Raw genomic sequence first — 113,391 nt, forward strand, 5'->3', positions numbered from 1 at the left:
AAGTGCCGGTGGACATTCCCGCCGACGGTGATTTCGGCGCCGCCTTCGGCGCTGCCAGGCTCGGTCTGATCGCGGCGACGGGTGCCGATCCGCTGGCCGTCTGCTCCGCGCCAAGGACGGATGCCACGATCGAACCGGATGCCAAGCTCGGCGGCGCCTATGCGGACGCCTATCATCGCTACCGGGCGCTCTATCCGGCAATCAGGGGTGCCACGGCGTGAACGATTTCTCGCCCACGCCGCGACTTCCGGCCTCACTGCGCCGGAACCTTGTCGAGGAAGCCGGTGATGCTCTTCAGGCGGCCGTTTTCGATGATACCGATGTCGGTGCCTTCTATGACCGAAGCAACGCCCTCAGGCCCGAGGTTCCAGGAGAAGCGGATCTTGTCGGCGAACCCGTCCGGCGTGCCCTTCAGCGAGAAGCGGAAGCCGGCAAAGCGCTGCTGCACGCCGTCGATCAGTGCCGCGACGCCGTCATGGCCGTCGCCCTGCATCAGCGGATCGCGATAGCTGACGTCTTCGGTGAAAGTGGCCTTCAGCAATTCGGCGCGGCGGCCGGCATCGCTTTCGTTCCAGGCGGTGATGTAGCCCTCGGCGATTTTGTTGAGGTCGGTCATGGTCTGTCTCCTTTGCTTGATGGCTTTGACACGACCCTTTTCACCCCACGGCAGACCGAAACCAATTACGCCTGAGGTAATCAAGGCGAACTATTCGAGAGAGGACAGAAATCATGAGCAGCGGATTTTTCGGCGACATCCAGAAGATCAAATATGAGGGGCCGGATTCGACCAATCCGCTGGCCTACCGCTTCTACAATCCGGACGAGGTGGTGGCCGGCAAGCGGCTGGAAGACCATCTGCGCTTCGCTGTCGCCTACTGGCATTCCTTCGCCTGGCCGGGTGGCGACCCCTTCGGCGGCCAGACCTTCGACCGCCCCTGGTTCCCCAAGGCTGGCGGCATCGACACGATGGAACTGGCGAAGCTCAAGGCCGATGTTGCCTTCGAGATGTTCTCGCTGCTCGGCGCGCCCTATTTCTGCTTCCACGACGCCGACGTCCGCCCCGAGGGCAAGGACTTTTCCGAAAGTGCCGCCCGCCTCGACGAGATCGCGGACTACTTTGCCGGCAAGATGAAGCAGACCGGGGTCAAGCTGCTCTGGGGTACCGCGAACCTCTTCTCGCACCGCCGCTTCATGTCAGGCGCCGCCACCAATCCCGATCCGGATGTCTTTGCCTATGCGGCGGCGACGGTGAAAAGCTGCATCGACGTCACCAAGCGGCTGAAAGGCGAGAACTATGTGCTGTGGGGCGGGCGCGAAGGCTATGAGACGCTGCTCAACACCGACCTTGCCCGCGAGCAGGAACAGGCGGGCCGCTTCCTCAGCCTCGTCGTCGACTACAAGCACAAGATCGGTTTCAAGGGCACCATCCTGATCGAGCCGAAGCCGCAGGAGCCGACAAAGCATCAGTACGACTATGACGTCGCAACCGTCTATGGCTTCCTCAAGCGCTTCGGCCTGGAGAAGGAGGTCAAGCTCAACATCGAGCAGGGCCACGCCATCCTTGCCGGCCACTCCTTCGAGCACGAGCTGGCGCTCGCCAATGCCCTCGGCGTCTTCGGTTCGATCGATATGAACCGCAACGACTACCAGTCGGGCTGGGACACCGACCAGTTCCCCAACAACGTGCCGGAAATGGCGCTGGCCTACTACCAGATCCTGCAGGCCGGTGGCTTCAAGACCGGCGGCACCAATTTCGACGCCAAGCTGCGCCGCCAGTCGCTCGACCCGCAGGACCTGCTGATCGGCCATATCGGCGGCATGGATGCCTGCGCACGCGGTCTCAAGGCCGCGGCCCGCATGGTCGAGGACAAGGCGCTGTCGGCGCCGCTGGCCGAGCGCTATGCCGGTTGGAACTCGGCAGAGGGCAAGGCGATGCTGTCAGGCAAGCGCACGCTGGAGGACATCGCCGAGCGCGTGGTCAAGAAGAAGATCGAACCGCAGCCGCGCTCCGGCCGCCAGGAATTGCTGGAAAACATCGTCAACCGCTACGTCTGAGGTGTCTTGCAGTGCCCGATTCGGGCGCCACAGAGCTGAAAATTGCATTCCGCACGGGGTGGAACCACACGAGCATGATGGGGCTCGGCGAGGCGTTGGACCGCCTCGCCGGCGGTCGGTGCTGGGCGTGGACGCGTCGGGACGAGCCTGTCGCCGGAACACCGCGCTGAGGGTTGCGCCGGCCTTATAGCACTGCGCCGCGTCAGGGAATTCCGCCAGTGCCGGAATGCGTCTCGTTGCGTCTTCTCGAAGGATTGTCAGCCCGCCGGCCCACGCCGGAATGTCCGAAGTTAATGTAGCGCAATGCCAAAAGGTTTTGCCCGCGCCGCCCCTCAATGACCTCGCTCTTGCCTTCAAACTGCCGTCACGTATCTCGTATAAAAGGGACCTGTGGCGGGTGAAAAGGAAGGAGGCGAACCGATATGCAGCACGAACGCGAAATCGACGCCCTACTCTCATCCGGTGAGACCGGATCGATCATCGACCGGCTGATGGCGCTGCCGCGGCCGACCGACGACGTGAAAAACCAATGGGATCGCGCCGTCAGCAACCGCTTTGAAATCCGGCTGGTGAGACAGATGCGCTCGCAGATCGATGCCGGCAGCGATAGGCAAAACGCCGCCTAATCCCAGACCTAACCCCGGCGAAGCCTCACCGGGGCTTCGCCAAACGCTCTTGAAAACGCTCTGGAAAATGCCGCGGCGGACGAGAATCCCGTCCGCCCGGCAATATCCGCCATGGCCACGCGCGTGTCGACCACCAGCCGGCGCGCCGCCCCCAGCCGCAGCCTCAGATAATAGGCGCCCGGCGTCTCGCCGATCGACTTGCGAAAGATGCTCTCCAATGTCCGCGCCGTTACCCCGGCACGCTTGCCTATGGCCTCGATGGTCAGCGGCTGGTCGACATGCGCTTCCATCAGCCGGATGGCCTGCGCCAGGCGTGGATCGTAGCCATCGAGCCGGCCAAGCGAGACCAGCGGCTGCGCATCGGTCGCCACGCGCGCCTGATCGTAGATGAACGCGCTTGCCACATCGAGCGCCACGGCCATGCCGAGCCGGGTGCGAATCAGGTGCAGCATCAGGTCCAGGGTCGGCGACGCACCACCCGTGGTGAACACCGGCCCATCGATGATGTATCGATCGGGGCGCACGTCGACGCCCGGAAAGGCCGACGAAAAATCCTCCATGTCCTCCCAATGGGTGGTGGCGCTGCGTCCTTCCAGCAAGCCTGCGCGCGCCACCAGCCATGTGCCCGCCTCGACGCCGCCGCAGGCGCGGGCCGCCCGCGCCGCGCGGCGCAGCCCGGCGAGCAGGGCCGACGTCGCATAATTCTGTGTGCCGAAGCCCGCGACCACGACCAGGACATCGGTCGGTTCCGTCGCATCGAACCGGCCGCTGACCGCCACGGGCAGGCCGCATGTCGTGACCGGCGCCTCCCCGGTCACCGAAACCAGTTTGAAGTCGAACAGCGTTTCGCCGGCGATGCGGTTGGCGGCCCGCAGCGGATCGACGGCGCACGCCACGCACATGATGGATGCACCGGAAAACACCAGCAACGTCACCTTGAGCGGCGACTGCTCGGCGCGAAAGATTGTCGCCTTTTCGTTTTTTGTCATGCAGCCTTCGTAAAGCGCAAAACAGTTGCCTGCAAGTCGCGCAATGTTATGGGGGTCCCTGTGCATGTCGTTGTCCCAAAACCGGTTCCCACTTTTGGGCGATATGCATGGCTGTTCGAATTGGGAGGAGAATTCCATGCCGCTTGCGATGAACCGTGAGGTTTTCATTACCTGTGCCGTGACCGGGTCCGGCGGTTCGCAGGATCGCTCTCCGCATGTGCCGCGTTCGCCCAAGCAGATCGCCGATTCGGCCATCGACGCGGCCAAGGCCGGCGCGGCCATCGTCCACTGCCATGTCCGCGACCCCGAGACCGGCAAGCCCAGGCGCGATGTGCATCTCTATCGCGAAGTGACCGAGCGCATCCGTGATGCGAACGTCGATGTCGTGCTGAACCTCACCGCCGGCATGGGCGGCGACATGGTGTTTGGCTCGCCGGAAGCACCGCTGCCGCTCAACGAAAAGGGCACCGACATGGGCGGCGCCACCAACCGCATGGAACATGTGCGCCAATGCCTGCCGGAAATCTGCACGCTCGACTGCGGCACTATGAACTTCGCCGAAGCCGACTATGTCATGACCAATACGCCCGGCATGCTGCGCGCCATGGGCGGCATGATGACGGCGCTCGGCGTCAAGCCGGAGATCGAGGCTTTCGATACCGGCCATCTCTGGTTCGCCAAGCAGCTGGTCGAGGAAAAGGTGCTCAATCCCGACGCGCTGGTGCAGCTCTGCATGGGCGTGCCGTGGGGCGCGCCCGACGATCTCAACACCTTCATGGCCATGGTCAACAACGTGCCGTCGACGTGGAACTGGTCGGCGTTCGCCATCGGCCGTAATCAGATGGCCTATGCCGCTGCGGCCGTGCTCGCCGGCGGCAATGTCCGCGTCGGTCTCGAAGACAATCTCTGGCTCGACAAGGGCGTGCTGGCCACCAACGCGCAACTCGTCGAGCGCGCTGCCAGCATCGTCACCAATCTCGGCGCCAGGATCCTCGGCCCGGAGGAAGTGCGCAAGAAACTCAACCTGACCAAGCGGGCGCCGATCGCAGCTGCGGCGTAAAAACGGGGTCTGATATGGCTACCGTCAAATTCACCGCGATGAAGGATGGCGACAGGCAAGACTACGAGTTCCTGACCGCCCATGAAATCGACTACGCAGCCAAGACCGGCGAGCGGCTGCTCGAAGCGCTGGTCCAGCTCGACGAGGGCCTGTCCGGCTACAAGATCACCCGGCTTGGCCATTCGTTGCAGGCGGCGACGCGCGCCTGGCGCGACGGGGCCGACACCGACTGGATCGCCTGCGCGCTGCTGCACGACATTGGCGACATCTACGCACCCTACAATCACGATGAGTACGCCGCTTCGATCCTGAAGCCTTTCGTGCGCGAGCAGTGCACCTGGGTGGTGGAAAAGCATGGCGACTTCCAGCGCCTCTATTACGCCCACCATCTCGGCGGCAACCGCCATGCCCGCGACCGCTTCGCCGGCCACGCCTATTTCGACGATTGCGACCAGTTTTGCGAGCGCTGGGACCAGTCGAGCTTCGATCCCGATTACGAGACGCTGCCGATCGATTTCTTCCGGCCCTTCGTGCTCGAGGTCTTCGCCCGCAAGGCCTACGACGCATCCGTGATCCGCGCCGGCGAGCGCGTGCCTCTCATCGATCCCGAAACAGCCAGGACAAGAACCGGAGCTTCCGCATGAGCATCATCAACAAGGCGGCCGCCATTGGCGGCGGTGTCATCGGCGCCGGCTGGGTGGCGCGGCTGCTGCTCAACGGCATCGACGTGTCGATCTTCGATCCCGATCCGGAAGCCTCGCGCAAGGTCTCGGAAGTGATGAAAGGCGCGCGCCGCGCCTACAAGCAGATGGTCCCCGGCGGCCTGCCGAAAGAGGGCAAGCTGACCTTCGCCAAGACCATCGCCGAGGCGGTCGCGGACGCCGACTTCATCCAGGAAAGCGTGCCGGAACGCCTCGATCTCAAGCACAGGGTGCTGGCCGAGATCGATGCCCACGCGCCGGCCAACGCCATTGTCGGCTCCTCGACCTCCGGCATCAAGCCGACCGACATGCAGGTGGCGATGAAGAAGCATCCGGAGCGGCTGGTCGTCGGCCATCCATTCAACCCGGTCTACCTCCTGCCGCTGGTAGAGATCGTCGGCGGCGACCAGACCTTTCCCGAGGCGATCGAAGTCGCCAAGGAGATCTATGCCTCGATCGGCATGAAGCCTGTCGTCATCCGCAAGGAGATCGAGGCCTTCGTCGGCGACCGCCTGCTCGAAGCGGCATGGCGCGAGGCGCTGTGGCTGATCAAGGACGGCATCTGCACGGTCGAGGAACTCGACGACATCATGCGCTACGGCTTCGGCCTGCGCTGGGCGCAGATGGGCATGTTCCAGGTCTATCGCGTCGCTGGCGGCGAGGCCGGCATGCGCCACTTCATGGCGCAGTTCGGGCCGTGCCTGAAATGGCCGTGGACCAAGCTGATGGACGTGCCGGAATTCAACGACGAGCTGGTCGACCTGATCGCCACCCAGTCGGACGACCAGGCGCATGGCCTGTCGATCCGCGAGCTGGAAAAGATCCGCGACGACAATCTGGTCGCGATCATGGATGCGCTGTCGAAGCAGAACAAGGGCAAGGGTTGGGGCGCCGGCGCCTTGCACAAGGATTATACGAAGCAATTGGCCAAGCTGGCGGCGAAGAAGCCGGCGGCTTCCACTGCGGCCGAGAAGGCCAAGGCCTCCAAGCCGGTGAAGAAGGCGGAAAAACCGAAGAAAAAGAAGAAGGGCTGAGGCCATGGATTTTGGTCTTTCGGAGGAACAAAAACTCATCGTCGAGACGACGCGCGCTTTCGTGGAGAACGAGCTTTACCCGCATGAGCGCGAGGTCGAGCGCACCGGCGTGCTGCGCCGCGAGCTGATCGAAGAGCTCAAGGCCAAGGCGATCGAGGCAGGGCTCTACGCAGCCAATATGCCGGCGGATGTCGGCGGCGCGGGCCTCGATACGGTGACCTGGCTGCTCTACGAAAAGGAACTCGGCCGCGCCAATTACGCGCTGCACTGGACCTGCGTCGCACGCCCCTCCAACATCCTCTTGGCTGGCACGCCGGAGCAGCGCGAAAAATATCTCTTCCCGTGCATCCGTGGCGAGAAATGGGACTGCCTGGCGATGACCGAGCCGGGCGCCGGCTCCGACCTGCGCGGCATGAAGGCTTCAGCCGTGCAGGACGGCGACGACTGGGTGCTGAACGGCACCAAACATTTCATCAGCCACGCCGATCTCGCCGATTTCGCCATCGTCTTCATGGCTTCGGGCGAAGAGGATTCGCCGCGCGGCAAGCGCAAGAAGATCACCGCCTTCTTCGTCGACAAAGGCACCAAGGGTTTCACGGTTCGCGATGGCTATCGCAACGTCTCGCATCGCGGCTACACCAACGCCATCCTCGAATTCGACGATTGCCGGCTGCCGGCGAGCCAGGTGCTCGGCGAAGTGCACAAGGGCTTCGACGTCGCCAATTCCTGGCTCGGCGCCACCCGTCTGCAGGTCGGCGCCACCTGTCTCGGCCGCGCCGAGCGGGCGCTTGGCCACGCGGTCGAGTACGCCGCGCAGCGCCAGCAATTCGGCCAGCAGATCGGCAAGTTCCAGGGCGTGTCGTTCAAGCTCGCAGACATGGCGACCGAATTGAAGGCCGCCGACCTGATGGTGTTCGAAGCCGGCTGGAAGTACGATCAGGGCACCGTCACCGACCAGGACATGGCCATGGCCAAGCTGAAAGCCACCGAAATGCTGGCTTTCGTTGCCGACGAAGCCATCCAGATCCATGGCGGCATGGGGCTGATGGACGACCTGCCGCTGGAGCGCATCTGGCGCGACGCCCGCGTCGAGCGCATCTGGGAGGGCACGTCGGAGATTCAGCGACATATTATTTCGCGGGCGCTGCTGCGTCCGTTCGGTGCTTAGAGCATGATCGCCCAAAGCCGAGATTCGGTTTTGTCGGGCAAACGAGATCGTTTGTCCTGAGATGCTCAAACGAAAAGATGACCATGCATAAACTTGAACGCCTCCTGCGCCCGAAATCGATCGCCGTCTTCGGTGGCGTGCAGGCCGCCGCCGTCGTCGCGCAATCGATCAAGATGGGTTTTGCTGGCGAGATCTGGCCGGTGCACCCGACCAAGGACGAGGTTGCCGGACGCAAGGCCTACCGGTCCGTCGCCGATCTGCCCGGCGCGCCGGATGCCGCCTTTGTCGGCGTCAACCGGCATCTGACCATCGAGGTCGTCAAGGCGCTGGCCGAACGCGGCGCCGGCGGCGCCGTCTGCTTTGCCGCCGGCTTCCTCGAGACCGAGGCCTATGACGATGACGGCGAGCGGCTGCAGGCCGAACTGGTTGCCGCGGCTGGCGAGATGCCGATCATCGGGCCGAACTGCTATGGTCTGATCAACTATGCCGACGGCGCGCTTTTGTGGCCCGACCAGCATGGCGGCATCCGGCTGGAAGAGGGCGGCAAGGGCGCCGCCATCATCACGCAGTCGTCCAACATCGCCATCAACATGACGATGCAGAAGCGCGGCCTGCCGATCGCCTTCCTGATGACCGCCGGCAACCAGGCGCAGACCGGCCTCTCCGAAATGGCGCTCGGCCTGATCGAGGATGATCGCGTCACCTCACTCGGCTTGCACATCGAGGCTTTCGATTCGGTAGCCGGCTTCGAGCGACTGGCGGCACGGGCGCGAGAGCTAAGAAAACCGATCATCGCCATGAAGGTCGGCCGCTCCGAACAGGCACGGCAGGCCACCGTGTCGCACACCGCCTCGCTGGCCGGCTCGGACGCGGCCTCGGGCGCTTTCCTGAGGCGACTCGGCATTGCGCGCGTCGATTCCATCCCCGCCTTCATCGAGGCGCTGAAGCTGCTGCACATCACCGGGCCGCTGCCCGGCTATCGCCTGTCGTCGATGAGCTGTTCGGGCGGCGAAGCTTCCGTCATGGCCGACAGCGCCGAAGGGCGCTGGGTGAACTTCCCGGTTCTGACGGAAAAACATCGCGCCCATGTCAAGTCGACGCTCGGGCCGCTGGTCGCGGTGGCCAACCCGTTGGACTACCACACCTTCATCTGGAACAACGAGCCGGCGATGACCGCCACCTTCACCGCCATGGTGTCGGGCGGCTTCGACCTGAACATGCTGGTGCTCGACTTTCCGCGCCCCGACCGCTGCTCGGTCACCGACTGGTGGGCGACGCTGCGCGCCTTCGAATCGGCGCTGAAGACCAACGAGGCACATGGCGCGATCGTCTCCTCGCTGCCGGAGAACCTGCCCGAGGAATACACCGCAGAGCTGATGGCGCGCGGCATGGTGCCGTTGTTCGGCATTTCCGAGGCCATGGATGCCGCAGGCGCGGCAGCCTTCATCGGCTGGGCATGGGCTGAACCGCAGGCGCAGCCGGTCGACACATCCGCTGCCGGCGCCGCCGGCGGCGGGCATGTCACGCCCGACGAGGCCGAAGCCAAGGCGCGGCTGATCAAGGCCGGGCTTCCCGTGCCCAAGGGCGAGCGCGCCGGCAATGCGGTCGAGGCGGTGATTTCCTCGATGGCGCTCGGCTTTCCCGTTGCCCTGAAGGCGCTGGGCGTCACCCATAAATCCGAGGTCGGCGCTGTCCGGCTCAACCTCAAGGACGCCGAATCCGTCAGCACGGCGGCGCATGATCTGCTGCCGCTCGGCACTGGCCTCTATGTCGAGCGCATGGTGCGCGACGGCGTCGCTGAACTGATCGTCGGCTTCACCAGGGATCCGATGTTCGGTGCAGTCATGACGCTGGGCACTGGCGGCGTACTGGTCGAATTGCTGCGCGACAGCGTCACCTTGATGCTGCCGGCGACCCGCGACGACATCGAGGCGGCTTTGCGCGGCCTGAAGCTGTTCCCGCTGCTCGAAGGCTATCGCGGCCGGCCGAAGGCCGATGTCGCGGCCGCCATCGATGCTATCGCGGGCATTGCCGACTTCGTGCAGAAGAATGCCGGCGAGATCGAGGAACTCGACATCAATCCGCTGATCGTCTGCGTCGAAGGCAAGGGTGCCTGGATCGCCGACGCGCTGCTGGTGCTCGGAGAAAACAAGAATGTCTGACGTCATTTCGACCCGCCGCGAAGGCTCGATTCTCGAGGTCACGCTCGACCGGCCCAAGGCCAACGCCATCGACCTGAAGACCTCGCGGCTGATGGGGCAAACCTTCAAGGCGTTCCGCGACGATCCGGAACTGCGCGTCGCCATCGTCAAGACATCAGGCGACAAGTTCTTCTGCGCCGGCTGGGACCTGAAGGCCGCCGCCGGCGGCGACGCGGTCGACGGCGACTACGGCGTCGGCGGCTTCGCCGGCCTGCAGGAATTGCGCGACTTGAACAAGCCGGTCATCGCTTGCGTAAACGGCATGGCGGTGGGCGGCGGCTTCGAACTGGCGCTGTCCTGCGATCTCATCTACGCCTCCGACCACTCCTCCTTCGCGCTGCCCGAAATTCGCGCCGGCACGCTGGCCGACGCGGCGACGATCAAGCTGCCGAAGCGCATTCCCTACCATGTCGCCATGGACCTCCTGCTCACCGGCCGCTGGATGGATGTCGCGGAGGCACATCGCTGGGGCCTGGTCAACGAGGTGCTGCCCAAGGAAAAGCTCGAGGACCGCGTCTGGGAGATCGCCCGCCTGCTCGCCAGCGGCCCGCCGCTGGTCTTTGCCGCGATCAAGGAGACCGCGCGGGTGGCCGAAGCGCTGACCTTCCAGGACGCCATGAACAGGGTAACGCGCCGCCAGTTGGCGACGGTCGATGCGCTCTACGGCTCCGAGGACAATATGGAAGGGTTCCGCGCCTTCGCCGAAAAGCGCGATCCGGTGTGGAAGGGAAAGTGAGCCGCCTTACCCTCCCCTTGATGGGGAGGGTCGGACCGAAGGTCCGGGGTGGGGTGAAGCGCCGCCACCCCCACCCGCCGCTCCGCGGCGACCTCCCCCCATCAAGGGGAAGGTAAAGGAGTTCCATGACCGACTACACAAAACTCATCGATGCCGAGACCTGGGCCTTCATCGAGCGGACCAATTCCTATTATCCGCCCGACACGATCGACTACACGATCACCCAGCAGCGCGAGATCTACGACCGCATGTGCCGGGAGTTCTTTGCCGGCTATCCCCAGGGCGTGACGGTCGAAACCTCGGCCATTGCCACGCCCACGCACGATATCCCGATCCGTATCTACCGAAGCGCCCCGCAACCGGCGGCGACGGTGCTCTGCATCCATGGCGGCGGCTTCATGCTTGGCGGGCTGGACAGCCATGACGACGTCTGCGCCGAGCTTTGCGCCCGCACCGGCTACGAAGTTGTCTCGGTCGACTATCGGCTGGCGCCGGAGCATTTGCATCCTGCCGCCTTCGACGACGCGATGACCGCCTTCGCATGGGTTGCATCCACCCGCGATCGCCCCATCCTGCTCTGCGGCGACAGCGCCGGCGGCAATCTCTGCGCCGCCGTCAGCCACGCCACGCGCGGCCACGTGAAACGGCCGGTCGGTCAGGTGCTGATCTATCCCGGTCTCGGCGGCGACCGCTCGAAGGACTCCTATGTCACGCATGCCGAAGCACCGATGCTGACCATGCGCGATCTTGAATTCTACAAGCACATTCGCACCGGCGGGCAGGATCGCAGCGGCGATGCCACACTGGCGCCGCTGGCCGACACCGACTTCGCCAACCTGCCGCCGACCGTGCTGGTCACCGCGCAGTGCGACCCGCTGTCTTCAGACGGCGAGACCTATCGCGACCGCATCATCGCGGCGGGCGGGAGAGCCACCTGGTTCGAGGAACCGGGCCTGGTGCATGGCTATCTCAGGGCCCGGCACACGGTCGGCCGCGCCCGCGAAAGTTTCACACGGATCGTCGGCGCGGCGGCCGCGCTTGGGCAGGGCGCCTGGCTCTGGTAAGCGGTTTCCGTCTCACGACGGGCCACCGCACCGTCGTTTCACGCCACCGAGCGTCCCGCCGCTCGGCCGGCGCTGCGGCCGGAGAAGATGCAGCCGCCGAGGAAGGTGCCTTCCAGCGCCGCATAGCCATGCACGCCGCCGCCGCCGAAACCGGCGGCCTCGCCAACGGCATAGAGCCCCGGTACCGGCTGGCCATCGGCGCCCAGCACGCGGCTGTCGAGATCGGTCTGCAGGCCGCCCAGCGTCTTGCGGGTCAGGATGTTGAGGCGCACCGCGATCAGCGGGCCGTTTGCTGGATCGAGCATCTTGTGCGGCTTGGCCGTACGGATGAGCTTGTCGCCGAGATAGGCGCGGGCGCCGCGCAGCGCGGTGATCTGCATGTCCTTGGAAAACGGATTGTCGAGCTGGCGATCGCGGGCGCGGATCTCGCGTTCCACCTGCGCGACTTCAAGCAGCGGCTCGCCGCCGGCCAGCGCGTTCATGCGCGCCACCAGCTTCGAAAGGTCGGCCTCGACAATAAAGTCCTCGCCCTTCTCCATGAAGGCCTTCACCGGACCCGGAATGCCCGACGTGGCGCGGCCGAGCACCTGGCGCCAGCTCTTGCCGGTCAGGTCCGGATTCTGTTCGGAGCCCGACAGCGCGAACTCCTTCTGGATGATCTTCCTGGTCAGGATGAACCAGGAATAGTCGAAGCCGGTGCTCATGATGTGGCTGAGCGTGCCCAGCGTGTCGAAACCGGGATAGAGCGGCACCGGCAGGCGTTTTCCCCTGGCATCGAGCCACAGTGACGAAGGGCCGGGCAGGATGCGGATCGCGTGTTCGGTCCAGATCGGCGCCCAGTTCCTGATGCCCTCGACATAGTGCCACATGCGGTCACGGTTGATGATCGAACCGCCGGCCTGTTCCGTGATGGCCAGCATGCGGCCGTCGACATGGTCGGGCACGCCGGTGATCATGCGCTTGGGCGCCGTACCAAGGCGCTTTGGCCAGTTTTCCCGCACCAGTCGATGGTTGCCGCCGATGCCGCCGGAGGCGACGATCACCGCTTGCGCATGCAGCTCGAAATCGCCAGATATGTCGCGCGAGCTCTTGTGGCCACGCTCGACCGTGCTCGGCTCAAGGACATCGCCGCGCACACCGGTCACGACGTCACCCGCCCGCGTCAATTCGTTGACCCGGTGGCGGAACTTGAAGCTGATCAATCCGCGCTTCTGCGCCTCGCGCACGCGCTGCACGAAAGGCTCGAGAACGCCGGGGCCGGTGCCCCAGGTGATGTGGAAGCGCGGTACAGAATTGCCGTGGCCGATGGCATTGCCGCCGCCGCGCTCGGCCCAGCCGACCACGGGAAAGAATTTCAGGCCGCGCTCGATTAGCCAGGAGCGTTTCTCGCCGGCGGCAAAGCCGACATAGGCTTCCGCCCATTTGCGCGGCCAGAAATCCTCCGGCCGGTCGAAAGCGGCGGTGCCCATCCAGTCCTCGAGCGCCAGATCATGTGAATCGCGGATGCGCATGCGCCGCTGCTCGGGCGAATCCACCAGGAAAAGCCCGCCGAACGACCAGAACGCCTGGCCGCCCAGCGACTGCTCCGGCTCCTGGTCGACGATGATGACCTTCTTGCCGGCCTCGGCAAGCTCGGCGGCGGCAACCAACCCGGCCAGGCCCGCGCCGACAATGATCACGTCCGCATCGTCAGCCATTTTTCCTCCCAGAATTAGCCGGCTATTTATCGCAGAAAGTTAAACGGCCTCCCAACCGTCCTTGCCGCCGGCGCGGAAGATGGCGTCGATGACCTTCTGGTTGAGCACGGATTCCTCCAGCGTGAAGACACGCTCCTTGCCGCCCTGTGCCGCCCGCGCGAAAGTCTCGACCTCCAGCCGGTACTGCTGCGTGCCGGGGAAGCGGAACACCTGCGCCTCGGTGTGGTTCTGGTTGTGCAGTTCGACGCGGTGATGATCGTAAAGCCCGGCATTGAACGGCGAGAAGACCTCGATGAAACCCTTCTCGCCGTGGAACACCATCACCTGGCGCGCCGCCATCTGCGTCGACAAATAGAAGGACAGTTCGAAATCGCCGAAATCGGCGCGGATCGAGGAGTAGATGTCGGTGCCGAATTTCTTGTCGCGCTCGATCGTCGCCTGCACACGGCTAGGCTCCTTGCCGGTCGAAAACCGCGTCGAAACGGTGGGGTAAACGCCGATGTCGGGCAGTGCACCGCCGCCGAGATCGAGCTGGTTGCGCATGTTGTTGGGATCGACATTGTAGTAGGAGAACGCGCCCTGCACATGGCGCAGCCGGCCGATGGCGCCGCTGGCGATGAGATCGCGCACCTTGATCCATTGCGGGTGGTAGATCACCATGAAGGCTTCGCAAACCAGCACCTTCTTGGCATCGCGCAGCTTGATGAGGGGGAGGATGTCCTTGGCGTCGAGCGCGAGGGGCTTCTCGACCAGCACATGTTTTCCCGCCTCGATGGCCTTCGCCGTCCATTCGACATGCTGCGATGTCGGCAGCGGGATATAGACGCCGTCAATGTCCTTGGAGGCCAGCAGTTCCTCGTACGATCCGAACGCAAAGCGGGCGCCGAAACGCTCGGCCAGGGCCCTGGCTTTCGACAGGTCGCGGCTGGCGATCGCCGACAGCACGCCGTTCTCCGCCTCGACGATTGCCGGCAACAACTGCTCGCGACCGATCTTGGCCGTCGACAACACACCCCATCGGAACATCACGCTTCTCCATGTCGGTAGTATCAGACGAGGTTTGCCCGAAATCGACGGAAAAGCCAATGACCGAGGCTGACCCAGCTCAGCCCCGCTTCCCCGTCAGCGTCATGTCGAAGTCGACGACGTTGGAATAGAGTGGCGTGCCGACATCCATGCCGTAGCGCGACCGCAGCACCTTGCCGGTGACATGGAATTTGATCGTGCCGCCCTTCAACCCATCGAGCTCGGCGGTGAACTTTTCCGCAAACGTCTTGCCGCGCGCCGTCAGCCTGCCGGTGACAAGGGCTGATGTGTCGCCGGTGCGGGTCACGCTGGTCGAGCGGAACTGGATTTCCGGGCTGTTGGCCGCGTCGAACACCGCGTCGGAGCGCAGGAAGGCATCGATGCGGCTCTGGCCGGTGCCGACGCTTTCCGGATAGATGGTAAGATCGACCTTCGAGCGCCCGACATCGCCATTGTCGATGCGGATCGTGCCCTTGAAGCGGGCGAAGGCGCCATCGAAGCCGCCGCCGCCGGCCTTGCCTATGGTAAAACGGATGCTGGAGCTTGCCGGGCTGATCGTGTAGCTGCCGGCGGCGTCGTTCAATGCCACCGCCGCGGCTGCGGGCACGGCAAGGCATGCGGCAAAAGCCGCGAATCCAAGGATGCGCGCATGCATGGGATTGTTCCTTTCCTGGAGGCAACGCTTTTTGGCGTCCTCACCTCACAAACGCGCGTGCCGCCCGCTCTATTCCCCACCTGACGAAGGCGTGATCATACGCGTGAGCACGCTGTCGCGCAGCAGGAAGTGGTGGCGCAGGGCGGCTGCGACATGCAGCGCGACGAGCGCGATGCCCAGATAAGCGAGATACCAGTGCGCGGCCGCCCAGAAGCTTTCGGCGGCATCGGATTCGGTGAGCGGCAGATTGGGCATAACGAACAGGTTGAACGGCATGGTCGGGATTTCCAGCGTCGAAACCGAAACCAGCGCCCAGCCCGACAAGGGCAAGGCCACCTGGAAGGCATAGAGCGCCAGATGCGCGAGCGGCGCCGTATGCCGTTCCAGCGTGCCGACCGAAGGCGGCAGAGGCGGCGTCGCATTGCCAAGCCGCCAGGCGATGCGCAGGATGATGAGGCCAAGCAGCAGAAAGCCCAACGATTTGTGCAACTGGATCAGCTCGAAAGCGGTGCGCTGGCTGGTCAGCCGCACCATGATGAAGCCGAGGGCGAACTGGCCGATGAAGATGATGCCGATCAGCCAGTGGAGGATGATGGTTGCCCAACCGTAGCGGGTCGTGGTGTTGGTGATTGACTGCATTGTGTGTGAACGACGCTGGACAGAACTTTCTTCCAACGCCCCTCACCCTCCCCACAAGGGGGAGGGTGAGGGGCGTGCCCTAACCGCTCACCTTGAAGAAATCCACGAACGCCCTGAGCGCCGGGCGCATCTGCCTGCGGCTGGGGTAATAGACGAAGAACCCCTCGAAGGGCGGGCACCAGTCCTCCAGCACGCGGATCAGCCTGCCGTCGGCGAGCGGCGCCCGCACATAAGGCTCGAAGACGAAGGCGAGGCCTGTGCCATCGATCGCGGCTTGCGCGATCAGATGGTCCTCGTCGAGGATCAGCGGCCCCTGCGCGGCGATCTCGATTTCTTCGCCGCCCTTCGCGAATTCCCAGCGGTAGAGAATGCCGCTGGAGAAGCGGAAGCGGATGCAGCGATGATCGGCAAGGTCGCGCGGATGATGCGGCCTCGGCATGGCCGCGAAATAGGATGGCGCGCCGACCACTGCGCCGCGCATGTCCGGCCCGATACGCACCGCGATCATGTCACGCTGCAGGCTCTCGCCGAGCCGCACGCCGGCGTCGAAGCCGCCTTCCACCACATCGGTGAAACGATCCTCGATGAGGATCTCCAGCACGATGTCGGGATAGGCCTTGGCAAATGCGCCGAGCCGTGGCGTCAGCACCAGATGCGCCGCCGTGCGCGGCACGCTGAGCCGCAGATTCCCGGCCGGCCGGTCGCGCGCCTCAAGTGCCGTCTCCAGAGCCAGGTCGATTTCGGAAAGGGCAGGACGTAACCGCTCCAGCAATTGCGCGCCCTCTTCCGTCGGCGCGACGCTGCGCGTGCTGCGCGCAAGGAGCCGCACGCCGAGCCGTGCCTCCAGACTGGACACCGCATGGCTGACCGCCGACGGCGCGATGGCCAATTCCCTGGCCGCGCCGCGAAAACTGCCGCATTGGGCAACGGTCGCCAGCACGGCAAGCTGTGAGAGATGTGCTCGGTTCATTGATCTATTTCTTGGAACGGGCCGTACGAAGAAGAGCCGATTATCGAACAGACTGCAAGGCGCTATTTCTGCTGCATCACAACAAGGAGACGCGTGATGCAAACCCGCAAGCTAGGAACTGAATTGAACGTTTATCCCGTCGGCCTCGGCTGCATGGGTATGAGCTTCGCCTATGGCGGCCAGCCGGAGGCAGAGGCGATCTCCACGCTGCACCGCGCTGTCGAGATCGGCGTCAACTTCTTCGACACCGCGGAAGTCTACGGCCCTTACGAGAACGAGATCCTGCTCGGCAAGGCGCTGAAATCGATGCGCGACAAGGTCACCATCGCCACCAAATTCGGCTTCAAGATTCTAGAGGAAGGCACCGGCCTCGACCGCATGGCCGGCGTCGACAGCCGCCCCGAGCACGTCAAGGCCGTTGCCGAGGCCTCGCTGAAGCGGTTGGGCACCGATGTCATCGATCTCTACTACCAGCACCGTGTCGACCCCAACGTGCCGATCGAGGATACGGTCGGTGCCATGGCCGAACTGGTGCGCGAGGGCAAGGTCCGCGCGCTCGGCCTCTCGGAGGCAAGTGCCGCGACCATCCGCCGTGCGCATGCCGTGCATCCGATCGCTGCCGTGCAGAGCGAATATTCGCTGTGGACCCGTGACCCGGAAGAGGAGGTGTTTGCCGTCTGCCGCGAACTCGGCATCGGCTTCGTTCCCTACAGCCCACTCGGCCGTGGCCTTTTGACCGGCACCATCGCCAAGCCCGAAACGCTAGACGATGGCGACTGGCGCCGGACCTTGCCGCGCTTCCAGGCCGAGGCCATGGAAGCCAATGCCAAGGTTATCGCCACGCTGGAAACAATGGCTGCCGAGAAGGGCGTGACCTCGGCGCAGCTGGCGCTGGCCTGGGTGCTGCATCAGGGTGATTTTATCGTGCCGATCCCCGGTGCACGAAAAATCCGCCATCTGGAGCAGAACACGGCAGCGGCCGCGATTGAACTGAGTGCTGCCGAGGTGGCGGCGATCGGCGATGCGCTGTCACCGGATAAGGTGATGGGCAAACGCTATACGGAGGAGTTGCTGGCGCTGGTGAATGGCTAGGGCCTTCACCCTCCCCCTCGTGGGGAGGGTCGGCTCGCTGTCGCAGCGAAGCGGAGGCAGCGAGACGGGGTGGGGGAGCGCCTACGAGTACCCCCACCCCGATCCGCTGTGCGGATCGACCCTGCCCCTAAGGGGTCACCACGGCACCACACTAATCTCCGGCCAGCACTCCAGCGCCCGCTTGCCCTTCGCCTCATGCGTCTGCTGATTGTCCGTCACCCGATTCGGCGTGATGCGGAACGAAAAGACGTCATCAAGCCCGAACGGAGCGACCAGCTCCAAATGCCCGCCGGCATCGTAGCGCACTCCAACCGCATGCGTCTTCGAGGCAAAATAGCTGATGGATTCGCTCGCGTTCGTATAGCGCGGGCAGGGCTGGCCGAATTTCTGCGGATACCACAGATGCACCCGCGCCTGATTTCGCACCTCGACCGGCAGCGCCAGCCCCTCGAAATGCCGCGCTGCCCGGCGGATGACAGCGTCTTCGGCCTCATAGGACAGGTCGCTGTCGTCAAAATAAAACAGGTCGACATCCTTGATGCCGTAACCTGACGGCTTTCCGGTCAGATGGTTCCAGACGCTGTTGTAAAGCGCACCTGAAACCACCAGCCAGTCGGGCAGCCCAAGCGTGCGGGCGCGCGCCAGCGCTTCACGGACGAGCGAGTCCCTCGAGACGATCTCGAGAAACGCCCCTCGCTGTGCTTCGAACGGCAGCCCGGAATAGCGCAGATGGTCCATCGCCCTTTGGAGGACGATTCGCCATCTGCCCGCAAGTTTAGCCGCGCAGCACGCCGCCCGTCTGTTTGCCGACATTCTCGACGACGCGCTTGGCCAACGCCTCGAAATCCTCGTCGGTCAACGTCTTCTCGACCGGCTGGATCGACACTTCGATCGCGATCGATTTCTTGTCAGCGCCGAGCGACGCGCCTTCGAAGATGTCGAAGACCGAGACGGCAGTGATCAGCTTCTTGTCGGCGGCCAATGCGGCGCGCACCAGCGTGCCGGCCTCGACCGCTTTGTCGACGACGAAGGCGAAGTCGCGCTTCACCGCCTGGAAGGCGGAGAGCTCCAGCTTCGGCTTGGTCTTCGTCGGCTTGGCCTTCGGCTCCGGCACGGCGTCGACGAACACTTCGAAGCCGCACAGCGGGCCGGAAACGTCGAGCCCTTCCATCGTCTTGGGATGGAATTCGCCGAACGTACCGAGCACGGTCTTCGGCCCGAGCTTGATTGTGCCGGACCGGCCGGGATGGTACCAGGCCGGACCGCCCGCCTCGATCTGCAGCCGTTCGACCGGCGCGCCGCAGGCTTCGAGCGCCGCGATCGCATCGGCCTTGGCATCGAACACGCCGACCGGACCGGAATTGCCGGCCCAGCTGCGGCCGGAGCCGTCGAGCTTGGCCGTGCCGCGGCGCACGCCGGCGGCGACGCGCCGCTGCTGGTCGGCGCCGTCGCCCTCATAGGTGCCGGAGACCTCGAACAGCGCGACGTCGCCAATGCCCTTGTCGGCATTGCGCTGGGCGGCGGCGATCAGCCCCGGCAGCAGCGACGGGCGCATGTCGGACATGTCGGCGGCGATCGGGTTGGCAAGCTTCAGCGCCGTCTGGCCGCCGCCGAACAGTTCGGCATGCTTGGCCGGAATGAACGACCAGGTGACGGCCTCCATCATGCCGCGCACGGCAAGCGCGCGCTTGGCGGTGCGGGTGCGGACCTGCAGCGTGGTCAGGATCTTCGAATTGACCGCATCATGCGCGCCGAGCGGCTGCGGCGCGATGTTGTCGACGCCATGGATGCGCATCACTTCTTCGACCAGATCGGCCTTGCCGTCGACATCGGGACGCCAGGACGGCAACGCCACATCGACGACTTCGCTCGAGCCCTGCGGCTTGAAGCCGAGGCGCGACAGGATATCGAGGCTTTCCTCTTTCGGCACCTCGATGCCGGTCAGCCGCGTCACTTCCGAAATCGGGAAGGAGACGATCTTGGGCTTGTGGCCGGCATAGCCGACGACTTCGGTCTCGGCCGGCTCACCGCCGCAGAGATCGAGCACCAGCCTCGTTGCCAGCTCGACGCCAGGGACCATGAATTCAGGGTCGACGCCGCGCTCGAAACGGTAGCGCGCGTCGGTGATGATGCCGAGCGTGCGGCCGGTGCGGGCGGTGGTAATCGGATCCCACAGCGCCGATTCGATAAGCACGTCAGTCGTGTTCTCGTCGCAGCCGGAATGCTCGCCGCCCATCACGCCGGCGATCGATTCGACGCCATTGTCGTCAGCGATGGCGCACATGTCAGGCGTCAGCGTGTATTCGCGACCGTCCAGCGCCATCACCTTCTCGCCGTCGTGCGCGCGGCGCACGACGAGATTGCCGGCGACCTTCCTGGCGTCGAACACATGTAGCGGCCGGCCGCGATCGAAGGTGACGTAGTTGGTGATGTCGACCAGCGCGCTGATCGGCCTGAGACCAATGGCGATCAGCCTTTGCTGCAGCCATTTCGGCGACGGGCCGTTCTTGACACCGCGCACCAGCCGCAAGGCGAAGCCCGGGCAAAGCTCCGGCGCTTCGATGACCACCTTGACCGGCGTCTCGCCCTTGCCGGGTATCTTTTCGACCGCAGCGCTTTTCAGCGTGCCGAGCCCGCTCGCCGCCAGATCCCTGGCAATGCCGTAGACGCTGGTGGCATCCGGCCGGTTCGGCGTCAGATTGATCTCGATGACCGGATCGTCGAGATGCGCGTAGGACGCAAAGCTGGTGCCGACCGGCGCATCGGCCGGCAGGTCGATGATGCCATTGTGCTCGTCGGACAGTTCCAGCTCGCGCTCCGAACACATCATGCCGTGGCTTTCGACGCCGCGGATCTTGCCGACTGTCAGCGTCACGTCGATGCCGGGCACATAGGTGCCGGGCGCGGCGAAAGCACCGATCAGGCCGGCTCGCGCATTCGGCGCGCCGCAGACGACCTGGACGGGGGACTTGCCGTCGCCGGTGTCGACGGTCAGCACGCGCAGCCGGTCGGCATCGGGGTGCTGCACCGCCGTCAGCACCTTGGCGATGACGAAGGGTTTCAGGCTCGACTTGTCGTCGACATGCTCGACTTCGAGGCCGATCGACGTCAGCCGCTCGACGATCTCGTCGAGCGAGGCATCGGTCTCGAGGTGATCCTTGAGCCAGGAGAGGGTGAATTTCATGGGACTGTTCCGTCTGGTCTTTTGACGCTTGATTTCAGATGTCTCGGCAGATCGTCGGACATATGCAGGAAGGGAAGCTGCTCGCTAACATAGGCATGCAGCGTTGGCCTAAAATCGGCCGGCGCGTCCATGGCGCCGAGCATGAAGTAGATGTCGTCTTCCAGCCGCTCGTCGACATAGGCGATGGGCGAGCCGCAGATGCCGCAGAACGAGCGCGTTACCGGGCCGTTCTCGTACATCTTCAGCGCCTTGCCGGTGAACGCAACCTGGCCGGCCGGGAAGCCGACAAAGGCCGAGACCGGCGCGCCACTCGCCCGCCGGCAATCGCCGCAATGGCAATAGCTGACGTGATGCGGCTCGGCCGAGGCCTCGAACCGCACGGCGCCGCAGCGGCAGCCGCCGATGTGGAGCGCTGTCATGCGCTCAAGCCGCCGAACAGCGTCGGCATGTCGAGCGGCCGGAAGCCGTAATGCGACAGCCAGCGCACATCGGCGTCGAAGAAGGCGCGCAGGTCTGGCATGCCGTATTTCAGCATGGCGATGCGGTCGATGCCCATGCCCCAGGCAAAGCCCTGGTACTCGTCCGGATCGAGCCCGCCGGCGCGCAGCACATTGGGATGCACCATGCCGCAGCCGAGGATCTCCATCCAGTCGGAGCCTTCACCGAAGCGCACTTCGCCGGGCCGCGAGCGGTCGCACTGTATGTCGACCTCGAGGCTTGGCTCGGTGAACGGGAAGAAGGACGGCCGGAAGCGCATCTTGACCGAGGGTACCTCGAAGAACGCCTTGCAGAATTCCTCCAGCACCCACTTCATGTTGGCGACATTGGCTGTCTTGTCGATCACCAGTCCCTCGACCTGATGGAACATCGGCGAGTGCGTGGCGTCGGAATCCTGGCGGTAGGTCTTGCCCGGAATGACGATGCGGATCGGCGGCTTCTGCTTCTCCATGGTGCGGATCTGCACGGGCGAGGTGTGCGTGCGCAACAGCTTGCGCTCGCCCTTCTCGTCCGGCTGGAAGAAGAAGGTGTCGTGCATCTCGCGCGCCGGATGTCCCTCGGGGAAATTCAGCGCGGTGAAATTGTAATAGTCGGTCTCGATGTCTGGACCTTCTGCGATGGCGAAGCCGAGATCGCCGAAGATCGCGGCGATCTCGTCGATGACCTGGCTGATCGGATGGATGCGGCCGCGCTCGGCTGGCGACTGCCGCACCGGCAGCGTCACGTCGACCTTCTCGGCGGCGAGACGTGCTGCGATCGCCACGTCTTTCAATTCGGCCTTGCGTGCCGTCAGCGCCTCGGTGACGCGGTTCTTGAGGCCGTTGATGACGGGCCCCTTGAGCTGGCGCTCCTCGGCGGTCATGGCGCCAAGCGTTTTCAGCATCTCGGACACGGTGCCCTTCTTGCCGAAGGCGGCTATGCGCACGGCCTCGATCGCCGGCTCATCGGCCGCCGATGCAATATCGGCCAGCAGGGAATTTTCGAGCGTATCCAGGCCACTAGTTGCGTCGTTCACGGGTCAAACTCGCTACGTTGGAAGTCGACTTTAAAGTGGAAGTCACTTTTAAGTTGAAAGTTCAGACATCAGAGACAAAAGAACCCGCGCCAGCCGTGCCAGCGCGGGTTCCCCATAATCAGAATTGCGAATGCTTGGGAAGCGCTGGTCTTAGGCGACAGCGCTTTCAAAGGCGTTCGGCGTGGTGTTCTTCAGATATTCGAGCGCGACCTTGGCCTTGGCCACGAGCGCGGCGAAAGCCTGCGGCTCATGGATGGCCATGTCGGACAGGATCTTGCGATCGATCTCGATGCCGGCCTTGTTCAAGCCATCGATGAAGCGGCCATAGGTCAGGCCATGCTCGTGGGTCGCGGCATTGATGCGCTGGATCCAGAGCGCGCGGAACGAGCGCTTGCGGTTCTTGCGGTCGCGGTAGGCGTACTGCAGCGACTTTTCCACCGCCTGCTTGGCGATGCGGATGGTGTTCTTGCGACGGCCGTAGAAGCCTTTCGCGGCTTTCAGGACCTTCTTGTGCTTGGCGTGCGAGGTGACGCCTCTCTTTACGCGTGCCATGTCATGATCTCCTTAAAAGCAATCCCAGGTGCCTGCGGCTTTCCGTTCGGAATTGCGTAAAACTACTGCGTGTCCGGACCGAATGCCTTAGAGGCCGTTCGGCAGAAAATTCTTGATGACCTTCTTGCCATCCGGTTCAGCCAGAACCATCGTGCCGCGGGCATTTCGAATGAACTTGTTGGAACGCTTGATCATGCCGTGACGCTTGCCGGCCGCAGCCGACAGGACTTTACCCGTACCTGTGATCTTGAACCGCTTCTTGGCGGCCGACTTGGTCTTCATCTTGGGCATTTTGCTACTCCGTATTGTTGGCGCACTATCGCGCTTCTTGTTCGCTCCGGGCCGACCAAAGCCCGAAAAGCAAATGAAACCGCCACGGCATGCCCTGCCGGGCGGTTTTCTTGAACGGCGGTCCTATACGTCAAACACGGCCGGTGCGCAACACCTGAAGCCGTGCGACGCTCTGTCCCCGCTCAGGGCAGCTTGAACCACACCGGAAGCATGCCCGACTGCTGCGCGCCGTCGATCAGTTCGAAGGCCGGCAGCGCGATCAGGAACACCAGGCCGTCGAGCAGCGTGGTCAACAGCAGGCGCGGCTTGAAGCTGCCGGTGTCGCCCTCCTGGTAGAGGGAAAGCTTCGGGAAGAAGCGCGGCACCTTGTCCAGATAGGCCTGATAGGGCGCGCCGAGCGCTTCCTTGAGGAATTTCTCCTCGCGCAGGATGACGATATGGAAGGCGCCCGCGCACAGCAGTGCGAACAGGATGATGCCCGAGAACGAGCCGATCTGCGCGCCGACGCCGGCCGCGGCCACCGTCGAGAACACATAGAGCGGGTTGCGAGTGATCGAATAGGGCCCGCCGGTGACCACCTCGGAGGATTTGCGCCCGCCTATATAGAGCGTCGCCCAGAGGCGGCCGACGATGCCGAGGAAGATCAGCAGCACGCCGAACATCTCGATTGTTTCATGCACCGGCGTGTCGGGTGGGAAGGTCGACTGGCCAAACAGCAGCGCCAGAAACAGCACCACCACGAGCACGGCAAGCACCAGCCGACGCATCTGCTGGTAATTGCCCAGCCCGTATTTGAGTTCGTTGTCCAAGGGGATATCCGATCGTCGAGGAGCCTATTGCATGTCGCCCAAAAGTGGGTCCGGTTTTGGGAGGACGACATGCATAAAAAACAAAGCCGGCGATCGCAGCTTTAGCCGAAAAACAGGCGTCCCGCCGATCGCCGGGACGCTCTGCAAGACAATTCAGGCGGATTTGGAGCGCTGGTCACGCCTGACTTTATCGTGATCTCAGGTGTTGATATTCAGCACACCTTAGCGCGGCGCCAGCACCATCATCATCTGGCGGCCTTCGAGCTTCGGCTCCGCCTCGACTTTTGCAATGGTCGCCACTTCCTCGCGCACCTTGTTCAGAAGCTGCATGCCGAGTTCCATATGCGCCATCTCGCGGCCGCGGAAGCGCAATGTCAGCTTGACCTTGTCGCCCTCTTCGAAGAAGCGGCGCACCGCCTTCATCTTGGTCTCGTAGTCATGGCTGTCGATGTTCGGGCGCATCTTGATCTCCTTGATCTCGATGACCTTCTGATTCTTGCGCGCCTCGGCCGCCTTCTTCTGGTTGGCGTATTTCAACTTGCCGAGATCGAGGATCTTTACGACGGGCGGCACCGCATTGGGCGATATCTCAACGAGATCGAGCCCCGCCTCTTCGGCGAGCAGCAATGCGTCGTTGATGGAAACATCGCCGCGGTTCTGGCCTTCGGCGTCGATAAGCTGGACCCGGGGAACCCGGATGTCACGGTTGGAGCGCGGCCCATCCTTGGTCGGCGCCGCTGCTTTGAAAGGTCTGCGAATGGTCGTGGTCTCCTTGGCCGTTTCGTTCAGGATTTGTCAGTCTGATGCGTGGACGCGCCAATGTGGTGAGCGCGCGGGCGGAGTCAATAGCACAGCATTGATAGAAAATCACCCTGATCACCGCCTGCACCAAACAAAGAAACAGCGCGAGCACTTTTCGCCACGCCTGTGGCTGTGCCACAAGAACCCCGAGCCAGAAGAGGGGCCTGAGGAAAAAGCCATGACCGTCACGCCCCCAGCCTTTCTCCCCCCGACCTTTCTCAATGTCGATGGATCGAGCATCGCGGTGCGCCATAATGCGGGTTCGACGCCCGGTATCGTCTGGCTCGGCGGCTACAAGTCGGACATGCTGGGCACGAAGGCGCAGACCCTGTCTGACTGGGCGGCAAAAGAAGGCCGCGCCTTCCTGCGCCATGACTATTCCGGCCACGGCGAATCCGGCGGCGCCTTTGCCGACGGCACGATTTCGACATGGCTTTCGCAAAGCCTTGCCGTGTTCCGGAAGTTTGCCAAGGGCAATCAGATCCTGGTCGGCTCGTCGATGGGCGCCTGGATCGCGCTGCGCATGGTGCAGGAATTGCGCAAGGCAGGCGACACTAGCGTCGTCGGCCTGGTGTTGCTGGCGCCGGCGCCGGATTTTACCTCCGAGCTGGTCGAGCCCGTGCTGACCAAAGCGCAGAAGCGCGCCCTCGCTGAGAAGGGATTCTTCGCCGAGCCGTCGGACTATTCCACGGAGCCTTACATCTATACCCGCGCTTTGATCGAGGACGGGCGCGCCAACCGGGTGATGACTGGGCCGATCGACACGCATTGCCCGGTCCACATCCTGCAGGGCCTGGCCGATCCGGACGTACCGTCGAACCACGCGCTGAAGCTGGTCAGCCTGCTGCCGGCCGACGATGTCACGCTGTCGCTCATTCCCGATGGCGACCACCGCCTGTCGCGACCGCAGGATCTCGACATGCTGGTGCGGGCGGTCGGCGACATGGCCGGGCGGGACAAGTGACGATGCGCCTTTCCATTCCGATCTCGGCCTTCGTGGCGGCAATCGTCGGCTTTGGCGGCACGCTGGCCATCGTCATTGCCGCCGCCCACGCGGTCGGCGCGACGCAAATTCAGACGGCAAGCTGGGTGACGGCGATTTGCCTGGCCATGGCGATCGAGAGCCTGTGGCTGTCCTGGCGCACCAAAATGCCTGTCATCACCGCGTGGTCGACCCCAGGCCTGGCGCTGATGGCGGCATCGAGCGGCTTTTCGATCGGCGAAGCCGTGGCCGCCTTCATCGTCACCGCCATCCTGTTGATCGCCACCGGTCTGTTCCGGCCCCTGACGCAATTGATCTCCAGGATACCGCCCTCGGTCGCTTCCGGCATGCTGGCCGGCATTGTCGTTACCTTCGCCCTCAACGCGGTCAAGACCGTTCCCGTCGACCCCTGGCTGATCCTGCCGCTGATCGCGGCCTTCTTCTTGATCCGCGTGTTCCACCCGGCGCTGTCGGTGCTGGCGGTGCTGGTCGGCGGCGGTCTCGCCGCGTTTCTCACCGGCCGTGTCGGCGGCTTGCCGACCCCCGAACTGTCGACGCTGACGCTGATCGCGCCTGATTTCACCGCCAAGGCGATGATTGGCCTGGCGCTGCCGCTCTATCTCGTCACCATGGCCTCGCAGAACCTGTCGGGGCTGGCCGTGCTGCGCGCCGCCGGCTACCACCCGGAGCCCGGCCCGCTGATCGGCGTCACCGGCCTGTTTTCCCTGCTGTCGGCGCCGTTCGGCGGCTCGACCACCAATCTGGCGGCGATTTCGGCGGCGATCTGCACTGGGCCGGACGTCCATCCCGACCCCGCCGAGCGCTGGAAGACCGGCCCCTTCTATGCGCTCGCCTATGTCATCTTCGCGATTTTCGGCGCGTCGCTGGTGGCGATCTTCGCCGTCCTGCCGCAAAGCCTGATCGTGCTGGTGGCGGGTCTGGCGCTGATGGCCTCGCTGGCCAACGCGCTGGCGATCGCGCTGAAGGATGAGGGCGACCGCATGGCCGCCATCGTCACCTTTGTCGTCACCGCTTCGGGATTGACCCTGTTCGGCGTTGGCGCGGCATTCTGGGGGCTGATCGCAGGGCTGGTCGTGCTTTTCCTCGACAGGCTCAAAAAGCGATAGTCATTTCAAACCCTTGTCCGGTTTTGGCGGACATTGTCTTGAATCGCCGTTTTTGCCTTCCCATTTCGATTCCACGCAGCCGGTCCTGGCTGTCTCCAACCGAAGGAATGGGAGAAAATGAACACATCTGCATTGATCCGCCCGGCCTGGACGCCGGCAACCATCGCGTTGATGGTGATCGGCTTCATGGTGTTCTGGCCGCTGGGCTTCGCCATGCTCGCCTACATCATCTGGGGCGACCGGCTCGACGGCTTCAAGCGTGACGTCAACCGTGCGACCGACGGCATCTTCGCCGGCTGCCGCCGCGGTTCCGACAAGGCCGCTCGCTGGGGCAATGGCTCCGCCCGCACCGGCAACGTCGCTTTCGACGACTGGCGCGAAAAGGAGCTCGAGCGCCTCGCCGAGGAACGCCGCAAGCTCGACGACATGCTGACCGAGTTCGACGACTATGCCCGCGAACTGCGCCGCGCCAAGGATCAGGACGAGTTCGATCGCTTCATGGCCAAGCGCAACAAGTCGACCGCGCCGGCGAAGACCGATCCGAACACCGGCACGACCCCGACCAAGCGCGGCAAGGGCTCGAACCTGCTTGACGACTGAGGCTGTGCGACAAGCCCGATCGTGAAAAAAAACGGCGTCGCGTGAGCGGCGCCGTTTCTTTTTTGTTCTAGTCGTTTTTCTCGAATCGCGTATCGTCCCGCCATGACCATCGGATTCTTCCGCAATCTGACGAAGCCCAAGGCCACGCCAGTCGTGGAGCGCGAATATTGCGTCGCCGGTCGCACGCTGCCGCTCAAGATCGTCGAGAGCGCCCGCGCACGGCGCCTGACGCTGCGCATCGATTCCGGCGGCCAGGGCCTGCGCATCACCGTGCCGCCCGGCCTGCGCCGTGGCGAGGTGGACAGGTTCCTCGACCGCCATCAGGACTGGCTGGAGCAGCGCCTGGCCAAGGTGCCGACGCGCCCGCAAGTGCGGCCGGGCATCAAGATCCCGATCCGGGGCGTGCCGCACCGCATCGTCCATGAGCCGTCAAAGCGCGGCACCGTCACCGTGTCGCGCGACGAGCGTGGGCCACTGCTGATCGTCCATGGCGACCGGATACATCTGCCGCGCCGTATCGCCGACTTCTTGAAGCGCGAGGCCAAGAAGGAGATCGAGAAGCTGGTGATCAAGCACACCGAGGCGCTCGGCAAGCGCGCCAAGGCGATCCGCTACAAGGACACGTCGAGCCGCTGGGGCTCCTGCACCTCGGAAGGCAATCTCTCCTTCTCCTGGCGCATCATGATGGCGCCGCAGCCTGTTATAAATTACCTCGTGGCGCATGAGGTCGCGCATCTCAAGGAGATGAACCACGGCCCGAAATTCTGGAAATTGTGCGAAAAACTCTGCCCCGACACCGACCGCTGCAAGGACTGGCTGAAGCGCAACGGCGGCGCGCTGCAGGCGATCATGTTCGAGTAGTCAATCGTCATTCGCGGCGTTGAGTTCCTCGGGGCGCAGCCCTTCATCGCCATGATGCGGCCAGGGCAGGAAATTCCGGTCAAATTCATCGCTGCCGAAATAGTCGAGCGCCCGATGCGCCTCGGCGCCGTTGAAGGCGGCCTTGTCCATCAGATGGGCGATGACTTCGCGCGCCTGCGCGATCTTCTGCTTCAGTTCCGCAACCGTTCTGTCGGCCATGATCGTTCTCCCGCCCTGCATGCTGCCAATTAAACCCGTCATCAATAGGTAGCGCCTTTGGCGTTGCCGGCAAACAGTATGCTTTTTCTCGACTCTGTCTCGATTTCATGCCAATTCCCGCGCCATGGCGCTCGACATCAAAATCTGCGGCTTGAAGACCGACCAGGCAATGGCCGCGGCGCTCGGCGGCGGTGCCAGCCATGTCGGCTTTATCTTCTTCGCGAAGAGCCCGCGTTATGTCGAGCCGGCGGAAGCCGGGCGTCTGCGCGAAGCCGCGCGCGGCAAGGCCGTGGCGGTTGCTGTGACGGTCGATGCAACCGACGCTTTCCTGGACGAGATTGTCTCGGCCATGCAGCCCGACATGCTGCAGTTGCACGGCTCGGAACACCCCGAACGGGTGGCTGAACTGAAGGCTCGCTATGGCTTGCCGGTGATGAAGGCATTGCCGCTCAGCGAGGCCGCCGACCTCGACCGGATCAGACCGTTCATTGGCATTGCCGACCGGTTCCTGTTCGATGCCAAGCCACCGAAAGGCTCCGAACTGCCGGGTGGCAATGGCGTCGCCTTCGACTGGCGCATCCTTGCCGGCCTTGACGCCGGCGTCGATTACATGCTTTCCGGTGGGCTCAACGCCGCCAATATCGGCGATGCCCTTCGGCTTGCGAACCCGCCCGGAATAGACATTTCGTCGGGCGTGGAAAGCGCGCCGGGCGTCAAGGATCCGGCGCTTATCGAACAGTTTTTCCGGGCCGTCCGAGCAGCACGCGACGACCGGGCCGCCTAACGCCTTTAAACAAGAGTATGTCCCGGAAAAATGGGAACCGGTTTTCCGACAAGGACATGCTCAAAACATAAGATTTAGGAGATCGGCGATGGACCAGCCGGCGACGCCCAATTCCTTCCGCACCGGACCCGACGAGCAGGGCATGTTCGGCATTTTCGGCGGCCGTTTCGTCGCAGAAACGCTGATGCCGCTGATCCTCGACCTGGAGCGGCACTGGAACGAGGTCAAGAACGATCCGGATTTCAGGGCTGAGCTGACCGATCTTTCGACCCACTATGCCGGACGCCCGTCGAAGCTCTATTTCGCCGAGGGTCTTACGAAGCATCTTCGCGAGGTTTCCTCGGCGAAGGGCCTCGGGGGCGGCGCCAAAGTCTATTTCAAGCGCGAGGACCTGAACCACACCGGGTCGCACAAGATCAACAACTGCCTCGGCCAGATCCTGCTGGCCAAGCGCATGGGCAAGAAGCGCATCATCGCCGAGACAGGCGCCGGCCAGCATGGCGTGGCATCCGCCACCGTCGCCGCCCGCTTCGGCTATCCCTGCGTCGTCTACATGGGCGCCACCGACGTTGCCCGGCAGAGCCCGAACGTGTTTCGCATGAAGCTGCTCGGCGCCGAAGTGCGGCCGGTCACCGCTGGCCACGGCACGCTGAAGGACGCCATGAACGAAGCCCTTCGCGATTGGGTCACCAATGTCGAGGACACCTATTATCTTATCGGCACAGCCGCAGGCCCGCATCCCTATCCGGAGCTGGTGCGCGACTTCCAGTCGGTGATCGGCACCGAGGCGCGCGCGCAAATCCTCGAACAGGAAGGCCGGCTGCCCGACACCATCATTGCCGCTGTCGGCGGCGGCTCGAATGCCATCGGTCTGTTCCATCCCTTCCTCGACGACAAGGACGTGCGCATCATCGGCATCGAAGCCGGCGGGCGCGGCCTCGACGGCATCGAGCACTGCGCCTCGATGAATGCCGGTTCTCCCGGCGTGCTGCACGGCAACCGCACCTATCTCCTGCAGAATGCCGACGGCCAGATCATGGACGGCCATTCGATCTCGGCCGGCCTCGACTATCCCGGCGTCGGCCCGGAGCATTCCTGGCTGCGCGATTCCGGCCGCGTCGAATATGTGCCGATCCTCGACGACGAGGCGCTGGAAGCCTTCAAGCTGACGACGCGCGTCGAAGGCATCATCCCGGCGCTGGAATCCGCGCACGCCATCGCCCACGCGGTGAAGATCGTGCCTGCCATGGACAAGGACCAGATCGTCATCGTCAACCTGTCCGGCCGTGGCGACAAGGACGTGCACACGGTGGCCTCGATGCTGGGCATGGAGATCTAGGCCCTTTGGACAGTTTCGATTTGGGAGTTGATTATGAGCAAAATTCGTCCAAAGGGCCAGACATGACGACCCGCATCGACCGCCGCATGGCGAAGCTGAAGACCGAAGGCCGCCCGGCACTCGTCACCTATTTCATGGGCGGCGATCCCGACTACGATACCTCGCTGTCGATCATGAAGGCGCTCCCCGGCGCCGGCTCCGACATCATCGAGCTCGGCATGCCGTTCTCCGATCCGATGGCCGACGGTCCGGCGATCCAGGCGGCAGGGCTGCGGGCGCTGAAAGGCGGCCAGACGCTGGTCAAGACGCTGAAGATGGCGTCCGAGTTCCGCGCCGGCGACAATGAAACGCCGATCGTGCTGATGGGCTACTACAACCCGATCTACATCTATGGCGTCGACCGCTTCCTGAAAGACGCGCTGGCCAGCGGCATCGACGGGCTGATCGTCGTCGACCTGCCGCCGGAAATGGATGAGGAACTCTGCATTCCGGCGTTGAAGGCCGGCATCAACTTCATCCGCCTGGCGACGCCGACCACCGACGACAAGCGCCTGCCCAAGGTGCTGCAGAACACCTCCGGCTTCGTTTACTACGTCTCGATGACCGGCATCACCGGTTCGGCGCTGGCCGACACCGGCAAGGTGGCGGCGGCAGTCAACCGCATCAAGGGTCACACAGACCTGCCGGTCTGCGTCGGCTTCGGCGTCAAGACCGCCGAACAGGCGCGTGTCATCGGCGCCAACGCCGATGGCGTTGTCGTCGGCACGGCAATCGTCAATGCGGTCGCCAATGTGTTGGGGCCGAAGGGCGAAAAGACCGCCGACCCGGCCGAGGCCGTCGCCACACTGGTCAGCGGCCTGGCGCAAGGCGTGCGTTCGGCCCGCCTTGCTGCTGCCGAATAGTTTTCCTACGTCTTTAGCCAACTCTTCGTCAGGACAGGAGCCGAAGCGATGAACTGGATCACCAATTACGTTCGCCCGAAGATCAATTCGATGCTCGGCCGGCGCACCGACATGCCCGAGAATCTCTGGATCAAGGATCCCGAGACCGGCGAAATGGTGTTCCACAAGGATCTGGAATCCAATCAGTTCGTCATCCCGTCTTCCGGCCACCACATGAAGATTTCGGCCAAGGAGCGGCTGAAATACTTCCTCGATGACGGCAGGTACGAGCAGCTCGAAAACCCCAAGGTTGTGCTGGATCCGCTGAAGTTCCGCGACGAGAAGCGCTATACCGACCGACTGAAGGACGCCAAGGCCAAGACCGGCCTGGAAGACGCCATCGTGAACGCGCTGGGCACCATCGAGGGCCTGCCGGTGGTGGTGACGGTGCAGGATTTCGCCTTCATGGGCGGCTCGCTCGGCATGGCGGCGGGCGACGCCATCGTGCATGCTTTCGAGGTCGCCCTGCAACGCAAGCGACCGCTGATCCTGTTTGCCGCCTCCGGCGGCGCGCGCATGCAGGAAGGTATTTTGTCCCTCATGCAATTGCCGCGCACCACGGTCGGCGTCGACCGGCTGAAGGAAGCCGGCCTGCCCTATATCGTCGTGCTGACCAACCCGACCACCGGCGGCGTCACCGCCTCCTATGCCATGCTGGGCGACGTGCATATCGCCGAGCCGGGCGCGCTGATCGGCTTTGCCGGGCCGCGCGTCATCGAACAGACCATCCGCGAGAAACTGCCGGACGGCTTCCAGCGCTCAGAATATCTGATGGAGCACGGCATGGTCGACATGGTGGTGTCGCGGCTCGAGATGCGCCAAACGATCGCGCGGCTGCTGAAGATGCTGCTCAAGATGCCGGGCGAACAGAAGCCGCTGGAGCCGGAAATCCTGCCGCCCGCCGTGGTTGCCGCCGAAGCCAGGCCGCAAGCCTGAGGCGACATCAACCGCCGCGAACAGCGATTGCGCCATGTCCATGGCGCGCTGTAGCCTTTTGATTGCCATGGCCATTCCGGATTGATTCTGGTGCTCGGGCCATGCGCCGGGATTTAGCCATGACAACGCTTGCCGCCGACCGCGAAATCGAAGCCCTGATGGCGCTTCATCCGAAAGGTTTCGACCTTTCGCTCGACCGCATCACGCGGCTCTTGGAGCGGCTTGGCAATCCGCAGGACCTGCTGCCGCCGGTCATCCACATCGCCGGCACCAACGGCAAGGGTTCCTGCGCCGCCTTTTCCCGCGCGCTGCTCGAAGCCGCCGGCCACCTAGTCCATGTCCACACTTCGCCGCACCTGGTGAACTGGGCCGAGCGCTACCGGCTGGCCGCTGAAGGCGGCGGCAAACTCGTCGACGATGAGACCTTCGCCGAGGCCATTGCCCGCGTCGCCAAGGCCAATGACGGCCAGAAGATCACCGTCTTCGAGATCCTCACCGCCGTCACCTTCATCCTGTTTTCCGAACATCCGGCCGAAGCCGCCATCATCGAGGTCGGCCTCGGTGGCCGCTTCGATGCCACCAATGTTGTCACCAGGCCCGCCGTGACCGTGATCATGCCGGTGTCGATGGACCATGAAGCCTATCTCGGCGACCGGGTCGAACTGATCGCCGCCGAAAAAGCCGGCATCATGAAGCGCGGCTGCCCGGTGGTCATCGGCGCGCAGGAAAGCGAGACGGCGCTGCAGGTGCTGATCGAGACCGCCGAGCGGCTGGAGTGCCCGACCTTCGTCTATGGCCAGGATTTCCTCGCCTTCGAAGAAAACGGCCGCATGGTCTACCAGGACGAGGATGGGTTGATGGATTTGCCGCCGCCGCGTCTGCCGGGACGGCATCAGTTCGCCAATGCCGCCGCGGCGATCGCCGCGGTCAAGGCGGCCGGCTTCGAGATCAGCCACCGCGCCGCCGAGAAGGCGATGACCCATGTCGCCTGGCCCGGCCGCATGCAGAAATTGGCGCAGGGTCGGCTGACGGATCTGGCGCCGAAGGGCGCCGACATCTGGCTCGACGGCGGCCACAATCCGGGCGCCGGCGTGGTCGTCGCCGAAGCGCTGGCCGAACAGGAAGAAAAGAACCCGCGGCCGCTGTTCCTCATTTCGGGCATGATCAACACCAAGGACCAGAGTGGCTATTTCCGCGCCTTCAAGGGCCTCGTCCGGCATGTCTATACGGTGCCGGTGAGCCTGAGCGATGCCGGCGTGCCGAACGACGAACTGGCGATCCGGGCCACGGAAGCCGGGCTGACCGCCGAGCCGGTGAGTTCCGTCGCCAACGCGCTGATGCTGCTGCGCGACACATGGGACGGCCCGCCGCCCCGCATCCTGATCGGCGGATCACTCTATCTTGCCGGCGCGGTGCTAGCCGAGAATGGCACGCCGCCGACCTGAGCGCTTGATGACCGACGCAGGAAGCCCGTGATGATCAACGTGAAGCAGCTCGCCCATGTCTGTATCTTCGCGCATGATCTGGAAGCGACGCGAAGCTTCTACCGCGACGTGCTCGGCATGGACACAAGGTTCAATTTCCTGCGCGACGGCAAGATTTTCGGCTTCTACCTCGATTGCGGCGGCCGCAGCCATGTCGAGGTGTTCCAGAAGGATGCCACCACCTATAGCGAACTCAACCAGATCAACCATTTCTGCCTTGAGGTCGAAAACATCGACGCGGCGATCGCCCACATCAAGTCGAAGGGCGTCGACGTCACGGCCAAGAAGCATGCCTGCGACGACACCTTTCAGGCCTGGATACGCGATCCCAACGGCGTGAAGATCGAGCTGTTCGAATACACCGCCAAAAGCGCGCAGTTCATCGGCGGCGACCGCATCGCCGACTGGTGACTAGACATGCTTCAGAAATTCCATGGTGAGATCAGGTCCAGGCTGGTGGTGCCGAAGTCGTTGAGATTTCGGGTTGCCAGCCGGCCTCCATTCACGCGCGCTATCGCCGCGATCATGCCATCGGGAGCCGACATGCCGGGACCTTGGCGTGTCGCGGCCCCCATGATCGCGCCGTAAGCCAAGGCAGCCTCTTCCGTCAGTCCAAAAATCCGGTCAGCAAATCGATGCCGCCATCGGGAAAGTCCCTGTTCCAGCCGATCCGCACGCTCGTCAGGTCGTATCTTTTGAATACCGAAGGCGATTTCAGCAATCGTCACCGTGGGAAGCGCCAGTTCGGCGTCATTGCGCACAAGCCACGCCAGCACGGCTGGATCCGGGGTCTTCTTCAGAGACTCCGAAATCACGTTGGTATCGACGAAAATCAATGCTCAATTCCTGAATGAAGCTCGCGACCCTCGCGAATAACTTTCTCCAGATCGATGTCGACGCCACTGCTTGCGGTCAGGCTGGCATAGAAGGTGGAGGCGGGTTCGCGGCCAGCTTCACGAATCTCGTAGGATTCAAGCGCGCGTTCGACCACGTCGGCTATCGAGCGGTTCTCGCGACGAGCAAGCCTATGAGCCAGGTCACGTGCCTTTGCGCTGCGGACTGAGAGCTGTGGTTCGGCCATGTCAAACTCCCTTCCGAGGGACATAGACCGATGCGTGCCTGCCATCATGATGGCAGATGATGGCGTGCCATCACTCCGATCAGCGTTCAACGGCGCATTACTTCAGCTCGATCTCGATAAAAGCATATTCGCCGTCATTGGCGCTGATGACGTCGTGTTCGACGCCCTCCTTGCGAAAATAGGGCGCGCCTTTCTTCATCTCGGCGAAAGTTTCGCCGTCCTTGGTCACCAACTTCACCTTGCCGTCCATCAGCGGCACGACGACATAGTCGTGGCCATGGCGATGCCAGCCGGTGTTGTCGCCGGGCTGGAAGCGGTATTCGGTGACGATGACGCGCTCATTGTCGATGAAGACGGTGGCCTTGGCGGATCCGGTCATGTCGCTCTCCTGTTTCTGCCGCCAGCAGAAGACATGGCGTGCCCTGATGTGAGGGCCAGAGCGGCCCAGCGCATGACCCAGCGGATCATGAGCCATCCAACTGCTACAGCGTCCTCTGCGCATCCAAGGATGCGCGGCGCTGTAGGTGACGCCAACAAAAAGCCCGGCGCGATGGCCGGGCTCTTGCTATCGGGAATTTCAAAGCATTCCAAGAAAAGTGTGAAGCGGTTTTCTGTCCGGAATTGCGTCTAAACAGAGAGGATCAGAGGCTGCCATTGATCCAGTGCGACAGCGCGGTCTTCGGCGCGGCGCCAACCTTCATGTCGGCCACTTCGCCGCCCTTGAAGATCATCAGCGTTGGGATCGAGCGCACGCCGAACTGCGCGGCAAGCTCGGGGTTCTCATCGATGTTGAGTTTGGCGATCTTGATCTTGGCTCCGAGTTCAGTGGCGATGTCTTCGAGCGACGGCGCGATCTGCTTGCAGGGGCCGCACCATTCCGCCCAGAAATCGACCACCACCGGTACGTTGGCGTTGAGCACGTCAGCCTGGAAATTGTTCTTGTCGACCTTGACGGTGGCACCCATGCGGAAAATTCCTTTCGAGAGTTCTTTGTCGCACCAAATGTGGTGGTTATCTAGCCCTTCTTCAAGCAGGTCTTGTGTCACGCTCCCGTGAGTCGGGCAAGGGCGTCATCCATGACATGGGCGGGCAGTTCGATCAGCCTTGGCGCTTCGGTGAACAGAAGGGCCGCCTTCACCTCGCGCCCGGGGTAAAGCGGCTGCAGCAGGGCGCGATAGAGTGCGAGCTGCAGCAGATAGGCCGGGGGAACTTCGGCCAAAGAGACGGGCGCCGGGCGGTTGGTCTTGTAGTCGACGATCGAAACCGTGTTCGCCGTCACCGCCAGCCGGTCGATCTTGCCGGAAATCGAGCGCGTTTTGCCCCTGACTTGCAGGCTGCCCATGATCGCCACTTCGGCGCGCGAGGAGAGCGCGAACAATTGGCCGAGGCGTGGGTCGACGAGGATGGCGATGACCGACGCCAGGGCCTTTTCCCGCTCTGACGGCGGCCAAGCGGCACCCGTTCGCGCGAGATAACGCTCGGCCGCGCCTTGGCGTTCACCCTCGGCAATGCCGGGCAGCACCTGCAGCAGCTTGTGCAAGGCGAGACCGCGCAGCACGGCAAAGCCGGGCTCGGCATCGGCGTCCAGCACCGGTGAAGCCTTGTCGACGACCGCTTCCTTGCCTTCGTCGATCAGCGCCGAGGCGCCGGACGGCGACAGCGGCCGCGGCAGGTCCTCGAAGGGCGGCAAGGGCCGGAACAGGGTCGCCGGCAACGGACCGAAAGCATCGGCCTGCCGCGCCTGTTCATCGGCGCTCACCGCGACAGGCGGCAGCCTGGTGACGTGGAAACGGTGCACCGGCTCGCCGCCGGCGGGATGCGGACGCTGTTCAATTTCCGGCGCGCCGGTCAGCGCGCGGCTGACGATCGAATGCCAGGTGCCGGTGTTCGGCGCCCGCTTGCCATGATAGCCGCAGACGATCAGCCGGTCCTCGGCGCGGGTCATGCCGACATAGAGCAGCCGACGGTATTCGTCGTCGGCAAGTTCGCGGGCACGGGTGGCTGCCGCCTTCGAGAAGCCGTTGGCGACATCGCTGGCCGAACGCCAGAGATAGCCCTTGCCGTCAAAATTGCGGCCCGAGCCGCCGAACGACATCAGGCGCGGCAGATGCTGGTCGCTGAACGGGGCGGAACCGCCATCGACCAGGAACACCACCGGCGCCTCCAGGCCCTTGGCGGCGTGCACGGTCATGACGCGAACCTCGTCGCGCGTCTGGTCCATCTCGCGCTTGATCTCGGGCCCGGCATTTTCCAGCGTCGACAGGAAGGCTTCCAGCCCGGGCAGGCCGGTCCGTTCCTCGGCAAGACAGAAGCTCAGGAATTCGTCGAGAATATCCCCGGCTTCCGGCCCAAGCCTCGCAATCATCCTTTTACGCACGTCATCACGCGCCAGCAGGCCGGCATAGAGTTCGAACACCGGCTTGAAGGCGGCCTCGTCAGCCCAGGCGTCGAGTTGCGCGACAATCTTCGCCAGGCGCTCGCTTTCACCGGCGTGCTGGCGCAGCGACGCGGCCAGCGACAGGCCGGGCGGCCTTTGCGCGGCGAGCGTGAACAGTGCCTCCTCCGGCAGGTCGAAGATCGGGCTGCGCAGCACGGCCGCGAGCGACAGATCGTCCTGCGGCTGGAGCAAGAGATGGCCGAGCGCGATCAGGTCCTTGACCGCGATGTGGCCGGGCAGGCTCAGCCGGTCGGCGCCGGCAACCGGAATATCGCGGCGTTTCAAGGCGCGGGTCAGCGCATGGACAAAACTGTCGCGCTTGCGCACCAGCACCAGCACGTCGCCCGGGCGCAGCCGCTTGCCGCGGCCTTCGATGATCTCGCCCTTGCCGATCCAGCCGGCAATGGTCGCCGCGACATTCTCGGCGACGCGCACCGCCGGCGCATGGGCGTGGTCGATGGCTTGCGCCCAGTCGTCGGGCTCGTCGACGACGTCGGCGCCGATCGATGGCCAGACCTCGACATAGCCCGGCGCATCGGTGCGGATGGCCTTGTGGCTCAGCGGATCGGGATCATGGCTGATGCCGCGCCGCACGACGGGATCGGCAAAGACGCGGTCGACGGCGGCCAGAACGTCGTCGGTCGAACGGAACGACCAGGTCAGCTTGAGGTCGGCGAAGGACGCCTCGGCATCGCGCACCCGGCCGGCGAACAGCAGCCGGCTGTCGGCGAAGGAATCCGGCGCGGCTCCCTGGAAGGAATAGATCGACTGCTTTTCGTCGCCGACGGCAAACACCGTGCGGTGGACCCGGTCGCGCGCGCCGAAGCCGGCGAAAAATTCCTCCGCCAGCCGCTTCACCACCTCCCATTGATCCGGACTGGTGTCCTGCGCCTCGTCGAGCAGGATGTGGTCGATGCCCTGGTCGAGCTTGTATTGCACCCACGGGCCGGCATCGGGCCGCGCCAGGAGGTTGACCGTGCGGGTGATCAAATCGTTGAAGTCGAGAAAGCCGCGGCTGCGCTTCAGCACGTCATAGCGCGCGATCAGCCAGTCGGCGATGGTCAGTGCCGCGCGTGTGCCTTCCAGCATGCGGAACAGCGCCAGCCGGTCGACGGTTTCGATGATGGCGCTTGCAGCCGAGACATAGCGCTCGGCGAGGTCCGGCAGCCGGTCGGTCAGCGCTTTCTTGAAGGCCTTCGCCGAGTCATAGGGATCGCCATCGGTCTTGAGGAAGGCCCTGGCGAGCAATTGCAGGCGGCGAATGGGATCGCTCTCGGCAAAAGCCTGGCGCGCATAGGGCAGGATGTTGTTCAGCACCGATCTGGCATCGGTTGATTCGGCGGCCTGGGCGAAGCCGGCAAAATAGTCCGGCAGGAAGCCCGGCAGCGGCCAGACCGATGCTGCAATTCCTTCGGCGGTCTGGCCAGGGCGGAAATGGAATTCATCGAACAAAGGCTGGAAGCCGTCACGCCCGACCGCGTCGAGGAATTGACGCAACCCGTCGCGCTTGCGCACGATCTCGCCGAGCAGGGCATCGAGACCGGCTTCGCCGCCCCGTTCCAGCACGGTGGCGAACGCATCGGCCAGATCCGGGTTGCCGGCAGCCGTGCCGGAGATCATCTCGCGGCGCGCGGCGGCGAACAGCGATGCCTCCATCTGGCCGTCAAGCATCTCGAAATGGGCCGGGATGTTGGCTTCGAGCGGGAACTGGTGGAGCACCGATTCGCAGAAGGCGTGGATAGTCTGGATCTTCAGCCCGCCCGGCGTTTCCAGCGCCTCGGCGAACAGGCGCCGCGCCCGGCGCATGGTGTCGCGGTCAGGGCGGCGCCCTTCCAGCGCCTCGATCTTCGCGGCCAGCTCGGCATCGCCGAGCACCGTCCACTCCGACAGCGTGGAAAAGACCCGGTTCGACATGTTGGCGGCGGCGGCGCGCGTATAGGTCAGGCACAGGATCTTCGACGGGTCGGTGCCGTTGAGCAGCAGCCGGATGACGCGCTGGGCCAGCACATGGGTCTTGCCGGAGCCGGCATTCGCCGACACCCAGGCGGAATTCTGCGGATCGGCGGCGCGGGCCTGGCTGTTGGCAGTGTCGCTCGGGATGGGATAGGCCTTCTTCATGCCTCCCCTCCCTCGTCGCCGGCATCGCCGCCGGCCGACCATTCGAGCACACGGGCGAGATGGTCGTAATCGCCATCTGTCTCGCCCTCGCGAAACGGCAGCGCGCGCGACAGATAGCCGGTCTGCGGGTCGGTATAATGGATCAGCAGCTTTTCCAGCCGCGCCCAGGCCTCTTCGGCAAGATCTGCGGCGGTCCGTGGCTGGCGGTTGTGCTCGAGGATGGACTCCTCGAACACCTCGCCATTCGGCTTCAGCCTGATGAAGGCCAGCTGCGACGGCTCGCGCGCGCCCAGATCCTTGAAGGCGCCACGCCGCAGCAGCGCGCCTTCCAGCGCCAGCTGCGGCGCCAGCAGCGTGTGCGCCTGCGCCTTGGAGGGCGAGGAACCCGTCTTGTAGTCCAGAATATCGGCCATGCCGCCGGCCAGCAAATCGACGCGGTCGGCGTAGCCGGACAGCGTCACGCCGGACTGGCCGACGAGGGTCTTGCCGGCACGCTCCTCGGCATGACGCCGGGTGACGGCATCGGCACGCGTGCGCTCCCATTCGACGATGTTGGCGGCGAGCTTTTCGAAGCGCGGCCACCACACCGCCTCGACGTCGGCCGGAAGGGCGGCTTCGACAAAGCAGGCGCGGCCAGCGGCGATGAGACCGGCCAGCGCGTCGGGCGCGCGCGGATCGGCCACCTCAGACGAGAACAGATGCAGGATGGCGTGGAACAGCGTGCCGCGCTCGGCCGCGCCGGGATCGCGGATAAGCGCATCGAGTGGCATCAGACCGAGGATCCGCCTTGCATAGACGGCGTAGGGATCGCGGCGCAAACTCTCGATCTCGGTGACCGAGAAATGCGTCGGGCGCACCGCCAATGGCGGCTTTGGCTGCGGCCGCGGCGCGAAATCCTGCTTCGCCCCGGTATCGAGCTCGCGTGCCCAGGCAAGCAGCTCGTCGCCGCGCCGGCGCAGGGTTGCCGCCTGATCATTGCCGATGAAGGTGAGCAGCCGCTGCAGCCAGCGCGACGGCACGGCCGGCGCGTCGCCTGAGCGCGCCGAGCGGGCCAGCACGACGTGTCGCGCGCCCATGGCCATCTGGAAATCATGCGCGGCAAGGCCGATGCGCCGCTCCGGCGGTTCGAGATCGATGCCGGTCTTCATCAGCCGCGACATGAAGCGGTCGCTCTCCGGCTTGCGCGGCCAGACCCCTTCGTTGAGCCCGCCGATGACCAGCATGTCGACATCCTGCAGGCGCGCTTCGAGCGCACCCCATATGGCGATGTTCCTGTCGGTGCCTTGCGCCGGCTTGACCGTCTCGGGCGCGATCAGCGCGTCCATCACGTCGGGCCATTCGCTCGCCGCGAATGACAGCGATGCCGAAGCAGCGACCAGCCCGCGCAGCAATTCAGCGAGCTTTTCACCGGCGTCGCCGGCATAGAGCTCGGCCAGGCCGCCATCGGCGGAACGGCCGAGATTTTCCAAAGCCACGACGCTGGCTTGGACCAGCGCGGCGAGATCGGCATTCGCATGGCCGCGAAACGCCGAAAGCGGCGCCAGCGCTTCCGTCAGCCGTGCGAGCAAACTCCGCGCATCTTCGATAGAGCGCACGGTGAGACGGGAAAACCAGAAGGGCGGCCGGCTGTCATCGCCGAGGCCGATGAGACGGTTTTCGAACAATTCCGGCAGCGAAACGATATCAGGGCGGCCGGTACCGCCGCGCAGTGCCACCAACTCGACCAGTTCCGCTGCATGGCGCACGGCAGCCCGCTCCAGGCCGAGGCCGAGCAGCGGGTGCTTGAGCAGCGACAAAAGGCCGACCGGATCGCCCGGCCGGAACACCGCTTCCAGCGCCAATCGGAGCAGGCTGGCCGCCGGGCTGTTGGCGAGCGGCGTGCCGCCGGAATCGTCGGCAACCACGCCGAAGCGCTTGAGCTCCACCGCAACGCGCCGCGCCAGCGCGCGGTCGCCGGTGACGAGCGCGGCCCTTTGGCCGGGCTGTTCGACGGCCTGCTTCAGCGCAACGGCGATGGCGACGGCTTCATCACGTTCGCTGGCTGCTTCCAGCAGCGTCACCTCGCCAAACGCACCGGCAATGTCGGATGCCGAAAACCCGCTGCGCGTCTCGGCCCACAATTCGGTGGTCTCGGCCGGCCGCAGCGCCTCGCCGACAAGCGCGGCGCGAAGCGCAAGCTGCGGCTCGGCCGCGCCGACCTCCTCGACATCCGAGCGCAGGACGCCGATCTTGCCGATCAGCCTGGCCAGGCCATATTGCGGGTGGCCAAGCACGGCCGGGCGCGCGCCGGGGGCGACAAGCGCCTGGAAGGACGCTTCGTCCAGCGTCCGGTCGAGACCGGGCAGCACGATGGCGCCGCCGGGCAGGCGGGAGATCACGGCAAGCAGTTCGGCCGTGGCGGGTATCGAGCCGGTCGAGCCGGCGGCGATGACCGGGCCGGCCGGCGGATTGCGCCGCAGCCGCGCCGCCTCGGCGCGGATCAGCGCGCTGCGATGCGCGGCCGGATTGGAGCGGTCGCTCTCGCTCAGGAATTTCGGCCAGGCATCGGTAACGATGCCGAGGAATTCGAGCGTCACCTGCCACCAGCCGGCAAGATTGCCGGTCACCAAATCGGCGAGCTTGGTCCAGTCGGTGCCTTCGGTCTCGATCTCGTCCATCAGCCCAGCCAGATCGCGCGCCAGCCAGATCGCGTCGGCGGTGGAAGCGGGGATGACGATTTCCTCGGCGAAAAGCTTGGCCACGTGCTCCGGCAGCCGGCGTTTCCACGCCCGCACCAGTGACGTCAGCAGCAACAGGCGTTCGGTCGCCGAGATCGGCGGCGCGAGATCGATCGCCGCCGATGGTTCGGCGTCGAACAGGGCTTCGTCCTCGTCGAATTCGCCGAGCGGGCGGATGACCGGCAGGATCGCCGAGCCGCCGCCGCCGCGTCCCTTCAAACTGTCGACGAAGACACCGCGCAGGGCGCGCGCGGCACGACGCGTCGGCACATAGATGGTGACATCGGCCAGAGCGAGCGGATCGCCGTCGAAACGAAATCCCGGGACCAGCCGGCCGGCAAGCAGCGCCTCGGCCAGCGTCGGCAGGAACGGCGCTCCGGGGGGGATAGAGAAAACGCGGCTCGAGCCGCTCATTGCATCTCGGCTAGCGCGCCGGCGACGGCTTCTTCCGCCAGCGGAATGGCATCGGGCGTGCCGACGGTGATCCAGTGGCCGTGCATCGGCATGCCGAACAGGCGGCCGGCGGCGATGGCCTTGTCGAAATAGGCATTGAGCGAATGCGGTTCGGCCGATGCATCCTTGAACAGGCGAGGGTGAATGATCGCCGCTCCGGCATAGATCAGCCCCGCAGGGTCGCCTTTTGAACGCCGCAAGGCGCCGTCCGGCGCCACCAGGAAGTCGGTGCTGCCACAATGTCCTGTCGCTTGATGGAGATCAGCCAGCATCAGCAGAATATCCATTTTCGCGGCGTCCCACGCAAGGGCGAGCCGGCCGAGATTGAGCGGGCCGTGGTCGATCCAGAACGTGTCGGCGTTGAGGATGTAGAAGGGTTGCTCGCCCAGTTCCGGCAGCGCCTTGACGATGCCGCCGGCCGAATCGAGCAGCCGGTCGCTCTCATCGGAAATGACGATCCGCGGGGCGCTGCGCGCCGCGACATGGGCGACGATCTGTTCGGGAAGATAGTGGACGTTGACGACGGCCTTGGCGACGCCGGCGGCGGCGAGGCTGTCGAGCCCCCAGTCGAGCAAGGTCTTGCCGGCGATCCTGACCAGCGGCTTCGGGATCGTGTCGGTGATCGGCCGCATGCGCTTGCCGAGCCCGGCGGCAAGGACGATGGCAGTGTCCGGTCTTGCTGTCACAGCGTTCGTTCCTCAAGCAGCCCGTGCGCTTCGTAGAAATCCCGCAGGCTGGCAAGCGCCGGGTGGGACAGCGCCCGGCGCAGATAGTCGCGGATGCGCGGCAGGTGCTTCAAATAATAAGGTTTGCCGTCGCGTTTTTCGAGACGCACGAAAATGCCGAGGATCTTGGAGTTGCGCTGCGCCGCCATGATTGCATAGGCTTCCAGGAAGCTTGCTTCGTCGAAGGCGCCTGCCGCATGGCGCGCCGCGACATAGGCATCGAGCGTTTTCTTCTCGATCTCCGGCGAGATGGTGACGCGGGCGTCCATGGCCAGCGAGGCGACGTCATAGGCTGAAGGCCCGATTAGCGCATCCTGGAAGTCGACGATGCCCAGCCGGTCATGGCCGGCGTGGTCGTCGCGCCAGATGATGTTGGGCGAATGGAAGTCGCGCAGCATCAGCGTGTATTCGCTGCCCTGCAGCCGGTCGAAAAGCGCGTTCCATTCCGTGGCGTAGCCCAAGCGCAGATCGTCGCTGGCCGGGCCGCCCGATATCGCCGGCACGTACCAGTCGACCAAAAGATCGGCTTCGATCATCATCGCATCGCGGTCGAAAGGCGGCACCTCGTGGAAGCTGCCGGGTCCGGCTTGCAGCCGCCGCGGCCAGCTCTTGCCATGCATCATGGCCAGCAGCTCGGCCGCCGCCGCATAGCGCTCGGCCACCGGCTCGCCGTTCTTGCCGAGAAACCCTTCGGAACCGAGATGTTCGAGCAGCAAAAAACCCTGGTCCTGGTCCTCGGCATGGATTTGCGGGACGCTGACGCCGCCGGCCTTCAAGGCGCGGTCGATGGCGACGAAGGCGGAGACCGACTGCGCGGTGTGGGCGATCACGGCATAGGGTTTGCCGTCACGCACGGGCGGGCCTAGCACCAGACGCGGTGAGTTCATCAGCACGCGCGGCTCCCGGCCGGCAAGCGTGACGATCTCGTAGGAGCGGGCCGAGGCGTCGCCGATGAAATGGCGCCGCCGCGCTTCGCCCCAGCCGGCATTTTCGAGAAAACCGCGCATGGCCAGCGATCGCGCCGCGCGGTCGAAGGCAGCGCCTTGCCCCGACAGCCGCGCCAGCCGGCCCTCGCCATGCTGGACGAGTTCGATCGAGAGCGTTGTCTTCGGCAGATAGCCTTCCGCCCGGTCGGGCCATTCGACGAGGGCAGCGCCTTGCGTCAGCGCTTCGTCGAAGCCGAGTTCGTCGAGCTCGCTTGCCGAGGACAGGCGATAAAGGTCGAAATGATGGACCGGAATGCGCGTGTCGTAGCTCTGCACCAGGGTGAAGGTCGGGCTCGGCACATCGAGGCCGGCATCGTCAGCCAGCGCGCGGATCAGCGCCCGCGCCAATGTCGATTTGCCGGCGCCGAGATCGCCCTTGAGCGCCAGCACGTCGCCGGCGCGCAGGGACAACGCCAGATCTTCGCCCAGTCGCGCTGTCTGTGTCTCATCCGCGAGCAAATGCTCCAGTACAGGTCCCGTCATAGAGCGCGCTACTCGGCCGCGGCGCGGATGCCCGGCATGTCGGGGAAGGTGCAGATGACGGTCGTGCCCTTGTCCTTGCCGGTTTCGATGCGAACATTGCCGCCATGCAGTTCGACAAAGCTCTTGACGATCGACAGGCCGAGGCCGGCGCCCCGCCGGCGGCCGCCATTGGCGCGCGGTTCGAAGCGGCGGAACACCGAATCCAGCACGTCCGGCGGCATGCCGGGGCCGTCGTCGTGAACGGAAAATTCCACCCCGTCCGCCAGATGGCGGCAGGCGAGCCGGATGGTGCTGGCTTCCGGCGCGTAGTTGGCGGCGTTGCTGAGCAGATTGTAGAGGATCTGACGGATGCGGATCTCGTCGCCGTGGAACGTCTTCGGCGCGGCACGGGCATCGACTTCGAGCCGGATCGAATGCTCCTGCAGCCGGTCGGCAACCAGTTCCGCGGCCGCCGCGATGGTGCGGTCGACATGCACCTCGGAAATGTCGAGCTGCATGATGCCGGCGTCGACGGTCGCGAGGTCGAGTATGTCGTTGACGATGGTCAGCAGCACCGAGGAGGACGAACTGACATGCTCGACATATTCGCGCTGCTTTTGATTCAGCGGTCCGGTCGTGGGCAGTGAAAGCAGTTCGGTGAAGCCGATGATGTTGGTCAGCGGCGAACGCAGTTCGTAGGACACGTGCTGGACGAAGTCGTTCTTGAGCTGGTCCGACTTCTCCAGCGCCTCGTTCTTGTCCTTCAGCGCACGTTCGACATGGACGCTGTCGGTGACATCGACGAAGGTCATCATCACTTGCCCGTTGGGCAGCGGGATCACGGCATAGCGCAGCACGGTGCCGTTGTTGAGCTCGCTCTGGCCGTGCCGGTCGCGGCGCTCGTCGTCGAAACCGGTGATGGCGGCGACGAAACCGGGCCAGGGGCTGTCGACCGCCTGGCGGTCGCAAAGGTCGCGTATCGTGGAGACGTGCACATTGGGCTTGGCGGCTTCGCCGCTCAATCCCCAGAGTGTGGCAAAGGCCGGGTTCGACAGGCGCAGCCGACCATCAGGCCCGAACACCGCCACGCCTTCGGCGAGATTGTCGAGCGTTTCGCCCTGGACGCGCACCGCGGTGCGGTAGCGGCTTTCCAGGTCCATCTTCTCGGTCAGGTTCTCGAACACCCAGGTGACGCCGCCCTTGGGCTGCGGATTGGCGACGACGCGGATGGTCTTGCCGTCAGGCAGATGCCACCAATGTTCCTGCGATTCCACCGCGCGGTAGGCGCCGAGCAGGCCTTCCTTCCAGCGGCGCCATTCGGGCTGCTCGGCGATCTTGCCTTCGCTGCGCAGCCGGTCGAGCAGAAGCGCATTGTCGGGCGCGCTGTGCAGGAAGCCGCTGTCCAGCCCCCACAGTTTCTGGAAGGCCTGGTTGAAGAAGCGCAGCTTCTCGTCGGTGTCGAAGATGGCGACAGCGGTGTTGAGCTGGTCGAGCGTGTCGGCATGGCTGCGCACCGTGCGCTCATATTCACCTCGAATGGCCTCGATGGCGCTGGTGTCGGCGGCAAGACCGGCCGAACCGTCCGGGCTGGCGAAGTCGGTCACCGCGAAGACGCGGCGGTCGCCTTCGATCACCGTGGATAGCGACTGCTCGAAGACCGGATGCGTCTTGTGCTGGGCGTCTATCGCCTCGCGTGCCTGGCCCCCGAGGAATTCCCTGGCGTCGCGGACGGCGGCTTCCGCGCTTTCGGCTTCGACCGCGTCGGCATAGGCCCGGTTGACCCATTTCAGGCGTCCATGCTCGTCGCGCAGCCATGCCGGCATCTTCAGCGCTTCGAGCAGACCGATCATCGTGTCATGGTCGGCGGCCAGCCGCTGGTTGTCGATCTTCAGCCGGGCCTGGCTGCGCTGGGTCTCGGAAAGCGACACAAACCGCACCAGTATGTGCGCGGCGCTCTTGCGGCCATGCACTTCGAGCGGCGCGCCGGCCTGCGATTCGATGACGAGGTCGAAGGGCCTGGCCTTTTCGCGCAAGCCCGCAATGGCGTGCTCGAGCGCCGCCGCCGAGCGCGGCATCAACCAGCGGCCGAAGGCGAGGAAAGCCGACCGTTCCTCTGGCGCGCCGCTCTCGACCGGCAATGTGCCGATGAGTTCGGGCTTCTTGTTTTCCGAGGCCCAGACCACCACGCGCTGGTCGCGCAGATTGAGAAGCGCTTCCGAACGGCGCAGTGCCGCATTGATATCGGCGACGCGGCTTCTCAGTTCGACATTCTCCGCCGAGGTGCGGGCCCGTTCGCGGATGAGAACGATGGCCGACAGGAATGCCGCGCCCGTCACGCCGACGAACACGGCAAGCTGCATGACTTCGACCGTGTTGATCGACAGGCCGGCGGTGGCGACGGCAGCGTTCTCGGCATGCGCCACGGCGCTGGCCAGGGGGCCGGCCAGCACGGAACTGGTCAGGAACAGCCCGGCGCGGGCACGCCATGAAAGGCGCACGCCCTGAATGGTCGAGCCTGTGATCCCCGAATCGTCATGGCCGCCGGAAACGGCCGATCCCGCTCCGTGCGGGTTTTGCCCCGGCATGTCTTGGTCCTCTCCGCCGCCTGAATGCAAGACCGCCCTGATACGCGCCTCTCTGATCCCCTCTCGGGCCGGAAGCGTCGCGAATCACCTGACAATAAACCCTCGCCGAATCGCCGTGAAGGCTGATCGCGCGCAAAAATAAGGCCGGGCGAAAAGTCAATCACCCGGCCTCAATATCTGGTAGTAAATTTAGCTTTGGTTAATAGCGGTAGTGTTCCGGCTTGAACGGACCCTGCGGCGTGACGCCGATATAGGCGGCCTGCTCACCCGACAGTTCGGTCAGGCGTGCGCCGAGCTTGTCGAGGTGCAGGCGTGCGACCTTCTCGTCGAGATGCTTGGGCAGGACATAGACCTGGTTCTGGTACTGTTCGCCCTTGGTGAACAGCTCGATCTGGGCCAGCACCTGGTTGGTGAAGGACGCCGACATGACGAAGCTCGGATGGCCGGTGGCGTTGCCGAGATTGAGCAGGCGGCCTTCCGACAGGAGGATCATCCGCTTGCCGTCAGGGAAGGTGATCATGTCGACCTGCGGCTTGACGTTGGTCCATTTCAGATTGCGCAGCGAGGCGACCTGGATCTCGTTGTCGAAGTGGCCGATATTGCCGACGATCACCATGTCCTTCATCGACCGCATATGGTCGAGGGTGACGACGTCCTTGTTGCCGGTGGTGGTGATGACGATGTCGGCGGTCGGGGCCGCGTCTTCCAGCGTCACCACTTCAAAGCCGTCCATCGCCGCCTGCAGCGCACAGATCGGGTCGACCTCGGTGACCTTGACGCGGGCGCCGGCGCCCTTGAGCGAAGCCGATGAGCCCTTGCCGACGTCGCCATAGCCGCAGACGACCGCGACCTTGCCGGCCATCATCGTGTCGGTGCCGCGACGGATGCCGTCGACCAGCGATTCCTTGCAGCCATACTTGTTGTCGAATTTCGACTTGGTGACGGAATCGTTGACGTTGATGGCGGGGAAGGGCAGCAGGCCCTTCTTCTGCAGCTGGTAGAGCCGGTTGACGCCGGTGGTCGTCTCTTCGGTGACGCCGCGGATCGCAGCCTTCTGCTTGGTGAAGAAGCCCGGCGAAGCCTTCAGCCGCTTCTTGACCTGAGCGTAGAAATATTCCTCTTCCTCGCTCTGCGGGTTGGACAGCACGTCCTCGCCGGCTTCGGCGCGGGCGCCGATCAGGATGTACATGGTGGCGTCGCCGCCATCGTCGAGGATCATGTTGGAGAGGCCGCCGTCCGCCCACTGGAAGATCCGGTCGGTATAGTCCCAATATTGTTCGAGGCTCTCGCCCTTGACGGCGAAGACCGGAATGCCGGCCTCGGCGATGGCCGCGGCGGCGTGGTCCTGGGTCGAGAAGATGTTGCAGGAGGCCCAGCGGATATCGGCGCCGAGCGCCTTCAGCGTCTCGATCAGCACCGCGGTCTGGATTGTCATATGGAGCGAGCCGGTGATGCGCGCGCCCTTCAGCGGCTTCTTGGCGCCGAATTCCTCGCGGCAGGCCATTAGGCCCGGCATTTCGGTTTCGGCGATATCGAGTTCCTTGCGGCCCCAGCCGGCAAGCGAGATGTCGGCGACCACATAATCCTTGCTACCCGTCATGGCAGTACTCCGATGCGAATTGTTATGCTGCGAATTGGTTGCGGATGCGCCCGCGCCGGTCGGCGCGTCGAAGGGCGCGAATTGCCGGCCTGACTAGCAGATCAGGCTCAAGACGACAATGGGATATAAAGAAATCTTTATCCCTGCATGTCTCGCGAGCATGCCTGGGACGGGATCAGCATTCCTCGCCGAAGCGGGAGGCGACAAGCTGCTCGAGCGCGTCCATGACCTCGAGCGCCTCCGGCCCGCTGGCGGTGACGCGGATCGAGTAGCCTGGGCTGGCGGCAAGCATCATCAGGCCCATGATCGACGTGCCGCCGACCTTGACGCCATCCTTCTCGACATGGACTGCGGCGTCGAAGCCGCTGGCGAGCTGGACGAATTTCGCCGAGGCGCGTGCATGCAGGCCGCGCTGGTTGACGATCGGAAACTCCCGGACGATGTGGTCTTTTTCCGGGGATAGCGCGTTCATTTGCTGCTCAGAAGCTGGCTGGCGACATTGATGTATTTGCGCCCGGCGGCCTGCGCCTCATCGAGCGCGGCGGCCATATTGTCGCCCTTGCGGATCGAGGACAGCTTGATCAGCATCGGCAGGTTCATGCCGGCGATCACCTCGGTGCGGCCGGACTCCATCACCGAAATGGCGAGGTTCGACGGCGTGCCGCCGAACATGTCGGTCAGCACGATTACGCCCGCCCCGGTATCGACACGGGCGACGGCGTCGACGATGTCGCGGCGACGCTGTTCCATATCGTCGTCGGCACCGATCGCCACGGTTTCGAAATTGTCTTGTGGCCCGACGACATGTTCGACGGCATGTCGGAACTCGGTGGCCAGTTGACCGTGCGTTACAAGCACGAGTCCGATCATTCTTTGGTGGCTCCCGTCATCGCCGCTTCACAGGCGCATTTTATGCTCGCCAGCCATTCCAGGCGGCGGGAGCGCTATCTTGTCGACGCGCGGCCCGTTGACAAGCCCAAAATTGCGCCGGCCCATGCCAATTTGACGCATTGCAGCAAAAAATCTCGGGCGGATCATAGAAAAGGCGTGATGGACAGCCGCGCCATCACGGCGGGCAGGGCCGTGGCGGCGTTACGCTCAGCAAGGTCGATACGCGGCACCGGGCAGCCTGCGACCGGCTCGCTGATTTCCTCCTGGAAACGGGCCATCTCTGCCTTTGGCACCAGCCTCACATGCAGGTCGATCACCCCGGCCGGCTCGAACGGCAGCCGGCGCGGCATGAATCCAGGCACTTCGGCGAGACCGGCGATAGGCGCCGGCACGCGACAGACCAGCCGCCCGGCGCGGGCCGCGGCAAGCAGCCTGTCGTCGCCGATCAGCCGCGAGAACAGCCCGCGCGCGCGGCAATGGTCCAGGAGTGTCAGCGCCAGCGTCGTTTTGCCGGCGCCGGACGGCCCGGTGATAAGGACGCCGCGCTCGCCGATCAGGATCGCGGTTCCGTGAATGTTTTCTGGCTGCGCAACTGGATCAGGCACGATTATATCTTTGGCTGAAGCATGATCTCTGGACGAACGGCACCGTTCGTCCGAGAAACCGGCCTCCGCTTCGTGGGATCATGCTTCGGCCGGCAGCGTCACGACGAAGCGCGCGCCCTTGATCTCGCCGGGCTTGGTGCCGGGGATGTTCTCGGCGGTCAGCGTGCCGCCATGGGCCTCGACGATCTGCCTGGAAATCGACAGGCCAAGGCCCGAATTCTGGCCGAACGCCTCGCCGGCCGGCCGGTCGGTATAGAAGCGTTCGAAGATGCGGTCGATGTTGTCGGCGCGGATGCCGGGGCCATTGTCGTCGACGGTCAGGATGTTGAACTTGCCGGCGCGCGCCAGTGAAAGGCTGATGTGGCCATGGTCCTCGGGAACGAAGGAGCGTGCATTCTCGATCAGATTGGTGACCACCTGGCCGATGCGCAGATCGTGGCCGGCGACGAAATAGCCTTTGACGCCCTGTGGCAGCTTGGCGACCTTGAGCTCGATCTCGACAGCCTTCTTGTTGCGCGTGGTCTCGCGCGACACGGCGACGAGGTCGGTGATGAATTTCTTCAGGTCGACGGTTCCCGCATCCTCGCGCGCCAGCTCGGCGTCGAGACGGGAGGCGTCCGAAATATCGGTGATCAGCCGGTCCAGCCGGCGCACGTCATGCTGGATGATGTCCATCAGCCGGCTGCGCGAATTGTCGTTCTTGGCCAGCGGCAGGGTCTCCACCGCGCTGCGCAGCGAGGTCAGCGGGTTCTTCAATTCATGCGACACGTCGGCGGCGAAGCTTTCGATCGCCTCGATGCGCGCATAGAGCGCGTTGGTCATGTCGCGCACCGCGACCGACAGGTTGCCGATCTCGTCCTGCCGGTCGGAAAAATCGGGGATTTCCTCGCGGCTCTTGACGCCGCGCCGGACCCTGACCGCCGCCGCCGACAGCCGGCGCAGCGGATTGGCGATGGTCGAGGCCAAAAGCATCGACAGGATGGCGGTGACCAGTGCCGCGATGCCGAAGACGCGCAGGATCGCCTTGCGCTCGGCGGCGACGATCTTGTCGATGTCGCCGCCTTCGGTCGACAGCATCAAGACGCCGAGAACGGCACGGAAGCGCTGGATCGGCACCGCCACCGAAACGATCTGCTCGCCCTGCTCCGAGACGCGCACGATGGTCGACGGGCTGCCGGTCAGCGCCTTGACCACTTCCGGGAAGGCCGCGCCATTGCCGCCCGGCTGCTCGTGATAGACCGGCAGGTCCGTGTTGCGGAAGAAGTCGAAGATGAACTTCTGGACGCGCTCGACAAGGTCGGGCTGCTCCTCCTCGACCGGCGGCAGATCGTAGCGCAGGATCTGGCCGCGCGAATAGAGATGGCGCGAATCGAGCAGCAGATTGGCGTCGCGGTCATAGATGCGAGCCCGCGTGCGGGTCGGCGAGATCAGCCGCCGCAGCACCGGCGCGACACGTTCGGGATTGATCGGGAAATCGAGATTGTCGAGCTGGTCAGAGCCCGGTCCCAGGCTTTCGCCGGCCTGCAGCTCAAGCAGCTTTTCCGGGTCGATGCTGATTGAATCGGTCTCGACCGTCGCCGACGCCGCGATCGCGCCGGCGATGATTTCGCCCTGCGTCATCAGGCTTTCGACGCGGGCATCGATCAGCCCGTCGCGGAAAGTGTTGAGATAGAGGATGCCGGTGACCAGGACAGCCAGGCCGGCAAGGTTGAGGAACAGGATGCGCCGCGTCAGGCTGGAAAAGATATGGTGGCCGAGGAAGCGGCGCATTGGCACCGTGATCTTCGAGACGAAGGACGGCATGATGCGCGACGGCCGCCTGGCGGCGCCCGTCGGTCTTGTTCGCTGTGCTTCCACTGCCATCGAATAGCAGGCCCTGTTTAGTGAGTAGGCAGTAGGCAGTAGGGAATAGAGAAATGGCTGAGATTCCCTACTGCCTAACCCCTACTGCCTATTCCCTATTCACGCTTCTCGGAACCGATATCCCACGCCGTAAAGGGTTTCGATCATCTCGAAGTCGTCGTCGACAGCCTTGAACTTCTTGCGCAGCCGCTTGATGTGGCTGTCGATCGTGCGGTCATCGACATAGACCTGCTCATCATAGGCCGAATCCATCAGCGCATCACGGCTTTTTACGACACCGGGACGCTGCGCCAGCGAATGCAGGATCAGGAATTCGGTGACGGTGAGCGTCACCGGTTCGCCCTTCCAGGTGCAGGTGTGGCGCTCCTGGTCCATGACGAGCTGGCCGCGCTCGAGCGAGCGGGCCTGCTGGCTGGGCGCCTTTGCCGCAGCCTCGCGGGCGCTGGCGCGGCGCAGAACGGCGCGCACCCGCTCGACAAGCAGGCGCTGCGAGAACGGTTTGCGGATGAAATCGTCGGCGCCCATCTTGAGGCCGAACAATTCATCGATCTCGTCGTCCTTGGAGGTCAGGAAGATCACCGGCAGGTCGGACTTCTGGCGCATCCGGCGCAAGAGCTCCATGCCGTCCATGCGCGGCATCTTGATGTCGAGGATGGCAAGATTCGGCGGACGCGCCGCCAGGCCTTCCAGCGCGGACGCACCATCCGTGTAGGTCTCGACGCGATATCCCTCGGATTCGAGGGCGATCGACACCGACGTCAGAATGTTGCGGTCGTCATCGACAAGCGCGATTGTTGCCATTTCAAGCGGCTCCCTCATGAGCTGTCCCTTCTTTCGTAGAGAAGGGGCTTTTGCAGGACAAATTAGGTACAAAATGTGGCATAGGCCTTGTCCGCTGTCACGCGCGGGGTGCCGCAGGCCACAATCCTACCTCGACATGGATTGGACGAACGAACATCGCCAATCCTTTGGGCAACCGTGAAACTTTTCGCATATATAAACGATTTAAACAACTTTCAAAATTTTTAAATCGATTAATGATTTGATATCATTTGGCTTTTCTGGTTTTGACCATCTCGACCCACACAACGGGGGTGCCGGAAAATGCGCCGGCAAGATGCGGCAAATCGTAGAAGGGACACCAATGTCGGAAGTCGGCAAACGCAATCCTGCTTGCCCGATCGATCGTATCGGCCTGAAAACCACCGGTATGGTGCGCTATAATTTTGGCGCGGCCGCCCTTTACGAGGAGGCGATCCGGCGTGGCGAGGCCCGGTTGACCGCGCATGGCGCGCTGGTCGCCGAGACCGGCCAGCACACAGGCCGTTCGCCCAAGGACAAGTTCGTCGTCCGTGACGCCGCCACGGAGCCTGAAGTCTGGTGGGACAACAACAAGGCGATCTCGCCGGCCCAGTTCGAAACGCTGTTCGCCGATTTCCTTGCCCACGCCGCGAACAAGGATCTCTATGTTCAGGACCTCGTCGGCGGCGCCGACGCCGAGCTGAAACTGCCGACGCGCGTAATCACCGAGTTTGCCTGGCACTCGCTGTTCATCCGCAATCTGCTCATCCGTCCGGACAAGGCCGAACTCGGACAGTTCGTGCCTGAGATGACGATCATCGACCTGCCGTCCTTCCGCGCCGACCCCGCCCGCCACGGCAGCCGCACGGAAACGGTGATCGCTGTCGACCTCACCCGCCAGATCGTGCTGATCGGCGGCACCTCCTATGCCGGCGAGATGAAGAAGTCGGTATTCACCATGCTCAACTATATCCTGCCGCAGAAGGGCGTGATGCCGATGCACTGTTCGGCCAATGAGGGGCCGGCCGGCGATGCGGCCGTCTTCTTCGGGCTTTCCGGAACCGGCAAGACGACGCTGTCGGCCGATCCGTCGCGCACGCTGATCGGCGACGATGAGCATGGCTGGGGCCCGCACGGCATCTTCAATTTCGAAGGCGGCTGCTACGCCAAGACGATCAAGCTGTCGGCCGAAGCCGAGCCGGAGATATTCGCCACCACGCAGCGCTTTGGCACGGTGCTGGAAAATGTCGTGCTCGACGCCGACGGCGTGCCGGACTTCAACGACGGCCGCCTCACCGAAAACACACGCTGCGCCTACCCGCTCGACTTCATCCCCAATGCCTCGAAGACCGGGCGCGCCAGTCATCCCAAAAACATCATCATGCTGACCGCCGATGCCTTCGGCGTGATGCCGCCGATCGCGCGGCTGACCCCTGCGCAGGCGATGTATCATTTCCTCTCCGGCTATACGGCCAAGGTGGCCGGAACCGAAAAGGGCGTCACCGAACCCGAGGCGACGTTCTCGACCTGCTTCGGTGCCCCGTTCATGCCGCGCCATCCGTCGGAATACGGCAATCTGCTGCGCGAGCTCATCGCCAGCCACGGCGCCGATTGCTGGCTGGTCAACACCGGCTGGACCGGCGGCGCCTACGGCACCGGCAAGCGCATGCCGATCAAGGCGACGCGCGCTCTGCTGACCGCCGCGCTCGACGGATCGCTGAAGACAGGCGAATTCCGCACCGACGCCAATTTCGGCTTCGAGGTGCCGGTGGCGGTGCCTGGCGTCGACAGCGCCATTCTCGACCCGCGCTCGACCTGGGCCGACAAGCCTGCCTATGACCGCCAGGCGGCAAGACTGGTCGGCATGTTCGCCGTCAACTTCGAAAAATTCGAGCCGCATGTCGATGCCACCGTCATGGGCGCGGCGCCCCGGATGCAGGAAGCGGCGGAGTAGCCACCACGCCGCTCGGCACCATTGAAGGCCCGGTTTCGATCGGGCCTTTTCTTTTTCGCGCCGCCGCGCCATGACTGCGGCATGCCGATCGACGACAACATCATCATCGCGGACGAAGCCGTGATCCATCCCGGCGACCTGCACGAGGATTTCATCCGCTCGTCGGGCCCCGGTGGCCAGAACGTCAACAAGGTGGCGACCGCCGTGCAGCTGCGCTTCGACGCGGCCAACGCGGCAGGCCTGTCGGAACGCGTGCGTGCCCGCACGATCAAGCTTGCCGGCCAGCGCGCCACCAAGGACGGCGTCATCGTCATCGAGGCCGGGCGCTTCCGCACCCAGGAGCAGAACCGGGCGGACGCCCGGGCGAGGCTCACGGCGCTTGTCGCCAAGGCCGCCGAACCGCCGCCGCCGCCCCGCAAGAAGACTAGGCCCTCGAAAGGCGCGGTGGAGCGGCGGCTGAAGAGCAAGGCCGGACGCGGCACGATCAAGAAGCTGCGCGGCCGCGTCGGCGACGACTGATCCGTCAGCCGGAGCGTTTTCGGGTCGTTGTCAGCGCCTCCGTGTGGCATTCTTCAAGGTCAACGCAGCAACCGGATTGTCAACCGACCTCATGCTCGTTCTGCCCAAAGGCGTTCGCCACATGCCGGCCTATCTCTCCCGCGCCATCCAGGACGCGCTGGTCGAGGATGTGAGAAGCATCGTCCAGCAGGCGCCGCTGTTCGTGCCGGCCATGCCGCGCACCGGCAAGGAGATGAGCGTGCGCATGACCAATTGCGGCCCGCTCGGCTGGGTCACCGACAAGGAGCGCGGCTATCGCTACCAGCCGACGCATCCGCTGACCGGAGAGCCTTGGCCGCCGATCCCGGAGAGCCTGCTCGATCTCTGGCGGCAGGTGTCGGGTTATCCGAATCCGCCGGAGGCCTGTCTGATCAATTTCTACACGGCCGACGCGAAGATGGGTCTGCACCAGGACCGTGATGAGGCGGACTTCTCGGCGCCTGTCGTCTCCGTCTCGCTGGGTGACGATTGCCTGTTCAGGGTCGGCCAGACGACGCGCGACGGCGCCACGAAATCGTTCAGGCTGAAGAGCGGCGATGTCGTCGTGCTTGGTGGCGAGGGCCGTCTCGCCTTCCACGGCGTCGACCGCATCTATCCCTCGACCTCGGCGCTGCTCAAGAACGGCGGCAGGATCAATCTGACGCTGCGTCGGGTGACGAAGCCGCACGAAGAATGCCTTACAAGCCGATCCTGACGCGCGTCCCTACCGAGCCGCCAGGATCTTGGAAACAGCCGCAATTGCTTGGCAAGGCCGCGCCGTACAGGGGCCGCCCGACGCTGCTACGCCTCGATTTCGAGAGCCGAAAGCGGCTTCGAGCAGCAGGCTAGGATGAAGCCGTCATCGATCTCGTGGTCGAGGATGCCGCCATTGTGGCTCATCTCGACGGCGCCGGAGACTTTCTTCACCTTGCAGGTCCCGCATAGGCCGAATTCGCAGGCCGCGGGGATCCGCACCCCGGAGGCGCGCGCCGTCTGCAGCACGGTCTGGCCGGCGACGCATTCGGCATCGACAACCGAAAGCGCGAAGCGGATCGGTGTCGCTTCGACGGGGACGGTCACGCCGTCTTCACCGGGCGACACGAACGGCGCCGGAACTTCCTCCACCGCGGGTGCGGCAAAGCTCTCCTGGTGGTATTTCGTCATGTCGAAGCCGGCGGCTTCCAGCATGCCGCGCACGGCGCGCATGAAAGGGTCCGGCCCGCAGCAGAAGATCTCGCGTTCGCGGAAATCGGGCGCCAGCAGCGGCAACCGGATCGCGTCGATGCGGCCCATATGGCCGTACCAGCCCTCGCGGCTCGACCGCTCCTCGATCATGAATCCGAGCGACAGGCCCGGCATATGGCCGCCGAGCAGTTCGAGCTCCTTGCGGAAGATGATCTCTTCCGGGCGCCGCGCGCAGTTGACGAAGCCGACATCGGTCCATGGCGCGCAATCGTTCAACCAGCGCAGCATCGACATCATCGGCGTCACGCCGGAGCCGGCCGAGATGAACAGATATTTGGCCGCCGGATGGCTGTGCAGCGAAAAGTCGCCGCTCGGCCCATAGGCCTTGACGTGCGAACCGGGCACCAGGTGATCGAACATCCAGCGCGTGCCGATGCTGCCGGCCTGCGCCTTCACCGTCACCGCGATCGAGAACGGCCGAGACGGCGACGACGACAGCGTATAGGTGCGCATCAGCGGCCCGTCCGGCGTCGGCAGTTCCAGCGTCACGAACTGTCCCGGCTTGTAGCGGAACCAGGTCTGGTTGTCGGAGCGGAAGGTGAAGGTCTTGACGTCAGGCGCCTCGTCGCTGACGCCGATCACTTCCAGCACCTGCAGCCTGTCGTTCCAGGGCGCCATCTGGTCGAGATGGCGATAGAGGCCAAGATCCGTCATCGCATTCATCCCTCAACCTCTCAAGCAACGCTGCGCAACGCCGGCCGGCCATCTCCGGCAAGGCGCGGACCGATGAAGCGGGCATACCAGTCGACGAACTGGATCACGCCGCCCTCATGCAGTTCCGAATAGGGACCGGGTTCATAGGCCGGCGACAGAATGCCGAAGGCGTTTTCCTCGACGATGCGGCGATCCTGGTCGTTGGTCTCGGTCCAGACATGGGTGAGTTCGGCAAGATCGTAGTCGACGCCCTCGACCGCATCCTTGTGCACCAGCCATTTGGTCGTCACCGCGGTTTCCGTGGCGCTGATCGGCAGCACGCGGAAGGTGACGGCATGATCGATGAGGATATGGTTCCAGGTCGTCGGATAGTGATAGTGCATCAACGTGCCGATGCGGTCGGCCGAGACGCTGTCGGACAGGTTCTTCTTCACCGCCCGCTTGCCGGTCATCGTGTAGCTGACCGCGTCGCGCAGCAGCGGCGCGCGGGTGGCGCGGTATTGCCCCGCCGGGTCGATGCGGAACTTGCTCGGCAGGCCGGCCGCCTCGCATTTGGCCCAGTGTGCCAGCATCTCCGGATCGCTGTCGGCGCCTTGCACGCCGGTCACCGTCGGGGCTTCCGGGAAGGTCTTGCACAGTTCAGGGTGATTGCCGGCGCAATGGTAGCACTCGCGGTTGTTTTCCCAGACGAGCTTCCAGTTGCCCTTCTCGACGATGGTGCTCTCGAAGGCGATCTTTGCTTCGCTGAGCCGGTGCGGCTTGAGATAAGGTTCGATCATCGCCCGCATCGGGGCGAAGTCGGCGGGTTCCTTGGCCAGGCAGATGAAGATATAGCCGGCAACGCTTTCGCAGGCGACCGGCTTCAGGCCGAACTGGCTCTTGTCGAAACCGTCGGCCATCTGGCGGGCAAACAACAGCCTTCCATCCAGCTCATAGGTCCACTGGTGGTAGGGGCAGACCAGCTTGGCGGCCGTGCCCTTGTCGGTGTTGCAGACACGGCTGCCGCGATGGCGGCAGGAATTGTGGAATGCGTTGATCCTGCCCTGCTGATCGCGCACCAGCACGACCGGATAGTCGCCGATCTGCACGGTGATGAAGCTGCCGGGCTTGGGCAGTTCGCAATCATGGCCGACGAACAGCCAGTCGCGATACCAGATCAGCTCCATGTCGAGCTTGAAGAAGTCGGGATCGGTATAGAAGGGCTGCTCGAGCGAGAAGCCCTCTCTGCGGCCATTCAAGAGCCTCAGCATATCGTTGCGCGCATCCATGTCCTGTCCTCATACTTCAAGGACTGAACTGGTGGTGATTGAGGAAGGATTAGACGTAGCCCGGCGATAGCCGGGCAAGCGCCATCCGCCTCTTGACCGCCCACCGCGATCAGTCGAGTTCAAAAATCTCGGGCTGGTTTCCGGGCTCTGGAGTGTCCTTGCGGACGGTCGCGACACCTTCCCAGGCTTTTGCCCAGTGGTCTCCCGTTGCGACTTGAACTCCACCACCGTTGCGGGGGCAGCGCCGGACTTTGACCGGCTTCCCAATTCTCCGCCCCGTCGTCACGAAGCGGCACCTGAGATGACATGATCTAATCACGACGGCGTTTGCGACATCGGCATGAAAGCGACATCGCATCCATGTGGCGCGACACGCATGCGCGATGATCGGGTCAAGGACAGCTGTCACGAAAATCGTCTCCGCGACAGCTGTACCGGTTATCAAAATCGACCCGGAACGGGGGCAAAAAAGGCTAACGGTTTCGAAAAGTGACTATTAGCAGGTTCTAAAATCGAACCGAACGGTTCGTTTCTGTTGACGGTGCGTGCAGGAGGGTGTGAACGCTGGACCTCCGAAACAGTCTGTGACCTTGCGGCTGGCTTTGCATAACAAATTGATATCAATAAGAAAAATGTTTGGCATGGAAGCCCTTGGCACAATTTCAAGTGGTGGATTCTTGGTCCACACGGAACAACTTCGTGATTGGAAACGGCGATCTGGCTTTCCCACATCGGGGCGGTCCGAACGACGCGATTTCAATCCCAAGACACGCCGCTAGACGGACGGAAAAAATACTGGAGTACTAAAAATGAAAAAGATTGTTCTCACTGCCGCCGCCCTTCTGGCCATTTCCGGCAGCGCCTTCGCTACTGGCAGCGATCATTATGGTTCGAATGCTCCCGCAGCCACTGCTGCCGTCGACAGCTCGTACACCGCTTCGACCAAGAAGTCGGAACCGGCTGCTCAGACGCCTGCCCAGGGCGCTGATCGCAACCTTTTCGGCAACAACTAACAACGGATCCAGGCCAATGGCGGGCTTTTCGCCCGCCGCTCTGGCCGACTTTGACAAATTCAGGAGAACAACATGAAAAAGATCATCCTTGCTGGCGCCGCGGTCCTGGCCATTTCCGGCAGCGCCTTCGCTGGCAGCGACAATTTTGGCTCCAACGGTGCCAACCAGCCGGCCGCTACGGTCGACACTTCCTACACGGCTTCGGTCGACAAGTCGGCTCCGGCCACGCAGGTGCCTGCTCAGCAGGGCGCCGATCGCAACCTCTTCGGCAGGTGATGCCGCTTCTCGGGAATGGCGGTTCTGCCGGCCATTCCTGTGGAATCCAGAAATTCAGGAGACTAACATGAACAAGATCATCCTTGCCGCCGCCGGCGTTCTGGCCATCTCCGGCAGCGCTTTTGCGGGCAGCGACAATTTTGGCTCCAATGGCGCCAACCAGCCTGCCGTAACTTCGCCCGCCGTAACTTCGATCGACAACTCGCGTACGGGTTCGATCCGCGAGAACGGCTCGCCTGTCTACAAGCTGCTCAATTCGTCGGGCGACGTGCAGAAGTCCGCCCCTCAGGGCAGCGATCGGAACCTCTTCGGCCGTTAACAGCCGAAGCTGATTTTCCAAAAAAAGAGCGGCGGGCCTGGCCCGCCGCTTTTTTTCGCCCTGACGCGGCAGGACCGGCGGCCTCAGGCCGCTTTTGCTTCCGGTCTTTGCAGCGCGAAGGAATGTCCGTCTGCATCGAAGATATGCAGGTCTTCGGCATTGGCGCTCAGCCGCAATGTCGAACCGCGCTTGACCTCGACATTGCCCGGCAGTTTGGTCACCAGCGGCAGGTCGGCGCGGCCGATGTCGACATAGACCAGCTGAACCTCGCCGAGCTGCTCGATATAGTCGACCGCTCCCTCGAACAGATAGTCCGCGCCGCTGGCGATCATCAGATCTTCCGGCCGCACGCCGAAACTGACCGCCGCGCCCTTGGCCGAGGCGGGCGTCGTGATCGGCACCGTCGCCTTGCGGCCGCCGACATGGTTGACGACGGTCGGGTTGCCGGTCTTGTCGATGGTTGCCGGCAGGATGTTCATGGCCGGCGAGCCGATGAACTGGGCGACGAACAGATTGCCGGGCTTCTTGTAAAGGTCCATTGGCGTGCCGACCTGTTCGACATGGCCGTCCTTCAGCACCACGATGCGGTCGGCAAGCGTCATCGCCTCGACCTGGTCGTGGGTGACATAGATCATCGTCGTGTTGGGCATCGATTCCTTGAGCTTGGCGATCTCGATGCGGGTCGCGACACGCAGTGCGGCGTCAAGGTTCGACAGCGGCTCATCGAACAGGAACACTTTCGGATTGCGCACGATGGCGCGGCCGATGGCGACACGCTGGCGCTGGCCGCCCGACATCGCCTTGGGCAGCCGGTCGAGATATTTGGTCAATTGCAGGATTTCCGCCGCCTGGCGCACGCGGCGGTCGATCTCGGCCTTGTTTTCCTTGCCGATCTTCATCGAGAACGCCATGTTGTCGTAGACCGTCATATGCGGATAGAGCGCGTAGGACTGGAACACCATGGCGATGCCGCGCTTGGACGGCGGCACATCGTTGACCACTTCGCCATCGATCTTGAGTTCGCCCGACGTGATTTCCTCGAGCCCGGCGATCGAGCGCAGCAAGGTCGACTTGCCGCAGCCCGATGGACCAACGAAGACGATGAACTCGCCCGATTTGATATCGAGGTCGATGCCGTGGAGAATGTTGAGATTGCCGTAGGACTTCTTCACTTGCCTCAAATTGACATCGGCCATTGGTTTCCTCCCAGTGATTTCTCAAAAATTCAGTCGATGCGCCCGAACCAGGCGCCGTAACCGCCAAGCTCGATCGAACCGGGCCTCGCCTGCCCGGAAAACCCGTGTCCCGGCAAAGGTTGCAGGGATCGGCTGCCAAGGTCAACCTTGGCCGGCTTGGCGCCGAGGTTGAAGACGCAGACAACCTGCTCGTTGCCGGCGCGGCGCGTGAAGGCGACGGTGTCGCCCTCGCTTTCGATGAAGGTGATGTCGCCCTTGGCCAGCGCCGGATGGGCGCGGCGGAAGCTGAGGAAGCGCCGATAGTGCTCGAGCAGTGAAGCCTGGTCACCCTGCTGGACATTGACCGCTTGCGCCAGATGCTTGGCCGGCACCGGCAGCCAGGGCTTGGCCTGGGAGAAGCCGCCATTCTTGGCGTCGCCATCCCACACCATGGGCGTGCGGCAGCCGTCGCGGCCCTTGAATTCCGGCCAGAAGCGGATGCCATAGGGATCCTGCAGATCCTCGAAGCGCAATTCGGCCTCGCCCAGCCCGAGTTCCTCGCCCTGGTAGATGCAGACCGAGCCGCGCAGCGACATCAGCAAGGCCGAGATGACCTTGAGATAGGCGACAGGGTCGGCTTCGCCGGCGGCCCAGCGCGAGGCCGGACGCATCACGTCATGATTGGAAAACGCCCAGCACGACCAGCCGTCGCTGGCGACCTTGCCGAAGGCCTCCAGCACCGAACGCACCTTGGCGGCGCTGATCTTTTCCGGCGCCAGGAAGTCGAAGGAATAACACATATGCACGCGCTTGCCGCCGGCAGTGTAGGCTGCCACGACTTCCAGCCCACGCTGCGAATCGCCGACCTCGCCGACAGCGGCGGTTGCCGGATATTCGTCGAGCAAAGCGCGGAAGCGTTCGAGGAAGCCGAGGTTTTCCGGACGGCTCTTGTCGTAGAGATGGTCCTGGTAGTTGTAGGGATTGACCGCCGGCGCGGTCTGGTCGTTGCGTTCTTCCGGCGGCAGCGGCGGATTGTTTTCCAGGCCCTGGCTGTGAAAGTAGAAATTGATCGTGTCGAGGCGGAAGCCGTCGACGCCGCGTTCCAGCCAGAAGCGGGTGACGTCGAGCAGCGCGTCCTGGACTTCGCGGTTGTGGAAGTTGAGGTCGGGCTGCTCGGCCAGGAAATTGTGCAGGTAATATTGCTGGCGGCTGGTGTCCCACTGCCAGGCGGACCCGCCGAAGATCGACAGCCAGTTGTTGGGCGGGGTGCCGTCGGGCCGGGCGTCCGCCCAGACATACCAGTCGGCCTTGGGATTGCTGCGGCTCGACCGGCTTTCCTTGAACCAGGGATGGATGTCGGCCGTGTGCGACAGCACTTCGTCGATCATCACCTTGAGACCCAGCCGGTGCGCCTCCGCCGTCAGCGCGTCGAAATCGGCCAGCGTGCCGAACATCGGGTCGACGTCGCAATAGTCCGAGACGTCGTAGCCGAAATCCTTCATCGGCGATTTGAAGAAGGGCGAGATCCAGATGGCGTCCGCACCGAGCGCTGCGATGTAGGGCAGCCGTTCGATGATGCCCTTGAGGTCGCCGATGCCGTCGCCGTTCGAATCCTGGTAGCTGCGCGGGTAGATCTGGTAGATGACAGCACCTCGCCACCAGTCGCGATCGATGGCGAGGTCGGGGTTCGAACTGGCTTTCAAAGCGGATTGCATGGTCTCAGCCTCCTTTCACCGAACCGGCAAGCAGTCCGCGGACGAAATAGCGCTGCAGCGAGAAGAACACGATCAGCGGCACGATGATCGTCACGAAGGCCGATGTCGTCAGGATCTCCCAATCGCCGCCGCGTGAGCCAAGCAGCGCATTGAGCTTGGCCGTCAGCACGATCTGGTCTGCTTCCGTACCAAGGAAAACCATCGCCACCAGGAGATCGTTCCATACCCACAGGAATTGGAAGATGGCGAAGGAGGCCAGCACCGGGAAGGACAGCGGCAGCACGATCTTGACGAAGATCTCGAAATCGCTGGCGCCGTCGATGCGCGCCGATTCCATGATTTCGCGCGGCAGGCCGGCGATGTAACTGCGCAGAAGGTATATGGCAAAGGGCAGGCCGAAGCCGGTATGCGCCAGCCAGATACCGAGATAGGTTTTCGATGGTACGCCGAAGAACGTGCCGACGCCGTTGTAGAGCTTCAGCAACGGGATCAGCGACATCTGCAGCGGCACCACCAGGAGGCCGATGATGACTGCGATCAGGAGCGCGCGGCCGGGAAAACGCATCCAGGCCAGTGCGTAGGCGGCAAAGGCAGCGATCAGGATCGGGATGACGGTCGCCGGTATTGTCACCGTCAACGAATTCATGAAGGAGCGCCCGATGCCTTCGGAGAACAGCACGGTCTTGTAGTTTTCGGTGGTGAATTTCGGCGGCGCCGACGAGGCATAGTAGACGCGCTGGCCGCGATCGCCCTCGAACGCCTTGGGCGAGGCCATGACGAAACTGCCATCGGCATTGAGCAGCAAGGTCACGCCGTCCCCAAGATCGGCCGTCGTGCCGGCGGGATATTGCGTCGGCGCCGCCGACTTGACGCCGAAGGCGCTGATGTTGCGCTTGGCGCCGTCGCCAAAGATGTTGCCCTCAAGGACGAACTTGCCGTCCTTTTGAACTTGCGTCGAGGCGGCAGGCAAGCGGCCGGCTTCGGTCTGGGTGGAGCTGGAAAAGGAATTCCACCAGCCCGAGGCGATGATTTGGTCCTTGACGCGCAGCGAGGAGACGAGGATGCCGAGCGTCGGGATGGTCCAGATGGCAACGAAGACCAGCACCGCGATGTGGACGCCGAAGCGGCTGGCGAAGGAATTTCCGGTCGCTACGGCCATTTCAGTGCCCTCCCGTCTCTTTGTTGGCCTGGCGGATGTTCCAGACCATGATCGGAATGACCGCGATCATGATGATGATGGCGATTGTGGCGCCGCGGCCGAAATCGCCGCCGCCGCGGAACATCCAGTCGAACATCAGATTGGCCAGCACCTGGCTGTTCCACTGGCCGTTGGTCATGGTCAGCACGATGTCGAACACTTTCAGCACCAGGATGGTGATTGTGGTCCAGACCACGGCGATGGTGCCCCAGATCTGCGGCACCATGATCTTCCAGAAGATCTGGAACGAGTTGGCGCCGTCGATCACGGCGGCTTCCAGGGTCTCTTCCGGAATGCCGCGCAGCGCCGAGGACAGGATGACCATGGCAAAGCCGGTCTGGATCCAGATCAGGATGATCATCAGGAAGAAATTGTTCCAGAACGGCAGCGATATCCAGACCTGCGGCTGACCGCCGAAATGCTGGATGATGGCGTTGAGAATGCCGATCTGCGTCTGGCCGTCGCCGCGATACTCGTAGATGAATTTCCAGATCACGCTGGCGCCGACGAAGGAGATGGCCAGCGGCAGGAAGATCAGGCTTTTGGCGATCGTGCCCCACCAGATCTTGTCGGTGAGCACGGCGATGATCAGGCCAAGGAAGGTGCAGGCGGCGGGCACGACAGCCAGCCACAACACGTTGTTGAGGATCGAGTTGCGGAACTCACGGTCGCCGAAGGCCCATTGGTAGTTGGCCAGACCGACGAAGTTGACGCCGCCGCGATCGAGGAAGGACAGCCGCAGCGTCTCGACCACGGGGTAGATGAGATAGATGGTCAGGATGATCATCGCCGGTCCGACGAACAGCCAGGGCCGGACCAGGCCTTGCCGGCGAAGATTGTCGATGGCCGCGGCGCCGGCGACGCCGCGTGACGGGAATATCACGTCGACCAGTTTGTTGGCGCCCCAGAAATAGGCGACGCAGCCGCCGACGCCGATAATGATGACGAAAATGGCCGAGAAAATCTGAGACGCCATGCATTCCTCCCCTGCGCATGATCCGGCGAGGCTGACATGACCCCGGGACCAGGCGCCGATTCAGTTGTTTGGAGCGCAAATCGGCTGCGGAGAATGTCTCGCATGCGGATTGCGCTTCATGTCGATGCGCTCATGACGAAAGGCTGCGGCGCGGGCTGCTGTGGGATCCGGGCCGATAAGGCCCGGACCCCGTGCGAGGACTGTGCTCGTCCCCGGATTCGGCCACTGCCTACTTGATGGCGTCCCAGCTCTTCTGAATGTCGGTGGCAACATCCTGCGCGGACTTGCCGCCGACCAGGTCGATCATGCCGGTCCAGAACGCACCGGCACCGATCTTGCCCGGCATCAGGTCGGACCCGTCGAAGCGGAACGTCGAGGCATTAGCCAGGATTTCGCCCTGTTTGCGCAGCGCGTCGCTGGCATAGGCCTCCTTGTTCACCGACTTGAACGGCGTCACGAAACCGCCCTGGGCCATCCAGATTTCATGCGCCAGGGGCATCTTCAGGAATTCGATGAACGCGCGGGCCGCCTTCGAATCCTTGGTGATCATGGCCAGCGTTCCGGCGCCAAGCACGGGCGTGCCGAGTTCAGGCTTGGAGGCATAGGGCGGGAAATAGAAGAAGTCCGCGTCCTGGCCAACCTTGGTGCCTTGCGGGAAGAAGGTCGGGATGAACGACGCCTGCTTGTGCAGATAACATTTCGGCGGCACCGAGAAGAGACCCTTCGGGCTGTCGCGGAAATCGGTCGCCGCGACCGCCTTGGCGCCACCGTCGACCATCTTGTCGTCGGTCGCGATCTTGCCGAAGATGTCGATGGCGTTGACCACTGCCGGATCGTTGAACGGGATCTCGTTCTTCACCCACTTGTCGTACACTTCCGGAGGCTGGGTCCGCAGCATCAGGTCCTCGACCCAATCGGTCGCCGGCCAGCCGGTGGCACCGCCCGAGCCGAGCCCGATGCACCATGGCGTGCCGCCATCGGCGATGATCTTCTTTTCAAGATCGGCGAGTTCTTCCTGCGTTTTCGGAACAGTGTAGCCGGCTTCCTTGAAATTGTCCGGCGAGTACCAGACCAGCGATTTCACGTCGGCTTTGTAGGGGAAGGCGAAGAAACCCGGCTTGCCGTCCTTGTCCTTGAAAGTACCAAGGTCGACCCAGGACTGACCGGCGCCGTAATTGTCCTTGATCCATTTGGCGGTATCGTCGCCAAGCGGCGTCAAAAGCCCCTTCGACGCCAGGTCCTGGATCAGGCCGGGCTGCGGCAGAACGGCGATGTTGGGCGGACTGCCGGCCTGTGTGTCGATGACGATCTGCTGTTCGTAATTTTCCGACGAGGAGTATTTGATCTCGGCGCCGGTCGCTTCCTGGAAATATTCAAGAACCGTGCGGATCAGACCTTCGTCTTCGCCGCGCCACGGCCCGAAGATAGTCAGGGTCTCGCCCTTGAGATCGACTTTCTTGAGCTCTTCGTAATTTGCCCAGTTGAAGCGCTTGTCCTCGCCTGGCTTGAACTTCAGTTCGGCATGCGCCGGCGCGTTCAGGGCGAACGTGGCAAACGCAGCGCCCAGCAAAAGCATTTTATTCATCGATATTCCCTCCCGTTGGGTCACACACACCGGACGGAACCTCCATTCCGCCCGCCGACGCCGCAGGACTGTGACTCAGTCGCAAGGGAACCGCAACCTTTCGAAGAGTCTTCCAAAGCGCTTTGGCTTTTCCGATCACGCCATTGAATTGGTCGGAAGTCAAGAGGCTCGGTTAGCTAATCGATTTAGTTTTGCACATTTTGACATCGAAAAGTGCGCCGCAGCATGCTATTTTGGCAGTGCAACAGCAATTTTTGTTTCAAACTGGTCTCAACCCCGACTATGATCGTCTCGATACTGTCGCGCCCTTATGCGTTGGGTCGATTCAATTTAAAAGCGCTTTGAGGGAATGGAGACCATTGTGAACCTCAAGCAGCTCGCACAGATGCTGGCGCTTTCGCAGACCACGGTAAGCCGGGCATTGAACGGCTATCCAGAGGTCAACGAGGAAACGCGCAGGCGCGTCGTGGACGCTGCCAAGCGCCATGGCTATCGCCCCAATCCGAGCGCGCGGCGGCTGGCGACCGGCAAGTCCGGCATGATCGGCTATGTCCTGCCGACGGGCGCGGCCGTCGACATCGACCCGCATTTCGTCGAATTCCTCTCCGGCCTCGGCGATTATGCCCGCTCGCACGAGCTTGATCTCGTGCTGTCGCCGGCCGATGCCGACGACCAGGAGACGACCTATCGGCGCATCGTCGCCAACCGACAGGTCGATGCCGTCTATATCTCCTCGCCGCGGCCGCAGGACAGCCGGGTGGCGCAGGTCAGCACGCTCGGCATTCCCTTCCTCGTCCATGGCCGCAGCGAAGGCTTCGATTTCGACTATCCCTATCTCGACATCGACAATGAGGCAGCCTTCCACGAGGCGGCGCGGCTGCTGGTCCAGCTCGGCCACCGGCGGCTGGCACTGATCAATGGCGACGACCGCGAGACCTTCGCCATCCATCGCGAGCGCGGCGTGCGCCGGGCGCTCGCGGCAAGCGGACTGAGCCTGCGCGAACGCCATGTCTGCTCCGTGGTCATGACCGAAGAGAACGGCTATCGCGCCACCAGGCGCCTGCTCGAGGAGGGCGATGCGCCGACGGCGATCGCCTGCTCCAGCCTGATCATGGCGCTGGGCGTCGTGCGCGCGGTGCGCGACCTCGGCCTCACCATTCCCGGCGATGTCTCGCTGATCGCCCATGACGACGTCTTCCCCTGGTTGAAGCCGGAGAATTTTTCCGTGCCGCTGTCGACGACGCGATCATCCATCCGCCTTGCCGGCGCCCGCGTCGCCGAGCGGCTCGCGGCGCGGATTTCAGGGCTGGAAGAAGGCGCCCGCGGCGAAGTCTGGCCGGTCGATCTGGTGGTCCGGGGCTCGGTCGCCGGGGCGCCGGCCTAGGATCTGACCTCGATCAAGGGTCCGGTGCGCCCTGTTTGCGCCCTGCGTATCCCTTAGTCCGGACCGGGATCACCTCACATGGACCCTGTTAACGCCGCATTAGCCCGCCTACTCCAGCATGGGCGGCATTGATGCCATGGCTTGTTGTAATCGGGCTGGCGGTCGTTGGGCTTTGTCTGGCATCCGCGTTGCTTCTGCAGATCGGCCGAACCCGGCAGCTCCCGGCGGCATAGCCCCGAAGCTCAGGGAAAAACCTACTCTTTCGCTGCCTCGGCCGCCTTGATGTCCAGCAGCCCATAGCCGAAATCATTGTCGCGCCCCTTCGGGCCGAGATCCTTGGCGGTGGCAGCCAAGGCCTTCTCGATGTCGTCGGCGGTACGCCCGGGCGAAGCATGGAGGAGATTGGCGATGGCACCGCTGACGATCGCCGCGGCGAACGAGGTGCCGGTAACGACATCCGAGCCGGCGCCGCTTGGCGCCACCATCTCGACGCCGGGCGCGGAAATGAAGACATAGGCGCCGCGATTGGCCTGCGGCATCAGAGCGTCCTTGGCGTCGGTGGCGGTCACCGCGATGACGCCGTCGAAGGCCGCGGGGTAGCCATAGGGCGCCTTCGGCCCGTTGTTGCCGGCGGCGGCGACCAGTACCATGCCGAGCGCGCGGGCATTGCGGCAGGCGGCGCCGAGCAGGTCGTTCTTCGGCCCGACGAAGCTCATATTGATGATGCTGACATTCTGTTCCGCCGCCCAGTCGAGCGCCGACAGGATGACGTCCATGGTCGACTTGCCGCCCTCGAAGGCGCGGGCGTGGTAGATCCTGGCGCCCGGCGCCATGCCTTCCAGCGCGCCGACGCCGGCGATCAGCCCGTCGATCGACGTGCCATGGTCGCGCTTTTCGACAGGCACGCCGGGCATGGCGTCGAACTGCGCGGCGATGACGCCGGCCAATGCCGGATTGGTGTCGTCTATACCGGTATCGATGACGGCGACGCGGATGTTTTCGCCGCTCGCCTGTTTGGCATCGAGCGCGATGCGATCGAAAGCATAGTTGACGATGCCGGCGGCCTGCTGCAGCGAATAGATGTGGTTGGGCTCGCGCCGCTGCGTGCGGCCGTCGGCGGCAAGCTGCGCCAGCACGACGCCGACGGGGCGGCCGTCGGGAATGCCGAAGCGCACCAATGTCGTGCCGAGCAGGCGTGACTGGCGCTGCGAGCGCACTTCGAGGCCGAAGGAGGCGGCGATCTGCTGCACGGCGCCGGCATCGCCGTCGACCGTCACCAGCACCTCGTCGGGCACGAAGTCGCCGGCCACGGCGCGCGGCGGCTGAATGGCGATGAGATCGGTTGGCGAGATAATCGGCCCGCCGGCCGGCGGGCCGGCCTGGTTGTTGCCGGGCGGCGCGGCTGGTTCTGGTCGGGGCGTCGGCACCGGTGCCGGAGGCGCGACCGGATTGGGAAACAGGTCGACGATCAGGGCGGGAAGAAAGACGGCGCCTGCCTGGGCAGTCCCCGCATTGCCGGCATTGTCGCCGGCGGCGCTGCCGCCCTTGGCGCAGTCGGCGCCGGCAGCATTGGCGCCGTTTCGGCAGTCGATTTTCGTCTGGTCGCTCTTGGCGGTGTCGGTCTGTGCCGACGCAGGCACGGCGGCGATTGTCATCGCCGCCGCCAGGATTGCCGCAAATCGAAGGGCCGCCTCAGCCGCCATCAACCGGTTTCCTTCCCTCGATCACAGTGTCCGCGAACGGCTGGGCGGCAATAAGGCTGAGCTGCTTGGCATAGTCGGTCGCGTTGGCGGCGGGGATGCCGATCTGGAACACGCCGTCGGCGGTCGGTCCACCGATGACCTTCAAACCGTTGCTGCCGAGGAATGCCGAAATGTCGGACATCTTCGCATCCGGCTTGAACTTGACCAGGGCGAACGGCATTTTGGCCAAATCGTCTTGCGCGCCGGCAATTTCGAAATCCTTGCCCTTGCCGCCGGGCTGCACCAGGGACTGCACCGCGATCAGCGCCAGCAGGACCGCCGCCGCCGCCCAGGCGACGCCGACGGGCACCGCCATGAAGCGGCCCCAGGCCTGCGCCAGCCAGGACGAGCCGGCGGGCTTGCGTGCGGGTCCGGCCTCGGCGTCGAGCGCTTTGGCGAAGCGGCTGAGCGCATCGGCGGGCGGGCGGATGGCCTCATTGGCGGCCGATGTGCCGGAGAACTCGGCTTCAGCCTCGCCAAGGGCAGCCATCGCCGCCGGATCGGTCGCCAGCCATTCCTCGACGGCTTCGAGGTCGGAGCCTTCCAGCGAGCCGTTCAGGTAGAACGGCAGCAGCGTTTCCATTTCGTCGCGGCGCGACATTTTTTCAGCGGCGCTCATGGCCACCCCCTGTCGTAACCGGCGGCCTTGAGGGACTCGCCGAGTTTCTTGCGGGCGTAGAACATCCGGGTCTTGACCGTCGCGACCGGTATGGCGAGAACCTCGCCGATCTCGGTCACCGACTGTCCGTGATAGTAGGCAAGGTCGATCACCGTGCGGTGTTCTTCCGGCAAGGCGTCGATGAAGCGGCGCAAGGCGGCGGCCTTGTCCTCTTTCATGGTGACGACCTCCGGCGTATCGGCGCCGTCGGGCACCGCGGCGGCCGCCTCGTCGTCGATCCAGTCTTCCTTCTTCTTGCGCAGCAGCGACAGCGCCTTGAACCGGGCGATGCCGAGCAGCCATGTCGAGACTTCGGAGCGCCCCTCGAAGCCCGGCGCCTGGCGCCACAGTTCGAGGAACACTTCGTTCGCGATATCGTCAGCCATCATTTCCGATCCCGTCTGGCGCGCCACGAAGCGGTAGACCCGCGCGTGGTGACGCATGAACAGGAGCCGCACGGCGGCACGGTCGCCCTTCGCGACCCGGTCGACAAGCGCGCGATCTGTCTCCGTCGATGCCGTCATGGCCGGTCGAGCCGCCTGGCTCCTGTCTGCTCTGTCGCCGGTCGGTCCAAAAAGGTTCATCCTCCGCCAAGGAATTTGCGAGGCTAAACGAAGAGTGGGGCAGTTGCCAGTGTGGTCCTTTCCTTCCCCCACAAGGGGGGAAGGAAAGGGCTCTGCGGCTCGCTCAACTCAAGAACGGCTTCGCCTTCATCGTCGCCGGCACCGGCACGCCGAGCCGGCTCAGCACCGTCGGCGCCAGCTGCAGCTGGTCGAGCAGCGTATCGGTTTCAGGCCCTTGGCCTTGTCCGAAATAATACAGCGCGAAATCCTGCATCTCGTCATCATGGCCGCCATGGTGGCCGCGGTCGGTCTGGCCATGGTCGGCGGTGACCATCACCTCGTAGCCGGCTGCGATCCAGCCCGGCAGGAAGGCCGCCAGCATGCCGTCCATCGCATAGACCGCATGGTCCATCTCGTGGCAGTCATTGCCGAAGCGGTGGCCCATCGAGTCCAGTGTGCAGGTGTGCAGGATGCCGTAGTCGATGCCGTGGCGTTTGGTCAGCATGGTCAGCGTCGCGAACAAATCGACATCGCTCGGCGTCATCTGGTTGCGCGCGTTGTAGCCGGTCATGGTGTGGAAGCGGCCATGCGTGATCGGCCCGCCCGGCTCGTCATATTCCATGTCCTCGACCAGGTCGAACGGGTAGGAGCGGAAGAATTCCGACCAGTAGGAATGGGTGACCGCCCCGGTCTTGCCGCCGGCCTTGCTGACTTCGGAGAAGATATCGGGCTGCCCGACGCGAAAGCGGTTCTCGTTGGAAAGAATGCCATGCACCTGCGGCGACACGCCGGTGTGGATCGAGGCATAGCAGCAGGCCGATGTCGACGGCAGCACCGAGCGCATCTTCCAGACCCGCGCCTCGCCCGATTGCACCCAGCCTTCGAGATTGCCCATCAGCCGGCGCCAGTTGCGATAGGGAACGCCGTCGAGGATGATCAGCAGAAGCTTGGATTTGAGCGCCATGGCTGCTCCATCGGGTTTGACAGTTGAAACAGGAACGCCGTGTGCCGTTTCGGGCACACAGCGTTTTTACACGTGAATCAGACAGGCAGGATCCGGCTAAGCGTTGAGCCAGCACTCACCAAGCGCGTAGCCATCCATCATCTCGCCGATCGGGCTCTTGGCAAAGCCGCCGATCTTGTTGGTGGCGGCCGCGTCGATGAACTGGTTGAAGAACGGCACGATCAGGCCGCCCTCGTCGCGCATCAGCACCGCCATGTCGTGGTAGATCGCCTTGCGCTTGGCCTGGTCGAGCTCGCCGCGCGCCGCAAGCAGCATCTTGTCGAATTCCGGCCGCTTGAAGCGGGTGTCGTTCCAGTCGGCGGTCGAGACATAGCCGGTGGAATACATCTGGTCCTGCGTGGCGCGGCCGCCCCAGTAGGAGAGCGAGAAGGGCTGCTTGTTCCAGACTTCCGACCAGTAGCCGTCGCCAGGCTCGCGCTTGATCTCGATCTTGATGCCGGCCTTGGCGCAGGACTGCTGATAGAGTTGGGCGGCATCGACGGCGCCGGGGAAGGCGACGTCGGAAGTGCGCAGCAGGATCGGGCCGCTGTGGCCCGACTTCTTGTAGAGAGCGGCCGCCTTCTCCGGGTCGAACTTGCGTTGTTCGATGTCGGTCGAAAACAGCGGGTAGGCTTCGTTGATCGGGAAGTCGTTGCCGACCGAGCCATAGCCGCGCAGGATCTTCGTCAGCATCTCCTCGCGGTCCATGGCGAGTTTCAGCGCCATGCGCAGGTCGTTGTTGTCGAAGGGCGCGGTGTCGCAGAACATGTTGAACGGGTAGTAGCCCTTGCCCGACACGTTCTCGATGCTGACGCCGGGAATGCGCTTGACCAGGTCGACGACCTTGGGCTCGACGCGGTTGATCATGTGCACCTGGCCGCCCTGCAGCGCGGCAAGCCGCGCGGTGGCGTCATTGATGACGACGATCTCGATCTGGTCGGCGTGGCCTAGTCTGTCGCCTTGCCAGTAGTTGGCGAAGCGCTCGCCGCCATGGCGCACGCCGGGCTGGTTGACAGTGACCTTGTAGGGACCGGCGCTGATGCCGGCATTCGGGTTGTCCTTGCCACCATTAGGCTGGATGACGAGATGGTAGTCGGCCATCAGATAGGGGAAATCGGCGTCGGCATCGCCGAGCGTGACGACGACTTCCTTGCCGCTTGCCTTGACGCCCTTGATGTTCTTGAGGATGCCGAGCGCCCCGGATTTGGACTTCTCGTCGGCGTGGCGCTCGATGGTAGCGGCGATGTCTTCCGCTGTGACGGTCTTGCCATTGTGGAACTCGATGCCGTCGCGCACCTTGATCGTCCAGGTCTTGGCATCCTTTGATGCGCCGATCTCCTGCGCGATCATATTGGTCAGGCTGTTGTCGGGCATCAGCCGGACCAGATATTCGCCCCACTGCTTGCCGAAGCTGTAGGTGACCTGGCTGAGGTTCAGCGCGGGGTCGAGGCTGTTGGTCGACTCGCCGCCCTGCAGGCCGGCCTTGAGGATGCCGCCCTTGACCGGCGTCTGTGCGAAGGCTTTCCCGGCCAGTGTCGTTGCCAGCGCCGCGGACACACCCAATGCCGCCGTGCGGCCAAGGAAGTCGCGACGCGATATCCGGCCCTGGCCGGCGAGATCAGCGAGATGGTCGAGTTCCGTCTTCATGTCCTACCCCTTGTTGAAAACAACGTCACGGGCAGCGCCCGTCCGCAAGGACGTGTGGCGCTTTCGTGTTGCATCTGGATGACGAGACAGCTGCCCCCGACCAGCAGGTCGTTAGTTCCCCGCGCTGGCCATGCGCCGCCCCTTGATCGCCTTTTCCAGCCAGCCGATCTCCATCTCAGGGACCGACGACAGGAGAAGGTCGGTATAGGCGTCGAAGGGCGGCGTCAGCACCTTGCTCTTCGAGCCGTAGCGGACCACTTCGCCGCGATACATCACCGCGATCGAATCGGCGATCGACTTCACCGTCGCCAGATCGTGGGTGATGAAGAGATAGGCGACCTTCTCGTGCTGCTGCAGGTTGAGCAGCAGCTTGAGGATGCCATTGGCCACCAGCGGATCGAGCGCCGAGGTCACCTCGTCGCAGATGATCAGCTTGGGCTTGGCGGCGAGCGATCGGGCGATGCAGACACGCTGCTTCTGGCCGCCGGAAAGCTCGGCCGGATAGCGGTCGACAAAGCCCTTGCCCATCTCGATCTCGTCGAGCAGTTCGGCGACGCGCTTGTCGCGTTCCCTGCCGCGCATGCCGAAGTAGAATTCGAGCGGCCGGCCGATGATCGTGCCGACGGTCTGGCGCGGGTTCATCGCCACGTCGGCCATCTGGTAGATCATCTGCAGCTGGCGCAGATCTTCCTTCGGCCGGTCGGCAAGCCGGTTGGCGAGCGGGCGCCCGTCGAAGGTGACCGTGCCTTGCTCGGGCGGCAAAAGGCCGGTGATGGCGCGCGCCAGCGTCGACTTGCCGGAGCCGGATTCGCCGACCACGGCCAGCGTCTGGCCAGGGTAGATGTCGACCGAGACGTTCTTCAGCACCTTGACGTGGCCGCCGCCATAGGCGGCGGTGACGTTCTTCACCGACAGGAACGGCGTGGCGCCGGGGTTCTGCTCCTGGTGCTCGATCTCATGCACCGAGACAAGCGCGTTGGTGTATTCCTGGCGCGGCTCCTTGATGATCTGGCGGGTGCCGCCCCATTCGACCAGCCTGCCATGGCGCAGCACCATGATCTCGTCGGAGACCTGGGCGACGACGGCAAGGTCGTGGGTGATGTAGAGCGCCGCCACATGGGTGTCGCGGATGGCGTCCTTGATCGCCGCCAGCACGTCGATCTGCGTCGTCACGTCGAGCGCCGTCGTCGGCTCGTCGAAGACGATCAGGTCGGGTTCCGAGCACAGCGCCATCGCCGTCATCACGCGCTGCAACTGGCCGCCCGAGACCTGGTGCGGAAAGCGTTCGCCGATGGTTTCGGGGTTTGGCAGGCTGAGCTTCTTGAACAGCGCGACGGCGCGCTTTTCGGCTTCGGCGCGCGTCGCGGTGCCATGCAGCAGCGTGGCTTCCACCACCTGGTCCATCAGCCGGTGCGCCGGGTTGAAGGCAGCCGCCGCCGACTGCGCGACATAGCAGACCTCGCGGCCGCGCAGTTTGCGGAAACCTTCCTTGCCGCCCTTCAGGATGTCGCGGCCGTTGAGGATCACCTCGCCGCCGGTGATGCGCACCCCGCCGCGGCCATAGCCCATCGACGACAGGCCAATGGTCGACTTGCCGGCGCCGGATTCGCCGATCAGCCCGAGCACCTTGCCTTTTTCCAGCGTCAGCGAGACATCGTGCACCAGCACGATGTTCTTTGGCGCCTCGCCGGGCGGGTAGACCGTCGCCTCGATGCGCAGATTCCTGATATCGAGCAGCACGCCGGACTTCGCTTTGCTGTCGGCCATCACCCGCGTCCTCCCTTCAGGCTTGTCGTGCGGTTGAGGATCCAGTCGGCGACAAGATTGACCGAGATGGCGAGCGCGGCGATCGCGCCCGCCGGAATGAGTGCGGCGGCGATGCCGAAGACGATGCCGTCCTTGTTCTCCTTGACCATGCCGCCCCAGTCGGCGTCCGGCGGTTGCACGCCAAGGCCGAGAAAGGACAGCGTCGACAGGAAAAGCACCGCATAGATGAAGCGCAGGCCGAGTTCCGAAACCAGCGGCGACAGCGCATTGGGCAGGATCTCGCGGAAGATGATCCAGGCGCTGCCCTCGCCGCGCAGTTTTGCCGCCTCGACATAATCCATGACGTTGATGTCGACGGCGACGGCACGCGACAGGCGATAGACGCGGGTCGAGTCGAGAACGCCCATGACCAGGATCAGCGTCACCAGGTTTGTCGGCAGCACGGAGAGCACGACCAAGGCCATGATCAGGGTCGGGATCGACATTAGCAGGTCGACGAGGCGCGACAGGATCGTGTCGAACCAGCCGCCGAACACCGCCGCCGAGAAACCGAGTATGGCGCCGAGCGAGAAGGACAGCGCGGTGGCCAGCACGGCGATGAACAAGGTGATGCGGGCGCCGTAGATCATGCGCGACAAGAGATCGCGGCCGAGATTGTCGGTGCCCAGCCAATGCGCGGCCGACATTGGTTCCCAGACGTCGCCGACGATCTCGGCATTGTCGTGCGGTGAAATCCATGGTGCGAAGATCGCCGCCAACACGAACAGGGCGGTCAGCACCAGGCCGATCAGGGCCGGGATCGGGATGCGTCTTATATCGAGCATGCCCGCCCCCTCACTTTGGGTGTCTGAGACGCGGATTGGCGACGATCGCCGCAATGTCCGCGATGATGTTGAGGCTGATATAGACGGCGGCGAAGATCAGGCCGACCGCCTGCACCACGGGCACGTCGCGCTTGGTGACGTGGTCGACGAGATACTGTCCCATCCCGGGATACACGAAGATCACCTCGACCACGACGACGCCGACGATGAGATAGGCGAGGTTGAGCATGACGACGTTGATGATCGGCGCGATGGCGTTCGGGAAGGCATGCTTGCGGATGACGGCGAAGGCCGAGAGCCCCTTGAGCTCCGCCGTCTCGACATAGGCCGACTGCATGACGTTGAGGATCGCCGCACGGGTCATGCGCATCATGTGGGCCAGCACCACCAGCGTCAGTGCCGTCGCCGGCAGCGCGATGGCCTGCATCCGCTCGCCGAAAGGCATACCGTCATAGACGGTCGAGATGGCGGGGAAGATCTGCCATTTCACCGCGAAGAAATAGACCAGGAGATAGCCGATGAAGAATTCCGGAAAGGAGGTCGAGGCGAGCGCCAGCCCGGAGATCAGCTTGTCGACCCAGCCATTGCGGTAGCGCACGGCGATCAGGCCGAGGATGATCGCCAGCGGTACGGCCACGACCGCCGCCCAGAATGCGAGGAACAGCGTGTTCCACAGCCGGCCCTTGATCGATGTCGCGATATCCTGGCCGCTCGACATAGCGGTGCCGAGGTCGCCGGTCAGCACGCCGCCGAGCCAGTGGAAATACCTGATATAGGCCGGATCGTTCAGCCCGAGCTGCTCGCGCAAATTGGCGAGCGACTCCGGCGTCGCCGATTGTCCGAGGATGGCTTGTGCGACATCGCCGGGCAGGATTTGCGTGCCGGCGAAGATCAGGACCGAAATGGCCAGCAAAAGGAGGATGCCCAGCGCGATGCGCTGGGCAATTAGCTTCAGGATGGGTGAGGACATCTCCGCAAAGCCGGACTCAGGCCTGCAGCCAGCACTTTGCCAGGGCGTAGCCGTTCATCAGTTCCTGGTGCGGATCGTCCACCCAGCCATCGACCTTGGCGCCGGTGGCGTCGATGAACTGGTTGAACATCGGCAGGATCAGGCCGCCTTCGTCGCGCACCATGACGGCCATGTCGTGGTACATCTGCTTGCGCTTGGCCTCGTCGAGTTCGGCGCGCGCCGCCAGCACCATCTTGTCGAAGTCCGGCCGCTTGAAACGCGTGTCGTTCCAGTCGGCGGTCGACAGATAGGCGGTCGAGTACATCTGGTCCTGCGTCGAACGTCCGCCCCAATAGGAAGCGCAGAAGGGCTGCTTGTTCCAGACCTCGTTCCAGTAGCCGTCGCCGGGCTCGCGCTTGAGCTCGATCTTGATGCCGGCCTTGGCCGCGCTCTGCTGGAAGAGCTGCGAAGCATCCACCGCGCCCGGGAAGGCGACGTCGGAGGTCCTGAGCAGCACGGTGCCGTCATGGCCTGATTTCTTGTAGTGGAACTTGGCCTTGTCGGGATCGTATTTGCGCTGCTCGATCTCGGTGAAGAGCGGATAGGACGAGTTGATCGGGAAGTCGTTGCCTAGCGAGCCGTAGCCGCGCAGCACCTTGTTCAGCATTTCCTCGCGGTCGATGGCGAGCTTCAGCGCCATCCTGAGGTCGTTGTTGTCGAACGGCGCCGTGTTGCAATGCATGATGAAGACATAGTGGCCCGGACCCGCATGGTTGCGGATGGTCACGCCCGGCACGCGCTTGATCAGGTCGACGATCTTCGGCTCGACGCGGTTGATCATGTTGACCTGGCCGCCCTGCAGGGCCGCCGTGCGCGCCGTCGCGTCATTGATGACGATGACTTCGATCTGGTCGGCATGGCCCATCTTGTCGCCCTGCCAGTAATTGGCGAAGCGCTCCCCGCCATGGCGCACGCCGGGCTCGTTGGTCTTGACCACATACGGACCGGCCGAAATGCCGGCATCGGGCTTGTCCTTGCCGCCATTCGGCTGGACGATCAGGTGGTAGTCGCTGAGCAGATAGGGAAGGTCGGCATTGGCCTCCTTCAGCGTCAGCACCACTTCCTTGCCGCTGGCCTTGATGGTGGCGATGCCCTTCATGTAGCCGAGCGCGCCGGATTTCGACTTCTCGTCCGAGTGGCGCTCCAGCGTGGCGGCCACGTCCTCGGCGGTCACGGTCTTGCCGTTGTGGAATTCCACCCCGTCGCGGATCTTCAGGGTCCAGGTCTTCGCGTCGTCGGACGAGCCGATCTCTTCGGCGATGCGGTTCTCGAGCTTGCCGTCCGGCGACAGCTCGACGATCATTTCGCCCCAGCACTTGCCGAAGGCGAACGGCACCTGCGTCATCATCAGCGCCGGATCGAGGCTGTTGGTGGATTCACCCCCGACCAGGCCGGCCTTCAGCGTGCCGCCCTTGACCGGGCCGGCCGCGCGCGCAGCACTTGAAAGCAGCGAGTTGGCGAAGGGCGCGGCGATGCCGAGCGCTGCCGCCCGGCCGAGAAAATCACGACGGCTCAGCTTGCCCGCAGCAACGCGTCGGCTAAGGAATTCCAGTTCGTTCGACATTTTAAGTTCCTCACTCTGTTGGTTCGACTCTGCGGTCGACTTTCTTGCTTCTTGTGAGGGCAATAATGACCGTAAGGGAAACCGGTAAGCAAGACCGAATGCGACATCATGTGGCGTAAATCGTACGTCGCATTTGGACCAACGGTGTCAGCGCTCAAACAAGCGCGCGTGGAATCTTTTCCTCGAAATTGCGCTCGAAGACGATTTTTTCGCCCTCATAGGCTTCGATTCTGGCGCTGACGATGAAGTTTTGTGCGTCCGATCGCATCTCGGCCCATGTCTCGGTTCGCACCGACCATCCATTTCGCGACAGTGTCTGCGTCCAGTGTGTTTTCCCGGAGGCTGACAATGGATTGTCAGGATGGATCGTCCATGTTTCGCGGGCGATGCTGCCATTGACCAGGCCGTGGTCGAGATCGCGCACCGCGCCGAAATCATCCGCTATGGAAAGCGTGACGATTCCGGTCTTTTCATCGCGATCGACATGGCGCTCGGAATTGGCTGCACGGACCGTCTCGGTCGCCCAAGGCGCAGCACCTTCTGGCTCGGCGAACGTCGCTTCGTCGCCTGTTGCCGGCGGCCGCAGCGGCAAGGCAAGTGTCGCCGCCGACAAGGTCAGCTGCACCGGCTCCGGCGACGGCCAGATCATGGGCCAATAGGCGTTCGACACGGCGATGCGCAGGCTGTGGCCGGCCGGCACGCGGTAGGCGCATTGATCGAGCACGACGCGCGCAGAGACGGTCTCGCCCGGCACCAGGGCCTGCGGGAATTCGTGCGAGTCGCGATGCGTCAAATTGAGCACGCCATAGGAGATCAGTTCCGAAGCGCCGTCGGGATGCACGTCGCAGAGCCGGATCGCGATGTTGGCCTGCGGGCGATCGGAAGAAAGCCTGACCTCCACTTCCGGCGCCCCGACAATGTCGATGGCCTCGGTGAGCTCCGGCTGGTCGAAACAGACAGACAAGGCATCGTCGGGACGCTGGTCGCCCGGCAGTTCCGGGCCGAAGGTGAACGGAAAATACTCGCCGCCGGCGAGCCCGCAGGTCTGCGGCGAGGCGACGATGGCAGGTCTGCCCCCCTTGGGCAGCAGTTCGATGGTCCGGGTCTTGATCGCGGGTGACGGCCATTGTTGTTCCGCCACCCAGCGGCCGGGCCGCTCTGGATGCCAGCGTGCCGGGCGTACGCTGTCCATCACGTAGGCGCGGTAGGCGGGATCGTCCTCGACGCCGGTCTCGGTGCCCTTCAGCCAGCGGTCCCACCAGCGCAGCGCTTCCTGCAGGAAGCCGATGGCCGGCTGGGGGCCGGCATAGTGCGGGTATTTGTGGATCCAGGGGCCGACAATGCCCTTGACCGGTGCCTCAATGTTGCTGACGAGGTTCGAGATCGTGTTGCGGTAGCCGTCATGCCAGCCGCCGATCGACAGAACGGCGGCCTTGACGGCCGAAAAATCCTCGCAGATCGAGCCGCGCTTCCAATAGGCGTCACGGTGCTGGTGGCTGAGCCACAGCGGCAAAAGGAAGGGCTGGTTTTCCAGGCGGGTCAGCCACAGATCGCGCCATCTGTTGTCGCCGGCGATCAGCGGGTCCGGCGGCCGCGACGAGTAGGACAGCATGGTGGAGGCCCAGCCGAAATTCTCGATCAGCAGACAGCCGCCCTTGTAGTGGATGTCGTCGGCGTAGCGGTCGACGGTCGAGCACAGGCTGATCACCGCCTTCAGCGCCGGCGGCTGCTTGGCCGCAACCTGCAGGCAGTTGAAGCCGCCCCAGGAAATGCCCATCATGCCGACATTGCCGTTACACCAGGGTTGAGCCACCGCCCAGGCGATGACGTCGCAGGCGTCCTGCAATTCCTGCTCGGAATATTCGTCGTCCATCAGCCCTTCGGAATCGCCATTGCCGCGCATGTCGACGCGGATCGAGGCGTAGCCGTGGCCGGCAAAATAGGGATGTGTCAGTTGATCGCGAAAAATGGTGCCATCGCGCTTGCGGTAAGGCAGATGCTCAAGGATGACAGGCACCGGATCGTTGCCGGCATCCTCCGGCATCCAAACCCGCGCCGACAGCCGGCAGCCATCCGGCATGACGATGCCCATATCAGGGAATTCGACGACCTTGCGGGGAAATTCTGTGACGGTTTTCATGGGTGCGCATAACGCCCCGCGGCGCGGCAAGTTTCAATCGCCATTCGCGACTGGAGCAGCGAATTATGCGACCTGTACTGCTAGCTGCGGCACACCCTCAGTTGAGCGGAATGTCGTTTTCGGCCTTGCACGCCTGGTAGGCGCCGGACAACTCATCGTAGCGTGCCGAGATCTTGCCTATGCGTGTCTCTAGCCGCAGGCGTTCCGCCTCGGGCAGCGCCCGCACCATCCTGCGGATCGAAAAACTCTTCCAATAGGCATTTTCGGCATTGTAGCCGCCGGGGTCGAGGGTGAAGACCTCTTTCAGGATTTTCAGGTCGTGTGGGATGGCAAAACTGTCGCGCGAATCCTCGTGGCTGAACAGGTAGTAGAAATTGTCGAAGCCGGTCCAGGTGATCGCCGACAGGCAGAGTGAGCAGGGCTCATGCGTGGCGATGAACAGCGCGTCCTTGGTGTCGACGCGCTCGGCCCTCGGCATTTCGTAGAACCGTTTCAGGCAATGCACCTCGCCATGCCAGAGCGGGTTTTCGATCTCGTTGTTGGTCTCGGCCAGCACCAGCGAGCGGTCGTCCTTGCCTAGGATCGCCGCGCCGAACAGCTTGTTGCCGTGAGCAACGCCTTCGGCGGTCTTCGGCACGATGTCGTGCTCGATGACGTCGAGCAGGCGGTCGATCAGGGAAACGTCGGTCATGGGGATCAAAGCTTTCAGGGGAGATGGATCTCGTAGGCGTGCGAGAAATGGAATTCTTCGAGGTTGGAGCCGTCGCCGCCGCGGTCGACAATTAGGAAATCCTGGGGCTCGCCGAGCGGCGTCAGCACACCGTGCCAGAGATTGCGCGAATAGTTGATGCCTTGTCCGGGCGCGGTGATGAAGGCGTACGGCTCGCCAGGCCCTTCCTTGCCGTCATGGCAGACGACGACCAGGAACGGACGCGGCGACAGCGGAATGAAGGCCTGGCTTCCGAACGGATGCCGTTCGACCATGGTCAGTTTCAGCGGCAGTTCGTAGGGCGTGCCGCGCACCATGGAGATCAGCACGCGAGCGTTCGGTCCGGTGGCCTCGGCGGTCGCCAGATCATGGTAGCGCTCGGCCTTGCCGCCATTGATCGGGTAGTGGTTGTCGCCACCCATGTCGATGACATCGCCGAAGGGGGCAAAGGCCTCCCGGGTCAACGGCCGTGCTGTGATGCGGGTCACCGCGCGCGACCGCCAATACCGACCCCGCCAAGCTTGGCATGCCGGTTGACGTCTTTGTAGAGCAGATAGCGGAATTTGCCGGGGCCGCCGGCATAGCAGGCCTGCGGGCAGAAGGCGCGCAGCCACATATAGTCGCCGGCCTCGACCTCGACCCAGTCCTGGTTGAGGCGATAGACCGCCTTGCCTTCCAGCACATAGAGCCCGTGTTCCATGACATGCGTCTCGGCGAAGGGAATGACCGCGCCCGGCTCGAGCGTGACGATGGTCATGTGCATGTCGTGGCGCAAATCGGCCGGATCGACGAAGCGTGTCGTCGCCCAGCGGCCCTCGGTGCCCGGCATCGGCGACGGCGCTATATCCTGCTCGTTGGTGAAAAAGGCTTCCGGCACGTCGAGACCGTCGACCACGTCGTAGGCCTTGCGAATCCAGTGGAAACGAACAGCAGCCTTGGCCCCATTGCGAACGGTCCAGCCGCTCGCCGGCGGCAGGAAGGCAAAGCCGCCGGGCCGCAACACATGCTTCTTGCCGGAAAGCAGAACGGTCAGTTCGCCCTCGACCACGAACAGGGCGCCTTCCGCGCCGGCATCGGGCTCCGGCCGGTCGCTGCCGCCGCCGGGCTCGACCTCGACAATGTATTGCGAGAATGTCTCGGCAAAACCGGACAGCGGCCGCGATAGGATCCAGACGCGGGTCTTGTCCCAGAACGGCAAAGCGCTGGTGACGATGTCGCGCATCACGCCTTTGGGGATGACGGCATAGGCCTCGGTGAAGACGGCGCGGCCCGTCAGCAATTCAGATTGGCCGGGATGGCCGCCATGCGGTGCGTAGTAGGTGCGCTCTGGCATCCTGATCGTATCCATGGTTCAAACCTATTGCGGTAGCATGTCTCTGAGGCGGAGCAGCGCAATGCGCTCGACCTGTTTGCAGGCGGTCTCGAATTCGACGCCGCGGCTGTTGCCGATGCGCGCCTCGAATTCCGCCAGGATTTCCTCCTTGGTCTTGCCCTTCACCGCGATGATGAAGGGGAAACCGAAGGTGGTGACGTAGGCGGCGTTGAGCTTGGAGAACAGTTCGCGTTCCTTGTCGGTCAGCGCGTCGAGGCCGGCGGAGGCTTGTTCCCTGGTCGATTCCGCCGTCAGCCGCCTGGCCTTGGCCAGTTTGCCGGCAAGGTCGGGATGGGCGTTGAGCACGCCAAGCCGCTCGGTCTCGCTGGCGGAACGGAAGATGCGGCAGAGAGCATTGTGCAGGCCGCCGGCCGTATCGTGCGCCGGGCCGAGTTCCAGTTCGTAGGCTCGCTCAGCGATCCACGGCGAATGCTCGAACACGCCACCGAAAGTGTGGACGAATATCTCGAATTCCATCTTCGACGGGCGCAGCGCCGCCGGTTTGTAGGGATGGTTCTCCTGCCAGTGCTTGGCGATATCGATGCGCCGCGTCAGCCAGACCTTGTCGTGCGACTTCACATAGTCGACGAAGCGCTTCAGCGCCGCCACCCGGCCCGGCCGCCCGACGAGGCGGCAATGCAGGCCGATATTCATCATGCGCGGCCGTCCGGCCTGGCCCTCGGCATAGAGCGTGTCGAAACTGTCCTTCAGATAGGCAAAGAACTGGTCGCCCGAATTGAAGCCTTGCGGCGTGGCGAAGCGCATGTCGTTGGCGTCGAGCGTATAGGGAATGATGAGCTGCGTGCCGCCGGCATGCTCGAACCAGTAGGGCAGTTCGTCGTCATAGGTGTCGGAGACGTAGTCAAAGCCGCCTTCTTCGGCCACCAGCCGCACTGTGTTGACCGATGTGCGGCCCGTATACCAGCCGGTCGGGCGCTGACCCGTCACCTCGTAATGCAGCTTGATCGCCGCTTCGAGGTCGCGGCGCTCATCCTCGGCGCTATGATCGCGGTAGTCGATCCACCGCAACCCGTGCGAGGCGATCTCCCAGCCGGCGTCCTGCATGGCCGTGACCTGGTCGGGCGAGCGGGCAAGTGCCGAGGCGACGCCGTAGCAGGTTACCGGAACTTGCGATTCGCTGAACAGGCGCAGCAGCCGCCAGAACCCGGCCCGCGCGCCATATTCGTAGATCGATTCCATGTTCCAATGGCGCTGGCCCACCCAGGGTGCGGCGCCGACGATCTCCGACAGGAAGGCTTCCGACGCCTTGTCGCCATGCAGCACGCAATTCTCGCCGCCCTCTTCGTAATTGACGACGAATTGCACGGCGACATGCGCCCCGCCTGGCCATTTCGGATCCGGTGGATTGGCTCCGTAGCCGCGCATGTCTCTTTCGTAACGCATTGCCCCTCCTGCCGGACTCTGCCGGAAGTTGTGATCAGGATAGTCGAAAGGGTTGCCGCCGCATTCCCTTGAAATTTTTGAAAGTGTTTTTGTGCCGCTCCGCTCGACCGGGACTTATGCATCGCCTTTAATTGGCGCACAATTCATTGCTTTGTTCGACTGTACCGGAAATGGGAGGCGCCAGTGGCAGAAACGTCGAAAGCCGATGGCGGACGTCTGACGACGCATGTCCTCGACACCGCGACCGGCAAGCCGGCGGCGGGCTTGTCGATCGCGCTCTATCGTCTCGACGGTTCGGCCAGGACGCATTTGAAGACGGTCGCGACCAATGCCGACGGTCGTTGCGACGCGGCACTGCTGGCGGGCGCTGAGTTCCGCGCCGGCGAATATGAACTGGTGTTCGCGGCCGGCGATTATCTGCGCGGCCAGGGCACAAAACTGCCCGAGCCGGCCTTCCTTGACAGCGTGCCGATCCGTTTCGGCATGGCGGAGGCGGTGCACTATCACGTGCCATTGCTGATCTCGCCCTATGGCTATTCGACCTACAGGGGGAGCTGAGGCATGGCCAAGGTCAACATTCGTAACGAGATCCGGTTCATCCTCAATGGCAGGGATGTCGTGCTGTCCTCGGTGGCGCCGGACGCGACCCTGCTCGACTGGCTGCGGCTCGACCGTTCGCTACGCGGCACCAAGGAAGGCTGCGCCGAAGGCGATTGCGGTGCCTGCACCGTTCTGGTCGGCCGACTTTCGGCCGGCGGCCTGATCTATGAAAGCGTCAATGCCTGTATCCGCTTCCTCGGTTCGCTGGACGGCACGCATGTCGTGACGGTGGAACATTTGCGTGGTCAGCCCGGCCAGTTGCATCCGGTCCAGCAGGCGATGGTCGATTTCCATGGCTCGCAATGCGGCTTCTGCACGCCGGGCTTCGTCATGTCGCTCTATGGTCTGTGGATGAAGTCGCCGGATCCCTCGAACGCGGCGATTGAAAAGGCCTTGCAAGGCAATCTCTGCCGCTGCACCGGCTATGAGGCGATCATGCGCGCCGCGCACGCCATCTCCAGCTACGGCAAGGCGGCGAAGGATCCTTTGGCTGTCGAGCGCAAGGCGATCACGGCGAGGCTGGAAGCCTTGCGGGACGGTGCGCGGGTCGAGATCGGTTCGGCCAAGGCGCGGCTCATCGTGCCGGCCAATGTCGACGATTTCGCCACCGTCCTGGACCAGGAACCCGGCGCCACCATCGTTGCCGGCTCGACCGATGTCGGCTTGTGGGTGACCAAGCACATGCGCGACATCTCTCCGGCGGTCTTCATAGGCAATCTCGACGGGCTGTGCACCGTCTCCGAAGACAAGGGCGTCATATCGATCGGGGCCGGCGTCACCTACACCGAAGCCTTTTCGATGCTCGCCAAACGCATCCCGGCGTTGGGGCCGCTGTTTGACCGCATCGGCGGCGAACAGGTGCGCAACATGGGCACCATCGGCGGCAACATCGCCAACGGCTCGCCGATCGGCGACACGCCGCCGCCCTTGATCGCGCTCGGCGCGCGCCTGACGCTGCGCAAGGGCCAGAAGCGGCGCACGATACCGCTGGAAGCCTTCTTCATCGCCTATGGCAGGCAGGACCGGCAACCCGGCGAATTCGTCGAGGCCGTGCACGTGCCCGTGCCGGCCAAGGGAGAGAAATTTGCCGTCTACAAAATCACCAAGCGGCGCGACGAGGATATCACGGCGGCCCTCGGCGCCTTCTTGCTGACGCTGGCCAAGGACGGCACGGTCGCCGATGTGCGCATCGCCTATGGCGGCATGGCGGCGACGCCGAAGCGGGCGTCTTTTGTCGAAAAGGCGCTGCTCGGCAAGCCGTGGACCGAAGAGACGGTCGAGACGGCGATGGCGCAATACGCTGGGGATTTCACCCCGCTCACCGACATGCGGGCGTCAGCCGAATACCGGGCTCTGGCAGCCAAGAATTTGTTGTTGCGTTTCTTCGTCGAAACCACCGGCACCAGGGCACCCTTCCAGGTGTCCCGCAACGAGGCGGCATGATGAACAAGCACGCCACATCAAACCTCAAAGCCGAGAAGATCGTCGGCGGCGTCGCCACCGATCAGCGGCATGATTCCGCCCACAAGCATGTCAGCGGCACCGCCGTCTACATCGACGACATGCCGGAACCATCAGGCACGCTGCATGGCTGCCTCGGTCTCTCGGCCGCCGCGCATGCCACCATAACCCGCATGGACCTTTCGGCGGTGCGCGCTGCTTCCGGCGTCGTCGATGTGCTCACGGCAAAGGATGTGCCGGGCGAGAACGACATTTCGCCGACCGGCCGGCATGATGAGCCGGTGCTCGCCGACGGCAAGGTCGAGTTCTTCGGCCAGTCGATCTTCTGCGTTATCGCCGAAACCCGCGAACAGGCACGCCGCGCCACCAGGCTGGCCAAGGTCGAATACAGTCAATTGCCCTTCGTCACCGACATTGGCGAACTCGATCCGAGGAAGGACAAGCTCGTGACGCCGCCGCTTACCTTGAAGCGCGGCGATGCCGCCGCTGCGATCAAGGCGGCGCCGCGCCGGCTGAAGGGAAAGATGCGCGTCGGCGGTCAGGAGCATTTCTATCTTGAAGGCCATATTGCCATGGCCGTTCCCGGCGAGGATCAGGACGTCACCATCTATTCCTCGACCCAGCATCCGAGCGAAGTCCAGCACATGGTGAGCCATGCGCTCGGCGTACCCAGCAATGCCATCACGGTGGAGATCCGCCGCATGGGCGGCGGTTTCGGCGGCAAGGAAACGCAAGGCAATCAGTTTGCCGCGCTCGCGGCCATCGCTGCCAAGAAACACCATCGCGCGGTAAAAATCCGGCCCGACCGTGACGACGACATGATCGCCACCGGCAAGCGTCACGATTTCCTCGTCGACTACGAAGTCGGCTTCGACGACGAGGGCAACATTCTCGGTGTGGATTTCATGTTCGCCGCGCGTTGCGGCTTCTCGTCGGATCTGTCAGGCCCGGTGACGGATCGCGCGCTGTTCCATTGCGACAACACCTATTTCTGGCCGGCCGTGCACGCGCAATCGGCGCCGCTCTACACCAACACCGTGTCGAACACCGCCTTCCGGGGCTTCGGCGGCCCGCAAGGCATGGTCGGCGCCGAACGCGTCATCGACGAGGTTGCCTTCGCGGTCGGCAAGGATCCGCTCGAGATCCGCAAGAAGAATTTCTACGGCACCAGCGACCGCAACATCACGCCCTACCACCAGACGGTCGAGGACAACATCATCCAGCGCATCGTCGCCGAACTCGAGGAGAGCGCCGGCTATGCGCGACGGCGGCGCGAAATTTCGGCCTTCAATGCCAACAGCCGTTTCATCAAGCGCGGCCTGGCGCTGACGCCGGTCAAGTTCGGCATTTCCTTCACCGCCACGCACTACAACCAGGCCGGCGCGCTGGTGCATGTCTACACCGATGGTTCGGTGCATCTGAACCACGGCGGCACCGAGATGGGGCAGGGGCTCTACCTCAAGGTCGCGCAGGTGGTGGCGGAAGAATTCCAGATCGATCTCGACCAGGTGAAGATCACCGCGACCACCACCGGCAAGGTGCCCAACACCTCGGCCACCGCGGCATCGTCCGGTTCGGACCTCAATGGCATGGCGGCACAGAACGGCGCCCGCCAGATCAAGAACCGGCTGACCGATTTCGCTGCCGAAAAATACCAGGTGCCGCGCGATCAGGTGCTGTTCCTGCCCAACCGGGTGCGCATCGGCAACCAGGAGATCGCCTTCGCCGATCTCGTCAAGCAGGCCTATATGGCGCGCATCCAGCTCTCGGCCGCGGGCTTCTACAAAACGCCGAAAATCCACTGGAACCGCGACAAGGGCGAGGGCCGCCCTTTCTACTATTTCGCTTACGGCGCCTCGTGCTCGGAAGTGTCGGTCGACACGCTGACCGGCGAATATGTGGTCGAGCGCACCGATATCCTGCACGAGACCGGCCGTTCGCTGAACCGCGCCATCGATCTCGGCCAGATCGAGGGCGGCTTCATCCAGGGCATGGGCTGGCTGACGACGGAGGAATTGTGGTGGGACGACAAGGGCCGGCTGCGCACCCACGCGCCGTCGACCTACAAGATCCCGCTCGCCTCGGACCGACCGAAGATCTTCAACGTCGCTTTGGCCGACTGGCCGGAAGCCGGAGAGCCGACGATCCACCGCTCCAAGGCGGTCGGCGAGCCGCCCTTCCCGCTCGGCATGTCGGTGCTGCACGCGCTGTCGGATGCGGTGGCCAGCGTCGCCGATCACAGGATCTGTCCGCGCCTTGATGCTCCGGCGACGCCCGAACGTGTGCTGATGACGATCGAGCGGCTGAAAGGCGAGGCGAAGGCCTGAATCCGGCAAAACGTGCAATTCAGGCCGAAAAACCCTATGTTTCCCGCACGGGAATGCAAATGATGACTTCGAAAGTGCAAAGCCTGAAAGACTTCCTGGCTGGCCAAGGTCGCCTCGCTTTGGTCGAAGTGGCCGGCACCAAGGGCTCGACGCCGCGCGAGAAGGGCGCCTTCATGCTCGTCTCGCGGGAGGCGATTTTTGGCACGATCGGCGGCGGTCAGCTCGAATATATGGCGATCGACAAGGCCAGGCAGATGCTGGCGTCTTCACCGCCCCGCAAGCGGCAGGGCAAAGAAGCCCGCATCGAGGTCGATGAAGTCTGCGCTACGCTCGACGTGCCGCTCGGGCCGGAGATCGGCCAATGCTGTGGCGGACGCGTCGAGGTGTTGATCCGCCTTGTCGATGCCCCGCTCGCCGCCGAACTGGTTGCAGCGGCGGAAGCCGAAGAGGCGCATCTGCCGCATGTCTACATCTTCGGCGGCGGCCATGTCGGCCAGGCGCTGGCGGCGGCAATCTCGCTTCTGCCGGTGCACGGCGTCGTCATCGAGACGCGGGCCGAGGCGCTGGAAGGCATGCCTCAGACTGTCGAGACGCGGCTGACGCCGATGCCCGAAGCCGAAGTGCGCAACGCCCCCGCCGGCACCGGCTTCGCCATCCTCACCCATGACCATGCGCTGGATTTCCTGATCGTCGCCGAAGCGCTGAAACGCGACGACGCGGCCTATGTCGGTATGATCGGCTCGAAGACCAAGAAAGCGACGTTCAAGAACTGGTTCCAGAAATCGGCCGAAGGCACGGAAGCGGAATTTGCCCGTCTCGTCTCGCCAATCGGCGGCGACGCCGTCAAGGACAAGCGCCCTCAAGTCATTGCCGCACTGGCAGCCGCGGAGATCATGACGGCGCTGGTCACTCACAACGCGGCACCAAATATCGACCATCCGCATGACAGGGTGATGGCCGGCTAAGCTAGCATTACGGCTAAACCGGCCGTTTCAAGCCCAGATGGTCGCGCAAGGTGCGACCCTCATAGTCCCGACGGAACAGGCCGCGCCGCTGCAGCTCCGGCACCACCAGCGTGGCAAAGGCATCGAGTTCTCCCGGGAAATAAGACGGCATGACGTTGAAGCCGTCGGCCGCACCGCCTTCGAATCGAGCCTGCAATTCGTCGGCGACCTGCGCCGCCGTGCCGACGATGCGCCAATGGCCGCGCGCGCCGGCGAAATGGCGAGCCAGTTGGCGGATGGAAAGGCCGTCGCGGCGCGATTGCTCGACGACCAGCGCCTGCCGGCTTTTCATTCCCTCGCTCTCCGGCAGTTCGGGCAGCGGCCCGTCGATCGGATAGCGCCAGAGATCGGAGATACTGAGATAGCTGGACAGCAGCGCCACGCCGACATCGTCGGGGATCAGCACCTGCAATTCCTCGTGTTTCTCCCGGGCTTCGGCCTCGGTTTCCGCCACAACGGGCGAGACGCCGGGCATGATCTTGATGTCGTCAGGCTCACGCCCATAGGCTGCCATGCGCCCCTTGAGATCGTCATAAAAGGCCTTGGCTTCCTCGAAGGTCTGCGCCGCCGTGAACACCACATCGGCGGTGCGGGCGGCAAGGTCGCGGCCGACATCCGAGGCGCCGGCCTGGACCATCACTGGTGCGCCCTGTGGCGAACGCGGCAGGTCGAGCGGATCGCGCACCGAAAAGCTCTGGCCGTCATGGCCGGACGCCTTGCCACGCCATAGGCCGGTGACAACCCCGGCGAATTCGCGCGCCCGCTCGTAGCGGTCGGCATGCGGCTTGAGGCCCGTCGAGCCGAAATTGGCGGCTTCGATGGGGCTGGCCGAGGTGACCAGGTTCCAGCCGGCCCGGCCGCCGCTCAGATGGTCGAGCGACAGGAACGTCCGCGCCAGCCCGTAAGGCTCGTTGTAGCTTGTCGATGCCGTCGACACGAGGCCGATGCGGCTGGTCTGCACGGCCAGTGCCGACAGCAGGCTGATCGGCTCGAAGCCGATCGAGCGCGACGTCTGGCTGGCGATGCCCACATTGGCTTCGCGCAGGCCGGCGGCGTCCTCGCAGAAGATCATGTCGAACTTCGCCGCTTCCGCCGTGCGCGCCAGCTGGATGTAGTGGTCGATGTCGATGCCGGCCGTCACATGTGCTTTGGGGTGCCGCCAGGCAGCGATATGGTGTCCAGTCGCCCACAGGAAGGCGCCGAGCTTCATCTGCGCGGTCATCGGTCACCTCCGCCGGCCAGTCCAAGATGCGAGCGCAGCGTTGTGCCGAGATAGGTCTCTCGAACAAGGCCACGCCGCCGCAACGGCGGCAGAATATGATCGGCGAAATCGTCGAGCGCGGAGGGTTGCGGCGGCAGTAGGATGTTGAATCCGTCGCAGCGTTTCTCCCGGAACTGGGTTTCCAGCCTCTCGGCGACAGCGGCCGGTCCATCATCGGGGGTGAGCGATATAGTCGTCAGCACCTTCACAGCCTCCGGATCGCGCCCAGCGGCCGCGGCGCGATGCTTCAGATCATCAAAGCGTATTTTCGCGCTCTCGGCCGACCCGCTCTCCAGCAAAATGACATCCGCGGTGCGGACTGCAATATCCAGGTCGGCCTCGGACAGACCAGACAGCACCAGCACCGGCGTATCCTGCGGCGAGCGTGCGACGTTCAACGGGCCGCGTACCGAAAAGAACTCGCCCTTGTGGTCGAGCAGATGCATCTTTTCCGGATAATGGAAGCGGCCGCCGGTCTTGTCGAACAGCAGCGCATCCGCATCCCAGCCCTGCCACAGGCCTTGAACGATGCCGATGTATTCTTCGCTGCGGCGACGAAAGTCCGTGTCGGAAAACCCCTCCGGCCGGCTGAAATTGGCGGCTTCGCGGCAGCCCTGCGCCATCGTCGCATGCCAGCCGGCGCGGCCATGGCTGATGATGTCGAGCGAAGCAAAGCGGCGCGCCAGATTGTAGGGCTGGTGGGCAACCGTCGAGGCCGCGGCGACCAACCCGATCCTGCTCGTTACCGTCGCCAGCGCGGCGAGCAGCGTGGTCGCCTCAAAAGGCACCGGACTGTTCGCCGCGTCGCTGCTCGAAGCTGGCGCGGAATCGGCAAGCAGCACCATGTCTAGTCCGGCTGCTTCGGCCCTTTGCACAAGACCAGCAAGACGGCTGAATTCCGGCTCTTCGCCAGGCGATGTGTCGGCAGTTCCCGGCAACAGCGAAACAGCAAGATGCATTGTGGCGCCGTTGTCCATCGATGGTTCCTGCAGGACGGAATGGAACCCGGACTATGTTCGCCACATCTGGGGATGGCAACCGCTGGCACTGGGCCAATCGCCGCTCACTTGCCGGCCAGGATATCCTTGATCAGCCGCTGGCAGCGCTCCGCCATGAAGTCGAGCAGCAGCCGCACCTTGGGGTCCTGCAGCTTCTTGTGCGGATAGACGGCGGCGAACTGCACCGGCGTCGGCGGCGTGTTGGCCAGGATCACCTGCAGCCGCCGGTCGCGGATGAACGGTTCGACCTCGAAGCGCGGCTTGTTGATGATGCCGCGTCCCGACAGCGCCCAGCCGGTCAGCACGTCGCCATCATCCGTGTCGTAGGGTCCGTGCACTTCGAATTTCTGCGGCCCGGTCGGGGTCTGCAGCGTCCAGACATATTCGCGCGCGCCGGAATAGCGCAGCATCAGGCAGTCGTGTTTCTTGCCGATCAGCTCCTGCGGCTCGGCCGGTTCGCCGCGCGCCTCCAGATATTTCGGCGCCGCCACCAGCACGCGCTCGCATTCCATGATGCCGCGCATCCTGAGGCTGGAATCCTCGATGATGCCGAGCCGGAAGGCGACGTCGATGCCTTCCTTCATGATGTCGACATTGTGGTCCGAGAGCCTCAGCCGTACCTCGATATCGGGATATTTGTCGTGGAAATCGGGAATGCCCGAGGCCACCAGCCGCCGGCCAAGGCCTAGGGGTGCGGTAACGCGAATCGTGCCGCGCGGTTGGCCGGAAAGTGCTGATACCGCCGCTTCCGCTTCGGTGATCGCCTCCAGCACTTGCTTGGCGCCCGAGTAGAAAACCGTGCCATGCTCGGTCGGCATCAATTGCCGCGTGGTGCGGTTGAACAGCCGCACGCCCAGATGCTTCTCCAGTTCCTTGATGCGGTTGGAAGCCACGGCCGGCGAAATGCGCATGTCGCGGCCCGCCGCCGACAGATTGCCGAGTTCGACGACGCGGACGAAGACGGCGATGTTGTCGAGATAGGCCATGCGGAGCACCTTCGCCGGTTTTCGGCGATCAACCTAGTATTTTCCATTTTTTTTTGAAAGTCATCGTACACCTCGCCTCTTTCCGTTTGCGTGCGAGACCGTAAAGTCGCGTCATCGGCAGGGACGACTTCAATGATGGATTTCGCGATTTTCTGGGACTGGCTGAGCTTTGCCGTGCGGTGGCTGCATGTCATCACCGGCATCGCCTGGATCGGCTCGTCCTTCTATTTCGTCGCGCTCGATCTCGGCCTGCGCCAGCGGCCGGGCATGCCCGTCGGCGCCTTCGGCGAGGAATGGCAGGTGCATGGCGGCGGCTTCTACCACATCCAGAAATATCTGGTGGCGCCGGCCGAGATGCCGGAGCACCTGACCTGGTTCAAATGGGAATCCTACGCCACCTGGCTGTCCGGCTTCGCCATGCTGTGCGTGGTCTACTATGCCGGCGCCGACCTGTTCCTGATCGATCCCAATGTGCTGCCCATGTCGGTGCCGGTCGGCATCCTTTTGTCCATGGCCACGATCGGCGTCGGCTGGGTGGTCTATGATCTGCTCTGCCGTTCGCCGCTCGGCAAAAGCGACACAGGCCTGATGCTGGTGCTCTACTGCGTGCTGGTGTTCATCGCCTGGGGGCTGACGCATCTGTTCACCGGCCGCGCCGCCTTCCTGCATCTGGGCGCCATCACCGCCACGATCATGTCGGCCAACGTCTTCATGGTCATCATCCCCAACCAGAAGATCGTCGTCGCCGACCTCATCGCCGGCCGCAAGCCCGATCCGAAATACGGCAAGATCGCCAAGCAGCGCTCGCTCCACAACAACTATCTGACGCTGCCCGTCCTGTTCCTGATGCTGTCGAACCACTATCCGCTGGCGTTCGGCACTGAGTTCAACTGGGTCATCGCCTCGCTGGTGTTCATCATCGGCGTCTTGATCCGGCACTATTTCAACACCGTGCACAAGCGGGCCGGCAACCCGCACTGGACCTGGCTCGGCGCGCTCGTCCTGTTCATCATCATCATCTGGCTGTCGACCGTGCCGAAGGTGCTGACCGGTGAGCCCAAGGCATCCGCCTCGGCGGAGGTCTATATCGCTTCCGCCCATTTCCCGGCGGTGCGCGACACCGTGCTCGGCCGCTGCTCGATGTGCCACGCGCAAGAGCCGGTCTATGAAGGCATCTACCACGCGCCCAAGGGGGTGATGCTCGACACCGACGCGGAAATCGCCAACCACGCCCGCGAGATCTATCTGCAAGCCGGCCGCAGCCACGCCATGCCGCCCGCCAATGTCAGCCAGATCACCGACAAGGAACGGGCATTGCTGGTGGCCTGGTTCGAAGGCGCGGGGAAATAGCATGACCTCGACACTTCTGCGCGGCCGCACGCTGTCCTTCGTGCGCTGGCCCGAGACCATCGACGACCATTCGGCCTGGCGTTACGAGGAGGATGGCGGCCTGCTGATAAGCGACGGTCGGATCATCGCCTCGGGCGCCTACCACGATGTCGAGAAGCAGGCTGGTGAGGGGGCCAAAAAAATCGACCACCGGCCGCACCTCTTGCTGCCGGGCTTCATCGACACCCATGTGCATTTCCCGCAGATGCAGGTCATCGCGTCCTATGGCGCCGAACTGCTCGACTGGTTGAACACCTACACTTTTCCGGAAGAAACGAAATTCGCCAACGCGCAGCATGGCCGCCGCATCGCGCGACTCTTCCTCGACGAGATGGTGCGGCACGGCACCACGACGGTGGCTGCCTACTGCTCGGTGCACAAGGCTTCCGCCGAAGCCTTTTTCGCCGAGTCGCACGACCGCAACATGCTCAACATCGCCGGCAAGGTGATGATGGACCGCAATGCCCCGGACGGCGTGCTCGACACGCCGCAATCCGGCTACGACGACACCAAGGCGCTGATCAAGGAGTGGCACGGCAAGGGCCGCCAGCACTATGCCATCACCCCGCGCTTCGCCATCACCTCCTCGCCGGAGCAGATGGAAATGGCCGGCGCGCTGTGCCGCGAGCATCCCGGCCTGCACATGCAGACGCATCTGTCGGAAAACCACGCCGAAATCGCCTTCACGCAGCAGCTTTATCCCCGGTCGCGCGACTACACCGATGTCTACGAACATTACGGGTTGCTGGGCAAAAACAGCCTGTTTGGCCACTGCATCCATCTGTCGGAACGTGAGGCGGATGCGCTGTCGCAGAGCGGCTCGGTGGCGGTGTTCTGCCCGACCTCGAACCTGTTCCTCGGCTCCGGCCTGTTCGACTACCAGCGCTTCCGGCGCAGGGACAAGCCGCTGCGTATCGCCGCCGCCACCGATGTCGGCGGCGGCACCAACTATTCCATGCTGCGCACCATGGACGAGGGCTACAAGGTGATTGCGCTGAACGGCGAGAAGCTCAACCCGTTCCAGTCCTTCTGGCAGATCACGCGCGGCAATGCCGAGGCGCTGTCGGTGGCCGACAAGATCGGCACGCTGGATCAGGGTACCGACGCCGACATCGTCGTGCTCGACGCCAGGGCGACGCCGGCGATGCGGCTCAGGATGGAAACGGCACAGACGCTGGCGCAGGAATTGTTCCTGCTGCAGACGCTGGGCGACGACCGCGCCGTGCGCGAGGTCTATGTCGCGGGGCGGGCCGCCAAGAGCGACATGGCGAATTAGAGCGTCGGGTGCGTTCATTGCTTGACCCGGCGGCAGCCATCGGTCAAAGCGTGCGGCGAAGTTGACAGGGGAACGACATGGCCGTTGCTGACGACATCGCTCTGATCCGGAAACAGGAAGAGGTTCTTGTCTTCCCAGCCTTCGATGAGGCCGTCGCCTTCAAGATCGGCTCCGCCATCCGCGCCCGCGCAATCGCCGAAAACCTGCCCATCATCGTCGACATCAGGCTGTGGGACCGGCCGCTGTTCTACGCGGCCATGCCGGGGTCGAATGCTTCCAATCCCGATTGGGCGCGCCGCAAGATCAATGTGGTCAGGCGGTTCCTGAGAAGCACCTATCGCATGGTGCTGGAGCAGCAACGCCCTGACCGCGCCTTCAAGATCGGCGAGGGCCTCGACGTCTCCGACTATGTGCTCGCCGGCGGCGGTTTTCCGGTGACGGTCAAAGGCGCCGGCGTCATCGGCGTGATCGCGGTTTCCGGCTTGCCGGAACGCGAGGATCACGGCGTGGTCATCGATGCGCTGTGCGATCATCTCGGCATCGACAAGCGTGGGCTGGTACTGGCTTCGGAAGCTGAATGACCGTGCTCGACCCCAAAGCCTTCCTTATCTCGATCTTCGACGCCGCCGTTGCCGCCGCCGATCCGGAACGGACGATCAGGGATCATCTGCCGGTCAGGCCGAAGGGCCGCACCATCGTCATTGGTGCCGGCAAAGGCTCGGCGCAGATGGCGGCGGCTTTCGAGAAAGTCTGGGACGGGCCGATCGAAGGGCTGGTTGTCACCCGCTACGGTTATGGCGCGAAATGCGAACGCATCGAGATCATCGAGGCGGCACATCCTGTGCCGGACGCTGCCGGCCTCGAGGCCTCGCGCCGTCTGCTCGCCAAGGTCCAGGGTCTCACTGAGGATGATCTGGTCGTGGCGTTAATATCGGGTGGCGGCTCGGCCCTGCTGCCGTCGCCGGCCGCCGGACTGACACTCGCCGACGAGATCGCCGTCAACGAGGCTCTGCTTGCCTCCGGCGCGCCGATCGCGGCCATGAACACCATCCGCAAGCATGTCTCGACCATCAAGGGCGGCCGGCTGGCCGCCGCCGCATGGCCGGCCAAGGTGGTGTCGCTGGTTGTCTCCGATATTCCCGGCGACAATCCAGCCCTTGTCGCCTCCGGCCCGACGGTCCCGGATACGGGCAGCCGCGAAGACGCGCTGGCGTCGATATCGGCCTACGGCATGAAGCTGCCGGCCTCGGTGATGGCGCATATCAATTCGCCGGCGGCCGACGCGCCAGATCCCGGAGATGAGCGCTTTTCGCGCAACGAGGTGCATCTGATCGCCTCGGCCGGTGTGTCGCTGGAAGCTGCAGCGGCGGAAGCCAGGCGGCAAGGGATAGAGGCCGTTATCCTTTCCGATGCCATCGAGGGCGAAGCGCGTGAGGTCGGCGGCGTTCACGCCGCCATCGCCCGCGAAGTCGCGACGCGCAACCGGCCGTTTTCGAAGCCGGTGCTTATTCTCTCGGGTGGCGAAACAACCGTGACCTTGCGGGCAAAAGGCAAGGGCGGCCGCAATTCGGAATTCCTGCTCGCCTTCGCTATAGGCATCAGCGGCGTGCAAGGCATTCACGCCCTGGCCGCCGATACCGACGGCATCGACGGTTCGGAAAACAATGCCGGGGCCTTCGCCGATGCTTCGACCGTGTCGCGCATGCGCGCGGCCGGCGTCGACGCCAAGGCAATGCTGGCCGGCAACAATGCCTGGACAGCGTTCAATGCGGTTGGCGATCTGTTCGTGCCGGGGCCGACCGGCACGAATGTCAATGATCTCAGGGCGATCCTGATCCGATAGGCGACCCGTTCAGGCAACCATCAACCGTTTCACCTCTCTCATATCCCGCAGGAAACGCTCGCGCTCGGCCTCCTTGTCCACAGGCTCATGGATACGCAGGATAAAGGACGGATGGATGGTGATGAACACGCGCAGGCCATCCTCGCGTTCGATCACCTGGCCGCGCATCTTCGTCACCGGTATGGCCTTGCCGAGCAGCGACAAAGCCGCCGTTGCGCCGAGCGCCACGGCAAGCTCCGGCTTGATCAGTGCGAATTCCCTGTCGAGCCACCAGCGGCAGGCCTGCACCTCACCGGCGTTTGGCTTGGAATGGATGCGCCGCTTGCCGCGCGGCTCGAATTTGAAGTGCTTGACCGCGTTGGTGACGTAGACTTTTAGGCGATCCACCTCCGCCTCATCGAGGATCGCGTCGAACACCTTGCCAGCCGGACCGACGAAAGGTTTGCCGGCGAGATCTTCCTGATCGCCCGGCTGTTCGCCGACGAAGATGACCTTGGCATTGTCAGGCCCTTCGCCGAACACCGTCTGCGTCGCATCGCGCCATAACGGGCAGCGGCGGCAGCCTTTCGCGGCCTCGCGCAACTCGGAAATCGATCCGTCGAAATGTTCATCCAGTGCCTGTCGGGCACGCGAAGCGCGTCCCGCGGATGTCTGCGTTCGGTGCGGCAGGATTGCTGTCATCTGTCTCGTCCATTTCGACAGGAAATGGACGTGGCGGATGATGGTTCCCGATCCTCACACCTCGTGCAAATAGAGATGATAATCCAGTTCGCTGACGGTGCGCGCCACACGCAGATATTCGGACTGTTTGATCGCCACGAAGGTGCGGTGCAAATCCTCGCCCAGCGCGCCTTTGAGGAAGCTGGAGGCCTTGGCCGCTTCGATCGCCGCGCGCCAGTCCGCCGGCATCGTCGTGCGGGTGACGGCCGCCTCATAGCCATTGCCGGTCGTTTCTGGACCAGGATCGAGCCCTTCGTCGAGGCCTTTGACGATGCCGGCCAGCACCGTCGCGGCGATCAGGTAGGGATTGGCGTCGACGCCCGACGGCCGGTGCTCGATGCGCCGGTTCTTGGCGTCGCCCGCCGGCACGCGCAGCGCCACCGAGCGATTGTTGACGCCCCAGGTTGGCGCCACCGGCGCATAGGATTGCGAGACGAATCGCCGCCAGGAATTGGCGTGCGGCGCAAACACCAGCATTGATTCCGCCATCGTCTGGATCAGCCCGCCGAGCCCCTGCAGCAAGGGTAGCGACCAGCTCTCGCCGCCGGCTTCGGCAAAGACGTTGCGGCCGGCTTTGTCCTGCAGCGAGACGTGGAAATGCATGCCCGAGCCGGCATATTTCTCGATCGGCTTGGCCATGAAGCAGGCGGTGACGCCATGGCGGCGCGCCTGCGCCCGCACCAGCCGCTTCAGCATGACGAGGTCGTCGGCGGCCCGCATCACATCCTTGCGGTAGTTCAGCGTCAGCTCGTACTGGCCGGGCGCATATTCCGATATCACCGTCTCGGCCGGAATGCCTTGCGCCTTGGCGGCGGCGTAAATGTCGGAGAACAGCGGCTCCATGCCGTGCAGATGGTCGACTGAATAGACCTCCGTCTTGCCCGAAACGCGGCCATCGAGCACCGCGCGCGCCGGCTGCACCTTGCCGTCGGCGTCGCGCTCGTTGGCCAGCAGGAAGAATTCCAGTTCGAAGGCGCCCGCCGGGTAAAGCCCCTTGGCCGCGAGGATGTCGACCTGCCGGGCGAGCGCGAGGCGCGGGTCCGACGACATGGGCTGGCCGTCGAGATGATACATCGCCATCAGCACCTGGCCACGCGGTGGATTGGTGCCGTAGAGCGGCACCAGCGTGCCGGGGATTGGCCATGCCCGGAGGTCGCCGTCGCCTGTCGTCCAGATCAGTCCGGTCTCGTGCACGTCCTCGCCGGTAATGTCGAGGCCGAGGATCGAGATCGGCATATGCCGGCCACCCTCGAAAATGCTCTTCAGCTCATGCCGGCGTACGATCTTGCCGCGGCCCACGCCATTGGCGTCGGTCAGCACGATATCGAAGGCTTCGATCTCGGGATGGGCGTCGAGAAAGGCTTGCGCCTCGGCGGGCGAGGACCCCGAAGGGGAGGTCACGATGGCATTGTCCATGGCCGCTTGTCTCACGCCGCAAGCTTCGCCGCAACCGCGCCGAAGGCGGCGATCAACCGGTTGACCTGGGCGCCTGACGTCGCCGGCGAGATCAGCATCATGTTGTGGAAGGGCGCGATCAGCACGCCGCGATTGACCAGCGCGACGTGGATGGCGGCCTCGAGCTCCGGCGCATGCGCGGTCTCGGCTTCGGCGCCATTGCGCAACGGTCCGGGTGCGCAGATGAACTCGACGCGGGCGCCGACGCGCGCGACGTGCCAGGGCAGGCGATAGCGGTCGATCACCCCGGTCAGCCCGGCATCGAGCCGCTCCGCCAGATGGTCCATGCGGTCATAATTCTCCGCCGTCATCACCTCTTCCAGCGTGGCGCGCATCGCCGCGAACTGCAGCGGGTTGGCCGACAGCGTCGTGCCCATGCCGGAATAGCCAGGCTCCTTGGTCCTGTTGTAGTCGGCGTAGCGCGAGGCGACCTCGTCGCTCATGCCCCACACACTTGCCGGCACGCCGCCGGCGATCGGCTTGCCCAGCACGAAGAAGTCGGGCTCCAGCCCGTATTTCCTGGTGTAGCCGCCCGGACCTGTCGAGATCGTGTGCGTCTCGTCGATCAGGAGCAGCGTGCCGGTCTCGCGGGTCAGTCTGCGCAGCGCGTCATGGAAGCCTGGGTCGGCCAGCACCATGCAGGAATTGGTCAGCACCGGCTCGGCGATGACGCAGGCCACATCCCTGTCCTTGAGGGCTGCTTCAAGGGCTGCAACATCGTTGAATTCGATGACTTTCGCCGTACGGGTCAGGTCGCGGAACTCGCCCGCCAGTCCCGGCCGGTTGACCGGCTTGCCGCCGATCAGCCGCACCATCGTCTCGTCGACCGAACCGTGGTAGCAGCCGTTGAAGACCAGGATCTTTTCGCGCCCGGTGACGGCGCGGGCGACGCGCAGCGAGAAGCGGTTGGCGTCGGTCGCCGTCGTCGCGATCTGCCAGAATGGCAGGCCGAAACGCTGCTGCAGCAGCGGCCCGATGGCAAGCGCGTCTTCCGAAGGCAGCATATAGGTCAGGCCGCGCCCGGCCTGGCGGCGGATCGCGCGCGCCACCGGCGGTGGCGAGTGGCCGAACATCGAGCCGGTGTCGCCAAGGCAGAAATCGTCGAGCCTGTTGCCATCGATGTCGGTGATCGCAGCGCCTTTGGCGCTGTCGACCAGGATCGGAAACGGCGTCGGCCAGTCGTTCATCCAGTGCATCGGCACGCCGCCGAAGAAGCCGGGCAGGCCGTTGCCGACCTTGGCCTGCGATTTCGGCCGCGCCTTGCGGAAGGCCGCGCCTTCGGTCTCGCGCAATTGCGCGATGCGGTCACGGCTGATGCCGCCGATGGGCGTCTTTGAACTGTCGCTGTTGTGCATGAAAACCCCTCTCACCCGTCCCTCTTAGCCAATCCATGTCCGCAACCGCAATTGGCCGCGCGTCTACCCTGCATTGGCTCAGCCGCCTGCGGCGCCGCTTGACCGTGCTGGCGAAGTCGGCGCCAATATAAGCGGGAATTGAGGTGGGGAACAAAATGCGGACGATCATCTGTGTGGCAATGCTTCTGGCGTCGGCCGGCACGGCCTTCGCCTCGGGCGGCATCTGGTGCAACGTCGATGATGCCGCGGTGACATTCGACGTCGGCGCCGGCGTCACCAGAGGCATGGGCGGCCCGACCTTCAACTTCCGCGGCGATCTCGAGATCAAGGCGAGGCCGGCTGGCGATGGATTGCGCAAGACGGTGTTCGAGGGTTCCAACCTGACCCAGTACTGGCTGGACGACAAGGAACTGCGGCTGAACATCTACCACGAGCACGAGGTGGCAAACGCCTTCAATTCGGTCGAGCTGACGATCCTGACCAAGGCCAGCGACGAAGGCGTCTATGACGGCCAGTACACGCTTGCCGTCTATGACAAGGCCGCCGACACGGACAAGGACGGCAAACCGATGGAACTGACGGGCAAAGTGTCGTGCGGGGCTGAGTAGGCTCGCCGATCGGCTGTGTCAGCCTGCCTGCATCGAGGCGATGGCGCGTCGCATCAGGTCGAGAAACACCAGCCGCTCGTCCTCGCTGAAGCCGGTCAGGGCCACCTCGTTCTGTGCACGCGCGGCCCGTGTCGCCGGCTCGCGCAGGCCAACGGCTTTCGCGGTGAGATGGATCGACTGCGAGCGTCCGTCTTCGGGGTGCAGGCGTCGTTCGATCAGCCCGTCACGTTCCATGCGGATCAGCGTGTTGGCAATCGTCGCTTGTTCGACGTTGAGACGCTGCACGAGTTCGCGTTGCGTCAGGCCATCTTCATCCCACAGCGCCAGCAGGGTCATGAACTGGGCGGGCGCCAGGCCGAGCGGCCGGATGCGCTGCTGCAGGCCGTTGGCAAACAACCGCGCCATGTGGTTGGCCAGGAATCCAGCGGATCGTTCCTTCTGAAATGTCATGCCTGCCAGATAATAGTTGAATAGCATGCTATGCAATGATATATAGCTTGCTATGGAGATGAAAATGAAAACCAAAATTCATGCAGCGGCGGGCGTCGTCGCGCTCATCACGGTCTCGGCTTTCTGGCTGTCGACGGCCACGGCCGAACTGCTCGGCGATACTGCCGCGATCGCAACGGTCAAGAACTGCGTACTGGCCGGCATGGCGGTGCTCATCCCGGCGATGATCATTGCCGGCGCGTCGGGCTTTTCACTCGGCAAGGGCTGGAAGAGCCCGGTCGTGGCACGCAAGAAGTGGCGCATGCGCATCATCGCCGCCAACGGATTGCTGGTCCTCGTGCCCTCCGCCTTCCTGCTCAGCAGCTTTGCCGCGGCCGGTCGCTTCGACAATTTTTTCATGATCGTCCAGACGATCGAACTGGTAGCCGGCGCAACGAACATCGCATTGCTGTCGCTCAACATGCGCGACGGGCTGTCGCTGCGGCGCAAGCCTCTTCGGCTGACTGCACCAGCGCGGTGAGATCAGGCTGTGATGTCGACGACGCCGCAGTCGCCGGCCGCGCTGCCGAAGGCGATACGGCGCTCTTCCTTGTCCCACATCATCGAGGTGATGGCGCCCTTGCCCTGACGGCGCAACAGCACTTCCTTGGCGTCGGCGAAGCGAGCGGCGATCACCATGCCGTCCTCGTAACCGATCGCCACGACGTCCTGGCTTGGATGGCAGGCCACGCAGGTCACCATCGTGTTGCCGCGCGTGCCGAGTTCCAGCGGCGCCTTGCCCATCGGCCCGTCCTTGCCCGAAAACGGCCAGACGATCGCCGCCGGCGCGCCGGAACTCGCCAGCCATTTGCCTTTGACGCTCCATGACAGGCTTTTGACCTTGCCGGGATAGCCGCTCATGCGCATGTGCTTGCCGTCGGCGAGCTTCCAGCCATGCAGGGCGTTTTCCTGCATCGTGGTGACGAGGAAAGCGCCATCCGGCGAGAAGGTGATGCCGGTATGGGCGCCAGCCCATTCGAGCTCCACCGGCTTGCCCTCGGCGGCCGGGAAATGCAGCGTCGCGCCATTGTAGCGGGCGACCCCGAAGCGCATGCCCTTGGGCGAAAACGCCAGCCCCTCGACCGAACGCGGATGGGCAAATTCCCTGGTCTTGTCATCGGCGAAGCGCACGAAGGCGGTCTTGCCCGTCGCATAGGCGATGGCGCCTTGCGGCCCGGCGGCAACGCTGGTGATCCATTTCTTGCCGGCATTCGCTACTTCGGCGGCTTCGCCGCCCGCCTTGACGGCAAACACCTTGCCGTCCTCGCCGCCGGTGATCAGCCGGTCGTTGGCTGAATCATGGAAGGCGGCGAGCAGCCCGTCATTGGCCTGGACCGTCTTGTGGCCATTGTCGAGCCGATGAATGGCGCCATCGGCCAGCGCGAAATGCGGCACATCGCCAAGGAAGACGGCGGCAACGCAATGGCCTTCGAGATCAAGCGGGGCGACTGTGGGCATGGATATCTTTATTCAGTTGAGTTGCAGCGGTTGCAGGGGCTTACTCGACGTTTACGGTTCCGGCAACCTTGGAAGATCGGCGAGGCGGCAAGAGGCTGTAATCTGGTCAAGGCAGCCCCTTGGCTCGCAGTTCAGTCGCAAACGTCGCCAATGGCATCACCAGGGTCAAAGCTGATCCCTGAAGGCGCTCTGCACCACAGCCGGCATACCACCTTGCGGACCCGGTCGCTCTCGGCATCGATGATGAGCAGGATGCCGCCGCCTTCGCCGGCAAGCCGCACGCAGCGCAACGCGGCGGCGGCGAGCAGTTGACCTCCAAGCCCTGCCTGATGGCGGCCTCCCCAACGGAACGGGGATAACATCACTGATTGTGATCTCCAGGTGGGAACTGAACTTTCGCACCCTGCGATTGTATGATGACCCGAACCATGTTCTTGGCGATGCTCGCGCCGCTCGCTCCGGTCGTTTGAGAAAGGAACAATGTGCTGGGCTTCTTGGAGCGCAGGGGCCTTCGGCTGTTCGTGACATTGTTGGTCGCTTTGTCAGCCGCTGCCGGCTACGCTTTCCTCAAACGCAAAATATTGTGGGAGATGGTGCAGACCTGCGCAGTTGCAAGTGCGCGGTTTGGCGTCGCCTTCCCCTGCGACGAGGTGATACTGACCGAGCAGGGAGATTATGGGTCGGTCCTCATCAAATCACCTCTACACCGGACCGAGTTTCTGGTGGCCCCAATCACAGCAGTTGCGGGCCTGGAGAGCCCATCCGCCCGTTCCACTGATAGCGCCCGACTATGGAACCGGGCATGGGAAGCCCGACAGAAAGTTGAAGCAAGACTCGGACACGGCCTGCCACGATCAGCCGTTGGTCTGGCGGTGAATTCCCGAATTGAACGGTCCCAGGATCAGTTACACATCCACGTCGATTGCTTGCTAGAGTCGGTTGAAAGGACGCTTGCCTTAGATGGGCCGAAGCAAGACGCTGCTTGGCAACCGTTTCCATTGATATTGAACGGGCGACCCTATTGGATAATGGCAGTGGATGAGCCGGATCTGCGAACCACTAATGTGGTCGGCTTGGTTGTTGCCGGTTTGCCTCAGGCACGACACGCTATGGATGATCTAAATGTACTTGTCGCCGGTGCAACGCTGGCTGACGCGAGGCCGGGATTCTATATTCTGGTAAATTGGGGAAGGGCAGCTGAGCACCTCCTTGATCACAGATGTACTTCGCGCTAGCCACCGCCTATTGGTCAAAGCCGATCATTCGACCATTTCAAGGACGCCCTGGCTAGACGCGCCCGTCCGTCTCCCTTTCCTCATAGACAAGCCCTCGCTTTGGCGGCGGGCTTTGTGCTAGAATCACGCGCCGCCAGCACCCATTGGCGGCCAGCCGCAGCCGCTCGCTTGGTCTGATCCCAATCAAATCGAGCAAGCGGCACTGAGCGAAGTGGCCGCCGACCTACCGTCGCAGTGGCGGCGTTCGTGGAAACGGCAAGATCGTCAACGGCGGCTTCTGAAATTCCACGGCAGTAATTCTTCGATCATTACATCCAGCCTGGAATCGCACGGCAAAGCCTGACTAGGCCTGGCAGGCGTCAAAACTCTTCTTCAGCCGCTCGGCGTCGAGTTCGCGGCCGATGAACACGAGCCGGCTTTCATGTTTCTCGCCGTCTTTCCAGGCGCGCTGATGGTCGCCCTCTATGATCATGTGCACGCCCTGGATGACGTAGCGTTCATCATCGCCCTTGAGTGCAATGATGCCCTTCAGCCGCAGGATGTTGGGGCCTTCCATCTGGGTGATCTTCTCGATCCATGGGAAGAATTTCTTCGGGTCCATCTCGCCGCCGCGCAACGACACCGACTGCACCGTCACGTCATGGATGTCGGAGGGATGGTCGTGATGGTGATGGTCGTGCCCGTCATGATCATGGTGATGGTGGCCATCGTGATCGTGGTGGTCGTGGTCATGATGGTCGTGATCGTCATGACCTTCGAGGAAATGCGGGTCATTTTCCAGTGCACGGGAGAGGTCGAAGGCGCCGCGGTCGAGCACTTCCGACAGGGCGACGCCGGCGCGGGTGGTGCGATGGATCTTCGCCGCCGGGTTGATGGCGCGGATGGTCGCCTCGACCTTGGCGAGCTCTTCGGGGGTGACGAGATCGGTCTTGTTGAGCACGACGACATCGGCGAAAGCAATCTGGTCCTCGGCTTCCTTGGAATCCTTGAGCCTGAGCGGCAAATGCTTGGCATCGACCAGCGCCACCACCGCATCGAGCTTGGTTTTGGAGCGCACGTCGTCGTCCATGAAGAAGGTCTGCGCCACCGGCACCGGATCGGCGAGGCCGGTGGTCTCGACCACGATGGCGTCGAAGCGGCCGGGCCTGCGCATCAGGCCCTCGACGACACGGATCAGGTCGCCGCGCACAGTGCAGCAGACGCAGCCATTGTTCATCTCGTAGATTTCCTCGTCGGATTCCACGATCAGGTCGTTGTCGATGCCGATTTCACCGAATTCGTTGACGATGACCGCGTAGCGCCTGCCGTGGTTCTCCGACAGGATGCGGTTGAGCAGCGTCGTCTTGCCGGCGCCGAGATAGCCGGTGAGAACGGTTACGGGGATCTGCGTCTGTGCGTCGCTCATGGCTTGCCTCGAGATGACTGGGCCTTGAAATCCAGGCCGCGAAAAAGGGATTGTCGGCTCCATATAGGATGTGTGCGGGGCTTTTGCACGGGGCAAACCGATGGGCCAAAGCTCTTGGCCCGCCACTTGTGCTATCGGCATGCCGGATGACTGCGGGAGCGCGCCTTGTGGCGAGCAAGGTGCCTCTGATGTCACGCGTGCCTCGCCTTGGCGGCGATTCCTGTGCGGCCAAAAGTCGTTTGTCATCTAACTGAAATAAACATCTGGCATCACCACGGCGGGCACCGCAATGCTTGCCGGCAAAGCTGTTTCACGCGCCGGATTCTTTTTATCGTCGATTGCCAACCGGCCGGCTGCGTCTATGCTGTCGCCACCGGTATGGCCGAAGAGGGATGACCATGGCCAAGGCGGACAAGACTGCGACAATGAGCCGGCTGCATTCGGCGGCCAGGCTGGCAAGAACCGCGCTGGCGGCCCGGCTTCTGGCGCACGGCTTCTATGCTGGCCAGGACCAGATCATGCTGGCGCTCGACCGCGAGGACGGCCAGACGCCCGGCAATCTTGCCGGCCGCCTCGGTGTGCGCCCCCCCACCATCACCAAGACCATCAACCGGCTGCAGGCGCAGGGTTTTCTGGAAAAGCGCGCCTCCGAGGCCGATGCCCGCCAGGCGCACATCTTCCTCACCGACAGCGGCCGCGAAACCATCCGCGCCATCGAGAAGTCGGTGAAGAAGACCGAAAAGCAGGCTTTGAAAGGCCTCGACAAGAAGGACCAGAAGGCGCTGTTCAAGCTGCTGGCCCGCATCGAGGCCAACCTCTCCAACGAGGAGCTGGTGCTGATCGACGACGACGCCGAGTCGGACGACTGATCAGGCCGCCGCCGGGGCCGCGTCCCGGATCAGCGAGGACCAGCGTCCCGGCGTCATGCCGAACGCTTTCTTGAATTGCCTGTTGAAATGGCTCTGGTCGGTGAAGCCGGCCTCGACCGCGATCTGCGCCAGGGGTTCGCCGGCGGTGATCATCCGCCGCGCGCGCTGAAGCCGGCGCATCACCAGGAAACGATGCGGGCTGGTCGAGAAGGCGGCGCGGAAATGCCTCGACAAGGCATAGCGGTCGAGCCCGGTGACGGCCTCCAGTTCGCCGGAGCGCACGGCGCGTGTTGCGTTCTCCGTCAGATAGTCCCGCGCCAGCGCCGCCGCCCGCCACGCGGTTCTCGCCATCGGCTTTGCCGGCTGGCCGGCATGGCGTGCCAGGCTCTGCATCAGTTGCGTGAGAAAATCGTCGACGAACAGCTCGTCGAGTTCCTGCTGCAGCGGCCCCAGCGCCGAAAGCAGCATGGCGCAGAAGGCGTCGTCCCGCACCACGGCGTCCCTGACGAAGGGCAACGATGCGCCGCCAAGGCAGTCCAGCATCAGCGACGGTTCGAGATAGAGCATCCTGTAGCGCAACCCGTCCTCGGTGCCGGCGCCGCCATCATGCAGTTCGTCGGGATGCAGCACGATGATCTGGCCCGGCAGGCTTAGCCGCGTTGCGCCGCGATAGCGAAAGCTCTGCACGCCATGCAGGGTCACCCCGATCGCGTAGGTGTCATGACGATGCAGGTCGAAGGCGCTGCCATGAAAGCGCGCCTCGATCCGCTCCATGCCGGCGGGGTCGGGTGCGGAGATGATGCAGTTCTCCGCCCCATCCGCGCACAAACGTCCAAGACCCCTAGAGGCCTGGCGGTCTAGTTCGAACGACATCGTCTCATTCAGCCTCGCAATTGGGGCCTAACCTCGAATGGTCTTTTTCTCATGTTCGATACGAAATTTGCAATCGTCTTGCGGGAAGACTTGCCCGTCTGGCAGAAACTCAACGTCACCGCTTTCCTGACCAGCGGCATCGTCGCGCAGTTTCCCGACATCATCGGCGACCCCTATCGCGACCGCTCGGGCAATCTCTACAATCCGCTGTCGATACAGCCGGTCATCGTGCTGTCGGCAGACCAGGCGACGCTGGCCGCGATCCACCGGCGCGCGCTGGAGCGCGGCGTGACGACCTCGCTCTATGTCGAGGAGATGTTTTCGACCGGCTTCGACGCCGCCAACCGCGCCGTCTTTGCGCAATTCGCGCCGGAAGACGCCAAGGTGGTCGGCATCGCGCTGCGTGCCGAGAAGAAGGTGGTCGACAAGATCACCAAGGGCGCCCGCATGCAGGCATAGCGTGGGAGGCTTGGACTAAGCCTGGCAGCTTCTATTGTTGTGCCAGCGAGCTCATGTGCGCGGCTGCGGCCGACAATTGGCTTGCCGGCAAGCGGCAATTCCCGCAAAGGTGGACTCCAGCCCAGCTTTTCCCCGGCCTGCAAGTGAATGCTTCCAAAAGATATGTCGAAAGCGCGACGCCGCCGGTGGCGATCCTGTGCATGCTGACCACCTATGTTTTCTTCACCTTCCTCGACACCTCAAGCAAATATCTCGTCCTTGCCGGCGTTTCCGCGCTGATCGTCGCTTGGGTGCGTTTTGCCGTGCATGTCGTGCTGGTCGGCACGCTCCTGCGCGGCTGGCGCGATCCGCTGCGGTTTCGCCCGGTCAACCTGCCAGCACATGTGCTGCGCGGTGTGTTCTTGTTCGGCTCGACCATGTGCAACATCCTGGCCCTGCGCTCCCTGCAGCTGGCCGAGACGACATCGATCTATTTCTTCGGGCCGATGGTGATCACCGCGCTTGCCGGCCCGCTGCTCGGCGAATGGGCCGGCTGGCGGCGCTGGCTGGCCATCCTGGCCGCCTTCGCCGGGGTCCTCATCATCACAAGGCCCGGTGTCGGCGTCTTCGGCATCGGCCATCTCTTCGCACTCGGCTCGATGCTGTCGAACTGCTTCTATGTCATCATGACGCGCCGCATGTCGTCGACCGAGACGTCGGAAAGCCTGATCCTGTTTTCGGCGCTGGCGCCGACGGTGCTGCTTTTGCCCATGCTGCCATTTTCCTTCTCGCTGCCGCATGATGGCTGGCACTGGTTCATCCTGCTCATGCTTGGCGTGTTCGGCGGCGTCGGGCACTGGCTGCTGGTCCAGGCCTATCGGTTGGCGACGACCACGGCATTGGCGCCCTATCCCTATTCGCAGATGGTCTGGATGGTCATTTCCGGCTGGATCGTCTTCAAGCAGTTCCCGGATCGCTGGACGCTGGTCGGCGCCGCCATCATCGTCGCCAGCGGCCTCTACATCGTCCACCGCGAGCACCGGCTGCGGCTGCAAAGCCGCGCGGCCTCCGATGTCGAAGCCGAGGCGCTGGCAAAAAAACTTTGATTTGCCCCCGATCGGTGGCATAACGCCGCCTTTAAACTGTTTAGGTCGCAATTCAGCTCGTTCGGGGGGCGCAAGGCGCTGGCACAAAAAATCAAGCTTTCGACGATCGCCGATGCACTCGGCGTGTCCACGGCCACCGTGTCGCTGGCGCTGCGCGACAGTCCGCTGGTGGCCGGCTCGACACGCGACCGCATCAAGGAACATGCGCGCGCCATCGGCTATATCTACAACCGCCGCGCCGCCAGCCTCCGCACCTCGCGCTCGGGCATTGTCGGCGTCGTCGTGCACGACATCATGAACCCGTTCTTCGCCGAGATCCTGCGCTCGATCGAAAGCGAACTCGACCGCAGCCGGCAGACCTTCATCCTGTCCAATCATTACGACCAACTCGAAAAACAGCGCACCTTCATCGACACGCTGCTGCAGCTTGGCGCCGACGGCGTCATCATGTCGCCGGCCATCGGCACTCCGGCCGCCGACATACTGATGGCCGAGGAGAACGGCCTGCCGGCGGTGCTGATCGCCCGCACCGTCGAGGGCGCCGACGTGCCGGTGTTTCGCGGCGACGATTCCTATGGCACCGGGCTTGCCACCAACCATCTGATCTCGCTCGGCCACAAGCGCATCGCCATGATCGGCGGCACCGACCAGACCTCGACCGGCCGCGACCGCTACCAGGGCTATGTCAACGCCATGGAGGCGGCAGGGCTCGAAGTCAGGCCGTCCTGGCGCATCGCCGGTCCGCGCACCAAGCAGGCCGGCTTCGAGGCCGCCGGGCAGTTCCTGGCGCTGAAGGACAGACCGACCGCCGCCTGCTGCTGGAACGACCTCGTTGCCATCGGCCTGATGAACGGCATTGCGCGCGCCGGCCTGGTGCCGGGCATCGACATCTCCGTCACCGGCTATGACGATCTCGAGGAGGCGGCGATCGCCACGCCGGCGCTGACCACCGTCTGGAACGGCCAGCGCGAGGTCGGCCGCCGCGCCGCCAGCGCGCTGCTCGACAAGCTCAATGGGCAGACGGTGCGGCCCTCGCAGGAATTGATCAAGCCGGAACTGCATGTGCGCCAGTCGACCGGCAAGCCGGTGGAGCGGGCATGACCAAGGCCGAACAACTGCAAGCCGTCGCCATTCTGGTGCCGGCGGACTTCAGCGACCATGCCGTCCGGCGCATCGACCGTACCTTCAAACAGGTGAGCATCGAGCGCGCCGATCCGGCGCTGGTCACCGACGAGATGCGGCGCATGGTGCGTGGCATTGCCTCCTTTGCCGGCATCAGCGCGGCGATGATGGATGCGCTGCCCAATCTCGAACTCATCGCCTCCTTCGGCGTCGGCTATGATTCGGTCGATGTCGGCCATGCGGCGGCGAAGAACATCATGGTCACCAACACGCCCGACGTGCTGACCGAGGAGGTCGCCGACACCGCGATCGGCCTGCTGATCAACACGATCCGCGACCTGCCGCGTGCGGAAAACTGGCTGCGCGACGGCAGCTGGGTGCGCAAGGGCAACTATCCGCTGAGCCGGCTGACCTTGCGCGCGCGCCGCGTCGGGATTTTCGGCATGGGCCGCATCGGGCAGGCCATCGCCCGGCGGCTCGAGGCGTTCGGACTGCCCATCGCCTACCACAACCGGCGCCGTGTCGAAGGTCTTGCGTATCAGTATCACCCGACACTGAGAGGTCTGGCGGAAGCGGTCGATACGCTGATTTCGGTGGCGCCTGGTGGTGCTTCGACGCAGAAGGCGGTCAATGCCGAGATCCTGTCGGCGCTCGGCGCCAATGGCGTTTTCGTCAATATCGGCCGCGGCAGCACGGTCGACGAGGCAGCACTCGCGGCGGCGCTCGCCGACGGCACCATCGCCGCCGCCGGGCTCGATGTCTTCGCCGACGAGCCGAACGTGCCCAAGGCATTGCTCGACGCCCCCAACGCCTCCCTGTTGCCGCATGTCGGCTCGGCCTCGGAACACACGCGCCGCGCCATGGCCGATCTGTGCGTCGACAATCTGGTGTCCTGGTTCACCGAGCGCCAGCCGCTGACGCCGGTTCCGGAAACGGCGCATGTGAAGGCTCGCGGCTGACTTGGCAGTTTGCCACATTTATTAACGCCGGCTTAACCCTTTGAAATCATTCTTCATCCTGCCCGTGCGCGGGGATGAAGAATGATGAAAACGCTTTCCGCACTGATCGCAATCGCCGCCTTGTTTGGCGGCGCTCAGCTATTTCATGACGGCAATGGGAAAAGCGTCGCCGAAGAGGTCACGCCGACCGACACCTACAGGCTGGTCGCCAATGGCGATGAGGGGGCCTGCGCGGTGAGCCGGGGGGCCGAAATTTCGGATGGGCTGTCCCTGCTTACTGTTGCTCCGACATGCCGTCGTCTGATGCCTGGCATAGAACGGGCAAAATTCTGGCGCGAACAGAATGACGGCACTGTCGCCTTCAGCGCCAACGGCATCGACCCGATTGTCACTTTCTCGGTTGCAGATGGCGACGGCTACGAATCCTATGCGCCCGCCACGCCCCTGCTGTCGCTGGCGGGCGACCGCAGGACCGGCGACTGATTACTCCGCCGCGGCCCGCGCACCGGCCTTCGCGGCGGCGTGCAAGCGCACCGCATCGCCGAAGGCGCGAAAAATCTTGGCCGAGTTGCTGTCCGAGTTGACCCAGTACTCCGGATGCCACTGGACTCCGACGGCGAAGGCGCGGGCTCCCTTGACCGAAACCGCTTCGACCGTGCCGTCCGTGGCGACAGCCTCGATCTCGAGCTTCGACCCGAGCCGGTCGATCGCCTGGCGGTGCAGTGAATTGACCTTGATCTCGCCGGCGCCGAACACACCGGCCAGGCAGCTGCCGGGCTTGATCGAAATGGTCTGATGGATGGCGAAGCGCTCATCCTGCTTGTCGCTGACCGGCGCGCGGTGGTCGAGCGAGCCTTCGCGTTCCTGGATCTCGGTGCCCAGCGTGCCGCCGAGCGCCACGTTCAACTCCTGGATACCACGGCAAATGGCAAGCAGCGGCACGCCGCGCTCGATCGCCCGGCGGATCAGCGGCAGCGTGGTGGCGTCACGCGC

General features: G+C 63.9%; 108 protein-coding genes, 1 pseudogene and 1 riboswitch (2 of these 110 running past the window's edge). Of the genes and pseudogenes, 45 read left to right on the forward strand and 64 right to left on the reverse strand.

All coding sequences use genetic code 11. The features are described from left to right. Positions 1-221, forward strand: the 3' end of a protein-coding gene (gene xylB, locus MAFF_RS20625; RefSeq protein WP_010912892.1) for a xylulokinase. Its footprint begins 1,234 nt before the window's first position; 221 of the gene's 1,455 nt are visible here — the last part of the coding sequence; the start codon falls outside the window, past its left edge; the stop codon is at positions 219-221. Positions 222-253: 32 nt separating this feature from the next. On the opposite strand, the gene MAFF_RS20630 is transcribed toward xylB, so the two are convergent. Then, positions 254-616, reverse strand: a complete 363-nt coding sequence (locus MAFF_RS20630; RefSeq protein ID WP_010912893.1) for a nuclear transport factor 2 family protein — start codon at positions 614-616, stop codon at positions 254-256. Between the two features lie 113 nt (positions 617-729). Between MAFF_RS20630 and xylA the strand changes: the two genes are divergently transcribed. Together xylA and MAFF_RS20640 are read left to right on the forward strand one after the other, a co-directional pair. Then, the gene (gene xylA / locus MAFF_RS20635) at positions 730-2,055 is read left to right on the forward strand and encodes a xylose isomerase (protein ID WP_010912894.1); all 1,326 of its coding nucleotides are present in this window, start codon (positions 730-732) and stop codon (positions 2,053-2,055) included. Between the two features lie 422 nt (positions 2,056-2,477). Next, complete coding sequence (locus tag MAFF_RS20640) at positions 2,478-2,681, forward strand: hypothetical protein (RefSeq protein WP_010912895.1); 204 nt, start codon at positions 2,478-2,480, stop codon at positions 2,679-2,681. Between the two features lie 8 nt (positions 2,682-2,689). On the opposite strand, the gene MAFF_RS20645 is transcribed toward MAFF_RS20640, so the two are convergent. Continuing rightward, the gene (locus MAFF_RS20645; protein ID WP_010912896.1) at positions 2,690-3,670 is read right to left on the reverse strand and encodes a GlxA family transcriptional regulator; all 981 of its coding nucleotides are present in this window, start codon (positions 3,668-3,670) and stop codon (positions 2,690-2,692) included. Between the two features lie 136 nt (positions 3,671-3,806). Here MAFF_RS20645 and MAFF_RS20650 point away from each other — a divergent pair, with 136 nt between their 5' ends. The 7 genes from MAFF_RS20650 (at position 3,807) to MAFF_RS20680 (ending at position 11,634) form a co-directional block, all read left to right on the forward strand. Then, positions 3,807-4,730 (forward strand): 3-keto-5-aminohexanoate cleavage protein, encoded by a 924-nt coding sequence (locus MAFF_RS20650; RefSeq protein ID WP_032933947.1) that lies wholly within the window; start codon positions 3,807-3,809, stop codon positions 4,728-4,730. Between the two features lie 14 nt (positions 4,731-4,744). After that, on the forward strand, positions 4,745-5,374 hold the full coding sequence (locus MAFF_RS20655; RefSeq protein WP_010912898.1) for an HD domain-containing protein: 630 nt from the start codon (positions 4,745-4,747) through the stop codon (positions 5,372-5,374). Further along, the gene (locus tag MAFF_RS20660; RefSeq protein WP_010912899.1) at positions 5,371-6,465 is read left to right on the forward strand and encodes a carnitine 3-dehydrogenase; all 1,095 of its coding nucleotides are present in this window, start codon (positions 5,371-5,373) and stop codon (positions 6,463-6,465) included. Before MAFF_RS20655 ends, MAFF_RS20660 begins: the two co-directional genes overlap by 4 nt. A 4-nt stretch (positions 6,466-6,469) precedes the next feature. Beyond that, on the forward strand, positions 6,470-7,633 hold the full coding sequence (locus MAFF_RS20665; RefSeq protein ID WP_010912900.1) for an acyl-CoA dehydrogenase family protein: 1,164 nt from the start codon (positions 6,470-6,472) through the stop codon (positions 7,631-7,633). A gap of 83 nt (positions 7,634-7,716) precedes the next feature. Then, positions 7,717-9,795: an acetate--CoA ligase family protein gene (locus MAFF_RS20670; RefSeq protein ID WP_044551104.1), complete on the forward strand. Its 2,079-nt coding sequence runs from the start codon at positions 7,717-7,719 to the stop codon at positions 9,793-9,795. Then, the gene (locus MAFF_RS20675) at positions 9,788-10,570 is read left to right on the forward strand and encodes a carnitinyl-CoA dehydratase (RefSeq protein WP_044548709.1); all 783 of its coding nucleotides are present in this window, start codon (positions 9,788-9,790) and stop codon (positions 10,568-10,570) included. Before MAFF_RS20670 ends, MAFF_RS20675 begins: the two co-directional genes overlap by 8 nt. A gap of 125 nt (positions 10,571-10,695) precedes the next feature. Next, positions 10,696-11,634, forward strand: coding sequence for an alpha/beta hydrolase (locus tag MAFF_RS20680; protein WP_010912903.1), 939 nt, complete (start codon positions 10,696-10,698; stop codon positions 11,632-11,634). Between the two features lie 38 nt (positions 11,635-11,672). Here the strand turns inward: MAFF_RS20680 and MAFF_RS20685 are convergent, their stop codons facing one another. From MAFF_RS20685 to MAFF_RS20705, 5 genes are all read right to left on the reverse strand, one after another. Continuing rightward, positions 11,673-13,331, reverse strand: a complete 1,659-nt coding sequence (locus MAFF_RS20685) for an FAD-binding dehydrogenase (protein WP_010912904.1) — start codon at positions 13,329-13,331, stop codon at positions 11,673-11,675. A gap of 39 nt (positions 13,332-13,370) precedes the next feature. Continuing rightward, positions 13,371-14,357 (reverse strand): Gfo/Idh/MocA family protein, encoded by a 987-nt coding sequence (locus tag MAFF_RS20690; protein ID WP_044548712.1) that lies wholly within the window; start codon positions 14,355-14,357, stop codon positions 13,371-13,373. Positions 14,358-14,436: 79 nt separating this feature from the next. Further along, positions 14,437-15,012, reverse strand: a complete 576-nt coding sequence (locus MAFF_RS20695; RefSeq protein ID WP_010912906.1) for a YceI family protein — start codon at positions 15,010-15,012, stop codon at positions 14,437-14,439. Between the two features lie 69 nt (positions 15,013-15,081). Continuing rightward, positions 15,082-15,651 carry a cytochrome b gene (locus MAFF_RS20700; protein ID WP_010912907.1) on the reverse strand — a complete coding sequence of 190 codons (570 nt, stop codon included), beginning with the start codon at positions 15,649-15,651 and terminating at the stop codon, positions 15,082-15,084. A gap of 79 nt (positions 15,652-15,730) precedes the next feature. After that, on the reverse strand, positions 15,731-16,621 hold the full coding sequence (locus MAFF_RS20705; protein ID WP_010912908.1) for a LysR family transcriptional regulator: 891 nt from the start codon (positions 16,619-16,621) through the stop codon (positions 15,731-15,733). Positions 16,622-16,717: 96 nt separating this feature from the next. On the opposite strand from MAFF_RS20705, the gene MAFF_RS20710 reads away from it, so the two are divergent. Then, complete coding sequence (locus tag MAFF_RS20710; protein WP_044548714.1) at positions 16,718-17,713, forward strand: aldo/keto reductase; 996 nt, start codon at positions 16,718-16,720, stop codon at positions 17,711-17,713. 135 nt (positions 17,714-17,848) lie between these two features. Here MAFF_RS20710 and MAFF_RS20715 read toward each other — a convergent pair whose 3' ends face one another. The 8 genes from MAFF_RS20715 to infC form a co-directional block, all read right to left on the reverse strand. Next, the gene (locus tag MAFF_RS20715; RefSeq protein WP_032932626.1) at positions 17,849-18,451 is read right to left on the reverse strand and encodes a nucleotidyltransferase family protein; all 603 of its coding nucleotides are present in this window, start codon (positions 18,449-18,451) and stop codon (positions 17,849-17,851) included. 37 nt (positions 18,452-18,488) lie between these two features. Further along, a complete protein-coding gene (gene pheT / locus MAFF_RS20720; protein WP_010912911.1) occupies positions 18,489-20,897 on the reverse strand; it encodes a phenylalanine--tRNA ligase subunit beta in 2,409 nt (802 codons plus the stop codon). Then, positions 20,894-21,316: a GFA family protein gene (locus tag MAFF_RS20725; RefSeq protein ID WP_010912912.1), complete on the reverse strand. Its 423-nt coding sequence runs from the start codon at positions 21,314-21,316 to the stop codon at positions 20,894-20,896. The genes pheT and MAFF_RS20725 overlap by 4 nt, the downstream gene beginning before the upstream one ends. Then, positions 21,313-22,410: a phenylalanine--tRNA ligase subunit alpha gene (pheS, locus tag MAFF_RS20730; RefSeq protein ID WP_010912913.1), complete on the reverse strand. Its 1,098-nt coding sequence runs from the start codon at positions 22,408-22,410 to the stop codon at positions 21,313-21,315. Before pheS ends, MAFF_RS20725 begins: the two co-directional genes overlap by 4 nt. Positions 22,411-22,560: 150 nt before the next feature. Then, positions 22,561-22,962, reverse strand: a complete 402-nt coding sequence (gene rplT, locus MAFF_RS20735; RefSeq protein ID WP_006201247.1) for a 50S ribosomal protein L20 — start codon at positions 22,960-22,962, stop codon at positions 22,561-22,563. Positions 22,963-23,049: 87 nt separating this feature from the next. Beyond that, positions 23,050-23,253, reverse strand: a complete 204-nt coding sequence (gene rpmI / locus MAFF_RS20740) for a 50S ribosomal protein L35 (protein ID WP_006201248.1) — start codon at positions 23,251-23,253, stop codon at positions 23,050-23,052. Between the two features lie 182 nt (positions 23,254-23,435). After that, complete coding sequence (locus MAFF_RS20745) at positions 23,436-24,062, reverse strand: methyltransferase family protein (RefSeq protein ID WP_010912914.1); 627 nt, start codon at positions 24,060-24,062, stop codon at positions 23,436-23,438. Between the two features lie 222 nt (positions 24,063-24,284). Beyond that, the gene (gene infC / locus MAFF_RS20750; protein ID WP_010912915.1) at positions 24,285-24,821 is read right to left on the reverse strand and encodes a translation initiation factor IF-3; all 537 of its coding nucleotides are present in this window, start codon (positions 24,819-24,821) and stop codon (positions 24,285-24,287) included. Between the two features lie 220 nt (positions 24,822-25,041). On the opposite strand from infC, the gene MAFF_RS20755 reads away from it, so the two are divergent. The 4 genes from MAFF_RS20755 to MAFF_RS20770 all read left to right on the forward strand — a co-directional run bounded on the left by MAFF_RS20755 (position 25,042) and on the right by MAFF_RS20770 (position 28,433). After that, positions 25,042-25,827, forward strand: a complete 786-nt coding sequence (locus MAFF_RS20755) for an alpha/beta hydrolase (protein WP_010912916.1) — start codon at positions 25,042-25,044, stop codon at positions 25,825-25,827. Between the two features lie 2 nt (positions 25,828-25,829). Continuing rightward, entirely contained in the window at positions 25,830-26,972 is a 1,143-nt protein-coding gene (locus tag MAFF_RS20760; protein ID WP_080511903.1) for a benzoate/H(+) symporter BenE family transporter, read from the forward strand. 117 nt (positions 26,973-27,089) lie between these two features. Then, complete coding sequence (locus MAFF_RS20765) at positions 27,090-27,572, forward strand: DUF2852 domain-containing protein (protein ID WP_032932633.1); 483 nt, start codon at positions 27,090-27,092, stop codon at positions 27,570-27,572. Positions 27,573-27,674: 102 nt separating this feature from the next. Continuing rightward, positions 27,675-28,433, forward strand: coding sequence for a M48 family metallopeptidase (locus MAFF_RS20770; RefSeq protein WP_010912920.1), 759 nt, complete (start codon positions 27,675-27,677; stop codon positions 28,431-28,433). On the opposite strand, the gene MAFF_RS20775 is transcribed toward MAFF_RS20770, so the two are convergent. Further along, positions 28,434-28,652, reverse strand: coding sequence for a hypothetical protein (locus tag MAFF_RS20775; RefSeq protein WP_027047648.1), 219 nt, complete (start codon positions 28,650-28,652; stop codon positions 28,434-28,436). Positions 28,653-28,776: 124 nt separating this feature from the next. Here MAFF_RS20775 and MAFF_RS20780 point away from each other — a divergent pair, with 124 nt between their 5' ends. The 6 genes from MAFF_RS20780 (at position 28,777) to MAFF_RS20805 (ending at position 34,547) form a co-directional block, all read left to right on the forward strand. Then, positions 28,777-29,436: a phosphoribosylanthranilate isomerase gene (locus MAFF_RS20780; protein ID WP_010912922.1), complete on the forward strand. Its 660-nt coding sequence runs from the start codon at positions 28,777-28,779 to the stop codon at positions 29,434-29,436. A gap of 88 nt (positions 29,437-29,524) precedes the next feature. Next, positions 29,525-30,775, forward strand: a complete 1,251-nt coding sequence (gene trpB / locus MAFF_RS20785; protein WP_010912923.1) for a tryptophan synthase subunit beta — start codon at positions 29,525-29,527, stop codon at positions 30,773-30,775. A 62-nt stretch (positions 30,776-30,837) separates the two neighbouring features. Beyond that, positions 30,838-31,677 carry a tryptophan synthase subunit alpha gene (gene trpA, locus MAFF_RS20790; RefSeq protein ID WP_010912924.1) on the forward strand — a complete coding sequence of 280 codons (840 nt, stop codon included), beginning with the start codon at positions 30,838-30,840 and terminating at the stop codon, positions 31,675-31,677. Between the two features lie 48 nt (positions 31,678-31,725). Continuing rightward, positions 31,726-32,652, forward strand: a complete 927-nt coding sequence (gene accD / locus MAFF_RS20795) for an acetyl-CoA carboxylase, carboxyltransferase subunit beta (RefSeq protein WP_010912925.1) — start codon at positions 31,726-31,728, stop codon at positions 32,650-32,652. Between the two features lie 119 nt (positions 32,653-32,771). Then, complete coding sequence (locus MAFF_RS20800; RefSeq protein ID WP_044548743.1) at positions 32,772-34,097, forward strand: bifunctional folylpolyglutamate synthase/dihydrofolate synthase; 1,326 nt, start codon at positions 32,772-32,774, stop codon at positions 34,095-34,097. A 30-nt stretch (positions 34,098-34,127) separates the two neighbouring features. Next, complete coding sequence (locus MAFF_RS20805; protein ID WP_032932636.1) at positions 34,128-34,547, forward strand: VOC family protein; 420 nt, start codon at positions 34,128-34,130, stop codon at positions 34,545-34,547. Between the two features lie 11 nt (positions 34,548-34,558). Here the strand turns inward: MAFF_RS20805 and MAFF_RS20810 are convergent, their stop codons facing one another. From MAFF_RS20810 to MAFF_RS20880, 15 genes are all read right to left on the reverse strand, one after another. Continuing rightward, positions 34,559-34,972: a type II toxin-antitoxin system VapC family toxin gene (locus MAFF_RS20810; protein WP_010912928.1), complete on the reverse strand. Its 414-nt coding sequence runs from the start codon at positions 34,970-34,972 to the stop codon at positions 34,559-34,561. After that, on the reverse strand, positions 34,969-35,217 hold the full coding sequence (locus MAFF_RS37860) for a type II toxin-antitoxin system VapB family antitoxin (RefSeq protein ID WP_080511904.1): 249 nt from the start codon (positions 35,215-35,217) through the stop codon (positions 34,969-34,971). The genes MAFF_RS20810 and MAFF_RS37860 overlap by 4 nt, the downstream gene beginning before the upstream one ends. Positions 35,218-35,314: 97 nt before the next feature. After that, complete coding sequence (locus tag MAFF_RS20820; protein ID WP_010912930.1) at positions 35,315-35,596, reverse strand: cupin domain-containing protein; 282 nt, start codon at positions 35,594-35,596, stop codon at positions 35,315-35,317. Between the two features lie 262 nt (positions 35,597-35,858). Then, complete coding sequence (gene trxA / locus MAFF_RS20825) at positions 35,859-36,182, reverse strand: thioredoxin (RefSeq protein ID WP_010912931.1); 324 nt, start codon at positions 36,180-36,182, stop codon at positions 35,859-35,861. Positions 36,183-36,259: 77 nt separating this feature from the next. Further along, on the reverse strand, positions 36,260-39,772 hold the full coding sequence (addA, locus tag MAFF_RS20830; RefSeq protein WP_010912932.1) for a double-strand break repair helicase AddA: 3,513 nt from the start codon (positions 39,770-39,772) through the stop codon (positions 36,260-36,262). Then, positions 39,769-42,903, reverse strand: coding sequence for a double-strand break repair protein AddB (gene addB, locus MAFF_RS20835; protein ID WP_010912933.1), 3,135 nt, complete (start codon positions 42,901-42,903; stop codon positions 39,769-39,771). Before addB ends, addA begins: the two co-directional genes overlap by 4 nt. Next, the gene (locus MAFF_RS20840; protein ID WP_010912934.1) at positions 42,900-43,628 is read right to left on the reverse strand and encodes a nucleotidyltransferase family protein; all 729 of its coding nucleotides are present in this window, start codon (positions 43,626-43,628) and stop codon (positions 42,900-42,902) included. The genes addB and MAFF_RS20840 overlap by 4 nt, the downstream gene beginning before the upstream one ends. Continuing rightward, positions 43,625-45,136 (reverse strand): bifunctional tRNA (adenosine(37)-N6)-threonylcarbamoyltransferase complex ATPase subunit type 1 TsaE/phosphotransferase, encoded by a 1,512-nt coding sequence (locus MAFF_RS20845; protein ID WP_010912935.1) that lies wholly within the window; start codon positions 45,134-45,136, stop codon positions 43,625-43,627. Before MAFF_RS20845 ends, MAFF_RS20840 begins: the two co-directional genes overlap by 4 nt. A gap of 8 nt (positions 45,137-45,144) precedes the next feature. Continuing rightward, positions 45,145-47,700: a sensor histidine kinase gene (locus MAFF_RS20850; RefSeq protein WP_010912936.1), complete on the reverse strand. Its 2,556-nt coding sequence runs from the start codon at positions 47,698-47,700 to the stop codon at positions 45,145-45,147. A 199-nt stretch (positions 47,701-47,899) separates the two neighbouring features. Further along, positions 47,900-49,300, reverse strand: coding sequence for an adenosylhomocysteinase (gene ahcY, locus MAFF_RS20855; RefSeq protein ID WP_010912937.1), 1,401 nt, complete (start codon positions 49,298-49,300; stop codon positions 47,900-47,902). Positions 49,301-49,475: 175 nt separating this feature from the next. Continuing rightward, positions 49,476-49,772: an HPr family phosphocarrier protein gene (locus MAFF_RS20860; protein WP_010912938.1), complete on the reverse strand. Its 297-nt coding sequence runs from the start codon at positions 49,770-49,772 to the stop codon at positions 49,476-49,478. Further along, positions 49,769-50,170: a PTS sugar transporter subunit IIA gene (locus MAFF_RS20865; protein ID WP_010912939.1), complete on the reverse strand. Its 402-nt coding sequence runs from the start codon at positions 50,168-50,170 to the stop codon at positions 49,769-49,771. Before MAFF_RS20865 ends, MAFF_RS20860 begins: the two co-directional genes overlap by 4 nt. A gap of 164 nt (positions 50,171-50,334) precedes the next feature. Then, positions 50,335-50,796: an HPr kinase/phosphorylase gene (locus tag MAFF_RS20870; RefSeq protein WP_010912940.1), complete on the reverse strand. Its 462-nt coding sequence runs from the start codon at positions 50,794-50,796 to the stop codon at positions 50,335-50,337. A gap of 78 nt (positions 50,797-50,874) precedes the next feature. Further along, positions 50,875-52,659 (reverse strand): sensor histidine kinase, encoded by a 1,785-nt coding sequence (locus tag MAFF_RS20875; RefSeq protein ID WP_010912941.1) that lies wholly within the window; start codon positions 52,657-52,659, stop codon positions 50,875-50,877. Positions 52,660-52,758: 99 nt separating this feature from the next. Then, on the reverse strand, positions 52,759-53,460 hold the full coding sequence (locus tag MAFF_RS20880) for a response regulator transcription factor (RefSeq protein WP_010912942.1): 702 nt from the start codon (positions 53,458-53,460) through the stop codon (positions 52,759-52,761). Between the two features lie 343 nt (positions 53,461-53,803). Here MAFF_RS20880 and MAFF_RS20885 point away from each other — a divergent pair, with 343 nt between their 5' ends. From MAFF_RS20885 to MAFF_RS20895, 3 genes are all read left to right on the forward strand, one after another. Further along, positions 53,804-55,414, forward strand: coding sequence for a phosphoenolpyruvate carboxykinase (locus tag MAFF_RS20885; protein ID WP_010912943.1), 1,611 nt, complete (start codon positions 53,804-53,806; stop codon positions 55,412-55,414). 81 nt (positions 55,415-55,495) lie between these two features. Then, on the forward strand, positions 55,496-55,933 hold the full coding sequence (arfB, locus tag MAFF_RS20890; protein ID WP_010912944.1) for an alternative ribosome rescue aminoacyl-tRNA hydrolase ArfB: 438 nt from the start codon (positions 55,496-55,498) through the stop codon (positions 55,931-55,933). 91 nt (positions 55,934-56,024) lie between these two features. Next, the gene (locus MAFF_RS20895; protein WP_010912945.1) at positions 56,025-56,666 is read left to right on the forward strand and encodes an alpha-ketoglutarate-dependent dioxygenase AlkB family protein; all 642 of its coding nucleotides are present in this window, start codon (positions 56,025-56,027) and stop codon (positions 56,664-56,666) included. Positions 56,667-56,752: 86 nt separating this feature from the next. Here MAFF_RS20895 and MAFF_RS20900 read toward each other — a convergent pair whose 3' ends face one another. Together MAFF_RS20900 and MAFF_RS20905 are read right to left on the reverse strand one after the other, a co-directional pair. After that, positions 56,753-57,850: a hybrid-cluster NAD(P)-dependent oxidoreductase gene (locus tag MAFF_RS20900; protein ID WP_010912947.1), complete on the reverse strand. Its 1,098-nt coding sequence runs from the start codon at positions 57,848-57,850 to the stop codon at positions 56,753-56,755. Between the two features lie 20 nt (positions 57,851-57,870). Beyond that, a complete protein-coding gene (locus tag MAFF_RS20905; RefSeq protein WP_010912948.1) occupies positions 57,871-59,118 on the reverse strand; it encodes an aromatic ring-hydroxylating oxygenase subunit alpha in 1,248 nt (415 codons plus the stop codon). Between the two features lie 114 nt (positions 59,119-59,232). After that, a riboswitch (cobalamin riboswitch) is annotated at positions 59,233-59,433 on the reverse strand. A 494-nt stretch (positions 59,434-59,927) separates the two neighbouring features. Between MAFF_RS20905 and MAFF_RS20910 the strand changes: the two genes are divergently transcribed. From MAFF_RS20910 to MAFF_RS20920, 3 genes are all read left to right on the forward strand, one after another. Beyond that, positions 59,928-60,131, forward strand: a complete 204-nt coding sequence (locus tag MAFF_RS20910) for a DUF680 domain-containing protein (protein WP_010912950.1) — start codon at positions 59,928-59,930, stop codon at positions 60,129-60,131. A 72-nt stretch (positions 60,132-60,203) separates the two neighbouring features. Further along, positions 60,204-60,407 (forward strand): DUF680 domain-containing protein, encoded by a 204-nt coding sequence (locus MAFF_RS20915; RefSeq protein WP_010912951.1) that lies wholly within the window; start codon positions 60,204-60,206, stop codon positions 60,405-60,407. A 67-nt stretch (positions 60,408-60,474) separates the two neighbouring features. Next, complete coding sequence (locus MAFF_RS20920; protein ID WP_010912952.1) at positions 60,475-60,726, forward strand: DUF680 domain-containing protein; 252 nt, start codon at positions 60,475-60,477, stop codon at positions 60,724-60,726. An 83-nt stretch (positions 60,727-60,809) separates the two neighbouring features. On the opposite strand, the gene MAFF_RS20925 is transcribed toward MAFF_RS20920, so the two are convergent. The 5 genes from MAFF_RS20925 to MAFF_RS20945 all read right to left on the reverse strand — a co-directional run bounded on the left by MAFF_RS20925 (position 60,810) and on the right by MAFF_RS20945 (position 67,375). Then, on the reverse strand, positions 60,810-61,922 hold the full coding sequence (locus MAFF_RS20925; RefSeq protein WP_010912953.1) for an ABC transporter ATP-binding protein: 1,113 nt from the start codon (positions 61,920-61,922) through the stop codon (positions 60,810-60,812). A 29-nt stretch (positions 61,923-61,951) separates the two neighbouring features. After that, positions 61,952-63,616: an alpha-glucosidase family protein gene (locus MAFF_RS20930; protein WP_010912954.1), complete on the reverse strand. Its 1,665-nt coding sequence runs from the start codon at positions 63,614-63,616 to the stop codon at positions 61,952-61,954. Between the two features lie 4 nt (positions 63,617-63,620). Further along, positions 63,621-64,775, reverse strand: coding sequence for a carbohydrate ABC transporter permease (locus tag MAFF_RS20935; RefSeq protein WP_010912955.1), 1,155 nt, complete (start codon positions 64,773-64,775; stop codon positions 63,621-63,623). 1 nt (position 64,776) lies between these two features. Further along, positions 64,777-65,790, reverse strand: coding sequence for a carbohydrate ABC transporter permease (locus MAFF_RS20940; protein ID WP_010912956.1), 1,014 nt, complete (start codon positions 65,788-65,790; stop codon positions 64,777-64,779). A 229-nt stretch (positions 65,791-66,019) separates the two neighbouring features. Then, the gene (locus MAFF_RS20945; RefSeq protein ID WP_032932654.1) at positions 66,020-67,375 is read right to left on the reverse strand and encodes an ABC transporter substrate-binding protein; all 1,356 of its coding nucleotides are present in this window, start codon (positions 67,373-67,375) and stop codon (positions 66,020-66,022) included. Between the two features lie 361 nt (positions 67,376-67,736). On the opposite strand from MAFF_RS20945, the gene MAFF_RS20950 reads away from it, so the two are divergent. Next, positions 67,737-68,759, forward strand: a complete 1,023-nt coding sequence (locus MAFF_RS20950) for a substrate-binding domain-containing protein (protein WP_044551107.1) — start codon at positions 67,737-67,739, stop codon at positions 68,757-68,759. 254 nt (positions 68,760-69,013) lie between these two features. Here MAFF_RS20950 and MAFF_RS20955 read toward each other — a convergent pair whose 3' ends face one another. From MAFF_RS20955 to puuE, 14 genes are all read right to left on the reverse strand, one after another. Then, positions 69,014-70,462 (reverse strand): S8 family serine peptidase, encoded by a 1,449-nt coding sequence (locus MAFF_RS20955; RefSeq protein ID WP_044548750.1) that lies wholly within the window; start codon positions 70,460-70,462, stop codon positions 69,014-69,016. After that, a complete protein-coding gene (locus MAFF_RS20960; RefSeq protein WP_080511905.1) occupies positions 70,452-71,120 on the reverse strand; it encodes an anti-sigma factor in 669 nt (222 codons plus the stop codon). The genes MAFF_RS20955 and MAFF_RS20960 overlap by 11 nt, the downstream gene beginning before the upstream one ends. Then, on the reverse strand, positions 71,117-71,683 hold the full coding sequence (locus MAFF_RS20965) for a sigma-70 family RNA polymerase sigma factor (RefSeq protein WP_010912961.1): 567 nt from the start codon (positions 71,681-71,683) through the stop codon (positions 71,117-71,119). The genes MAFF_RS20960 and MAFF_RS20965 overlap by 4 nt, the downstream gene beginning before the upstream one ends. 163 nt (positions 71,684-71,846) lie before the next feature. Continuing rightward, positions 71,847-72,686, reverse strand: a complete 840-nt coding sequence (locus MAFF_RS20970; protein ID WP_044548751.1) for an alkaline phosphatase family protein — start codon at positions 72,684-72,686, stop codon at positions 71,847-71,849. 96 nt (positions 72,687-72,782) lie between these two features. Further along, complete coding sequence (locus tag MAFF_RS20975; protein ID WP_010912963.1) at positions 72,783-74,372, reverse strand: ABC transporter substrate-binding protein; 1,590 nt, start codon at positions 74,370-74,372, stop codon at positions 72,783-72,785. A 111-nt stretch (positions 74,373-74,483) separates the two neighbouring features. After that, the gene (locus MAFF_RS20980; RefSeq protein WP_010912964.1) at positions 74,484-76,139 is read right to left on the reverse strand and encodes an ABC transporter ATP-binding protein; all 1,656 of its coding nucleotides are present in this window, start codon (positions 76,137-76,139) and stop codon (positions 74,484-74,486) included. Next, positions 76,139-76,963 carry an ABC transporter permease gene (locus MAFF_RS20985; RefSeq protein ID WP_010912965.1) on the reverse strand — a complete coding sequence of 275 codons (825 nt, stop codon included), beginning with the start codon at positions 76,961-76,963 and terminating at the stop codon, positions 76,139-76,141. Before MAFF_RS20985 ends, MAFF_RS20980 begins: the two co-directional genes overlap by 1 nt. A 10-nt stretch (positions 76,964-76,973) precedes the next feature. Beyond that, a complete protein-coding gene (locus tag MAFF_RS20990) occupies positions 76,974-77,933 on the reverse strand; it encodes an ABC transporter permease (RefSeq protein WP_010912966.1) in 960 nt (319 codons plus the stop codon). Between the two features lie 16 nt (positions 77,934-77,949). Then, positions 77,950-79,536, reverse strand: a complete 1,587-nt coding sequence (locus MAFF_RS20995) for an ABC transporter substrate-binding protein (RefSeq protein ID WP_010912967.1) — start codon at positions 79,534-79,536, stop codon at positions 77,950-77,952. A gap of 154 nt (positions 79,537-79,690) precedes the next feature. After that, entirely contained in the window at positions 79,691-81,676 is a 1,986-nt protein-coding gene (locus MAFF_RS21000; RefSeq protein ID WP_010912968.1) for a CocE/NonD family hydrolase, read from the reverse strand. A 97-nt stretch (positions 81,677-81,773) separates the two neighbouring features. Then, entirely contained in the window at positions 81,774-82,367 is a 594-nt protein-coding gene (locus MAFF_RS21005) for a nucleoside deaminase (protein ID WP_010912969.1), read from the reverse strand. Positions 82,368-82,381: 14 nt separating this feature from the next. Further along, positions 82,382-82,873, reverse strand: a complete 492-nt coding sequence (locus MAFF_RS21010) for an ureidoglycolate lyase (RefSeq protein ID WP_010912970.1) — start codon at positions 82,871-82,873, stop codon at positions 82,382-82,384. After that, on the reverse strand, positions 82,870-83,733 hold the full coding sequence (locus tag MAFF_RS21015) for a bifunctional allantoicase/(S)-ureidoglycine aminohydrolase (RefSeq protein ID WP_044548755.1): 864 nt from the start codon (positions 83,731-83,733) through the stop codon (positions 82,870-82,872). The genes MAFF_RS21010 and MAFF_RS21015 overlap by 4 nt, the downstream gene beginning before the upstream one ends. A 9-nt stretch (positions 83,734-83,742) precedes the next feature. After that, positions 83,743-85,161, reverse strand: coding sequence for an allantoinase PuuE (puuE, locus tag MAFF_RS21020; RefSeq protein WP_010912972.1), 1,419 nt, complete (start codon positions 85,159-85,161; stop codon positions 83,743-83,745). 183 nt (positions 85,162-85,344) lie between these two features. On the opposite strand from puuE, the gene uraH reads away from it, so the two are divergent. From uraH to xdhC, 4 genes are all read left to right on the forward strand, one after another. After that, on the forward strand, positions 85,345-85,719 hold the full coding sequence (gene uraH / locus MAFF_RS21025; RefSeq protein WP_010912973.1) for a hydroxyisourate hydrolase: 375 nt from the start codon (positions 85,345-85,347) through the stop codon (positions 85,717-85,719). 3 nt (positions 85,720-85,722) lie between these two features. Next, positions 85,723-87,204, forward strand: coding sequence for a xanthine dehydrogenase small subunit (xdhA, locus tag MAFF_RS21030; protein ID WP_010912974.1), 1,482 nt, complete (start codon positions 85,723-85,725; stop codon positions 87,202-87,204). Beyond that, positions 87,204-89,549, forward strand: coding sequence for a xanthine dehydrogenase molybdopterin binding subunit (gene xdhB / locus MAFF_RS21035; protein ID WP_044551110.1), 2,346 nt, complete (start codon positions 87,204-87,206; stop codon positions 89,547-89,549). Before xdhA ends, xdhB begins: the two co-directional genes overlap by 1 nt. A 62-nt stretch (positions 89,550-89,611) precedes the next feature. Continuing rightward, a complete protein-coding gene (gene xdhC / locus MAFF_RS21040; protein ID WP_010912976.1) occupies positions 89,612-90,514 on the forward strand; it encodes a xanthine dehydrogenase accessory protein XdhC in 903 nt (300 codons plus the stop codon). A gap of 13 nt (positions 90,515-90,527) precedes the next feature. Here xdhC and MAFF_RS21045 read toward each other — a convergent pair whose 3' ends face one another. From MAFF_RS21045 to MAFF_RS21055, 3 genes are all read right to left on the reverse strand, one after another. Next, positions 90,528-91,775 (reverse strand): LLM class flavin-dependent oxidoreductase, encoded by a 1,248-nt coding sequence (locus MAFF_RS21045; protein ID WP_010912977.1) that lies wholly within the window; start codon positions 91,773-91,775, stop codon positions 90,528-90,530. Beyond that, positions 91,772-92,791 (reverse strand): LLM class flavin-dependent oxidoreductase, encoded by a 1,020-nt coding sequence (locus MAFF_RS21050; protein WP_010912978.1) that lies wholly within the window; start codon positions 92,789-92,791, stop codon positions 91,772-91,774. The genes MAFF_RS21045 and MAFF_RS21050 overlap by 4 nt, the downstream gene beginning before the upstream one ends. Before the next feature lie 86 nt (positions 92,792-92,877). Further along, positions 92,878-93,798, reverse strand: a complete 921-nt coding sequence (locus MAFF_RS21055; protein ID WP_010912979.1) for a LysR family transcriptional regulator — start codon at positions 93,796-93,798, stop codon at positions 92,878-92,880. A 132-nt stretch (positions 93,799-93,930) separates the two neighbouring features. Here MAFF_RS21055 and MAFF_RS21060 point away from each other — a divergent pair, with 132 nt between their 5' ends. The 4 genes from MAFF_RS21060 to MAFF_RS21075 all read left to right on the forward strand — a co-directional run bounded on the left by MAFF_RS21060 (position 93,931) and on the right by MAFF_RS21075 (position 98,306). Then, positions 93,931-95,148 (forward strand): urate hydroxylase PuuD, encoded by a 1,218-nt coding sequence (locus tag MAFF_RS21060; protein WP_044548757.1) that lies wholly within the window; start codon positions 93,931-93,933, stop codon positions 95,146-95,148. A 1-nt stretch (position 95,149) separates the two neighbouring features. Next, positions 95,150-96,463: a guanine deaminase gene (guaD, locus tag MAFF_RS21065; RefSeq protein WP_010912981.1), complete on the forward strand. Its 1,314-nt coding sequence runs from the start codon at positions 95,150-95,152 to the stop codon at positions 96,461-96,463. A 77-nt stretch (positions 96,464-96,540) separates the two neighbouring features. Beyond that, positions 96,541-97,044, forward strand: coding sequence for a heme-degrading domain-containing protein (locus MAFF_RS21070; RefSeq protein WP_010912982.1), 504 nt, complete (start codon positions 96,541-96,543; stop codon positions 97,042-97,044). After that, positions 97,041-98,306, forward strand: a complete 1,266-nt coding sequence (locus MAFF_RS21075) for a glycerate kinase type-2 family protein (RefSeq protein WP_010912983.1) — start codon at positions 97,041-97,043, stop codon at positions 98,304-98,306. Before MAFF_RS21070 ends, MAFF_RS21075 begins: the two co-directional genes overlap by 4 nt. A 9-nt stretch (positions 98,307-98,315) precedes the next feature. On the opposite strand, the gene MAFF_RS21080 is transcribed toward MAFF_RS21075, so the two are convergent. The 3 genes from MAFF_RS21080 to MAFF_RS21090 are packed head-to-tail and all read right to left on the reverse strand — an operon-like array spanning position 98,316 to position 101,836. Continuing rightward, positions 98,316-98,987 carry a UdgX family uracil-DNA binding protein gene (locus MAFF_RS21080; protein WP_010912984.1) on the reverse strand — a complete coding sequence of 224 codons (672 nt, stop codon included), beginning with the start codon at positions 98,985-98,987 and terminating at the stop codon, positions 98,316-98,318. A 54-nt stretch (positions 98,988-99,041) separates the two neighbouring features. Next, positions 99,042-100,442, reverse strand: a complete 1,401-nt coding sequence (locus tag MAFF_RS21085) for a glutamine synthetase family protein (RefSeq protein WP_010912985.1) — start codon at positions 100,440-100,442, stop codon at positions 99,042-99,044. Positions 100,443-100,453: 11 nt separating this feature from the next. After that, positions 100,454-101,836 (reverse strand): aspartate aminotransferase family protein, encoded by a 1,383-nt coding sequence (locus MAFF_RS21090; RefSeq protein ID WP_010912986.1) that lies wholly within the window; start codon positions 101,834-101,836, stop codon positions 100,454-100,456. Between the two features lie 155 nt (positions 101,837-101,991). On the opposite strand from MAFF_RS21090, the gene MAFF_RS21095 reads away from it, so the two are divergent. Next, a complete protein-coding gene (locus MAFF_RS21095; protein WP_044548759.1) occupies positions 101,992-102,444 on the forward strand; it encodes a hypothetical protein in 453 nt (150 codons plus the stop codon). A gap of 18 nt (positions 102,445-102,462) precedes the next feature. Here the strand turns inward: MAFF_RS21095 and MAFF_RS21100 are convergent, their stop codons facing one another. Beyond that, complete coding sequence (locus MAFF_RS21100) at positions 102,463-102,894, reverse strand: MarR family winged helix-turn-helix transcriptional regulator (RefSeq protein ID WP_010912988.1); 432 nt, start codon at positions 102,892-102,894, stop codon at positions 102,463-102,465. A 64-nt stretch (positions 102,895-102,958) separates the two neighbouring features. Here MAFF_RS21100 and MAFF_RS21105 point away from each other — a divergent pair, with 64 nt between their 5' ends. Continuing rightward, complete coding sequence (locus MAFF_RS21105) at positions 102,959-103,414, forward strand: hypothetical protein (protein ID WP_032933963.1); 456 nt, start codon at positions 102,959-102,961, stop codon at positions 103,412-103,414. 2 nt (positions 103,415-103,416) lie between these two features. On the opposite strand, the gene MAFF_RS21110 is transcribed toward MAFF_RS21105, so the two are convergent. Both MAFF_RS21110 and MAFF_RS21115 read right to left on the reverse strand, forming a co-directional pair. Then, entirely contained in the window at positions 103,417-104,391 is a 975-nt protein-coding gene (locus tag MAFF_RS21110) for a WD40 repeat domain-containing protein (protein ID WP_010912990.1), read from the reverse strand. A 106-nt stretch (positions 104,392-104,497) separates the two neighbouring features. Then, positions 104,498-104,714 (reverse strand): annotated as a pseudogene (locus tag MAFF_RS21115) (GNAT family N-acetyltransferase); the annotation flags it as partial. Positions 104,715-104,912: 198 nt separating this feature from the next. On the opposite strand from MAFF_RS21115, the gene MAFF_RS41445 reads away from it, so the two are divergent. After that, positions 104,913-105,626, forward strand: coding sequence for a CDP-diacylglycerol diphosphatase (locus MAFF_RS41445; protein ID WP_157866033.1), 714 nt, complete (start codon positions 104,913-104,915; stop codon positions 105,624-105,626). Between the two features lie 343 nt (positions 105,627-105,969). Here the strand turns inward: MAFF_RS41445 and MAFF_RS21120 are convergent, their stop codons facing one another. Next, a complete protein-coding gene (locus MAFF_RS21120) occupies positions 105,970-107,031 on the reverse strand; it encodes a CobW family GTP-binding protein (RefSeq protein WP_044548762.1) in 1,062 nt (353 codons plus the stop codon). A gap of 398 nt (positions 107,032-107,429) precedes the next feature. Between MAFF_RS21120 and MAFF_RS21125 the strand changes: the two genes are divergently transcribed. After that, positions 107,430-107,900 (forward strand): MarR family winged helix-turn-helix transcriptional regulator, encoded by a 471-nt coding sequence (locus MAFF_RS21125; protein WP_032933964.1) that lies wholly within the window; start codon positions 107,430-107,432, stop codon positions 107,898-107,900. On the opposite strand, the gene MAFF_RS21130 is transcribed toward MAFF_RS21125, so the two are convergent. Beyond that, a complete protein-coding gene (locus tag MAFF_RS21130) occupies positions 107,901-108,773 on the reverse strand; it encodes an AraC family transcriptional regulator (protein WP_010912994.1) in 873 nt (290 codons plus the stop codon). A 51-nt stretch (positions 108,774-108,824) separates the two neighbouring features. On the opposite strand from MAFF_RS21130, the gene MAFF_RS21135 reads away from it, so the two are divergent. The 5 genes from MAFF_RS21135 to MAFF_RS21155 all read left to right on the forward strand — a co-directional run bounded on the left by MAFF_RS21135 (position 108,825) and on the right by MAFF_RS21155 (position 112,881). After that, positions 108,825-109,232 (forward strand): DUF2000 family protein, encoded by a 408-nt coding sequence (locus MAFF_RS21135; protein WP_010912995.1) that lies wholly within the window; start codon positions 108,825-108,827, stop codon positions 109,230-109,232. Positions 109,233-109,432: 200 nt separating this feature from the next. Further along, positions 109,433-110,317, forward strand: a complete 885-nt coding sequence (locus tag MAFF_RS21140) for a DMT family transporter (protein WP_044551118.1) — start codon at positions 109,433-109,435, stop codon at positions 110,315-110,317. 78 nt (positions 110,318-110,395) lie between these two features. Then, positions 110,396-111,418: a LacI family DNA-binding transcriptional regulator gene (locus tag MAFF_RS21145; protein ID WP_080511907.1), complete on the forward strand. Its 1,023-nt coding sequence runs from the start codon at positions 110,396-110,398 to the stop codon at positions 111,416-111,418. Next, a complete protein-coding gene (locus MAFF_RS21150; protein ID WP_010912998.1) occupies positions 111,415-112,398 on the forward strand; it encodes a 2-hydroxyacid dehydrogenase in 984 nt (327 codons plus the stop codon). The genes MAFF_RS21145 and MAFF_RS21150 overlap by 4 nt, the downstream gene beginning before the upstream one ends. Before the next feature lie 84 nt (positions 112,399-112,482). After that, the gene (locus MAFF_RS21155; RefSeq protein WP_044551120.1) at positions 112,483-112,881 is read left to right on the forward strand and encodes a hypothetical protein; all 399 of its coding nucleotides are present in this window, start codon (positions 112,483-112,485) and stop codon (positions 112,879-112,881) included. On the opposite strand, the gene MAFF_RS21160 is transcribed toward MAFF_RS21155, so the two are convergent. Beyond that, a protein-coding gene (locus MAFF_RS21160; RefSeq protein ID WP_044548764.1) for a gamma-glutamyl-gamma-aminobutyrate hydrolase family protein crosses the window boundary here: on the reverse strand, positions 112,882-113,391 show its 3' portion. It continues 264 nt past the right edge of the window; only the last 510 of its 774 coding nucleotides appear in the window; the start codon falls outside the window, past its right edge; it ends in the stop codon at positions 112,882-112,884.

The organism is Mesorhizobium japonicum MAFF 303099 (genome assembly GCF_000009625.1).
Taxonomy (GTDB): Bacteria; Pseudomonadota; Alphaproteobacteria; order Rhizobiales; family Rhizobiaceae; genus Mesorhizobium; species Mesorhizobium japonicum.

Coding starts and splice junctions, on each gene's coding strand:
- MAFF_RS20780 (WP_010912922.1), top strand. CDS start 28,777: ATGGCGCTCGACATCAAAATCTGCGGCTTGAAGACCGACCAGGCAATG.
- MAFF_RS20705 (WP_010912908.1), bottom strand. CDS start 16,621: ATGAACCGAGCACATCTCTCACAGCTTGCCGTGCTGGCGACCGTTGCC.
- MAFF_RS37860 (WP_080511904.1), bottom strand. CDS start 35,217: ATGGCCGAACCACAGCTCTCAGTCCGCAGCGCAAAGGCACGTGACCTG.
- MAFF_RS20925 (WP_010912953.1), bottom strand. CDS start 61,922: ATGGCCGATGTCAATTTGAGGCAAGTGAAGAAGTCCTACGGCAATCTC.
- MAFF_RS20670 (WP_044551104.1), top strand. CDS start 7,717: ATGCATAAACTTGAACGCCTCCTGCGCCCGAAATCGATCGCCGTCTTC.
- MAFF_RS21090 (WP_010912986.1), bottom strand. CDS start 101,836: ATGCACAACAGCGACAGTTCAAAGACGCCCATCGGCGGCATCAGCCGT.
- MAFF_RS20935 (WP_010912955.1), bottom strand. CDS start 64,775: ATGGCCGTAGCGACCGGAAATTCCTTCGCCAGCCGCTTCGGCGTCCAC.
- MAFF_RS20960 (WP_080511905.1), bottom strand. CDS start 71,120: ATGAGCGCCGCTGAAAAAATGTCGCGCCGCGACGAAATGGAAACGCTG.
- rplT (WP_006201247.1), bottom strand. CDS start 22,962: ATGGCACGCGTAAAGAGAGGCGTCACCTCGCACGCCAAGCACAAGAAG.
- MAFF_RS20975 (WP_010912963.1), bottom strand. CDS start 74,372: ATGAAGACGGAACTCGACCATCTCGCTGATCTCGCCGGCCAGGGCCGG.
- addA (WP_010912932.1), bottom strand. CDS start 39,772: ATGAAGAAGGCCTATCCCATCCCGAGCGACACTGCCAACAGCCAGGCC.
- MAFF_RS20955 (WP_044548750.1), bottom strand. CDS start 70,462: ATGGCGGCTGAGGCGGCCCTTCGATTTGCGGCAATCCTGGCGGCGGCG.
- MAFF_RS20805 (WP_032932636.1), top strand. CDS start 34,128: ATGATCAACGTGAAGCAGCTCGCCCATGTCTGTATCTTCGCGCATGAT.
- MAFF_RS21130 (WP_010912994.1), bottom strand. CDS start 108,773: ATGTCGTTCGAACTAGACCGCCAGGCCTCTAGGGGTCTTGGACGTTTG.
- MAFF_RS20970 (WP_044548751.1), bottom strand. CDS start 72,686: ATGGCGCTCAAATCCAAGCTTCTGCTGATCATCCTCGACGGCGTTCCC.
- MAFF_RS21100 (WP_010912988.1), bottom strand. CDS start 102,894: ATGACATTTCAGAAGGAACGATCCGCTGGATTCCTGGCCAACCACATG.
- MAFF_RS21135 (WP_010912995.1), top strand. CDS start 108,825: ATGTTCGATACGAAATTTGCAATCGTCTTGCGGGAAGACTTGCCCGTC.
- MAFF_RS21150 (WP_010912998.1), top strand. CDS start 111,415: ATGACCAAGGCCGAACAACTGCAAGCCGTCGCCATTCTGGTGCCGGCG.
- MAFF_RS20995 (WP_010912967.1), bottom strand. CDS start 79,536: ATGTCGAACGAACTGGAATTCCTTAGCCGACGCGTTGCTGCGGGCAAG.
- MAFF_RS21045 (WP_010912977.1), bottom strand. CDS start 91,775: ATGACCGCGCAGATGAAGCTCGGCGCCTTCCTGTGGGCGACTGGACAC.
- MAFF_RS20880 (WP_010912942.1), bottom strand. CDS start 53,460: ATGGCAACAATCGCGCTTGTCGATGACGACCGCAACATTCTGACGTCG.
- MAFF_RS21120 (WP_044548762.1), bottom strand. CDS start 107,031: ATGAGCGACGCACAGACGCAGATCCCCGTAACCGTTCTCACCGGCTAT.
- MAFF_RS20850 (WP_010912936.1), bottom strand. CDS start 47,700: ATGCCGGGGCAAAACCCGCACGGAGCGGGATCGGCCGTTTCCGGCGGC.
- MAFF_RS21140 (WP_044551118.1), top strand. CDS start 109,433: ATGCTGACCACCTATGTTTTCTTCACCTTCCTCGACACCTCAAGCAAA.
- MAFF_RS20700 (WP_010912907.1), bottom strand. CDS start 15,651: ATGCAGTCAATCACCAACACCACGACCCGCTACGGTTGGGCAACCATC.
- MAFF_RS21080 (WP_010912984.1), bottom strand. CDS start 98,987: ATGACAGCAATCCTGCCGCACCGAACGCAGACATCCGCGGGACGCGCT.
- MAFF_RS20650 (WP_032933947.1), top strand. CDS start 3,807: ATGCCGCTTGCGATGAACCGTGAGGTTTTCATTACCTGTGCCGTGACC.
- MAFF_RS20675 (WP_044548709.1), top strand. CDS start 9,788: ATGTCTGACGTCATTTCGACCCGCCGCGAAGGCTCGATTCTCGAGGTC.
- ahcY (WP_010912937.1), bottom strand. CDS start 49,300: ATGACGGGTAGCAAGGATTATGTGGTCGCCGACATCTCGCTTGCCGGC.
- xdhB (WP_044551110.1), top strand. CDS start 87,204: ATGAACAAGCACGCCACATCAAACCTCAAAGCCGAGAAGATCGTCGGC.
- MAFF_RS21070 (WP_010912982.1), top strand. CDS start 96,541: ATGGCCGTTGCTGACGACATCGCTCTGATCCGGAAACAGGAAGAGGTT.
- MAFF_RS20920 (WP_010912952.1), top strand. CDS start 60,475: ATGAACAAGATCATCCTTGCCGCCGCCGGCGTTCTGGCCATCTCCGGC.
- MAFF_RS20760 (WP_080511903.1), top strand. CDS start 25,830: ATGCGCCTTTCCATTCCGATCTCGGCCTTCGTGGCGGCAATCGTCGGC.
- MAFF_RS20725 (WP_010912912.1), bottom strand. CDS start 21,316: ATGACAGCGCTCCACATCGGCGGCTGCCGCTGCGGCGCCGTGCGGTTC.
- MAFF_RS21075 (WP_010912983.1), top strand. CDS start 97,041: ATGACCGTGCTCGACCCCAAAGCCTTCCTTATCTCGATCTTCGACGCC.
- trpA (WP_010912924.1), top strand. CDS start 30,838: ATGACGACCCGCATCGACCGCCGCATGGCGAAGCTGAAGACCGAAGGC.
- MAFF_RS20685 (WP_010912904.1), bottom strand. CDS start 13,331: ATGGCTGACGATGCGGACGTGATCATTGTCGGCGCGGGCCTGGCCGGG.
- MAFF_RS21125 (WP_032933964.1), top strand. CDS start 107,430: ATGGCCAAGGCGGACAAGACTGCGACAATGAGCCGGCTGCATTCGGCG.
- MAFF_RS21005 (WP_010912969.1), bottom strand. CDS start 82,367: ATGACCGACGTTTCCCTGATCGACCGCCTGCTCGACGTCATCGAGCAC.
- MAFF_RS20865 (WP_010912939.1), bottom strand. CDS start 50,170: ATGATCGGACTCGTGCTTGTAACGCACGGTCAACTGGCCACCGAGTTC.
- MAFF_RS20800 (WP_044548743.1), top strand. CDS start 32,772: ATGACAACGCTTGCCGCCGACCGCGAAATCGAAGCCCTGATGGCGCTT.
- MAFF_RS20905 (WP_010912948.1), bottom strand. CDS start 59,118: ATGGATGCGCGCAACGATATGCTGAGGCTCTTGAATGGCCGCAGAGAG.
- MAFF_RS20990 (WP_010912966.1), bottom strand. CDS start 77,933: ATGTCCTCACCCATCCTGAAGCTAATTGCCCAGCGCATCGCGCTGGGC.
- MAFF_RS20655 (WP_010912898.1), top strand. CDS start 4,745: ATGGCTACCGTCAAATTCACCGCGATGAAGGATGGCGACAGGCAAGAC.
- puuE (WP_010912972.1), bottom strand. CDS start 85,161: ATGCGTTACGAAAGAGACATGCGCGGCTACGGAGCCAATCCACCGGAT.
- MAFF_RS20710 (WP_044548714.1), top strand. CDS start 16,718: ATGCAAACCCGCAAGCTAGGAACTGAATTGAACGTTTATCCCGTCGGC.
- MAFF_RS20770 (WP_010912920.1), top strand. CDS start 27,675: ATGACCATCGGATTCTTCCGCAATCTGACGAAGCCCAAGGCCACGCCA.
- addB (WP_010912933.1), bottom strand. CDS start 42,903: ATGAGCGGCTCGAGCCGCGTTTTCTCTATCCCCCCCGGAGCGCCGTTC.
- MAFF_RS20690 (WP_044548712.1), bottom strand. CDS start 14,357: ATGTTCCGATGGGGTGTGTTGTCGACGGCCAAGATCGGTCGCGAGCAG.
- MAFF_RS20765 (WP_032932633.1), top strand. CDS start 27,090: ATGAACACATCTGCATTGATCCGCCCGGCCTGGACGCCGGCAACCATC.
- trxA (WP_010912931.1), bottom strand. CDS start 36,182: ATGGGTGCCACCGTCAAGGTCGACAAGAACAATTTCCAGGCTGACGTG.
- rpmI (WP_006201248.1), bottom strand. CDS start 23,253: ATGCCCAAGATGAAGACCAAGTCGGCCGCCAAGAAGCGGTTCAAGATC.
- MAFF_RS20915 (WP_010912951.1), top strand. CDS start 60,204: ATGAAAAAGATCATCCTTGCTGGCGCCGCGGTCCTGGCCATTTCCGGC.
- MAFF_RS21015 (WP_044548755.1), bottom strand. CDS start 83,733: ATGGATACGATCAGGATGCCAGAGCGCACCTACTACGCACCGCATGGC.
- MAFF_RS21110 (WP_010912990.1), bottom strand. CDS start 104,391: ATGCCCACAGTCGCCCCGCTTGATCTCGAAGGCCATTGCGTTGCCGCC.
- MAFF_RS20695 (WP_010912906.1), bottom strand. CDS start 15,012: ATGCATGCGCGCATCCTTGGATTCGCGGCTTTTGCCGCATGCCTTGCC.
- MAFF_RS21050 (WP_010912978.1), bottom strand. CDS start 92,791: ATGGACAACGGCGCCACAATGCATCTTGCTGTTTCGCTGTTGCCGGGA.
- MAFF_RS20900 (WP_010912947.1), bottom strand. CDS start 57,850: ATGACGGATCTTGGCCTCTATCGCCATCTCGACCAGATGGCGCCCTGG.
- pheT (WP_010912911.1), bottom strand. CDS start 20,897: ATGAAATTCACCCTCTCCTGGCTCAAGGATCACCTCGAGACCGATGCC.
- MAFF_RS21055 (WP_010912979.1), bottom strand. CDS start 93,798: ATGGCCTATCTCGACAACATCGCCGTCTTCGTCCGCGTCGTCGAACTC.
- MAFF_RS21105 (WP_032933963.1), top strand. CDS start 102,959: ATGAAAACCAAAATTCATGCAGCGGCGGGCGTCGTCGCGCTCATCACG.
- MAFF_RS20875 (WP_010912941.1), bottom strand. CDS start 52,659: ATGGCAGTGGAAGCACAGCGAACAAGACCGACGGGCGCCGCCAGGCGG.
- MAFF_RS20680 (WP_010912903.1), top strand. CDS start 10,696: ATGACCGACTACACAAAACTCATCGATGCCGAGACCTGGGCCTTCATC.
- MAFF_RS21000 (WP_010912968.1), bottom strand. CDS start 81,676: ATGAAAACCGTCACAGAATTTCCCCGCAAGGTCGTCGAATTCCCTGAT.
- MAFF_RS20965 (WP_010912961.1), bottom strand. CDS start 71,683: ATGACGGCATCGACGGAGACAGATCGCGCGCTTGTCGACCGGGTCGCG.
- MAFF_RS21085 (WP_010912985.1), bottom strand. CDS start 100,442: ATGGACAATGCCATCGTGACCTCCCCTTCGGGGTCCTCGCCCGCCGAG.
- MAFF_RS20860 (WP_010912938.1), bottom strand. CDS start 49,772: ATGAACGCGCTATCCCCGGAAAAAGACCACATCGTCCGGGAGTTTCCG.
- MAFF_RS21095 (WP_044548759.1), top strand. CDS start 101,992: ATGCGGACGATCATCTGTGTGGCAATGCTTCTGGCGTCGGCCGGCACG.
- MAFF_RS20640 (WP_010912895.1), top strand. CDS start 2,478: ATGCAGCACGAACGCGAAATCGACGCCCTACTCTCATCCGGTGAGACC.
- xdhC (WP_010912976.1), top strand. CDS start 89,612: ATGACTTCGAAAGTGCAAAGCCTGAAAGACTTCCTGGCTGGCCAAGGT.
- xdhA (WP_010912974.1), top strand. CDS start 85,723: ATGGCCAAGGTCAACATTCGTAACGAGATCCGGTTCATCCTCAATGGC.
- MAFF_RS20775 (WP_027047648.1), bottom strand. CDS start 28,652: ATGGCCGACAGAACGGTTGCGGAACTGAAGCAGAAGATCGCGCAGGCG.
- MAFF_RS20985 (WP_010912965.1), bottom strand. CDS start 76,963: ATGCTCGATATAAGACGCATCCCGATCCCGGCCCTGATCGGCCTGGTG.
- MAFF_RS20630 (WP_010912893.1), bottom strand. CDS start 616: ATGACCGACCTCAACAAAATCGCCGAGGGCTACATCACCGCCTGGAAC.
- MAFF_RS20845 (WP_010912935.1), bottom strand. CDS start 45,136: ATGACGGGACCTGTACTGGAGCATTTGCTCGCGGATGAGACACAGACA.
- MAFF_RS20940 (WP_010912956.1), bottom strand. CDS start 65,790: ATGGCGTCTCAGATTTTCTCGGCCATTTTCGTCATCATTATCGGCGTC.
- MAFF_RS20895 (WP_010912945.1), top strand. CDS start 56,025: ATGCTCGTTCTGCCCAAAGGCGTTCGCCACATGCCGGCCTATCTCTCC.
- MAFF_RS20660 (WP_010912899.1), top strand. CDS start 5,371: ATGAGCATCATCAACAAGGCGGCCGCCATTGGCGGCGGTGTCATCGGC.
- xylA (WP_010912894.1), top strand. CDS start 730: ATGAGCAGCGGATTTTTCGGCGACATCCAGAAGATCAAATATGAGGGG.
- trpB (WP_010912923.1), top strand. CDS start 29,525: ATGGACCAGCCGGCGACGCCCAATTCCTTCCGCACCGGACCCGACGAG.
- MAFF_RS20930 (WP_010912954.1), bottom strand. CDS start 63,616: ATGCAATCCGCTTTGAAAGCCAGTTCGAACCCCGACCTCGCCATCGAT.
- MAFF_RS21155 (WP_044551120.1), top strand. CDS start 112,483: ATGAAAACGCTTTCCGCACTGATCGCAATCGCCGCCTTGTTTGGCGGC.
- guaD (WP_010912981.1), top strand. CDS start 95,150: ATGACCTCGACACTTCTGCGCGGCCGCACGCTGTCCTTCGTGCGCTGG.
- arfB (WP_010912944.1), top strand. CDS start 55,496: ATGCCGATCGACGACAACATCATCATCGCGGACGAAGCCGTGATCCAT.
- MAFF_RS20820 (WP_010912930.1), bottom strand. CDS start 35,596: ATGACCGGATCCGCCAAGGCCACCGTCTTCATCGACAATGAGCGCGTC.
- accD (WP_010912925.1), top strand. CDS start 31,726: ATGAACTGGATCACCAATTACGTTCGCCCGAAGATCAATTCGATGCTC.
- MAFF_RS20665 (WP_010912900.1), top strand. CDS start 6,470: ATGGATTTTGGTCTTTCGGAGGAACAAAAACTCATCGTCGAGACGACG.
- MAFF_RS21060 (WP_044548757.1), top strand. CDS start 93,931: ATGATGGATTTCGCGATTTTCTGGGACTGGCTGAGCTTTGCCGTGCGG.
- MAFF_RS20645 (WP_010912896.1), bottom strand. CDS start 3,670: ATGACAAAAAACGAAAAGGCGACAATCTTTCGCGCCGAGCAGTCGCCG.
- MAFF_RS20910 (WP_010912950.1), top strand. CDS start 59,928: ATGAAAAAGATTGTTCTCACTGCCGCCGCCCTTCTGGCCATTTCCGGC.
- MAFF_RS20885 (WP_010912943.1), top strand. CDS start 53,804: ATGTCGGAAGTCGGCAAACGCAATCCTGCTTGCCCGATCGATCGTATC.
- MAFF_RS20980 (WP_010912964.1), bottom strand. CDS start 76,139: ATGGCCGACAGCAAAGCGAAGTCCGGCGTGCTGCTCGATATCAGGAAT.
- MAFF_RS20945 (WP_032932654.1), bottom strand. CDS start 67,375: ATGAATAAAATGCTTTTGCTGGGCGCTGCGTTTGCCACGTTCGCCCTG.
- MAFF_RS20755 (WP_010912916.1), top strand. CDS start 25,042: ATGACCGTCACGCCCCCAGCCTTTCTCCCCCCGACCTTTCTCAATGTC.
- MAFF_RS20715 (WP_032932626.1), bottom strand. CDS start 18,451: ATGGACCATCTGCGCTATTCCGGGCTGCCGTTCGAAGCACAGCGAGGG.